The 112,171-nt window shown below is 65.7% G+C and carries 111 protein-coding genes, 3 tRNA genes and 1 riboswitch (2 of these 115 running past the window's edge); of the genes, 64 read left to right on the forward strand and 50 right to left on the reverse strand.

Annotated elements, in window-relative coordinates; genetic code table 11:
- Positions 1–323, reverse strand: partial view of a methionine biosynthesis protein MetW gene (gene metW / locus ACODTW_RS05830; RefSeq protein ID WP_488945017.1) — the 5' portion only. It extends 310 nt beyond the left edge of the window; the window shows 323 of its 633 coding nt (coding positions 1–323); its start codon is at positions 321–323; its stop codon lies off the left edge, out of view.
- Positions 324–327: 4 nt separating this feature from the next.
- Positions 328–1,545 (reverse strand): homoserine O-acetyltransferase MetX, encoded by a 1,218-nt coding sequence (gene metX, locus ACODTW_RS05835; RefSeq protein WP_488945018.1) that lies wholly within the window; start codon positions 1,543–1,545, stop codon positions 328–330.
- A gap of 172 nt (positions 1,546–1,717) precedes the next feature.
- Here metX and ACODTW_RS05840 point away from each other — a divergent pair, with 172 nt between their 5' ends.
- From ACODTW_RS05840 to ACODTW_RS05875, 8 genes are all read left to right on the forward strand, one after another.
- Entirely contained in the window at positions 1,718–2,584 is an 867-nt protein-coding gene (locus tag ACODTW_RS05840; RefSeq protein WP_488945019.1) for a chorismate mutase, read from the forward strand.
- Positions 2,585–2,630: 46 nt separating this feature from the next.
- Positions 2,631–3,728 carry a histidinol-phosphate transaminase gene (gene hisC / locus ACODTW_RS05845; RefSeq protein ID WP_488945020.1) on the forward strand — a complete coding sequence of 366 codons (1,098 nt, stop codon included), beginning with the start codon at positions 2,631–2,633 and terminating at the stop codon, positions 3,726–3,728.
- 60 nt (positions 3,729–3,788) lie between these two features.
- Positions 3,789–5,291: a hypothetical protein gene (locus ACODTW_RS05850; protein ID WP_488945021.1), complete on the forward strand. Its 1,503-nt coding sequence runs from the start codon at positions 3,789–3,791 to the stop codon at positions 5,289–5,291.
- A 5-nt stretch (positions 5,292–5,296) separates the two neighbouring features.
- Complete coding sequence (locus ACODTW_RS05855; protein WP_488945022.1) at positions 5,297–5,989, forward strand: acetyltransferase; 693 nt, start codon at positions 5,297–5,299, stop codon at positions 5,987–5,989.
- Complete coding sequence (locus ACODTW_RS05860) at positions 5,989–6,843, forward strand: beta-keto acid cleavage family enzyme (RefSeq protein WP_488945023.1); 855 nt, start codon at positions 5,989–5,991, stop codon at positions 6,841–6,843. Before ACODTW_RS05855 ends, ACODTW_RS05860 begins: the two co-directional genes overlap by 1 nt.
- On the forward strand, positions 6,840–7,997 hold the full coding sequence (locus ACODTW_RS05865; protein ID WP_488945024.1) for a DegT/DnrJ/EryC1/StrS family aminotransferase: 1,158 nt from the start codon (positions 6,840–6,842) through the stop codon (positions 7,995–7,997). Before ACODTW_RS05860 ends, ACODTW_RS05865 begins: the two co-directional genes overlap by 4 nt.
- A 114-nt stretch (positions 7,998–8,111) precedes the next feature.
- Positions 8,112–8,633, forward strand: coding sequence for a hypothetical protein (locus ACODTW_RS05870; protein WP_488945025.1), 522 nt, complete (start codon positions 8,112–8,114; stop codon positions 8,631–8,633).
- Positions 8,634–8,693: 60 nt separating this feature from the next.
- Entirely contained in the window at positions 8,694–9,932 is a 1,239-nt protein-coding gene (locus ACODTW_RS05875; protein ID WP_488945026.1) for a metal-dependent hydrolase family protein, read from the forward strand.
- Here ACODTW_RS05875 and ybaL read toward each other — a convergent pair.
- Positions 9,929–11,668: a YbaL family putative K(+) efflux transporter gene (gene ybaL / locus ACODTW_RS05880; RefSeq protein ID WP_488945027.1), complete on the reverse strand. Its 1,740-nt coding sequence runs from the start codon at positions 11,666–11,668 to the stop codon at positions 9,929–9,931. The two genes, ACODTW_RS05875 and ybaL, sit on opposite strands and share 4 nt — an antisense overlap.
- A gap of 106 nt (positions 11,669–11,774) precedes the next feature.
- Between ybaL and ACODTW_RS05885 the strand changes: the two genes are divergently transcribed.
- Together ACODTW_RS05885 and arsA are read left to right on the forward strand one after the other, a co-directional pair.
- Positions 11,775–12,047, forward strand: a complete 273-nt coding sequence (locus ACODTW_RS05885) for a helix-turn-helix domain-containing protein (protein ID WP_488945028.1) — start codon at positions 11,775–11,777, stop codon at positions 12,045–12,047.
- 90 nt (positions 12,048–12,137) lie between these two features.
- Entirely contained in the window at positions 12,138–13,898 is a 1,761-nt protein-coding gene (gene arsA / locus ACODTW_RS05890; RefSeq protein ID WP_488945029.1) for an arsenical pump-driving ATPase, read from the forward strand.
- Here arsA and ACODTW_RS05895 read toward each other — a convergent pair whose 3' ends face one another.
- Both ACODTW_RS05895 and ACODTW_RS05900 read right to left on the reverse strand, forming a co-directional pair.
- Positions 13,899–15,116, reverse strand: a complete 1,218-nt coding sequence (locus tag ACODTW_RS05895; RefSeq protein WP_488945237.1) for a class I SAM-dependent rRNA methyltransferase — start codon at positions 15,114–15,116, stop codon at positions 13,899–13,901.
- Between the two features lie 91 nt (positions 15,117–15,207).
- Positions 15,208–15,663 (reverse strand): hypothetical protein, encoded by a 456-nt coding sequence (locus ACODTW_RS05900; protein WP_488945030.1) that lies wholly within the window; start codon positions 15,661–15,663, stop codon positions 15,208–15,210.
- Between the two features lie 414 nt (positions 15,664–16,077).
- Between ACODTW_RS05900 and ACODTW_RS05905 the strand changes: the two genes are divergently transcribed.
- A complete protein-coding gene (locus ACODTW_RS05905) occupies positions 16,078–16,731 on the forward strand; it encodes a Crp/Fnr family transcriptional regulator (protein ID WP_488945031.1) in 654 nt (217 codons plus the stop codon).
- 257 nt (positions 16,732–16,988) lie between these two features.
- A complete protein-coding gene (locus ACODTW_RS05910; protein ID WP_488945032.1) occupies positions 16,989–18,014 on the forward strand; it encodes a hypothetical protein in 1,026 nt (341 codons plus the stop codon).
- Positions 18,015–18,036: 22 nt separating this feature from the next.
- Here ACODTW_RS05910 and ACODTW_RS05915 read toward each other — a convergent pair whose 3' ends face one another.
- Positions 18,037–19,056: an NAD(P)/FAD-dependent oxidoreductase gene (locus ACODTW_RS05915; protein WP_488945033.1), complete on the reverse strand. Its 1,020-nt coding sequence runs from the start codon at positions 19,054–19,056 to the stop codon at positions 18,037–18,039.
- Between the two features lie 230 nt (positions 19,057–19,286).
- Here ACODTW_RS05915 and ACODTW_RS05920 point away from each other — a divergent pair, with 230 nt between their 5' ends.
- Genes ACODTW_RS05920 through addB form a run of 5 tightly spaced genes read left to right on the forward strand, consistent with a single transcriptional unit; the run spans position 19,287 to position 25,714 of the window.
- A complete protein-coding gene (locus tag ACODTW_RS05920) occupies positions 19,287–20,456 on the forward strand; it encodes an ATP-binding protein (protein ID WP_488945034.1) in 1,170 nt (389 codons plus the stop codon).
- Between the two features lie 12 nt (positions 20,457–20,468).
- Positions 20,469–20,918 carry a tRNA (adenosine(37)-N6)-threonylcarbamoyltransferase complex ATPase subunit type 1 TsaE gene (gene tsaE / locus ACODTW_RS05925; protein ID WP_488945035.1) on the forward strand — a complete coding sequence of 150 codons (450 nt, stop codon included), beginning with the start codon at positions 20,469–20,471 and terminating at the stop codon, positions 20,916–20,918.
- Between the two features lie 3 nt (positions 20,919–20,921).
- On the forward strand, positions 20,922–21,926 hold the full coding sequence (locus tag ACODTW_RS05930) for an aminoglycoside phosphotransferase family protein (protein WP_488945036.1): 1,005 nt from the start codon (positions 20,922–20,924) through the stop codon (positions 21,924–21,926).
- A gap of 21 nt (positions 21,927–21,947) precedes the next feature.
- Entirely contained in the window at positions 21,948–22,688 is a 741-nt protein-coding gene (locus ACODTW_RS05935) for a nucleotidyltransferase family protein (RefSeq protein ID WP_488945037.1), read from the forward strand.
- Positions 22,689–22,690: 2 nt separating this feature from the next.
- A complete protein-coding gene (gene addB, locus ACODTW_RS05940) occupies positions 22,691–25,714 on the forward strand; it encodes a double-strand break repair protein AddB (RefSeq protein WP_488945238.1) in 3,024 nt (1,007 codons plus the stop codon).
- Positions 25,715–25,753: 39 nt separating this feature from the next.
- On the opposite strand, the gene ACODTW_RS05945 is transcribed toward addB, so the two are convergent.
- Both ACODTW_RS05945 and ACODTW_RS05950 read right to left on the reverse strand, forming a co-directional pair.
- Complete coding sequence (locus ACODTW_RS05945) at positions 25,754–26,227, reverse strand: SRPBCC family protein (protein ID WP_488945038.1); 474 nt, start codon at positions 26,225–26,227, stop codon at positions 25,754–25,756.
- 1 nt (position 26,228) lies between these two features.
- A complete protein-coding gene (locus tag ACODTW_RS05950) occupies positions 26,229–26,549 on the reverse strand; it encodes an ArsR/SmtB family transcription factor (protein WP_488945039.1) in 321 nt (106 codons plus the stop codon).
- Positions 26,550–26,647: 98 nt separating this feature from the next.
- On the opposite strand from ACODTW_RS05950, the gene ugpQ reads away from it, so the two are divergent.
- From ugpQ to ACODTW_RS05970, 4 genes are all read left to right on the forward strand, one after another.
- Positions 26,648–27,394 (forward strand): glycerophosphodiester phosphodiesterase, encoded by a 747-nt coding sequence (gene ugpQ / locus ACODTW_RS05955; RefSeq protein ID WP_488945040.1) that lies wholly within the window; start codon positions 26,648–26,650, stop codon positions 27,392–27,394.
- Positions 27,395–27,495: 101 nt separating this feature from the next.
- On the forward strand, positions 27,496–28,497 hold the full coding sequence (locus ACODTW_RS05960; protein ID WP_488945041.1) for an HlyD family secretion protein: 1,002 nt from the start codon (positions 27,496–27,498) through the stop codon (positions 28,495–28,497).
- Positions 28,484–31,225 (forward strand): ribosome-associated ATPase/putative transporter RbbA, encoded by a 2,742-nt coding sequence (gene rbbA / locus ACODTW_RS05965; protein ID WP_488945042.1) that lies wholly within the window; start codon positions 28,484–28,486, stop codon positions 31,223–31,225. Before ACODTW_RS05960 ends, rbbA begins: the two co-directional genes overlap by 14 nt.
- Complete coding sequence (locus tag ACODTW_RS05970; RefSeq protein ID WP_488945043.1) at positions 31,226–32,350, forward strand: ABC transporter permease; 1,125 nt, start codon at positions 31,226–31,228, stop codon at positions 32,348–32,350.
- 61 nt (positions 32,351–32,411) lie between these two features.
- Here ACODTW_RS05970 and ACODTW_RS05975 read toward each other — a convergent pair whose 3' ends face one another.
- Positions 32,412–33,437 (reverse strand): zinc-dependent alcohol dehydrogenase, encoded by a 1,026-nt coding sequence (locus ACODTW_RS05975; protein ID WP_488945044.1) that lies wholly within the window; start codon positions 33,435–33,437, stop codon positions 32,412–32,414.
- A gap of 105 nt (positions 33,438–33,542) precedes the next feature.
- Positions 33,543–34,142 carry a DUF2239 family protein gene (locus tag ACODTW_RS05980; protein ID WP_488945045.1) on the reverse strand — a complete coding sequence of 200 codons (600 nt, stop codon included), beginning with the start codon at positions 34,140–34,142 and terminating at the stop codon, positions 33,543–33,545.
- Between the two features lie 100 nt (positions 34,143–34,242).
- Between ACODTW_RS05980 and ACODTW_RS05985 the strand changes: the two genes are divergently transcribed.
- The gene (locus tag ACODTW_RS05985; protein WP_488945046.1) at positions 34,243–34,578 is read left to right on the forward strand and encodes a GIY-YIG nuclease family protein; all 336 of its coding nucleotides are present in this window, start codon (positions 34,243–34,245) and stop codon (positions 34,576–34,578) included.
- Between the two features lie 126 nt (positions 34,579–34,704).
- On the opposite strand, the gene ACODTW_RS05990 is transcribed toward ACODTW_RS05985, so the two are convergent.
- Together ACODTW_RS05990 and ACODTW_RS05995 are read right to left on the reverse strand one after the other, a co-directional pair.
- Positions 34,705–36,993, reverse strand: a complete 2,289-nt coding sequence (locus ACODTW_RS05990; protein WP_488945047.1) for a xanthine dehydrogenase family protein molybdopterin-binding subunit — start codon at positions 36,991–36,993, stop codon at positions 34,705–34,707.
- Positions 36,983–37,450 (reverse strand): (2Fe-2S)-binding protein, encoded by a 468-nt coding sequence (locus ACODTW_RS05995; RefSeq protein ID WP_488945048.1) that lies wholly within the window; start codon positions 37,448–37,450, stop codon positions 36,983–36,985. Before ACODTW_RS05995 ends, ACODTW_RS05990 begins: the two co-directional genes overlap by 11 nt.
- Positions 37,451–37,541: 91 nt before the next feature.
- On the opposite strand from ACODTW_RS05995, the gene ACODTW_RS06000 reads away from it, so the two are divergent.
- Positions 37,542–38,504: a LytTR family DNA-binding domain-containing protein gene (locus ACODTW_RS06000; protein WP_488945049.1), complete on the forward strand. Its 963-nt coding sequence runs from the start codon at positions 37,542–37,544 to the stop codon at positions 38,502–38,504.
- 108 nt (positions 38,505–38,612) lie between these two features.
- On the opposite strand, the gene ACODTW_RS06005 is transcribed toward ACODTW_RS06000, so the two are convergent.
- Positions 38,613–38,689 (reverse strand) — tRNA-Arg (locus ACODTW_RS06005).
- 184 nt (positions 38,690–38,873) lie between these two features.
- Here ACODTW_RS06005 and gpt point away from each other — a divergent pair.
- A complete protein-coding gene (gene gpt, locus ACODTW_RS06010; protein ID WP_488945050.1) occupies positions 38,874–39,359 on the forward strand; it encodes a xanthine phosphoribosyltransferase in 486 nt (161 codons plus the stop codon).
- Positions 39,360–39,440: 81 nt separating this feature from the next.
- On the opposite strand, the gene ACODTW_RS06015 is transcribed toward gpt, so the two are convergent.
- The 5 genes from ACODTW_RS06015 to ACODTW_RS06035 form a co-directional block, all read right to left on the reverse strand.
- A complete protein-coding gene (locus tag ACODTW_RS06015) occupies positions 39,441–39,761 on the reverse strand; it encodes a hypothetical protein (RefSeq protein ID WP_488945051.1) in 321 nt (106 codons plus the stop codon).
- Positions 39,762–40,032: 271 nt separating this feature from the next.
- Positions 40,033–41,307, reverse strand: a complete 1,275-nt coding sequence (locus ACODTW_RS06020) for a 3-phosphoshikimate 1-carboxyvinyltransferase (protein ID WP_488945052.1) — start codon at positions 41,305–41,307, stop codon at positions 40,033–40,035.
- Positions 41,308–41,458: 151 nt separating this feature from the next.
- Positions 41,459–41,761, reverse strand: coding sequence for a hypothetical protein (locus ACODTW_RS06025; protein WP_488945053.1), 303 nt, complete (start codon positions 41,759–41,761; stop codon positions 41,459–41,461).
- Between the two features lie 238 nt (positions 41,762–41,999).
- A tRNA-Gly gene (locus ACODTW_RS06030) sits at positions 42,000–42,073 on the reverse strand.
- 73 nt (positions 42,074–42,146) lie between these two features.
- Positions 42,147–42,806, reverse strand: coding sequence for a GNAT family N-acetyltransferase (locus tag ACODTW_RS06035; protein WP_488945054.1), 660 nt, complete (start codon positions 42,804–42,806; stop codon positions 42,147–42,149).
- 398 nt (positions 42,807–43,204) lie between these two features.
- Here ACODTW_RS06035 and apaG point away from each other — a divergent pair, with 398 nt between their 5' ends.
- Complete coding sequence (gene apaG / locus ACODTW_RS06040) at positions 43,205–43,597, forward strand: Co2+/Mg2+ efflux protein ApaG (RefSeq protein WP_488945055.1); 393 nt, start codon at positions 43,205–43,207, stop codon at positions 43,595–43,597.
- A gap of 189 nt (positions 43,598–43,786) precedes the next feature.
- A complete protein-coding gene (folE, locus tag ACODTW_RS06045; RefSeq protein WP_488945056.1) occupies positions 43,787–44,464 on the forward strand; it encodes a GTP cyclohydrolase I FolE in 678 nt (225 codons plus the stop codon).
- 64 nt (positions 44,465–44,528) lie between these two features.
- Here the strand turns inward: folE and ACODTW_RS06050 are convergent, their stop codons facing one another.
- Both ACODTW_RS06050 and ACODTW_RS06055 read right to left on the reverse strand, forming a co-directional pair.
- The gene (locus tag ACODTW_RS06050) at positions 44,529–44,756 is read right to left on the reverse strand and encodes a helix-turn-helix transcriptional regulator (protein ID WP_488945057.1); all 228 of its coding nucleotides are present in this window, start codon (positions 44,754–44,756) and stop codon (positions 44,529–44,531) included.
- A 3-nt stretch (positions 44,757–44,759) separates the two neighbouring features.
- Complete coding sequence (locus ACODTW_RS06055) at positions 44,760–45,194, reverse strand: hypothetical protein (protein ID WP_488945058.1); 435 nt, start codon at positions 45,192–45,194, stop codon at positions 44,760–44,762.
- Positions 45,195–45,354: 160 nt separating this feature from the next.
- On the opposite strand from ACODTW_RS06055, the gene ACODTW_RS06060 reads away from it, so the two are divergent.
- The 3 genes from ACODTW_RS06060 (at position 45,355) to ACODTW_RS06070 (ending at position 47,838) form a co-directional block, all read left to right on the forward strand.
- Positions 45,355–45,717, forward strand: coding sequence for a tRNA-binding protein (locus ACODTW_RS06060; RefSeq protein WP_488945059.1), 363 nt, complete (start codon positions 45,355–45,357; stop codon positions 45,715–45,717).
- Between the two features lie 115 nt (positions 45,718–45,832).
- On the forward strand, positions 45,833–46,837 hold the full coding sequence (locus ACODTW_RS06065) for a glycoside hydrolase family 43 protein (RefSeq protein ID WP_488945060.1): 1,005 nt from the start codon (positions 45,833–45,835) through the stop codon (positions 46,835–46,837).
- 35 nt (positions 46,838–46,872) lie between these two features.
- A complete protein-coding gene (locus ACODTW_RS06070; protein WP_488945061.1) occupies positions 46,873–47,838 on the forward strand; it encodes an alpha/beta hydrolase in 966 nt (321 codons plus the stop codon).
- An 8-nt stretch (positions 47,839–47,846) separates the two neighbouring features.
- On the opposite strand, the gene ACODTW_RS06075 is transcribed toward ACODTW_RS06070, so the two are convergent.
- The gene (locus tag ACODTW_RS06075) at positions 47,847–48,434 is read right to left on the reverse strand and encodes a class I SAM-dependent methyltransferase (protein WP_488945062.1); all 588 of its coding nucleotides are present in this window, start codon (positions 48,432–48,434) and stop codon (positions 47,847–47,849) included.
- Between the two features lie 155 nt (positions 48,435–48,589).
- Positions 48,590–49,687 (reverse strand): hypothetical protein, encoded by a 1,098-nt coding sequence (locus ACODTW_RS06080; protein ID WP_488945063.1) that lies wholly within the window; start codon positions 49,685–49,687, stop codon positions 48,590–48,592.
- Positions 49,688–49,921: 234 nt separating this feature from the next.
- Here ACODTW_RS06080 and ACODTW_RS06085 point away from each other — a divergent pair, with 234 nt between their 5' ends.
- From ACODTW_RS06085 to ACODTW_RS06135, 11 genes are all read left to right on the forward strand, one after another.
- Entirely contained in the window at positions 49,922–50,407 is a 486-nt protein-coding gene (locus ACODTW_RS06085; RefSeq protein WP_488945064.1) for a DUF1178 family protein, read from the forward strand.
- A 258-nt stretch (positions 50,408–50,665) separates the two neighbouring features.
- Complete coding sequence (rpsO, locus tag ACODTW_RS06090) at positions 50,666–50,935, forward strand: 30S ribosomal protein S15 (protein ID WP_488945065.1); 270 nt, start codon at positions 50,666–50,668, stop codon at positions 50,933–50,935.
- Positions 50,936–51,292: 357 nt separating this feature from the next.
- Positions 51,293–53,416 carry a polyribonucleotide nucleotidyltransferase gene (pnp, locus tag ACODTW_RS06095; protein WP_488945066.1) on the forward strand — a complete coding sequence of 708 codons (2,124 nt, stop codon included), beginning with the start codon at positions 51,293–51,295 and terminating at the stop codon, positions 53,414–53,416.
- A gap of 133 nt (positions 53,417–53,549) precedes the next feature.
- Entirely contained in the window at positions 53,550–53,801 is a 252-nt protein-coding gene (locus tag ACODTW_RS06100; RefSeq protein ID WP_488945067.1) for a type II toxin-antitoxin system Phd/YefM family antitoxin, read from the forward strand.
- 6 nt (positions 53,802–53,807) lie between these two features.
- Positions 53,808–54,077 (forward strand): Txe/YoeB family addiction module toxin, encoded by a 270-nt coding sequence (locus tag ACODTW_RS06105; protein WP_488945068.1) that lies wholly within the window; start codon positions 53,808–53,810, stop codon positions 54,075–54,077.
- 121 nt (positions 54,078–54,198) lie between these two features.
- Positions 54,199–54,591, forward strand: coding sequence for a DUF350 domain-containing protein (locus ACODTW_RS06110; RefSeq protein ID WP_488945069.1), 393 nt, complete (start codon positions 54,199–54,201; stop codon positions 54,589–54,591).
- A gap of 48 nt (positions 54,592–54,639) precedes the next feature.
- Positions 54,640–55,461, forward strand: a complete 822-nt coding sequence (locus tag ACODTW_RS06115; RefSeq protein ID WP_488945070.1) for a hypothetical protein — start codon at positions 54,640–54,642, stop codon at positions 55,459–55,461.
- Between the two features lie 16 nt (positions 55,462–55,477).
- On the forward strand, positions 55,478–56,122 hold the full coding sequence (locus tag ACODTW_RS06120) for a DUF1190 domain-containing protein (protein WP_488945071.1): 645 nt from the start codon (positions 55,478–55,480) through the stop codon (positions 56,120–56,122).
- 46 nt (positions 56,123–56,168) lie between these two features.
- Positions 56,169–57,464, forward strand: a complete 1,296-nt coding sequence (locus ACODTW_RS06125) for a glutathionylspermidine synthase family protein (RefSeq protein WP_488945072.1) — start codon at positions 56,169–56,171, stop codon at positions 57,462–57,464.
- 56 nt (positions 57,465–57,520) lie between these two features.
- Entirely contained in the window at positions 57,521–58,564 is a 1,044-nt protein-coding gene (locus ACODTW_RS06130) for a serine hydrolase domain-containing protein (protein WP_488945073.1), read from the forward strand.
- A 223-nt stretch (positions 58,565–58,787) separates the two neighbouring features.
- Positions 58,788–59,696, forward strand: coding sequence for an HNH endonuclease (locus ACODTW_RS06135; RefSeq protein WP_488945074.1), 909 nt, complete (start codon positions 58,788–58,790; stop codon positions 59,694–59,696).
- 114 nt (positions 59,697–59,810) lie between these two features.
- Here ACODTW_RS06135 and groL read toward each other — a convergent pair whose 3' ends face one another.
- Positions 59,811–61,454 (reverse strand): chaperonin GroEL, encoded by a 1,644-nt coding sequence (gene groL / locus ACODTW_RS06140; RefSeq protein WP_488945075.1) that lies wholly within the window; start codon positions 61,452–61,454, stop codon positions 59,811–59,813.
- Between the two features lie 50 nt (positions 61,455–61,504).
- Positions 61,505–61,795, reverse strand: a complete 291-nt coding sequence (gene groES / locus ACODTW_RS06145; RefSeq protein ID WP_488945076.1) for a co-chaperone GroES — start codon at positions 61,793–61,795, stop codon at positions 61,505–61,507.
- 203 nt (positions 61,796–61,998) lie between these two features.
- Between groES and ACODTW_RS06150 the strand changes: the two genes are divergently transcribed.
- Positions 61,999–62,922 (forward strand): methyltransferase domain-containing protein, encoded by a 924-nt coding sequence (locus ACODTW_RS06150; protein ID WP_488945077.1) that lies wholly within the window; start codon positions 61,999–62,001, stop codon positions 62,920–62,922.
- 21 nt (positions 62,923–62,943) lie between these two features.
- Here the strand turns inward: ACODTW_RS06150 and ACODTW_RS06155 are convergent, their stop codons facing one another.
- The gene (locus tag ACODTW_RS06155; RefSeq protein WP_488945078.1) at positions 62,944–63,294 is read right to left on the reverse strand and encodes a hypothetical protein; all 351 of its coding nucleotides are present in this window, start codon (positions 63,292–63,294) and stop codon (positions 62,944–62,946) included.
- A 262-nt stretch (positions 63,295–63,556) separates the two neighbouring features.
- On the opposite strand from ACODTW_RS06155, the gene ACODTW_RS06160 reads away from it, so the two are divergent.
- Complete coding sequence (locus ACODTW_RS06160) at positions 63,557–63,760, forward strand: hypothetical protein (protein WP_488945079.1); 204 nt, start codon at positions 63,557–63,559, stop codon at positions 63,758–63,760.
- 217 nt (positions 63,761–63,977) lie between these two features.
- A tRNA-Arg gene (locus tag ACODTW_RS06165) sits at positions 63,978–64,054 on the forward strand.
- 57 nt (positions 64,055–64,111) lie between these two features.
- Here the strand turns inward: ACODTW_RS06165 and ACODTW_RS06170 are convergent.
- The 5 genes from ACODTW_RS06170 to ACODTW_RS06190 all read right to left on the reverse strand — a co-directional run bounded on the left by ACODTW_RS06170 (position 64,112) and on the right by ACODTW_RS06190 (position 68,156).
- On the reverse strand, positions 64,112–64,975 hold the full coding sequence (locus ACODTW_RS06170) for a hypothetical protein (protein WP_488945080.1): 864 nt from the start codon (positions 64,973–64,975) through the stop codon (positions 64,112–64,114).
- Positions 64,976–65,303: 328 nt separating this feature from the next.
- Positions 65,304–65,594 (reverse strand): type II toxin-antitoxin system RelE/ParE family toxin, encoded by a 291-nt coding sequence (locus ACODTW_RS06175; protein WP_488945081.1) that lies wholly within the window; start codon positions 65,592–65,594, stop codon positions 65,304–65,306.
- Entirely contained in the window at positions 65,594–65,803 is a 210-nt protein-coding gene (locus tag ACODTW_RS06180) for an addiction module protein (RefSeq protein WP_416622318.1), read from the reverse strand. The genes ACODTW_RS06175 and ACODTW_RS06180 overlap by 1 nt, the downstream gene beginning before the upstream one ends.
- A gap of 290 nt (positions 65,804–66,093) precedes the next feature.
- On the reverse strand, positions 66,094–67,299 hold the full coding sequence (gene metZ / locus ACODTW_RS06185; RefSeq protein WP_488945082.1) for an O-succinylhomoserine sulfhydrylase: 1,206 nt from the start codon (positions 67,297–67,299) through the stop codon (positions 66,094–66,096).
- 91 nt (positions 67,300–67,390) lie between these two features.
- Positions 67,391–67,468, reverse strand: a riboswitch (SAM riboswitch).
- 49 nt (positions 67,469–67,517) lie between these two features.
- Positions 67,518–68,156: a glutathione S-transferase family protein gene (locus tag ACODTW_RS06190; protein ID WP_488945083.1), complete on the reverse strand. Its 639-nt coding sequence runs from the start codon at positions 68,154–68,156 to the stop codon at positions 67,518–67,520.
- 97 nt (positions 68,157–68,253) lie between these two features.
- Here ACODTW_RS06190 and mtgA point away from each other — a divergent pair, with 97 nt between their 5' ends.
- The 8 genes from mtgA to ACODTW_RS06230 all read left to right on the forward strand — a co-directional run bounded on the left by mtgA (position 68,254) and on the right by ACODTW_RS06230 (position 76,856).
- Complete coding sequence (gene mtgA, locus ACODTW_RS06195; RefSeq protein ID WP_488945084.1) at positions 68,254–68,955, forward strand: monofunctional biosynthetic peptidoglycan transglycosylase; 702 nt, start codon at positions 68,254–68,256, stop codon at positions 68,953–68,955.
- Positions 68,956–69,068: 113 nt separating this feature from the next.
- Positions 69,069–69,911: a bifunctional DNA-formamidopyrimidine glycosylase/DNA-(apurinic or apyrimidinic site) lyase gene (gene mutM, locus ACODTW_RS06200; RefSeq protein WP_488945085.1), complete on the forward strand. Its 843-nt coding sequence runs from the start codon at positions 69,069–69,071 to the stop codon at positions 69,909–69,911.
- A 17-nt stretch (positions 69,912–69,928) separates the two neighbouring features.
- The gene (locus ACODTW_RS06205) at positions 69,929–70,312 is read left to right on the forward strand and encodes a hypothetical protein (RefSeq protein WP_488945086.1); all 384 of its coding nucleotides are present in this window, start codon (positions 69,929–69,931) and stop codon (positions 70,310–70,312) included.
- Positions 70,313–70,566: 254 nt separating this feature from the next.
- On the forward strand, positions 70,567–70,830 hold the full coding sequence (gene rpsT, locus ACODTW_RS06210) for a 30S ribosomal protein S20 (protein WP_488945087.1): 264 nt from the start codon (positions 70,567–70,569) through the stop codon (positions 70,828–70,830).
- A 691-nt stretch (positions 70,831–71,521) separates the two neighbouring features.
- Positions 71,522–72,940, forward strand: coding sequence for a chromosomal replication initiator protein DnaA (dnaA, locus tag ACODTW_RS06215; protein WP_488945088.1), 1,419 nt, complete (start codon positions 71,522–71,524; stop codon positions 72,938–72,940).
- Positions 72,941–73,014: 74 nt separating this feature from the next.
- The gene (locus ACODTW_RS06220) at positions 73,015–73,911 is read left to right on the forward strand and encodes a substrate-binding periplasmic protein (protein ID WP_488945089.1); all 897 of its coding nucleotides are present in this window, start codon (positions 73,015–73,017) and stop codon (positions 73,909–73,911) included.
- 180 nt (positions 73,912–74,091) lie between these two features.
- Complete coding sequence (locus ACODTW_RS06225; RefSeq protein WP_488945090.1) at positions 74,092–75,795, forward strand: Eco57I restriction-modification methylase domain-containing protein; 1,704 nt, start codon at positions 74,092–74,094, stop codon at positions 75,793–75,795.
- The gene (locus ACODTW_RS06230) at positions 75,792–76,856 is read left to right on the forward strand and encodes a BsuBI/PstI family type II restriction endonuclease (RefSeq protein WP_488945091.1); all 1,065 of its coding nucleotides are present in this window, start codon (positions 75,792–75,794) and stop codon (positions 76,854–76,856) included. The genes ACODTW_RS06225 and ACODTW_RS06230 overlap by 4 nt, the downstream gene beginning before the upstream one ends.
- 135 nt (positions 76,857–76,991) lie before the next feature.
- Here the strand turns inward: ACODTW_RS06230 and ACODTW_RS06235 are convergent, their stop codons facing one another.
- Complete coding sequence (locus ACODTW_RS06235; RefSeq protein ID WP_488945092.1) at positions 76,992–77,468, reverse strand: Lrp/AsnC family transcriptional regulator; 477 nt, start codon at positions 77,466–77,468, stop codon at positions 76,992–76,994.
- Between the two features lie 143 nt (positions 77,469–77,611).
- Between ACODTW_RS06235 and ACODTW_RS06240 the strand changes: the two genes are divergently transcribed.
- On the forward strand, positions 77,612–77,962 hold the full coding sequence (locus ACODTW_RS06240; protein ID WP_488945093.1) for a hypothetical protein: 351 nt from the start codon (positions 77,612–77,614) through the stop codon (positions 77,960–77,962).
- 5 nt (positions 77,963–77,967) lie between these two features.
- The gene (locus ACODTW_RS06245) at positions 77,968–78,297 is read left to right on the forward strand and encodes a hypothetical protein (RefSeq protein ID WP_488945094.1); all 330 of its coding nucleotides are present in this window, start codon (positions 77,968–77,970) and stop codon (positions 78,295–78,297) included.
- A 7-nt stretch (positions 78,298–78,304) separates the two neighbouring features.
- Here ACODTW_RS06245 and ACODTW_RS06250 read toward each other — a convergent pair whose 3' ends face one another.
- The 9 genes from ACODTW_RS06250 to ACODTW_RS06290 all read right to left on the reverse strand — a co-directional run bounded on the left by ACODTW_RS06250 (position 78,305) and on the right by ACODTW_RS06290 (position 89,201).
- Positions 78,305–80,143, reverse strand: coding sequence for an ABCB family ABC transporter ATP-binding protein/permease (locus ACODTW_RS06250; protein WP_488945095.1), 1,839 nt, complete (start codon positions 80,141–80,143; stop codon positions 78,305–78,307).
- 83 nt (positions 80,144–80,226) lie between these two features.
- Positions 80,227–81,648 (reverse strand): c-type cytochrome biogenesis protein CcmI, encoded by a 1,422-nt coding sequence (gene ccmI / locus ACODTW_RS06255; protein ID WP_488945096.1) that lies wholly within the window; start codon positions 81,646–81,648, stop codon positions 80,227–80,229.
- Positions 81,645–82,160, reverse strand: a complete 516-nt coding sequence (locus ACODTW_RS06260) for a cytochrome c-type biogenesis protein (protein ID WP_488945097.1) — start codon at positions 82,158–82,160, stop codon at positions 81,645–81,647. Before ACODTW_RS06260 ends, ccmI begins: the two co-directional genes overlap by 4 nt.
- Positions 82,157–82,702: a DsbE family thiol:disulfide interchange protein gene (locus ACODTW_RS06265; protein ID WP_488945098.1), complete on the reverse strand. Its 546-nt coding sequence runs from the start codon at positions 82,700–82,702 to the stop codon at positions 82,157–82,159. Before ACODTW_RS06265 ends, ACODTW_RS06260 begins: the two co-directional genes overlap by 4 nt.
- Positions 82,703–82,708: 6 nt before the next feature.
- Positions 82,709–84,700 carry a heme lyase CcmF/NrfE family subunit gene (locus tag ACODTW_RS06270; RefSeq protein ID WP_488945099.1) on the reverse strand — a complete coding sequence of 664 codons (1,992 nt, stop codon included), beginning with the start codon at positions 84,698–84,700 and terminating at the stop codon, positions 82,709–82,711.
- A gap of 254 nt (positions 84,701–84,954) precedes the next feature.
- A complete protein-coding gene (gene ccmE / locus ACODTW_RS06275; RefSeq protein WP_488945239.1) occupies positions 84,955–85,425 on the reverse strand; it encodes a cytochrome c maturation protein CcmE in 471 nt (156 codons plus the stop codon).
- Positions 85,425–85,616: a heme exporter protein CcmD gene (ccmD, locus tag ACODTW_RS06280; RefSeq protein ID WP_488945100.1), complete on the reverse strand. Its 192-nt coding sequence runs from the start codon at positions 85,614–85,616 to the stop codon at positions 85,425–85,427. Before ccmD ends, ccmE begins: the two co-directional genes overlap by 1 nt.
- A 4-nt stretch (positions 85,617–85,620) precedes the next feature.
- Positions 85,621–86,343 (reverse strand): heme ABC transporter permease, encoded by a 723-nt coding sequence (locus tag ACODTW_RS06285; RefSeq protein WP_488945101.1) that lies wholly within the window; start codon positions 86,341–86,343, stop codon positions 85,621–85,623.
- A gap of 131 nt (positions 86,344–86,474) precedes the next feature.
- Positions 86,475–89,201 (reverse strand): EAL domain-containing protein, encoded by a 2,727-nt coding sequence (locus ACODTW_RS06290; RefSeq protein ID WP_488945102.1) that lies wholly within the window; start codon positions 89,199–89,201, stop codon positions 86,475–86,477.
- Between the two features lie 439 nt (positions 89,202–89,640).
- Between ACODTW_RS06290 and ACODTW_RS06295 the strand changes: the two genes are divergently transcribed.
- From ACODTW_RS06295 to ACODTW_RS06330, 8 genes are all read left to right on the forward strand, one after another.
- Positions 89,641–90,696: a hypothetical protein gene (locus tag ACODTW_RS06295; protein ID WP_488945103.1), complete on the forward strand. Its 1,056-nt coding sequence runs from the start codon at positions 89,641–89,643 to the stop codon at positions 90,694–90,696.
- Positions 90,693–92,123 carry a hypothetical protein gene (locus tag ACODTW_RS06300; RefSeq protein ID WP_488945104.1) on the forward strand — a complete coding sequence of 477 codons (1,431 nt, stop codon included), beginning with the start codon at positions 90,693–90,695 and terminating at the stop codon, positions 92,121–92,123. Before ACODTW_RS06295 ends, ACODTW_RS06300 begins: the two co-directional genes overlap by 4 nt.
- Positions 92,124–92,131: 8 nt before the next feature.
- A complete protein-coding gene (locus ACODTW_RS06305) occupies positions 92,132–92,740 on the forward strand; it encodes a pyroglutamyl-peptidase I (RefSeq protein ID WP_488945105.1) in 609 nt (202 codons plus the stop codon).
- A 190-nt stretch (positions 92,741–92,930) separates the two neighbouring features.
- Complete coding sequence (locus ACODTW_RS06310) at positions 92,931–93,869, forward strand: hypothetical protein (protein WP_488945106.1); 939 nt, start codon at positions 92,931–92,933, stop codon at positions 93,867–93,869.
- Between the two features lie 37 nt (positions 93,870–93,906).
- A complete protein-coding gene (locus ACODTW_RS06315) occupies positions 93,907–94,062 on the forward strand; it encodes a hypothetical protein (protein WP_488945107.1) in 156 nt (51 codons plus the stop codon).
- 114 nt (positions 94,063–94,176) lie between these two features.
- Positions 94,177–95,094, forward strand: coding sequence for a sulfite exporter TauE/SafE family protein (locus ACODTW_RS06320; RefSeq protein WP_488945108.1), 918 nt, complete (start codon positions 94,177–94,179; stop codon positions 95,092–95,094).
- Positions 95,091–95,849: a TIGR02186 family protein gene (locus tag ACODTW_RS06325; RefSeq protein ID WP_488945109.1), complete on the forward strand. Its 759-nt coding sequence runs from the start codon at positions 95,091–95,093 to the stop codon at positions 95,847–95,849. The genes ACODTW_RS06320 and ACODTW_RS06325 overlap by 4 nt, the downstream gene beginning before the upstream one ends.
- Positions 95,850–95,877: 28 nt before the next feature.
- Positions 95,878–96,354, forward strand: a complete 477-nt coding sequence (locus ACODTW_RS06330; protein ID WP_488945110.1) for a universal stress protein — start codon at positions 95,878–95,880, stop codon at positions 96,352–96,354.
- Positions 96,355–96,505: 151 nt separating this feature from the next.
- On the opposite strand, the gene trpS is transcribed toward ACODTW_RS06330, so the two are convergent.
- The 4 genes from trpS to dnaK all read right to left on the reverse strand — a co-directional run bounded on the left by trpS (position 96,506) and on the right by dnaK (position 102,622).
- Positions 96,506–97,507, reverse strand: a complete 1,002-nt coding sequence (trpS, locus tag ACODTW_RS06335) for a tryptophan--tRNA ligase (protein ID WP_488945111.1) — start codon at positions 97,505–97,507, stop codon at positions 96,506–96,508.
- A gap of 73 nt (positions 97,508–97,580) precedes the next feature.
- Entirely contained in the window at positions 97,581–99,155 is a 1,575-nt protein-coding gene (murJ, locus tag ACODTW_RS06340) for a murein biosynthesis integral membrane protein MurJ (RefSeq protein WP_488945112.1), read from the reverse strand.
- Positions 99,156–99,327: 172 nt separating this feature from the next.
- Positions 99,328–100,464 (reverse strand): molecular chaperone DnaJ, encoded by a 1,137-nt coding sequence (dnaJ, locus tag ACODTW_RS06345; protein WP_488945113.1) that lies wholly within the window; start codon positions 100,462–100,464, stop codon positions 99,328–99,330.
- Positions 100,465–100,699: 235 nt separating this feature from the next.
- Positions 100,700–102,622: a molecular chaperone DnaK gene (dnaK, locus tag ACODTW_RS06350; RefSeq protein WP_488945114.1), complete on the reverse strand. Its 1,923-nt coding sequence runs from the start codon at positions 102,620–102,622 to the stop codon at positions 100,700–100,702.
- A gap of 536 nt (positions 102,623–103,158) precedes the next feature.
- On the opposite strand from dnaK, the gene ACODTW_RS06355 reads away from it, so the two are divergent.
- Together ACODTW_RS06355 and ACODTW_RS06360 are read left to right on the forward strand one after the other, a co-directional pair.
- Complete coding sequence (locus ACODTW_RS06355) at positions 103,159–103,416, forward strand: hypothetical protein (protein WP_488945115.1); 258 nt, start codon at positions 103,159–103,161, stop codon at positions 103,414–103,416.
- 120 nt (positions 103,417–103,536) lie between these two features.
- The gene (locus ACODTW_RS06360) at positions 103,537–104,343 is read left to right on the forward strand and encodes an arylamine N-acetyltransferase family protein (protein WP_488945116.1); all 807 of its coding nucleotides are present in this window, start codon (positions 103,537–103,539) and stop codon (positions 104,341–104,343) included.
- An 84-nt stretch (positions 104,344–104,427) separates the two neighbouring features.
- Here the strand turns inward: ACODTW_RS06360 and hslO are convergent, their stop codons facing one another.
- The 3 genes from hslO to ACODTW_RS06375 are packed head-to-tail and all read right to left on the reverse strand — an operon-like array spanning position 104,428 to position 107,479.
- Positions 104,428–105,399: an Hsp33 family molecular chaperone HslO gene (gene hslO, locus ACODTW_RS06365; RefSeq protein ID WP_488945117.1), complete on the reverse strand. Its 972-nt coding sequence runs from the start codon at positions 105,397–105,399 to the stop codon at positions 104,428–104,430.
- Positions 105,396–106,310 (reverse strand): ornithine carbamoyltransferase, encoded by a 915-nt coding sequence (gene argF, locus ACODTW_RS06370; RefSeq protein ID WP_488945118.1) that lies wholly within the window; start codon positions 106,308–106,310, stop codon positions 105,396–105,398. The genes hslO and argF overlap by 4 nt, the downstream gene beginning before the upstream one ends.
- Positions 106,307–107,479, reverse strand: coding sequence for an aspartate aminotransferase family protein (locus tag ACODTW_RS06375; RefSeq protein WP_488945119.1), 1,173 nt, complete (start codon positions 107,477–107,479; stop codon positions 106,307–106,309). Before ACODTW_RS06375 ends, argF begins: the two co-directional genes overlap by 4 nt.
- Positions 107,480–107,734: 255 nt before the next feature.
- Here ACODTW_RS06375 and ACODTW_RS06380 point away from each other — a divergent pair, with 255 nt between their 5' ends.
- On the forward strand, positions 107,735–108,154 hold the full coding sequence (locus ACODTW_RS06380) for a bactofilin family protein (protein ID WP_488945120.1): 420 nt from the start codon (positions 107,735–107,737) through the stop codon (positions 108,152–108,154).
- Between the two features lie 134 nt (positions 108,155–108,288).
- Here the strand turns inward: ACODTW_RS06380 and ACODTW_RS06385 are convergent, their stop codons facing one another.
- The 3 genes from ACODTW_RS06385 to ACODTW_RS06395 all read right to left on the reverse strand — a co-directional run.
- Positions 108,289–111,150, reverse strand: a complete 2,862-nt coding sequence (locus tag ACODTW_RS06385; protein WP_488945121.1) for a [protein-PII] uridylyltransferase — start codon at positions 111,148–111,150, stop codon at positions 108,289–108,291.
- A 125-nt stretch (positions 111,151–111,275) separates the two neighbouring features.
- A complete protein-coding gene (locus ACODTW_RS06390; protein ID WP_488945122.1) occupies positions 111,276–111,794 on the reverse strand; it encodes a hypothetical protein in 519 nt (172 codons plus the stop codon).
- Positions 111,795–111,961: 167 nt separating this feature from the next.
- Positions 111,962–112,171, reverse strand: partial view of a BolA family protein gene (locus ACODTW_RS06395; RefSeq protein ID WP_488945123.1) — the 3' portion only. Its footprint extends 78 nt past the window's final position; 210 of the gene's 288 nt are visible here — the last part of the coding sequence; the start codon falls outside the window, past its right edge; its stop codon occupies positions 111,962–111,964.

Raw genomic sequence — 112,171 nt, forward strand, 5'->3', positions numbered from 1 at the left:
TCCAGCACGTCGCGGGGCGCGCGGGTAGCCTGGAGCGTCTGCGACAGGATGACATAGTCGAAACTGTCCGACGGATAATCCTTCAGATCGGCGTCGGCGTCGCCCTGGATCACGGCCAGCCCCTGGGCCACGCAATGCCGCACACCGTCCATGGACAGTTCCAGCCCGCGCCCGTCCACGCCCTTGCGATGGACCAGCGCGTGCAGCAGTTCCCCTTCGCCACAGCCCACATCCAGCACGCGGCTGCCGGGTTCCACCCAGTCGGCGATGCGTTCAAGGTCGCTGCGGATGGTGGTGGGGGGCAGGATGGAGGTCACGGCCATGATTTCACGCCCCCTTCACACCCAGCCCGTAGCGCTGGGCATTGCCATCAACGAAGCCGCGGACGACCTGATAGAATTCCGGTTCGTCCAGCAGGAAGGCGTCGTGGCCCTTGTCCGTCTCCACCTCGACAAAGCTGACATTGGCGGCGACGGCGTTCAGCGCATGGACAACGGCCCGGCTTTCGCTGGTCGGGAACAGCCAGTCGCTGGAAAAGCTGACAAAGCAGAAGCGCACGGGCGTCGGCGCCACCCGCCCATCGGCCGCCGTCACCCGGAAGGCATTCGCCAGCACGCCGCCATGGTCGGCGGCCAGGTCGAAATAATCCATGGCCCGGGTGATATAGAGATAGGAGTTGGCGTCGAACCGTTCGACGAAGCTGAACCCCTGGTAGCGCAGATAGCTTTCGACCTGGAAATCCGCGTCGAAGCCGAAGGTGATGGCCTTGCGGTCCTGCAGATTGCGGCCGAACTTCCGGTGCAGGGCCGCTTCGGACAGATAGGTGATGTGGGCCGCCATGCGGGCCACCGACAATCCCTTGGTCGGGCGCGTGCCCTGGTTCAGATAATCGCCCCGGCACCATTCCGGGTCGGCCATGATGGCCTGGCGCCCCACCTCGTGGAAGGCGATGTTCTGGGCGCTGTGGCGGGCGGCGCTGGCGATGGGCAGGCAGCAATAGACCTTGTCCGGATAGCTGACGGCCCATTGCAGCACCTGCATGCCGCCCATGGACCCGCCGATCACGCAGAACAGTTTGTCGATGCCCAGATATTCGATCAGCCGGCGCTGGGCCTGCACCATGTCGGCGATGGTGATGACGGGAAAATCCAGGCCCCAGGGCTTGCCCGTGGCCGGGTTGGTCTCCTTCGGGCCCTCGCTGCCCATGCAGCCGCCGATGACGTTGGAACAGATGACGAAGAAACGATCGGTGTCGATGGGCCGGCCGGGGCCGACCATCAGGTCCCACCAGCCGGGCTTGCCGGTGACGGGATGGCGTTCCGCGACATAATGGTCGCCTGTCAACGCATGGCAGACCAGCACGGCGTTGGACCGGTCCGCATTCAGCGTGCCATAGGTCTGGTACGCCACCCGGAAGTTCGAAAGTTCCACGCCACTGTCCAGCAGCAGCGGCCGGTCGGTGCCCAGCAGCGCACAGCGCGCGGCGCTGGAACCGGCGGCTTCGCTGGATTCCTGGGAGGTGGAAATGGGTGCCGCGGTCATCATCGATCCTGGCCGGTCCGGTCTGTCGGGCCCGTCACGGGCCGCCTTGCAGGGGCGCCGGGTCGGGGGACTAGAGCTAGAAAGGGGGGCTGCGGGTGTCAATGTTTTCTTTGATTTCGGGGGGGCTTCCCGCCTAATACTATCCGCCCCGAAAGGACCCAATTTCCGGCCCTCCATGCCCGCCAAACCCACGTTGGACGATTTGCGCCGCGAGATCGACGAGATCGATGCGGACATCCACAAGCTTCTCATGCGCCGCGCTCAGGTGGTGGAGGAGGTGGCCAAGGTCAAGCCGCCCGGACGCCCCTATATCCGACCCGGCCGCGAGGCGGAGATCGTCCGCAACCTGGTGTCCCGTCACCAGGGCGCCTTCCCGCTGGCTGCCATTGTACGCATGTGGCGGGAAATGATCGCTGCCCTGACCCGCGTGCAGGGACCGCTGGCCGTTGCCGTGGTCTGCCCGGATGAAGGGCGCAGCCCGCTCTGGGACAATGCCCGCGACCATTTCGGCAGCACCACGCCGGCCATCGCCGTGAACACGCCGATGGCGGCGCTGCGCGCCGTGTCGGATGGCACGGCCACGCTGGCTGTCGTGCCCTGGCCGGAAGAGGATGACAACGACCCCTGGTGGCGCTTCATCCTGTCGCCCGACCCCAAGACCCCGCGCATCATCGCCCGGCTGCCGTTCCTGCGTACCGCGGGACAGAGCGTGGGGCGTGAAGGGGGCGATGCCCTGGTCCTGGCCGCCGTGCCATGGGAAGCCACGGGCGACGATCGCACCCTGCTGGCCGTGGAGGTGACGCAGGATGTCAGCCGCAGCCGGCTGAAGGACGGGCTGGAAGCCGCCGGCTTCGCCACCCTGCAACTGCGCACCCACCACCTGCCGGGCGGCATGGGGTCGGTGCATCTGGTGGAGGTGGAAGGCTTTGTGGCGGCGGAGGATCCGCGTCTGGCCACGGCCCGCAAGCGCCTGGGCGAAGGCGTCAGCCATGTGCTGACCATCGGCGCCTACGCCACCCCGGTCACCCTGCCGAAGGGCTGATCCCACCCCGCCATCCATTTCGTTCCCTAGAATTGAAGGTGCCGCCATGGCCGGTCCGATCCCCAATCCCGGTATTCTGGATATCGCCCCCTATGTGGGCGGGGAAGCGCATGCACCGGGGGCGCATCGGCTGATTCGGCTGGCATCCAACGAAGGGGCGATGGGCCCCAGCCCCAAGGCGGTTGCCGCCTATCAGACCCTGGCCGGCGAAATCCACCGCTATCCCGATGGATCGGCCAAGCTGCTGCGCGAGGCGATCGGCCGGCGCTATGGCTATGATCCCGCCCGCATCGTCTGCGGTGCCGGTTCGGACGAGCTGCTGCAGCTGCTGACCAAGTGCTATTCCGGGCCGGGGACGGAGGTGATCTATTCCCGCCATGGCTTCCTGATCTATCCCATCGCCGCCAAGGCGGCGGGCGCCATCCCCGTGGCCGCACCGGAGAAGGATCTGAAGGCCGATGTCGACGCCATCCTGGCGCGGGTGAATGACCGTACCCGTATCGTTTTCATCGCCAATCCCAACAACCCGACCGGTTCCTACCTGACCTCCCGGGAACTGGCGCGGCTGCATGCCGGGCTGCCCGACCATGTTCTGCTGGTCATCGACGCTGCCTATGCCGAATTCGCCCGCCTGAACGATTACAGTTCGGGTGCGGAATTCGTGGAAAGCTTCCCCAACGTCGTCATGACGCGCACCTTCTCCAAGATCTATGCCCTGGGCGGTCTGCGCCTGGGCTGGGCCTATTGTTCGGAGAATGTGGCGGATGTGCTGAACCGCGTGCGCGGGCCCTTCAACATCTCCTCCTCCGCCATCGCTGCCGGCATTGCTGCCATGGAAGATGTGGAGTTCGTGGAGAAGAGCCGCGAGCTGAACGAGGCCAACCGCGCCTGGTTCGTGGAACAGCTTCACGCCCTGGGCCTGAAGGTCTATCCCTCCATCGCCAATTTCGTGCTGGTGGATTTCAGCGACCAGCTGGGGCAGAAGGCCGATCCGGAGGGCGCACGGCAATTGCTGAAGTCCCGTGGCATCCTGGTCCGTCAGATGGGCTCCTACGGGCTGGGTAACTGCCTGCGCATCACCATCGGCCTGCGGGAAGAGATGGAGCAGGTGGTGAAGGCGCTTCACGACTGGGTGCATGGATGATGTCCGGTCCGTTCCCCACCAGGAACGGACCCCGTCCCCCCATCATGGACAGATCGCCTGATGACAAAACTGGATATGGCGGGTGATCTTCTATCCCTGGTCCGTTCGCACCCGGCGGATTCCTTCTTCTGGCGCAATCTCTCCACGGTGGTCAGGACGCTTGTCGGCACCGAGCGGGAGCAGGTCCGTCAGGCGATCGAGTCGTTGCCCGTCGATGGTGCCAGGGCCCAGTGGCTGAAATATTCGGCCCTGTTCGATGTGACACGCGATTGGGACTGGGCGACCCGCCAGGCGGCGCTGATCGACCGGGTGCAGACCGATGCCGTGATGGAATTCGCCTTGCTGGCGCATATGCGCGCCCTGACCATGGCGGACAGCCATGCGGAGTTCGGGGCGATGCTGGCCCGCGCCGGGGTCGGCAGGGCCATGACCATGCTGGCCGGGCGTTTCCCTGATGTCAGCGGACCCGGCGATGACGGCGACCGGGCCGGACGGCGCGTCGCCATCTATACGCCGCAGGCGGTGTCGGGCCGGCATGCGCCCACCGCCATGGCGCTGTCCATGGTGGAACTGGTTTGCGCGCTGGGCCACGAATGCCGGGTTTTTGCCGGCCAGGAAATGTCCATTCCCTTCATCAACGGGCTTTCCGGATCGAACGACATCCTGGTCGATCCCGGACTGGACATGGCATCGCTGAAGATACGCAGCACCATGCCCGTGCGTGTGACCATTGCCGACAGCACACGCATCCTGGAACGCCGGTTGCCAGATCTCTGCCTGGCCATCGATGCCTATCGGCCCGACCTGATCCTGTTCGTCGGGTTCTTTTCCCCGGTCATTGCCAAATTGCAGGGGAAATACCCCATCGTCGGGTTATCGACCCATGCGGTCGCTCCGCTGGTGCCGGTCGATATCTGGTTGTCGGCGGATGACCCGGCCGGCGACGATGCCGCCCTGTCTTTTCCCTACCGTTTCCAGTCCAAGGGCCCGGTGGCGGCCGATGCGCGGTTACGGGCCGGGCTGCCGGACGGGGCGATCCTGATCGCGACCACCGGTCACCGTCTGGACCGGGAGATGTCGCCTGCCTGGGTGGCGCAGATGCTGGCGCTGCTGGACCGGGAGCCCGACGTCCACTGGGTGCTGGTCGGTCTTCTTCCCGGGCAGAAGCTGACCGCGATCCCCGATCACCCGCGTATCCACCTGCATCCCCAGGTCGCGCACCTTGAACGGTGGCTGGCCGCGGCCGACATCTATGCCAATCCGCCGCGGCTGGGCGGGGGTGCATCGGTGGCCATGGCGATGGAGCAGGGGCTGGCCGTGGCCGCGCTGGCCGGCAACGATGGGGGCGACAAGCTGGGCCCCTTCGCAGCGGCTGACGAGGGTCATTATTTTGCGGCCTTGTCTGACTGGGTCCGCACCCCATCGGCCAGGGTCGCCATGGGGGCGGAGATGAAACGCCGGTTTGCGGGGCGGCTTGATATTTCCGGCGAAGCGGCCCGCAATGGTCTGGCGACGGCGCTGACCCTGGCGGCCGATCGCGCCGCCCGCCGCCTGAAAGGATGAAATCCGTGTCGGCATCAACCCGATCCACCGTGGACGACCGTCCTGTCGTCATCTTCGGCAATCTACGTTCGGCCAGTCTGGCGCGGTTCTGCCTGCAGCATGACAGCCCCTTCCGCGTCGCCGCCTTCACGGTTGACCGCGCCTACAGGGCCGGTGACAGCTATGACGGGCTGCCACTGGTCGCGTTCGAGGAGCTGGAGGCGCATTACCCGCCCGCGGATTGCCGCCTGCTGATCCCCATGGGCTATCAGCGCATCAACGGCATCCGGCGCGCGCGGTACGAGGAGGCGCGGCGGCGCGGCTATGATTTCATCTCCTATGTCTCCAGCCGGGCCAGCACCTGGCCCGATCTGGTGGTCGGGGACAATGTGCTGATCTATGAGCACGCCATCATCCAGCCCTTTGCCCGCATCGGGAACAATTGCATCATCCGCAGCGGCGCGCATATTTCCCACCATTGCACCGTGGAAGACCATGCCTTCGTCGCGGCAGAGGTGGCCATGGGTGGGGAAAGCACCATCGGGGAACAGGCGTTCGTGGGTGTCGGGTCCGTGGTCATCGACAATATCCGCGTCGGCGCGCGCGCCTTCATCGGGGCCGGCAGCGTGGTGACGCGGACGACCGATGCCGATGCCGTCTATGTCGGCAATCCGGCGCGCAAGCTGGACAAGACGCCGTTGCAGGTCACCGGGGGCTGATGGACATGCGCACGGGCGAACCGCTGATCATCAATCTGGCCTGCACCGGCGTCGTCCCCACGCGCGCCAGCAGCCCGCATGTGCCGCTGACCCAGGAAGAAATTCTGGCCGATGTCGCCACGGCCATCGGCCAGGGCGTGCAGATCGTGCATCTGCATGCGCGTGACGAAGCCGGCGTGCAGACCAGCGATCCCGAACCCTATGGAAGGCTGGTCAGCGCCATCCGCGCCCTGCCCGGCGGCCGCGACCTGATCGTGGGCGTCACCTGCAGCGGCCGGCTGGACAGCAGCTTCGCCACCCGGTCGCGGGTGCTGGATCTGGAAGGCGATGCCAGGCCCGACATGGGCAGCCTGACCCTCAGCTCGTTGAATTTCGTGCAGTCGGCCAGCGTCAATGAACCCGCCACCATCCGGGGACTGGCGGCCCGCATGCTGGAACGGGGCATCAAGCCGGAGCTGGAGGTGTTCGACCCCGGCATGGCCAATTTCGCCCGTGTCCTGCTGAATGAAGGGCTGGTGAAGCCACCGCTCTATGTCAACGTGCTGCTGGGCAATATCGCGGGATCGCAGGCCGATCTGCTTCAACTGGCCGCCATTCTGGCCGCCTTGCCACCGGACTGCATCGTCTGCGTGGCCGGCATCGGCCGGTTCCAACTGGCGGCCAATGGTCTGGGCCTGCTGGCGGCCGACGGGGTGCGTGTGGGGCTGGAGGATAATCTCTGGCTGGACCAGCAGCGCACGGTGCCCGCGCGCAACGGGGATCTGGTCGACCGGGTCATCCGCCAGGCCGCCCTGTTCGACCGCAAGCCGATGGCCCGGGCCGATGTGCGGGCCCGGCTGGGTATCACGTCATGACCGATCCGTTCCTGATCTTCGGCGCCCCCGACATAACCGAGGAGGATGTGGCGGAGGTTGTGACCGTGATGCGGTCGGGCTGGCTGGGCACGGGTCCGCGCGTCGCTGCCTTCGAACAGCGCTTTGCCAGCTTCAAGGGCGTGACGGCGGACCGGGTGGCGGCCGTCAATTCCTGCACGGCGGCGCTGCACCTGTCGCTGCTGGCCGCCGGGATCGGGCCGGGGGACGAGGTAGTGACCACGCCGCTGACCTTCTGCGCCACGGTGAACACCATCCTGCAGGTGGGCGCCACGCCCGTGCTGGCCGATGTCGATCCGGTGACGATGAATATCGATCCCGGCCGCATCCAGGCGGCCCTGACCCCGCGCACGCGCGCCATCATCCCCGTGCATCTGACGGGCCGGCCCTGTGAGATGGACGCCATTCTGGACCTCGCCGCCCGCCACGATCTGCGCGTCATCGAGGATTGCGCCCATGCGGTGGAGGCGGAATATAAGGGACGGCCGCTGGGCACGCTGGGCGATTTCGGCTGTTTCAGCTTCTATGTGACCAAGAATGTCACGACGGGGGAGGGCGGCATGGTCCTGACCCGCGACCCGGCCGCCCAGGACAGGATCAAGATCATGTCCCTGCACGGGATGAGCCGTGATGCCTGGAAGCGCTTCTCCCAGGACGGCAGGCGGCATTATCAGGTCGTGGCGCCGGGCTTCAAATACAACATGATGGACCTGCAGGCAGCCATCGGGCTGGGCCAGCTGGCGCGCGTCGAGGGGGCCTGGCAGCGGCGGTGGGAGCTGTGGCAGGCGTATCAGGAACGGCTGGCGCATCTGCCCGTCACCCGGCCGGCTGATCCCGCACCCGACACCCGCCATGGCCTGCATCTCTATACGCTGCGCATTGATGCGGACCGATGCGGGGTCACGCGCGACCAGTTCATGGACCGGATGGGCGCGGCCGGGATCGGGGTTGGCGTCCATTACCTGGCGCTGCCCGAACATCCCTATTACCAGGACCTGCTGGGCTGGCAGCCGGAGGGCACGCCCGTGGCCACCGCCATCGGACGGACAACGGTCAGCCTGCCGCTGGGGGCCGGCCTGACGCTGGCCAATATCGACTGCGTCATTGCCGCGGTCGAACGCAGCCTGGATGGCTGACGGACACCAGTGGTGCGGGATCAGCGGCGCATTTCCCCGTGGATCATCCGACATCCTTCATTGTATCTGTATCGTTATATCTGATTGGATATTTCGATCTGAAGGATGGCGCGCATGCGGATCGCCCTGGCTGCCGGTCTTTTCCTGGTGCTGCTGACCCCCGTTTCCGGTGTCGCGGTGGAAAAGCCTGATGAATGCGGGGGGCAGGTGGTCCCGCCGCCGGCCGACCTGTCGCCCTGGGCGGGCAACAGCCAGGGGGGCGTGGCCGCGGGCGGCACCCTGGACAGCGCGCCGGGTCTGACGCCGGGGCGGGTCGCTGAACTGGCCTTGCGACCCCAGGAGCAGGTGCGTTTCGTGGCACCCCCTGGCAAGGCCGGCACACCTGGCGGCTTTGCAGGCTTGTTTGTCTTTGACGTCGCCCATGCCGGCATCTGGCGGGTGGCGCTGGGCAGGGCGGCCTGGGTGGATGTGGTGAAGGATGGTGTTTCCGTGGCGTCGACCGGCCATGGCCATGGCCCGGCCTGCACCGGCATCCGCAAGATCGTCGAATTTCCGCTGACGCCGGGGCGCTACCTGCTGCAACTGGCAGTATCGCCCGGCGACCGCGTGACCGCGCTGATCCTGCCGCCAGCGTGATTTCAGGGCCGAAAGCCGCTATGGTGCGCGGCGTCGATCCCTGATGGCGAAGGATTTCCCATGTCCGATCAACTGCTTCTCTCCGGCGGCCTGGTTTTCGACGGGCTGTCGGCGCCGCGCCCCGGTCTGGGTGTGCTGGTCAGTGACGGGCGTATCGCCGCCGTGGCCCCGGTGGAGGAACTTGCCGGCTATGCCGGTCCGCGCCACGATACCAGCGGCGCCACGCTGATGCCGGGGCTGGTCGATGCCCATGTGCATCTGGCGCTGGAAGCGACAGGCGACGTGGTGTCGACGCTGCGGCAGCGGCCTGTCGGCGACCTGACTCTGCGCCTTCTGGAAAACGCCCAGGCCACGCTGGCGGGCGGGGTGACGTCCATCCGCGACCTGGGTGGGGTGGAATGGCTGGAGATGTCTGTGCGCGATGCCATCAAGGCCGGCCGGCACCAGGGGCCGACCCTGCGTTGTGCCGGCAAGGTGCTGACCATTACGGGCGGGCACGGCGCCTGGATCGGCATTGAATGCGACGGGCCCAATGACTGGTTGCGTGCCGTGCGCACCAACGTCAAGCATGGGGCCGACTGCATCAAGATGATCGCCACAGGCGGGGTGCTGACAGGCGGCGTCGACCCGCTGGCCCCGCACCCGGCAGAGGCGGAGATGGAAGCCGCCGTGGGCATGGCCCATGATTTCGGGCTGAAGGTCACGGCCCATGCGCAGGGTGCGCGCGGCATCGCCCGTGCCGTTGCGGCCGGGGTGGACAGTATCGAACATGGCTTTGAACTGACCGATGCGCAGATCGCCATCATGATCGACAAGGGCGTGCGGCTGGTGCCGACGCTGGCCGCCATGATGGCGCTGCTGGAGATGAAGGACCGGCTGCCACCCTTCGTGCGTGCCAAGGCGGAGAAGTTCGGCACCATGCATTTTGACAGTTTCCGCCGCTTCGTGGCGGCCGGCGGCGTGGTGGCGCTGGGCACCGATGCCGGCACGCCCGGCAACCGGCATGGGGAGAATGCGCAGGAACTGCGGCACATGGTGGCGCTGGGCATGGACCCGCTGGCCGCCTTGAAGGCTGGCACCAGCGTCGCGGCCGACCTGCTGGACCTGCCCGATCGGGGTCGCATCGCCAAGGGGGCGGCGGCCGACCTGCTGCTGGTGCCGGATGACCCCGTGGCCGATATCGAAGCGGCGGCCGATGCCGCCCGGCATCTGGCCCTGTGGAAAGACGGCGTGCCCGTGCCCCGCCGGGTGCCGGTGGCGACCCCGTCCTTCGCACCGGCGTCGGCGGCGGGGTTCTAAGCCGCCGATCCCGCCGCGGCCGCCGGTTCGGGCGGTGCGGTGGCGGCTGGCGGCTGGTCCAGCCCCTCGGCGATCATGCCGCGGGCCGTTTCGCGTTCGCCCATGACCACGATGCTGGCCCCATTCTGGGTCAGATAGGTCACTTCCTCGTCGGCATGGGCCCGCGCGATGATGCGCAGGCTGGGATTGGCTATGCGCGTCTGGCGGATGATCTGCCCCGCCTCGAACGAGCCGGGGATGGCGACGAACATCAGCCGCGCCCCGGCCAGGTTCATGGCGCCCAGCATCTCCGGCACCACGGCATTGCCCTGCAACACCTCCACACCTTGTTCGCGCAGGGTGTCGATGCGCTTCTGGCTGTCCTCCACCACCAGGAAGGGGATCCCGTCCGCCTTCAGCCGCGCCGTGATCAGGCTGCCGACGCGGCCATGGCCGATGACGATGGCATGGCCGGTCAGGCCGGTGGGGACCAGGGGCTCCCGCGTCGGTTCCGGCATGCTGGCGGTGCCGGTGTCAGGCGGGGCGTCCAGCTTGTGCCCGAACTTGTCGATCAGGGTGAACATGATGGGGTTCAGCAGGATCGACAGGATGGCGCCGACCAGCACCAGATCATGCCCTTCCTGCGGCAGCAGACCCAGCGACAGGCCAAGGGCGGCCAGGATGAAGGAGAATTCGCCGATCTGGGCCAGGCTGGCGGCGATGGTCAGCGCCGTGGAGCGCGGATGCCCGAAGGCCAGCACGATCAGATAGGCGGCCACCGACTTGCCCAGCACGATGATGGCCAGGGTGGCCAGCACGGGCAGGGGGCGTTCGATCAGGATGGCCGGATCGAACATCATGCCGACCGACACGAAGAACAGCACGGCGAAGGCGTCGCGCAGCGGCAGGGATTCCTCCGCCGCGCGATGGCTGAGCGGGGACCCCGACAGCACCATGCCGGCAAAGAAGGCGCCCAGCGCGAAGGACACACCGAACAAAGTCGCCGCCCCGTAGGCCACGCCCAGGGCGATGGCCAGCACCGCCAGCCGGAACAGCTCACGCGAACCGCTATGCGCCACCTCATGCAGCAGCCAGGGAATGACGCGCCGGCCCACCACCAGCATCAGCGCGACAAAGGCCGCGACCTTGCCCAGGGTGATGGCGATGACGGTGATCAGATCGCTACCCGACAGGGCCTGAGACGCCGCCGCCTCCTCGGCCCCGGCCTTGTCGCCCAGCAGCCCGGCCAATGCCGGCAGCAGCACCAGGGCCAGGACCATGGCCAGATCCTCCACCACCAGCCAGCCGATGGCGATGCGTCCGCGCTTGGCTTCCACCAGCCGGCGTTCCTGCAGCGCGCGCAGCAGCACGACGGTGGAGGCGACCGACAGGGCCAGACCGAACACAAGACCCGCCCCCAGGCTCCAGCCCAGCGCCCAGGACAGGCCCATGCCCATCAGGGTGGCAAGACCGATCTGGCCCAGCGCACCGGGGATGGCGATGGCCTTTACTGACAGCAGGTCCTTGATCGAGAAGTGCAGACCCACCCCGAACATCAGCAGGATGACACCGATTTCGGCCAGCTGCGGCGCCAGCTGCATGTCGGCCACATAACCGGGCGTCCCCGGCCCGATCATCACACCGGCCAGCAGATACCCGACCAGGGGCGAGATTTTCAGCCGATGCGCCACCGTCCCCAGAACGAAGGCCAGCGCCAGCGCGGCGACGATCATGGTGATCAGGGGCGTATCATGCATGCAGGGCCTGCCTTTCGTCCGGGCCAATGGCCGGCGTTGGCCTTGACCTCTCAACCTTTTTATCCAATATCAAGCAATATGGTTGAAATTGTCGGGATTACAACCGGTGCCCCTTGAACTTTCTGCCGCACAATTTTCGCCAGCACCCCTGTCGCCTGCACAGTGCCGGGCGGCGCGCGGGCTGCTGGACTGGAGCCAGGAACAGTTGGCCCTGGCCGCCGGCCTGTCGCGCAGCACCGTGCGTGATTTCGAAAGCGGCCGGCACGAGCCGCACCGGTCCAGCGTGACGCTGATCCTGCAGACCCTGGCAGGGCAGGGGGTGGAGCCCGTGCCGGCGGGTGACGGGGTGGGGGAGGGCGTGCGGTTCCGCGTGGGGTAGAAAACCGCCCGTGCGGCAAAGGAGGATGCTGGAAGGCCCGCGATCGGGACTATACTGTCACCCACGTTCCCGTAACCGGTCCGGTGAGACATGGCGACGTTCAAACTGATGGCGCAGCCGACCCCGTTCCTGTTCTTCACGGGGAAGGGGGGTGTCGGCAAAACCTCGCTCAGCTGCGCCTGCGCCATCGCGCTGGCTGATGCCGGCAAGCGGGTATTGCTGGTCAGTACCGATCCCGCCTCCAACCTGGACGAGATGCTGGGCGTCACCTTGACGGACCGGCCGACGCCGGTACCCGGCATTGATGGCCTGTCGGCCTTGAATATCGATCCGGAGGCGGCGGCCGAACAGTATCGCACCCGCGTCATCGCACAACTGGGCCCCGACGCGGACGAGGCGGAGAAGGCGACGGTGCGCGAACAGCTTTCCGGCGCCTGCACCACGGAAATCGCCGCCTTTGACGAATTTGTCGGCCTGCTGACAGGGGATGGTGCGGGTTTCGACCATGTCGTGTTCGATACCGCCCCCACGGGCCACACGCTGCGCCTGCTCAGCCTGCCGCGCGCCTGGACGGGGTTCCTGGCCGGCAATGACCGTGGCGCCTCATGCCTGGGGCCGCATTCGGGCCTGAAAATGCGGGAGGAACGGTTCCGCCGGGCCATGCTGGCCCTGGGCGATGCGGCGCGCACCACCATCGTGCTGGTCACCCGCGCCGACCCCGCCGCCATCCGGGAAGCCGGGCGCACGGCCGACGAATTGCGGGCGCTGGGCCTGTCGAACCAGATGCTGGCCGTGAATGGCCGGTTCCACACGACCCATCCCGACGATGGCGTGGCGCGGGCGCTGGAAGCCGATCAGGACGCGGCGCTGGCCGCCCTGCCGGGCAACCTGTCGGCCCTGCCGCGCGACGAATTCCCGTTGCTGTCCTTCGACATGGTGGGGCTGCCGGCCCTGCGCGCGCTGCTGTCGGGGACCGCCCCGCCGCCCGCGGCCGATCCCGGCCCGCTGCCCCCCGTCGACCTGCCTTCCCTGGACCGGCTGGTGGAGGATATCGCCGCCGGGGGCAAGGGGCTGGTCATGGTCATGGGCAAGGGCGGGGTGGGCAAGACCACGGTCGCCGCCGCCATCGCCGTGGGGCTGGCCGCGCGCGGCCATGGGGTGCATCTGACGACGACGGACCCGGCGGCGCACCTGTCCTTCGTCATCGACGGCACCCTGCCGGGCCTGACCGTGGACCGCATCGACCCGGTGGTGGAAACCAGGCGCTATATCGAAAAGATCATGGCCAGCCGGGGCCGCACCCTGGATGCCGACGCCCAGGCCCTGCTGCGGGAGGATCTGGCCTCCCCCTGCACAGAGGAGGTGGCGGTGTTCCACGCCTTCTCCCGCATCGTGGCCGAGGCGCGGGACAGTTTCGTCATCGTCGATACGGCGCCCACGGGCCATACGCTGCTGCTGCTGGACGCCACGGGCGCCTATCACCGGCAGATGACGCACCAGATGACGGGCATGGCCGGCCGCATGGTCACGCCGCTGATGCGTCTTCAGGACCCGGCCTATACCAAGATCATCCTGGTCGCCCTGCCCGAAGCCACGCCCGTGTCCGAGGCCGCATCGTTGCAGCACGATCTGGACCGGGCTGGCATTCGGCCGTTTGCCTGGGTGGTGAACCGGTCCATGGCGGCCAGCGGCACGCGCGACCCGGTCCTGGCGTCGCGTGTGGTGGGGGAAAAGGCGCAGATCGCGCGTGTGCGGCGGCGCTATTCCAACCACATCTTCGCCCTGGCCTATCAGCCCAAGGCGCCCGTCGGCCTGGACGCGCTGCGCCGGATCACCGACCCGGCACCCTGATCAATCCAGCGCGAAGACCATGGCCTTCAGATATTGCGTCTCTGGCAGCAGCGGATGCACCGGATGGTCGCAGCCGGCACCGGCAAAGCGCAGGATGCGGCCCTGGCGGCCGGCCTCGCCCAGCCCGCGGGCCACTTCCGTATGGAACAAAGGCGGTTCCATATTGTGGGAGCAGGACGCCACCAGCAGCATGCCGCCCGGCGCCACCAGACGGGCCGCGGCCTTGGTCATGCGGCGATAGGCGCGGCTGCCCACGGCCAGATCCTTCTTCGACTTCACGAAGGCCGGCGGGTCGGCGATCACCACCTCGAACGTGCGGCCTTCGGCCACCCACTGGTCCATCAGGTTGAAGGCATCGCCCTTTTCCGCCGTTACCCGGTCGGCCACGCCATTGGCTTCCGCCGCCTTCATGGCGATGGACAGCGACAGGGCAGAACGATCGACCAGCGTTACGTGCGACGCGCCACGCTTGGCGGCCAGCACGCCGAAGCCGCCGGCATAGGTATAGAAATCCACCACCGTGCGGCCCTTGCACAGGTCGGCGATGAAGGAACGGTTGTCGCGCTGGTCAAAGAACCAGCCCGTCTTCTGCCCTTCCGACAGGTCGGCGAAGAAAGTGGCGCCATTCTCCTCCAGCGGGATCAGGCCCTGGACAGTGCCCTTCACCACCTTCACCTCTTCCGGCAACCCTTCATAGGACCGGGCCGTGCTGTCATTGCGCAGCACGATGGCGGCGGGGTTCAGCACTTCTTCCAAGGCCGCCAGGATCATGGGGATGCGGCGGTCCATGGCCACATTGTTGGCCTGAACCACGATCGTATCGCCATAACGGTCGATGATCAGGGCCGGCAACCCGTCGCTTTCGGCATGGATCAGGCGATAGAAGGGCCGGTCATACAGCCGTTCACGGATTTCCAGGGCACGCCGGATGCGGCGCACGAAAAAGGCCGTGTCGATCACCTCCGCCGGGTCGCGCGTCAGGAAACGGGCGCAGATCAGGCTGTGGGGGTTGAAGGCAGCGATGCCCATCGTGGTCCCGCCCGCATCGGTGACGCGCACCACGGTGCCGGCCGGCAGCGCCTTGGCCGCCTTGTCCATGTCCACTTCGTTGGAATAGACCCAGGGATGGCCATGCTGCGCCCGCTTGTGCCGGCCCGCCTGGATGCGGATCACGGGCAGGGCGGCCGGCTTGGCGGCCGGGCTGGTCGGTTCGGTCATGGTGGGGGCGGGGGCCGTCGCGGCGGGAATGTCGTTCATGGCGCGGAAAATACCGCCGCCGCCGCGCAGGCTCAAGCGATGCCGCTGCCGGTCAGTCCAGCGGCCGGCACAGGCGCAGGTCTTCGCGGTAATGGCCGTGGTCCAGGGCGCGGGCCAGCGCGACCGACACCGACGCCCCGATGCCTTCGCGCTGCGGCAGGTGCAGATGCACGGCCTTGCATCCCAGCTTTGCGCCAATGACGTCCATGTCGGCCAGCAGCACGTCGATCGCCGCCTCCGGCTCGATCAGGTCCAGCGCCAGGAACATGTCGACCTGCAACACCTTGCCATGCTTGGGGCTGGGCAAGGCCTGGAAGGCGTAAAGGCCATGGATATAGCCATGTTCGCCTTCCACCGTCCGGATGCCGCCATCCGCCATGGCCAGCAAGGCCGCGGCATAGCTGCGCCAGGACTCGCGGTCATTGGCGGCACGCCCCGTCTGCACCAGAGGCCAGGCCTGGTCGACACGACGAAGGTCTAATGGCTTTACGGTGAAACGATCGGACATGATCACCCGTTCCGGCGAGATATGCACGGCGTCATCTCTTTTCTTCGTGGCCCTGGCCGCCAGCGGGGGTTTGATGGCGGCCTCTCAGCGTTAACCGATCGGGATGGGGTCGCGCTTTGATATGGATCAACGCGGCTTTGCTCAGGTCGGCCTAATCGTTCGGATATGTGTTCATCAGCCAACCATTATGGAATCCTTCAGTTGGCTGTCAGACATGACTGGGGCAATTTGCCCGCATTCTCGTCTGTTGCAGCAGCGTTCATGTTGGGCGCATGCTGCTTTCGGATTGAATGCCGCGGTTGTTGCTAAAGCGGGGGGCCTGATATGGCAGTGGCGGAACATGCATGCGCGCGCGAAAGCGCGGTCGCGGCAAAGATTGATATGTCGCCGTGCAATGGCTGTCCCGTCCGTACCATGTCCGTTTGTTCCGCCCTGGATTCAGATGAACTGAAGCGGCTGGCGGAAATACTGGTGTCGGTGAAGGTGGAAGCCGGGCACACGCTGTTTGCCGAAGGCGATGGCGCCGATATGCTGTTCAATGTCACCGCTGGCACCATGAAGCTGTACAAGCTGCTGCCCGATGGCCGGCGCCAGATCACGGGTTTCCTGCTGCCGGGTGATTTCCTGGGCCTGTCGATCAACGACACCTATGCCTATTCAGCCGAATCCGTGACGCAGGTAACCCTGTGCCGGTTCCCCCGCCGCCGGCTGGAAAACCTGCTGGACGAATATCCCAAGATGCAGCGCCGGCTGTTCGCCATGGCGTCGACCGAACTGGCGGCCGCACAGGATCAAATGCTGCTGCTGGGTCGCAAGAATGCCAAGGAACGCATCGCGTCGTTCCTGCTGATGCTGTCGGAACGGGCCAAGCGCCGTGGTTACAAGGAAAACCCCGTGCATGTGCCGATGAGCCGGTCGGACATCGCCGATTACCTGGGCCTGACCACGGAGACTGTTAGCCGCACCTTCACCCAGCTGAAGACCAGCCGCGCCATCTCCCTGATGGAAGGCGGCAAGGTCCGGCTGAATGATGTCGAAAAGCTGCAGGAACTGGCTGAAGGGGCGTGACGGCCACCTTTCTCCCCCGTCCTTCCCAAAACACATCATCCCGGCCCCCTGGCCGGGATTTTTGTTGGCGCAGGCGGTTGCGATCAACAGACCATCGGCAAATGCCACCCGGCAAAAAGCGCCGGGTCCTTGCGACTTGCGTCTATGTCTTGCGGACTGCAAGGGTCGCCGAAATATCTAACCCATTGAGATGAATTGTTTCTCCGTGCTGGCCCGGCGATTGCTTTGCTGTGGGCCGTACCAGAACGGGGACCATCATGGACGGCGGCGCGCATATTCGTTTCATCCAGCAGGGTGACAACCAGGGCGAGGCGGACGGCAGTTTTGCCCAGCTTTACCGGCAGGCCCATGCCAAGGTCGGCATGGCGCGTGCCGGTGTCGCCGGCATGTTGGACTGGCTGACGCGTCGTGGCGGTAATGCCGAAGGGTTCGATGCCCAGCTGGCGGAGGCCGGCCCCCTGACCTCCGACAATCATGACCGGGTGAAGGGCAATGTCTTCCTGGCCTTCCTGTTCCATGATCTGCGCCATCGGCTGCAGGTCTGCATGGATCAGGCGCGCGATGCCCGGACCGGCCCCTTTGCGCCGCTGCCCCCCTATCTGGGGCAGGAGCAGAAGCTGAACCTGCTGCGCTCCCAATGCTGTGTGCTGCTGAACCAGGTGCTGGACGAATGGGCGGCCGATCTGGCCGACCGGCCGCTGCCCGCCTGCCCCTTTGCGCGCATGGCCCGTTTTGCCAAGGGTTTTTTCAAGGGATCAGCCCTCTACGCCCGTGCCGACCATGACATGGTCTCCATCTCCAAGACGGGCAGCAACACGGCCCTGCATATGTGCTTCAGCCTGGTGGAAGGCTCGCTGCATCTGGGGCTGGACCTGCCGGCCGGCGACTGGCGCGACGCGATGTGGCGCAGCCGCAAGGAACTGAAGACCCTGGCCTCGGGCAGCCTGGGCATGATCGTCACCTTCCTGCACGCCTCCAAGCTGGAGCCGGAGGGGGAAAGTGCCGTCAATCCCACGACGGGGGAGGCGACGGCCTTCATGATCGAACAGGGGGTGGACGGGGTGCGCCTGCGCCTGGACCCGCGCCCCATCAAGCCCTTCACCACGGGACATGACCGGCTTTACACGGGCTGCCCGGCCTTCCATGTGTCGGGCATGATCGAGATGTATCTGGACTGGGTGCTGGATCTGGCCATCCATCACGGCCTGCACGCACCCGTGCGCCGTCCGGCCACCCCCGCCCTGCAGCCGGCCGCCCCGGCCGATTGGCAGCCGGTGATGTAAGCATGGGATGGTTGTCGGGCGCTCAGGCGCCCGGCACGCCCTTGCTGGTCGAATATTCGAAATGCAGCACCTGGTCGGGATGGACCAGGGCATGCACGGCATGGGCGGCCGTCGCCGCCTCGCTGAACCCGCACAGGATCAGCTTCAGCTTGCCCGGATAATGCGCGATGTCGCCGATGGCGAAGATGCCGGGCGCGCTGGTGGCCAGCGTGCGCTGATCGACCAGGATATGGCCCTTTTCCATGTCCAGGCCCCAATCGGCGATGGGCCCCAGATTCATGGCCAGCCCGAAGAAGGGCAGCAGCACATCGGCGTCCAGCACCTTCTCGTTATCGTCCAGGTCGGCGACGCGCACGCCCGTCAGCTTGCCATCCGTCCCTTCCAGGCCGGAAAGCTGATAGGGAACCACCATCTCCACCTTGCCCTCCTTCACCAGGGCATCCAGGCGGGAGACGCTTTCCGGTGCAGCGCGGAATTTCGGACGGCGATGGACCAGCATGACCTGGGCCGCCACTTCCGCCAGGCTGTTGGCCCAGTCGACGGCACTGTCGCCGCCGCCGGCGATGACGATGCGCTTGCCGGCGAAATCCTGGCGCCGCTTCACCAGATAGAAGATGCCCGTGCCTTCATAGGCTTCCAGACCGTCCAGCGGCGGCTTGTTGGGCCCGAAGGCGCCCACGCCGGCGGCGATGATGACGGCCTTGGCATTGATGACGGTGCCCTTGTCCGTGCCCACGCGCCAGCCATCGTCCGTCCAGGTCAGGGTGGTGACCTGCTGGCCCAGATGATAGGTCGGGTTGAAGGGGGCGGCCTGTTCGGCCAGTCGGTCGATCAGGTCGGCCCCATCGATGGCGGGATGGGCGGGAATGTCATAGATCGGCTTTTCCGGATACAGCGCCGCGCATTGCCCACCCACCATGTCGAGTGCGTCCACCACATGGGTGCGCAGCTTCAGCATGCCGCATTCGAACACGGCGAACAGGCCCACAGGGCCGGCGCCGATGATGACGACATCGGTGGAATAGGTGGTGACATTGGTCATGGGCGCAGGCTCCCGGATGCACAAAAGCTTTACGGCAGGTGTAGGTGCCGCGTTTCGGGGCCGATGGCAAGCACGGATACACGCATCATATCGGCGTCTTTCCTCATTTTGAGTAAGTTTATGCCGATTTAGTGAAATTCGATAAGATGGTGTAAATTTGCTTGAAATGAGTTATAGCGATCTTAGACTGATTTAGCAAAATCAGATAAACAGCCATAAGGTTCCTATAAATGGACCCGCGAACCAATCCCTATGCACCAGGTGCCGGATCGCCACCGCCTGAGCTGGCAGGCCGGGATGACATCATCGACCGCGCGGCGATTGCCCTGGATCGGATCCATGCCGGACGGTCGGCACGAGGGATGATTTTCTATGGTTTACGCGGGGTGGGCAAAACCGTCCTTTTGCATAAGGTCCGGTTGGATGCGGAGGCTCGCCAGATCGTTACGGTCTTGATTGAGGCACCGGAAGATAAGTCTTTACCGGCAATGCTGCTACCGGCGCTGAGGTCCGCACTGGTGAAAATGAGCCGGACCGAGGCGATCAAGGCGGGTGCCGGAACCTTGATGAAGCGACTGGCCGGCTTTGCCAGAGCCCTTAAGTTCAAATACGAGGACATCGAGTTTGGTCTGGATGGTGGTGATGGCCTCGACGGAAGCGGTGATCTTGAAACGGATTTGACAGATCTGTTCACTGAGGTCGGAGAAGTCGCGAAAGCCAACAAGACGGCCGTTGCCCTGCTGGTCGATGAATTGCAGTATATTCCGGAAGATCAGTTGGGGGCCTTGATCGCTGCCCTTCACCGCGCCAACCAGAACCAACTGCCGGTCATGCTGTTCGCAGCCGGTCTGCCGCAGTTGCTGGGCTTGGCGGGTCGCGCGAAATCCTATTCAGAGCGGCTGTTCGAATTCGTTCCTGTGGATCAACTGGACGCTGACGCAGCCCAGGCTGCGCTTTGTCGGCCCGCGGAACGGGAGAATGTGCGTTTCACCAACGAGGCCATCCACGAAATTCTTTCCCAGACCCATGGCTATCCCTACTTCCTGCAGGAATGGGGAAAACACAGTTGGGATATGGCTGTAGCCAGTCCCATCACCCAGGACGATGCGGGAAGGGCCACGGCTGCTGCCTTGGCTGAGTTGGATGCCAGTTTTTTCCGGGTACGGTTCGACCGGCTTACACCGGCGGAGAAAAAATACCTGCGTGCTATGGCAGAGTTGGGGCCTGGCCCCCACCGGTCGGGCGATATCGCCGACAAACTGGGGAAGAAGGTCACGACAGTGGCGCCAACCCGAAATTCTTTGATCTCAAAGGGTATGCTTTACAGCCGTTCACATGGTGACACGGCCTTCACAGTCCCGCTTTTCGATGGCTTCATGAAGCGGATCATGTCGCTTTGACGGAGATCGCCTTTGCCAGCCCTTACCCTGCCCGACGAGGCCGCGACCGTGGCGCTGGCCGGGCGCCTTGCGCCGCTGTTGCGCGCCGGCGACGTGGTCACGCTGCGCGGTGACTTGGGCGCCGGCAAGACCGCCCTGGCCCGCGCCATCATCCGCCATCTGGCCGGCGACCCGGCGGAGGAGGTGCCCAGCCCCACCTTCACCCTGGTCCAGACCTATGAGCATCTGTCGCCGCCCGTCTGGCATTTCGACCTGTACCGGCTGACCGATCCGGGCGAGGTGGTGGAACTGGGCTGGGAGGAGGCACGGGAGGCCTGTGCCCTGGTCGAATGGCCGGAACGGCTGGGCCCGCTGCTGCCGCGTGACCGGCTGGAGGTGGAAATGACCCTGGCCGGGGCCGACGCGCGCCGTGCCGTGCTGACCGGCCATGGCGCCTGGGCGGCCCGGCTGGAGGGGTTCTGAACCATGCGTGAGGATGTGATCCGGGAATTCCTGGCCCAGGCTGGCTGGGCCGATGCCGCCCGCCATCCCATGGGCGCCGACTGGTCAACCCGCCGCTATGAACGGTTGACCCGGCCCGACGGGGCGAAGGCCATCCTGATGGATGCGGCCGGCGACGGGGCGGGACAGGTGCCGCCCTTCCTCCGCCTCTGCGGTCTGCTGCGCGACGTGGACCTGTCGGCGCCCGTCATCTTCGCCGAAAACCCGGGGCAGGGGCTGCTGCTGCTGGAAGATTTCGGCGATGACAGTTTCGCTGCATTGCTGGAAGGCGGACACGATCCCGAACCGCTTTATGCCGTCGCCACCGACGTGCTGTCGCATCTGCATGACCGGTTCGACAATGCCGTCGCGCCGGATGTGCAGCGTTACGACCTGTCGCTGTTCACGCGGCAGGTGGCGCTGTTCGGCGATGCCTATCTGGATGCAGCCGCCTGCCCCCTGACCCCGGCCGGACGGCGGGCGCTTGACCAGGCTTGGGTCGCGGTGCTGGGGCAGGTGCTGGGCATCGTGCCGGACAGTCTGCTGTTGCGCGATTACCATCCCGGCAACCTGATGAAGCTGCCTGATCGGCCAGGGGTGAAGGCCTGCGGATTACTGGATGTGCAGGATGGCGGTATCGGCCCCGTCAGCTATGACCTGCTGTCCCTGCTGCAGGATGCCAGGCGCGATGTGCCCGACGCCATCCAGGCGGGCATGATCGACCGCTATCTGGATGCGCGGCCCGGCCTGTCGCGTGAGGCGTTCCTGGCCAGTTATGCCGTGATGGGCGCCATGCGCCATGCCCGCATCCTGGGCCGCGTGGCCCAATTGGCGGCCGGCGGGGGCAAAGCGAAGCAACTGGCCTTCCTGGCCCGCGTCTGGGGACAGTTCCGCACGTCCATCGCCCACCCGCTTCTGGCCCCGTTACAAAGTTTCACGGATCAGCATTTGCCCCGCGACGGGGCCGTGCCCCATATTCTGGGGTGTTGAGTAAAATTGGAGAGAAGTTCGATGTCCTTCATGCCCAAGCGGGCGATGGTGCTGGCGGCCGGTCTGGGTCTGCGCATGCGTCCGCTGACCTTGGACCTGCCCAAGCCGCTGATCAGCGTGGGCGGCCGCACCCTGCTGGATCACGCCCTGGACCGGCTGGAAGCTGCCGGCGTGGAAGAGGCTGTGGTCAATGCCCATTGGCTGGCCGACAAGATCGAGGCGCATCTGGCCGCCAACCCGCGCGCGAAGCTGAAAATCACCTTGTCACGGGAAGATACCCAGCTTGAAACCGGCGGTGGGGTGAAGAACGCCCTGCCCCTGCTGGGGGACGAGCCGTTCTTTGTTGTCAATGCCGATATCGTCTGGCTGGACGGGCCGTCGCCGACCCTGAAGCGGCTGGCCGATGCCTGGAATCCGGCCATCATGGACAGTCTGCTGCTGGTCACGCCGACGCCGCGCGCCGTCGGCTATGACGGGCGCGGGGACTACCAGATGGACCCGGATGGCCGCCTGTCGCAGCGCCCCGACCTGGAAGTGTCCCCTTTCGTCATGGCCGGATTGTCGATCATGACGGCAGCCCAGTTCGCCGACACGCCCGACGGCGCCTTTTCCAACCTGCTGCTGTGGCAGCGGGCGGAGGCGCTGGGCCGGCTCTATGGCGTCCGGCATGAAGGCAACTGGTATCATGTCGGCACGCCCGCCGCCGTGCCCCTGGTCGATGCCCATCTGCGCGCGCCCGCCACACGCGAAGTCGTGCCGTGACCATGACCGCCGCCTCCCTTCCCCCCGGCGTCTATACCCTGGCTCCTGACATCCCGTTCGTGGATGCGCTGGCGGCCGGGCTGTGGGCGCAGGCGGGCGGGGATGCGCTGGCGCTGAACCGTTTTACCGTCCTGTTGCCCACGGCGCGTGCCGTGCGGTCGCTGCGGGAGGCGTTCTTGCGCCTGTCGGGCGGGCGGCCCATCCTGTTGCCGCGCATGGCGCCGCTGGGCGATGTGGATGGGGATGAGATTTCCTTGATGATGGACGGGGTGACGGGCAAGGCCGGCGGCCTGGATCTGCCCCCCGCCATCGGCCCGTTGCGCCGGCAATTGCTGCTGGCCCGTGCCATTGCCGCGGCCGGCGACCGTTTTGCCAAGACCCGCGCGCAGGCGGCGCGGCTGGCCCGCGAACTGGCCAAGCTGCTGGACCAGACGCAGACGGAAATGGTCGGGTTCGACCGGCTGCACAGCCTGGTCCCGGCCGACTATGCCGAACATTGGCAGGTCACCCTGTCGTTTTTGTCCATCATCGTCGACCAATGGCCCACCATCCTGTCGGCCGAAGGGGCGGTGGACCCGGCGCAGGAACGCAATAACCGCCTGCTGGCCTATGCCGAGGCATTGAAGGCGGCCCCGCCGGCCCATCCCATCATCGCCGCCGGCTCCACCGGATCCATCCCGGCCACGGCCGAATTGCTGGCCACCATCGCGCGCCTGCCCACGGGGTCCGTTGTCCTGCCCGGCCTGGACCGGGATTGCGACGATGCCACCTGGGCGGCGCTGGATGATGCCCATCCGCAATTCGGCCTGAAGCAATTGATCGACCGCATCGGCGTGACGCGGGCGGATGTGGTCGACTGGCCGCTGGCGCCCGGCATCGCGCCGTCCTGCCCCCCCGCCCGCATCGCCCTGATGAAAGAGGCGCTGCGCCCGGCCGGCACGACGGAGGCCTGGCGCGACCTGGATGGCTTGGACCCGTCGGTGCTGGACGGCGTCACCCGCATCGACGCCACCAGCCCGCAGGAGGAGGCGGGCATCATCGCCCTGATCCTGCGCCAGGCGCTGGAAACACCGGGACAGACAGCGGCCCTGGTCACGCCCGACCGCAATCTGGCCCGGCGCGTGGCCACCGAACTGCGGCGCTGGGATGTGCGGGTGGATGACAGCGCGGGCCGCCCCCTGGCCCAGACGCCGGTCGGGTCCTATCTGCGCCTGATCATGGATACGGCCGTGCAGGGCGCCCCCATTCCGCTGCTGTCGCTGCTGAAGCATCCCATGGCGGGCGGCGGCTGGCCGGCGGGGCAGATGCGACGGCAGGCGCGTCTGCTGGAAACCGCCGTGCTGCGCGGCCCGCGCCCGCCCGCGGGGCTGGAGGGGCTGCGCCAGACCATCCGCTTCCATGCGTCCGATGCCGCGGAAAAGCGCCGCCGCATCACCAACCCTGCCATCCGCGACGACCTGCTGGCCCTGGTCGACCGGGTGGACACGGCCATGGGCGAGTTGTGCCGGGCCGTGGCCGATGGCGAGGAACGCCCCCTGTCCGACTGGCTGCGCCTGCATGTGGGGGCGGCGGAGGCCCTGGCGGTCCTGGAAGGCGAATCGGGGTCGGACCGGCTGTGGCGGGAGAAGGATGGAGAGGCGGCGGCCGGCTTCATCGATGAGCTGCGGGAGGCGGCGGACGGCTATCCGCCGCTGGGCGGCAAGGATTATGCGGGCCTGATGGAGGTGTTGATCGCCGGCCGCGCCGTGCGCCCCGCCTTTGGCCTGCATCCGCGCCTGCATGTGCTGGGCCTGATGGAAGCACGCCTGCAGCAGTTCGACGTGATGGTGCTGGCAGGCTTGAATGAGGGGACCTGGCCCCCGGCCCCGCCGCCCGATCCCTGGATGTCCCGGCCCATGCGCCGGGATTTCGGCCTGCCGGCGCCCGAACGCATGGTCGGGCAGGCGGCCCATGATTTCGCCACTGCCTGCGGGGCAAAGACCCTGTACCTGACCCGGTCGGAACGGGTGGAAGGCACACCGACGGTGCCTTCACGCTGGCTGCTGCGCCTGGATACCGTGCTGGACAAGGCTGGCCTGCGCGGCCGGATCGAAGCGGGCAGCGCCTATTGGCGGGCCCTGTGGCAGGCGCTGGACCGGCCGGCCCGCGTGCGCCCCTGCCCGGCCCCGGCGCCAAAGCCCCCCGTGTCGGCCCGCCCGCGCCGCCTGTCGGTCACCCAGATCGAAACCTGGATGCGCGACCCCTACGCCATCTATGCGGCCAAGGTGCTGGACCTGTCGGCGCTGGACCCGATCGATGCCGATCCCGGGGCGGCCGAACGCGGGGAGATCATCCACAAGGCGCTGGACCTGTTCGTGCAACGCTACCCCGACGCGCTGCCGCCCGATCCGGCGGCCGAATTGCTGTCCATCGGGCGTGGGGTGTTCGGCGACCTGCTGGACCAGCCGGGCGTCGCTGCCTTCTGGTGGCCGCGCTTTGAAAAGGTGGCCGACTGGTTCGTAACGCAGGAGATGGAGCGCCGCCGCACCATCAAGCCGCTGGCCACAGAGGTGACGGGCCGCGTCACCCTGCAAGGCCCCGGCGGCCCCTTCATCCTGACGGCCAAGGCCGACCGCATCGACCGCACGCCGACAGGCGGGGTGATGCTGGTCGATTACAAGACGGGCACGCCGCCGACGGGCAAGGAAGTGCGTCTGGGCAAGGCCCCGCAATTGCCGCTGGAAGCCCTGATCGCGGCCGAAGGCGGGTTCGAGGGGGTGAAGGCGGCCAAGGTCGACGGGCTGGAATATTGGCGCCTGTCGGGCGGCGACCCGGCCGGCACCATCCAGACCCTGAAGGAGGAGCCGGCTGCGCTGGCAGTGGAGGCGCGGGAAGGGGTGCTGGATCTTATCCATCAGTTCGATGATCCAGACATGCCCTATCACAGCCAGCCACGCCCGGCCTGGGCACCCAAATATACCGACTATGCCCACCTGGCCCGCATCAAGGAATGGTCGGCCGGCGGTGGGGGTGAGGCGGAGGGGTAGGGTTTGTCTGTTTGATCTTCCCCCACGGACCGGCAACCTTCACCCCGCCACTACGGCTGCATAGAGATCGAGAATCCCCTTCCAGCCGCCATCGGAGTCGAGCGCCCCGCGCGTCGCCTCGGCCGCTTCCCCGAACCGTTCCAGGTTGCGGTGTTCAAGGCGGACCCGGGTCTTGCCGTCGGCGTCGGGGGTGAAGGTCACCTCCACCTCCGTCACCAGGGCGGGGTTGAAGGTCCAGGTCCCGTCCAGCTGCCAGGCCAGCAGCAGCCGGCCTGGTGGGTTCCAGTCGATGACATGGCCCCAGGGGCATTCGCTGCCATCGGCCCCGCGTTCATACCAGCGGCCGCCGCATTTCGGTTCGACCACGACATCGGCCTGCGGGCTTTGGCCCACGGAATGGCTTTTCGGCCACCAAGCCCCCATGCGGGACGTGAAGATGGCAAAAGCCCGCGCCGGTTCGGCGGCGACCACCACTTCACGGCGGACGGGGGCGGGGCTGATCCGCTGGGTCATCTCATTCACCTTTCGCTTGGTTATCCCGTTCAACCTCCGCCTGGAAGGCGGTCAGGGCGTCGTCCCAGAACCGGTCCAGCCATTGGCGCAGCACGCCCAGCCCGGCCGGATCGATCTGATAGATGCGGCGCGTGCCCTCGCTATGGTCGCTGACCAACCCCGCCTCCTTCAGCACCTTCAGATGCTGCGACACGGCCGGGCGGCTGACGGGCAGCCCATCCGACAGGCGGCCCACGGATGCCGGCCCCGCTGACAGACGTTCAAAGATGCGGCGGCGCGTGGGGTCGGACAGGGCGGTGAGGGCGCGATCTATGTAAGTCATAACTTACGGTAAGTTTCTGCTTACGGATAGTCAAGCCCCCTTTTGCCGGCGAATTCCGATATGCTGAAGGCGCTGCTTCCCCTATGGACCCGTGCCCCATGTCGCTTTCCATTCCCCGTCTGATCGGTCATCGCGGTGCCGCCCGCCACGCGCCGGAGAACACCCTGGCCGGCATGCGCACCGCCGCCCTACAGGGCGCGCGCTGGGTGGAACTGGATGTGAAGATCACGCGCGACGGCGTGCCCATCATCCTGCATGACGATGATGTCGACCGGACCACCAACGGTCATGGCCTGGTGGCAGATATGGATTTTGCCGACATCCGCCGCCTGGATGCCGGCTCCTGGTTCGGCCCCGATTTCCGCGGGGAAAAGGTGCCGACCCTGGCGGAGGTAATCCAGGCGGCCCTGTTCCTGGAGATCGGCCTGAACCTGGAGATCAAGCCCTGTCCCGGCCGGGATGAACAGACGGCGGGGATCGCCCTGTCCATGGCCCTGACCCTGTGGCCGGCCGACCGGCCGCCGCCGCTGGTTTCCAGCTTTTCCGTGGAGTCGCTGGACATGGCCAAGGTCGTCGCCCCGCACTGGCCGCGCGGCTATCTGATGGAGGAGGAGCCGGCGGATTGGGCCGCCATCGCCGACCGGCTGGGGGCTGCGACCATCAATATCGACGCCAGGCGCCAGACGGCAGACAGCATCGCCGCCTTCCGCGCCACGGGCCGGCCCGTCCTGGCCTATACGGTGAACGAGACCGAGCAGGCGCGACGTTTATTTCAATGGGGAGTGGCTGGTGTGTTCACCGACACACCCAAAGGGCTGTTCGATGGACTAACAGGAAGGGCATAGGCTTTCTTCGCACCTGCGGAATTGACCTGCCGCAATGCCGGTGACCCATCCACATGATACGGTCGCCGCATCATCGCGAAGTCTTTGCGGAGCGGATAGAGATGCGCGCGCCCCCTTTGTTCGCCCTGGCGGCCATTTGCATCATCGGTGGCGGCTTCGGCCTTTACTGGTGGAATGCCCAGGCCAGGCAATTGCCGCCGGGTCTGGCCACCGCCAATGGGCGGATGGAGGTTGAACGCATCGACATCGCCACCAAGCTGCCGGGCCGGCTGGTGCGCATGGATGTGCGCGAGGGCGACCAGGTGGCGCCCGGTGCCATCGTCGCGCAGCTGGACAAGGCCGAACTGCTGGCACAGCGCGCCGCCGCCGCCGCCGCCGTGCGCCGGGCCGAACAGGCCATCATGCAGGCGGACGCACAGGTTTCCGTGCGCATGGCCGAATATAAGCTGTCGGGCGTGGAACTGAAGCGCGGCATCGAACTGTCGCGGACCAGCGCCGTGCCGGCCAGCGAGGTTGACCGCCGCAAGGCCCAGAACGATGTCGACGCCGCCACTTTGCAGGCCGCCCGCGCCGCTGTGGATGATGCCAAGGCCGCATTGGAGGCGGCACAGGCGCAGTTGCTGGTGGTCGAGGCCAACCTGAAGGAAACCGACCTGTACAGCCCCGTGGCCGGCCGCATCGAATATCGCCTGGCCCATCTGGGCGAGGTGATGGGCGCGGGCGGGCGCGTGGCGACGCTGCTGGACCTGTCGGATGTGTTCATGACCGTGTTCCTGCCCACGGGCCAGACGGGCCGGGTGGCCAACGGATCGGATGCGCGCATCATTCTGGACGCAGCCCCCGACTATGTTATCCCGGCCAAGGTCAGCTTTGTCGCCGCCGAGGCGCAGTTCACGCCCAAGGCCGTGGAAACGGCGGATGAGCGGGAAAAGCTGATGTACCGGGTGAAACTGTCCATCGACCCGTCCCTGCTGACCACCTACCGCGATTATGTGCGCGCCGGGCTGACGGGTCAGGCCTATGTGCAGCTGGACCCGGCCGCCAAATGGCCGGACCGGCTGGCCCCGAAACTGCCGCCGGCGCCCAGCCATGCCGCCAAATGAACCCGACAGCCTGCCCGCGATCCGGCTGGACGGGGTGCGTCACCTTTATGGGGACAAGGCTGCCCTGGCCGATGTCGCGCTGACCATCCCGGCTGGCGCCACCGTGGCCGTCATCGGGCCGGACGGGGTGGGCAAGTCCACCCTGCTGGGCCTGATCGCCGGGGTGAAGAAGCTGCAAAAAGGCCAGGTGCAGGTGCTGGGCGGCGACATGGGCGATGCGGCCCACCGCGACCGCATCGCACCGCGCATCGCCTATATGCCCCAGGGGCTGGGCCGCAACCTGTACCCCACCCTGTCGGTGGCGGAAAATATCGACTTTTTCGGCCGGCTGTTCGGGCAGTCGGCGGCCGAGCGTCAGGCCCGCATTGACCGGTTGCTGAAGGCCACGGGCCTGGACCCGTTCCCCGACCGGCCGGCGGGCAAGTTGTCGGGCGGCATGAAACAGAAGCTTTCGCTCTGCTGTTCCCTGATCCATGACCCCGACCTGCTGATCCTGGATGAACCGACGACGGGCGTGGACCCGCTGTCGCGGCGGCAATTCTGGTCCCTGATCGATGCCATCCGGGCCGAACGCCCGTCCATGACCCTGCTGGTCGCCACCGCCTATATGGAGGAGGCGGCGCGGTTCGGCCATCTGGTGGCCATGGATGATGGCCGCATCCTGGCCGCCGGCACGCGCGAACAGGTGCTGGCCCAGGCCCATGCCAGCAATCCGGAAGAAGCCTATGCCAAGTTGCAGGCAGGCGACGGGGACAGTGCGGAACCGCTGGTCATGCCGCCCTTCGTTGACCGGGACGGGCCTGATGCCATTGTGGCAGACGGGCTGACCCGTCGCTTCGGTGCCTTCACGGCCGTGGACAATGTCAGCTTCCGCATCAAGCGCGGGGAGATTTTCGGCTTCCTGGGCTCCAATGGCTGCGGCAAGACGACAACCATGAAGATGCTGACGGGTCTGCTGCCCGCCACATCGGGCACGGCCACGCTGCTGGGCAGGCCGGTCGGGGGCGCGGATGTGGAGACGCGGCTGCGTGTCGGCTACATGTCGCAGAGCTTCTCGCTGTACGAGGAGCTGACGGTCCGCGCCAATCTGGAACTGCATGCCCGGCTCTACCGCATTCCGTCGGCCGAGGTGGCGGCGCGGACCAGGCAGTCCATGGATGATTTCGGTCTGGCGGAGGTGGCGGACATGCTGCCATCGGCCCTGCCGCTGGGCATCCGCCAGCGGTTGCAATTGGCCGCCGCCTGTCTGCACAAGCCGGAAATGCTGATCCTGGACGAGCCGACATCGGGCGTGGACCCCGGTGCGCGCGACCTGTTCTGGCGGCATCTGGCCGACCTGTCGCGCCGCGACGGCGTGACCATCTTCGTCTCCACCCATTTCATGAACGAGGCGGAACGCTGCGACCGCATCTCCCTGATGCATGCGGGCCGCGTGCTGGCCGTGGGCACGCCCGAGCGCTTGCGCACCGAACGCGGGGCCGACACGCTGGAAGACGCCTTCATCGATGTGCTGAAACAGGCCAGCGGCATCAGCGAGGAAGCGCCGCCCGCGCCAGCGGTCGCGGCGGGAATGGCGGAACGGCCAGAGAGCGGCGGCCTTGCCACCTCGCTGGGCCGCATCTGGGCCTTTGCCCGGCGGGAGATGGTGGAGATCCTGCGCGACCCCGTGCGCCTGACCTTCGCCCTGCTGGGCCCGCTGGTCCTGCTGCTGACCTTCGGCTATGGCATCACCTTCGATGTGGAGGATCTGCCGTTTGCCGTCTATGACCGGGATCAGACCCTGGAAAGCCGGCAGCTGGTAGAGAACCTGACGGGGTCACGCTATTTCCATGAACGCGCACCCGTGCGCACCGATGCCGAGATTGAACGCCGGCTGAAATCGGGTGAACTGCGTCTGGTCCTGTCCATTCCACCCAGCTTCGGGCGCGACCTGCTGCAGGGACGCCGTCCGGAACTGGCGGTCTATCTGGATGGCGCCATGCCGTTCCGGGCGGAAACGGCCAAGGGCTATGTCCAGGGCATTGCGCTGGCCTATGTCCAGGATCTGGTCCGCCGGTCGCGCGCGGCCGATGTCACCACGGCCAGCGTCAATATCGAACCCCGCTTCCGCTATAACCAGCAATTCCGCAGCGCGCCCGCCATCCTGCCGGGTGTGATCATGGTGCTGCTGATCATGATCCCGCCAATGCTGACCTCCATCGGCGTGGTGCGGGAGCGGGAGATCGGCTCCATCGCCAATCTCTACGCCTCGCCCGCCACGGTGGGGGAATTCCTGATCGGCAAGCAGGCGCCCTATGTGCTGGTGGGGTTCCTCAGCTTCCTGATCATGCTGGGCTTCGCCAATTTCCTGTTCGGCGTGCCGGTGAAGGGATCGCTGCTCGCGCTGTGTTTCGGCACCGTGCTCTATATCTTCGCCGGCACGGGGCTGGGCCTGCTGGTCTCCTCCTTCGTGAAGACGCAAGTGGCGGCCATCGCGGTGACCGCCATCCTCTGTACCGTGCCGGCCGTGAATTTCTCCGGATTCCTCTACCCCGCCGCCACGCTGGAAGGCGGGGCCAGGGCCTTCGGCCTGGCTTTCCCGGCCTTGTGGTTCCAGGCCATCAGCCTGGGCAGCTTCGCCAAGGCGCGGCCCTTCTCCGCCTTCCATCTGGAATTTGTCATGCTGGCGCTATTCGCGCTGGGCTTCCTGGCGGCGGCCTGCCTGCTGCTGAAGAAGCAGGAGAAATAGATGGGAAGCTGGATCGCCAATGTCTGGTATCTGGGGCGCAAGGAACTGGCGTCGCTGCTGGCCGACCGGGTGCTGCTGGCCCTGATCATCTACAGCTTCACCATCTCCGTCTATACGGTGGCGACGGGGGTGAAGACGGATGTCAACAATGCCCGCGTCGCCATTGTCGATGGCGACCAGTCGGCCCTGTCGCAGCGCATCGGCGATGCCTTGCTGCCCCCCTATTTCCGCCCGCCGGACCGGTTGGACCGGTCGGCCGTGGATCAGGCCATGGACCAGGGCGACTACACCTTCGTGCTGGACCTGCCGCACAAGCTGGAAAGCGACCTGCGCGGCGGCCATTCCCCCACGATCCAGCTGAATATCGATGCCACGGCCATGACCCAGGCCGGCCTGGGCAGCGCCTATATTCAGCAGATCGTGGCGCAGGAGGTGCAGGAAGCGCTGGACCCGCAGGGGGAAACAGCCGCCCCCGTCAGTCTGGTGGCCCGCACCTTCTTCAACCCCAACCTAGAAGGCATGTGGTTCCAGGCCGTGATGGCGGTGATCCAGTTCGTCACCATCCTGTCCATCCTGCTGGTCGGTGCGGCTGTCATCCGCGAACGTGAACATGGCACGATCGAACATCTGCTGGTCATGCCGCTGGGCGCGTCGGAGGTGGCGGCGGCCAAGATCTGGGCCAATGGGCTGGTCATCCTGGTGGCGACGGGCCTGTCCTTGCGGTTCGTCGTCGGCGCCTGGCTGGGCGTGCCGATCGAAGGGTCCATTACCCTGTTCCTGGCCGGGGCGGCACTGTACCTGTTCGCCACCACCTCGCTGGGCATCTTGCTGGCCACCGTCACCCGCTCCATGCCGCAATTCGCACTCATCGCCATTCCGGTGTTCATGGTGCTGAACATGCTGTCGGGTGCCACCTCACCGCTGGAAAGCATGCCACAGTTCATGCAGTGGCTGATTCAGGTCTCTCCCACCATGCATTTCGTGAAGCTGGCCCAGGCCATCCTTTATCGCGGCGCCGGCTTCGATCTGGTCTGGCCGCAGATGCTGGTGCTGGCTGGATTGGGGGCCGTGTTCCTGTCCATCGCCCTGCCGCAGTTCCGGGCCATGCTGGCGCGCAGCCAGTAGGAGCGCAAAAAAGGGGGCGGTGCCTTCGCCCCGCCCCCTCTCAACGACATCAACCGTCCGATCAGATCGTCACGACGACCCGGCCATCCACCTGACCGTCGCGCAGGCGGCCCAGAACGGCATTGATATTGTCCAGATGATCCACGGTGACGGTGGCCTTCACCTTGCCTTCGCCCGCGAACATCAGCGCCTCGGCCAGATCGGCGCGCGTGCCGACGATGGAACCGCGGATGGTGATGCGGTTCAGCACCACGTCGAAGATGGGCACGGGGAAGTCGCCCGGCGGCAGGCCGACCAGGGCGACCGTGCCATGGCGGCGGGCCATGCCGATGGCCTGGGCGAAGGCCGGACGGCTGACGGCGGTAACCAGCACGCCATGGGCACCGCCGACGGTGCTGTGGATTTCCTTCACCGGGTCGGTCTTCATGGCATTGATGGTCAGGTCAGCACCCAGCTGTCTGGCCAGTTCCAGCTTGCTGTCGGCCACATCGACGGCGGCGACATGCAGGCCCATGGCCTTGGCATATTGCACGGCCACATGACCCAGCCCGCCGATGCCGCTGATCACCACCCATTGGCCGGGACGGGTATCCGTCTCCTTCAGGCCCTTATAGACGGTGACGCCCGCGCACAGGATGGGGGCGATCTCCTCGAACCCGATATTGGCGGGCAGGTGACCGACGAAATTGGGGTCGGCCAGCACATATTCGGCATAGCCGCCATTGACCGAATAGCCCGTGTTCTGCTGGGCCGTACACAGCGTCTCCCAGCCGGTCAGGCAATGTTCGCAATGGCCGCAGGCGGTATAGAGCCAGGGCACGCCCACGCGGTCGCCCTCGCGCACGGCAGTGACGCCGGCGCCGGCGGCCACGACGGTGCCCACGCCCTCATGTCCCGGAATGAAGGGCAAAGGCGGCTTCACGGGCCAGTCGCCATCGGCGGCGTGCAGATCGGTATGGCAGACGCCCGAGGCCGCGATCTTCACCAGGATCTGGCCGGGGCCGGGGCGGGGTACCGCCACCTCCTCCAGGCGCAGGGGCGCGCCATAGGCATGGACGACAGCGGCTTTCATCTTCTGCGGCAGCATGGGATGGGGTTCCTTCCGTTGCGGCGGACAGATCTCCGCCTCTGCTTGCCGGCGGACGGTGCGGCAACGATTGGAAACCCGCCATGATTCAGGTCAAGCTACCCCTTATGCGCTCTCCCCCCATGCCATGTGGCGCGCATGGCTGGCGATATCGGGCGGCCAGGGCGCGCTGTGCTGCCCGAAACCGTCGCGGTCATCGGCGAACAGGGCGCGCGACGCCTCCTCGAATCCCGGCAGGTCGCCGGCCATGGCTGACATGAAGCGATAGGCGGCATCGCGCGCAGACCTTGCCCGTTCCTTGCCGCCATCGGCGCGCATCGCGTCCTCCACCAGCCGGCGCAGGGCGTTGGACGCCCCGCCGGGCCGGGTGGCCAGCCATTCCCAATGCCGGGGCAGCAGGGTCACCTCCCGCGCCACCACGCCCAGCTTGGGCCGCCCCCGCCCCTGTGCCGATTCGTCGGCGGGTGCGGCGGGTGTCAGCCGGGCCCGCACCTCCGCCTCGCTGCCGCGCAGATCCAGGTCCACCACCTTGCCCGTGACATCGTCGAAGACCAGCACGGGGGCATGCGGGTCGCGAAAGGCCAGGGCGTCGGCCAGCGGGTCCCGCTCCATGGCCGCCTTCACGGCCAGGGCCACATCAGGCAGCGCGCCCGCCGCCAGCCGCCGGGACCCGATAAAGGCCGTAAAATGGTCGTGCTGCGTCATCTCGTCCTCCTGGTTGTCAGGCTATTTACCCGGATGAAAATCATTGTGTCAATATTACCCGGATGATATTTAGGCATCAGCAACAGAGGATGCTGACAAAATGAAGGGTGAAAGCCGCAAGGCGGTACTGGCCGCGTGGCGTGAACGCAAGGTGCGGGCGGGGATCTATGCCGTGCGCTGTCTGGTGACGGGGGAGAACTGGGTCGGCCAGGCCGGCGATCTTGACGCCATCGCCAATCGGCTGTGGTTCACGCTGCGCCAGGGTGGCTGTCTGGACCGGGGGCTGCAGGCGGCCTGGAACAATCACGGCGCCGATGGCTTCCAACTGGACATTCTGGAGGTGCTGGACAGCGAGGAACCCGCCACCACCCGCACCAGTATCCTGTCGGACCGGTTGACATACTGGCAGGCGGAACTGTCGGCGCGGGTGATTTAGGATTGGCGCAGCAATGTCCGGCAACGGCCGCCGTACCAAGGGCCATAATTTATGACCCTTGGTACGGCGGCGACTACCGCCACTGGTATCAAATGGCAGCCGAAGCGGGGGTATCGATATGCAAGGTCAGCCTTGCAGGCTCCTCAGCATCGGGGTGCGCCGTATCCGGCGACCGGAGGCGGCGAAGATCGCGTTGGCAAGGGCGGGTGCCAAGGGCGGCACGCCTGGTTCCCCCAATCCGGTTGGCGGCTCGTCATTCTCGATGAAATGCACATCGATGCGTCGGGCTGCCCGGTCGATCCGCATCATGTCGTAGGTGTCGAAATTCGACTGCTCGACTTGCCCGTCCATGATGGTGATGGCCTGTCCCAATGAAGCCGACAGCGCATCCTGGATGCTGCCTTCGATCTGGGCGCGGGCACCGTTGGGATTGATGATCCGCCCCGCATCGACCACGGCCGTCACGCGTTCGACAACAAACTTGCCGTCGGCCCAGGCCACCTCGACGATTTCGGCGGCGTAGGTCTCGAACGTGAAGTTGGCGGCGATGCCGCGTCCACGCCCTTTGGGCAATGGCTGGCCCCAGCCGCTTTTCTCCGCTGCCAGCCGGATGACATTGGCCATGCGGGCGGTATCGAAGACCCGCGGCGGCAGGCTCGGCAGATAGAAATAGTCGAGCCTGCGCCCCGGCCCGATGAGGTCGAGCCGGTATTCGACCGGATCGCGGCCCAGTGCCTGGGCAATCTCGTCCAGGAAACACTCGATCGCAAAGCAGTTCACATTATGGCCCGGCGCACGCCAGGAACCACGCGGGGCGGCAGAGGGAAGGGGATAATAATCCACCCTGAAATGGGGGACATGATGGGCGGGAAAGCCATCGGGATAATATTCGACAAGATGCGGCGGCACGCCCTTGGAGAAGGCCGTGCGCGAATGTGTGGCGAGCTTGTGCCGCCAGCCTGAAAGCTTGCCGTCACGATCGATTGCGGCCTGCATCAGATGGCAGGCACCCGGCCGGTAGAGATCGTGGCGGATATCATCCTCGCGGGTCCATACCAGCCTGATGGGCTGGCGCAGCGCCTTGGCGATCAGTGCCGCCTCCGCGACCATGTCCTGATCGAACTTCCGTCCGAAGCCGCCGCCAACACGGGCAAGCTTCACGTCGATCTGGAGCGGATCGACCCCCGTGATGCGCGAGATGACGGATGCCGCCAGGTCCGGCGCCTGGGTGGTCACGATTGCGCTGGCCCGCGTGCCATCCGCCGACACCGCGACAAGCGCATTGGGCGGTTCCATGCAGGCGTGCGCCACCATCGCGGATTCATAGCGCGCCTCGATGACGCGGTCGGCATTGGCCAGGGCCAGACCGAAGTCACCATCCTCTTTTACCTTGGTGCCCTCATCCTGCTCCATCTTGGCCCAGGTTTGGCGATAGGCGGCGGCGCTGTCTTCGGTGGCGGCCTCGCCAGGTCCGCGGTGCCATTCGATGGCAAGCGCCTGCCGGCCTTTGATCGCCGCCCAAAGACTGTCGGCGACCACCGCTATGCCGTCGGCAAGCGGTATCGACACGGGCTGGACCGGTGGCAGCGCCAAGTCGGGCCGCAGGCCGTGGATCGGTACGATCTCCCGCACGCCGGGCACCATGCGGGCGGCCGTATCATCGACTGTCGCCACCGTTCCGAAAAGATAGGGCGAGCGCGCGATCACGGCGTGGAGCATGCCCGGCATTTCGGCATCGATCCCGAACAGGGGCTCGCCACGCACGATGCGGTCGGCGTCGCGATGGCGCTGGGGCTTTCCGATGATGGTGAAGTCCTTCGGGTCCTTGAGCGCCAGATCGCCCTGGGGCTCGGGCCGCCGGGAAGCAGCCGATGCCAGCGCGCCATAGGTCGATTGCCGGCCGGAAGCGGCGTGGAAGACCATGCCGTCCCTGGTCGTCAGCGTATCGACGGGCACCGCCCACCGGTCGGCCGCGGCTTCCAGGATCATGCGGCGTGCCCGGGCACCGGCCTTGCGCAACTGCATATAGCCCACGCGCACGCTGTTCGATCCACCGGCCGTCGACTGGCCGGCACCAAGATAGGAGCGTGCCTGTCCCTTCTCGTTCCGGGCCAGCAGCAGCGGCATGGGCTCGACGGTGACGCGTGCAAAGGCGACGTCAAGCTCCTCGGCGATCAGCATGGGGAGCGAGGTGAACGTTCCCTGGCCCATGTCGGGCACATGGGCGCCGATGACGACGCTGTTGTCGGCGTTCACAACGACGAAGGGGCCGATGTCGCCCTTGAAGCCTCCGCGCCGGGAAGCGGGGGCCAGGGACGCCGGTCGTGCGAACACGACGAGTGCTCCCGCCGAAGCGGCCGCCTTCAGGAAGGACCGTCTTGAGGCGATGGTGCGCTGCATGGAATTAACCGGCATCGCGAATATCCTGTGCTGCGCGGTGGATGGCGGCACGCAGCCGGGTATAGGTTCCGCAGCGGCAGAGATTGGTGATGCCGGCGTCGATATCCGCGTCCGAGGGGTTGGGGTTTGCCTTCAGCAGGGCGGCGGCGGCCATGATCTGGCCGGCCTGGCAATAGCCGCACTGGGCGACATCCTCCGCGATCCAGGCTTCCTGAAGCGGATGAAGATTGCCGTCCTTCGCCAATCCCTCGATCGTGGTGATCCTGGCGGCGCCGACGGCACCGACGGGGGTCACGCAAGACCGGGCAGCCTCGCCATCCAGAAGAATCGTGCAGGCGCCGCAGGAACCGATGCCGCACCCGAATTTCGGACCCTTGATGCCCAATTTTTCCCTTAACACCCACAATAGCGGCATGTCCTCGGGCGCATCGACCAGATGTTTGCGCGCATTCACATGCAGGCGGAAAGCCATGACCTTGTACTCCACCGTAATTTCAGGCAGCTAGGCCCGATCGGCTGTCGCCTCGACAAGGGTGCAATTCGCCAATAGATTCCGGTTTTTCGTGAACGGCTGGACCATGCATCTCGCGAAGCGTGAACGGAAGATTCCCGACCTGGTGCAACGGCTGGCGCTCGTGCTTTTATTTGGCGCCATCATGGGTCTGGCCGGCCCGTTCGGAACCTACCCGGCGCTCGACCGCCCGGTGCGTTATGCTTTCTGGATCGGGCTTGTTCTGGCCGGCTTTGCCTTTGGCGTTGGCGCCACGCGGCTCTGCGAACGGTTTCCCGGCCTGGCCCGCACCGGCCGTTGGACGCTGAGCGGCCTTGTCGCGCTGGTGTCCGCGGTTCCCATGACCTTCGTGGTGGCTTGGACGCTCTCGCTTGTGCAGCCGGGGCGCGTGGTTCCCCCGACGCAGCTTCCCGTTCTTTTTGTCTGCGTGGCGGCGGTGCAAATCGCCATCGTTGCCGCCTTGATCAGGCCGGCCTTGGCACCGCTTCAGCCCCTCCAGCCATCGCAGCCGGTCCAGGCCGCCCCGGAAGGGCCTTCTTCGGAAGCCGCAATGCAGTTGGCCATTCAGCACAAGCCGGAGATCCGGGAGACAGGCGCCCCGGCCTCCCCCGCCGGGACCGTCACCGGCGCCCGCGCGTTTCAGGTGCCGCCCGATGCGACGCCAGCCTTTCCGGCGGTGCTTCTCACGCGGATGCCCGGCGAGCTTGGGCCGGAAATCGTTGCGCTGGAGGCGGAGGACCATTATGTCCGGGTCCACACGTCCAAGGGCTCTGCGCTTGTACTGATGCGCCTGTCGGACGCAGTGGAACTCCTCGACGAGACCCTCGGCATGCGTGTCCACCGCAGCTGGTGGGTCGCGAGGCGGGCCATTGCAAGCGTCGAGCGCCAGGGCCAGCGGATGATCCTACGGCTCAGCAATGGCGCTCAGGTCCCCGTCGGGCGCGTCTATGTCGCGACCGTCCGCAGCGCGCTTGCGCGAAAGCTGAGGAACGCGCGGCAGCCGCCCGGGCCTTGATGAAGGCCGCTTGATGCCGAAATCTGGGGATAGTCCGGGCAGTTTGACATGCCCATCGGAACCAGACATCTGGCTGGTCCAAAATTCCAACAATCTCGGAAAGTTGGCTGGCGCGCCCGAAAGGATTCGAACCTCTGACCCCCAGATTCGTAGTCTGGTGCTCTATCCAGCTGAGCTACGGGCGCGCTGTATTCCGATTTCCGATACCTTTGGAGAGGCACCAGCCGGTGAGGTGCGGCTTTTATCCGATGATTGCGGGGAATGCAACGGGATTCTGTGCTGCCTTGTCCGCAATGCGGATCAGCGGCAATTGAAGGACGGACCGCCTTCGGCTATTCCTGCACCATACCGCATGAAGGCAGGCCCATCTTGAGCAACAAAATCCAGAATCCCGAAAAGCACTTCCCCGTCACCTGGGAAGAGCTGCACCGCAATGCCAAGGCGCTGGCCTGGCGTCTGGCCGATACCTGCCAGTGGAAGGGCATCATCGCCATCACCCGTGGCGGTCTGGTCCCGGCGGCCATCATCGCCCGCGAACTGAACATCCGCGTGGTCGAAACCATCTCGGTCAAGAGCTATGACGACCAGACCCAGGGCGAGATCCGCGTGCTGAAGGCCGCCGCCGCCGTGACGGATGGCGGCAAGGACTGGCTGCTGATCGACGATCTGGTGGATACGGGCAAGACGGCCGCCTATGTGCGCAAGCTGCTGCCCGAGGCGCATTTCGCCACCATCTATGCCAAGCCGGCGGGCCGGCCCCTGGTTGACACGTTCGTCACCGAGGTGAGCCAGGATACCTGGATCTATTTCCCGTGGGACCTGCTGCCCGTGTCTTATCTGCAGATCGAACGCTGATCGCCGATACAGGCCGGAAATGGAACGGGCGCCCTTCCGACGGGAGGGGCGCCCGTTTTCTTTCTTGTGACGTGCAGCGGGTCAATTGCCGTTCACGGTGTCGCGCAGGCGCGGGGCGCTGTCGATCATGCTGCGCGCATCGGCACCCGTGGCCGGTACGCCCGAGCGCATGGTGGCGTCGCCACGCGGCTCCGCCCGGGGCGGCTTGCCGAACATGGCGTTCAGCCGCTTATATTCCTGATCGTGATATTCCTGCGCCGACTGGAAATCCGGCTCGCCGTTGCGGGGGGCGGTGACGATCACCTCGTCCATCACCTCGGCCTTGGGCGGGGTCTGCTGTGCCGACGCCACGGGCACCAGCAACAGGGCGCCGGCGATCAGGATGAATGGACGGAACAACATGGCGGGCCTCTTCAATGACAACCCATCATAGCAGAGATGGGGTTTCATTGTTGTTATTCCCAGGTGCGGATGCGCCCTGGACATTTCCAGCTTCCATCCGTGCCCGGCGCTGCCGGCCCCGCAAGGTGCCAGAAATTCAGGGCCCGGCATCAATCGTCAGTGCCCGTTGCAGGGCGTGCCGATACCAGTAGAGCTTCATGCCATCCTCCCCTGTCTGCGTGTCACCGCAGGGACGACGATGGCATGCCGGAAAAGCGCGGGGAAGACCCGGTCAGGCCCGTGCCGCCAGTTCCACCCCCAGCGAGCGCAACGCATCCCAGTAGCCCGGATAGGTCTTGGCCACGCAGCCAGGGTCCCGGATGGTGATGCCGTGAATCTTCAGTCCGGCCAGTGCAAAGGACATGGCGATGCGGTGATCGGCATAGGTGTGGATGTCGGTCGGCAGCGTCTGGCCGGCCAGGGCGGGGTCGGCGGCGACGATCAGATCGTCCCCTTCCTCCCAGGCCAGGCCCGGCCGGATCTTCGACAGTTCGGTCGACAGCGCCCGGGTGCGGTCGCATTCCTTCACGCGCAGATTGGCAATGCCGGTGAAGCGCACGGGATTGTTGTTGAAGGCGGCCAGCACGGCCAGCGTCGGCACGGCGTCCTGCATCTGCGACCCGTCAATGACGGACGGCATGTCCGGGAATTGGGCGATGACGGCCTGGGCACAGGCATCGGGCTGGGTGAAAGCGTCGGACGGCACGCCCAGGTCGATGCGCCCGCCGGTCAGCGCTTCCGCTGCCCACAGATATGTGGCAGCCGACGCGTCCGGCTCGATCACGTAATCGGCGGCCTTGTATCCCGTGGGCAGGACGCGCCAGGTGGCGGCGTCCTTCTGTTCCACCTCGGCCCCGAAGGCGCGCATGGCGGCGACCGTCAGGTCGATATAGCCGCGAGCCCCGATCTCGCTGCCCGTCAGCGCGATATCGACAGGGCCGGAGAAGCAGGCGGCGGCCATCTGGATGGCGCTGACATACTGGCTGGACAGGCCGGCATCAATCTCCACCCGACCACCGGCCAGGGCGCCATGGCCGCGTACGGTGACGGGCGGGCACCCCGTGGGCGCCTGCAGATCCACACCCAGCGCCGTCAGCGCCGTGACCAGGGGGGCGATGGGCCGCTTGCGCATATGCTCGTCGCCATCGACGATGATTGTGCCATCCACCGTGGCGGCCACGGCGGCCGTCAGGAAGCGCGTGGCGGTCCCGGCATTGCCCAGGAACAGCGGCGCGTCGGGGGCGGTCAGGGTGCCCGTGCCAGTGACGATGAAGGTGGTGGCGTCCGGCTCCTCCACCGTCACGCCCATCTGGCGCAGGGCGTTGGCCATGTGGCGCGTGTCATCGCTTTTCAAGGCACCGGTCAGGCGGCTGGTCCCTTTGGCCAGGGCTGCCAGCAGCAGGGCGCGGTTGGTAATGGATTTCGATCCCGGCGGCACGACGCGGCCCGTCAGGGGACCCTTCGGCGGAATGACCGTGATTGCCGTCAGACCCGTTGCCGTCGCCATCGCTATCCCCCTTCGCCCGCACGCGTAAAAGCCGGCGCGACCCTATCGCGCCGCCCATCGTGCGGGAAACGGGATTTGCCACAGGGGCGGATTGTGCGGGCCGCAGGTCGGAAGGGGCGGCCACACGAATGGCCGCCCCTTCTGCCGTCGGTCAGCCCTTCACGGCGCCGGAGGACGCGGCCTTGGCATAGGCATTGGTGACGGCGGCGGGCTGGGCACCCCCGCCACGGTCATTGTCATTATCGCGGTCGCTGTCGCTGTTCAGCGTCAGGACATTGGCGGCGGCGGCACTGCCATTGGTGCCGGACAAGGGTGGGGCGCTGGCCACGCTCTTGCCTGCATCATGATCGGGATCGCCCTGGGCGGCGTCACGGTCACCGCCGGTCGATGGGGCACTGGAAGCACGCAACGCGGCGGTACTGCCGGCATTGGAAGCCTGGATGCTGGATATCATTTGATGGACTCCGGGCAATGGATTGCCGGTCGATGCCTCTTTGCACAACCGGAAGGCCGCGCCCGCCTTCTGCGGTGCGCCCCTCCTCCTGTCGACGTCACGCCGGGGCCCGCACCACATGTCCGTTCCGGGGGATTTTTCACAACAATGTGGGTGGTGTCCGGTACCGAAACACCAAACAAAAAAGCCGGCCCATCAGAAATGGCCGGCACGCAAACAGATCAGGATGGTCGAAATTTGGAGCGGGTGAAGGGAATCGAACCCTCGTCGTAAGCTTGGGAAGCTTCTGCTCTACCATTGAGCTACACCCGCGCCGGGACCGTCCTTATAGGGGGTTCCGGGTGTTGGATCAAGGGGCTAAACGCCCCCATCACCGCTATCAGGATCAGCGCGCCGCGCGCCGCAGACGGCGTCGTGTCACCGGCGCATCGGTTCCGGCAACGGGGGTGGGCGTGTCCGTCCCGGTGGGGACCGGCTGCCGCAGGGTCGTGATCTTGGCGGCGGGCCGGCTGCTCGGCGTGGCGGCGGTCCGGACCTTGGCCGGGGTGGCGCGACCCACCATGCCGGTGACGCCAGAGAGCGCACCCTCCACCAGCTCCAGACCCTGGAACCGGGTCGGATCGACCGGGCCGGGCAGGGACAGGCCGGACACAAGGTCCTGCTGGAAGCCAAAGCGCACATAATAGGGGGCGTCACCCACCAGGATGACGATGCGATGACCCAGGGCCTTGGCCGCTTCCAGGCTGTGCCGGATCAGCTTGCCGCCCAGGCCTTCGCTGCGATGGGCCTCGTCAATGGCGATGGGCCCCAGCATCAGGGCCTGGACATTGTTGCCCAGCTTCACCGGCCAATAGCGGATGGTGCCCAGCAGCACGTCGTTGCCGGCTTCATCCGTGTCGGTCGCCACAAAGCATAGGTCGGCCACGGGGGCGACATTCTTGCGCAGGCGATAAACGGTCTTGGTGTGGCGCTTGGGGCCGAAGGAACGGTCGAGGAGCTTTTCGATGGCGGCGGCGTGAACCGGCTGCTCAAGCGTGATGTTCATACGATTGGGGTTTCCCGGCAAAATGAAATGTGGGGGAGACACTGAAGAAGCGTCTGGCCGGGACCCCCACGCGTGATGGCGTCAGGTCCCGTGCACAAGAACCGGCCGCCCAAAGGTGGGGACCGAGATCTTTCGTCGTCGCAAGGGCGTGAAGCGCAACATCGCGCAGCTCATAAGCAGTTGAACACCATCGCTATATGAGGCCATCGCCCCCCCAACGCAAGCGGCGTTTTCATGACCAAACGCAGTACCGCGCGTGACAAAGGCCACCCCGTCGGCATTGTCGTGCGGCCTCTGGCGCCTATAATGGCGGAATGCGGGGATTTGCTTCCTGCGGCCATGATGAAATCCGGGATCAGATCATCAAACAGATCATCGGATCGCAAAGGAGAGGGGCCTTGTACAGCGACACGACACGCCAGATCCGGGTGACGGTGGAACCCCGCTATCTGCCGGACCAGTCGCAGCCGGCCGAAGGCCATTATGTCTGGGCCTATCATGTCGTGATCGAGAATCTGGGGCGGGAGACGGTGCGGCTGCGCACCCGCCATTGGAAGATCACCGACGCCCTGGGCCGGCTGACGGAGGTGCGGGGGCCAGGCGTGGTGGGTGAACAGCCGCTGCTGCATCCCGGCGACAGTTTCTCCTATACCAGCGGCACGCCGCTGCCGACACCGTCGGGTATCATGGCCGGTTCCTATGGCATGGAGGGGGAGAACGGAGAGAAGTTCGACATCGCCATTCCCGCCTTCTCCCTGGACAGTCCGCATCAGGATCGGCGGCTGAACTGATCCGCCCCTGGATCAATCGCGCAGCCGATATTGCAAATGGGCGCTTGAAACATCCGGCGATCACGCCAATTGCTTGTCTGGTGCGGCTACCTCTTCCGGGGGGCCGTTGGGCCGGATCGGGGGAGCCGGCCCTGGCATCCCACCGGGGATGCGACCACAGACAAGAATCGATCAGAGGAGTGGATCCCCATGTCCGTGCCGAAGAACAGCGGTGACAAAGTGGTGCCCGGCCCCGTCCATGGCCGCCGCGCCGGCCCTGCCGCCACCAATCCCAATCTGGTCCGCCCCAGCAAGGCGGAGGCGGAAGCCGCCGTGCGTACGCTGATCCGCTGGGCCGGTGATGACCCCGATCGTGAAGGGCTGGTCGGCACGCCCGACCGTGTCGCGCGCTCCTATGAAGAGTTCTTCGCCGGTTATGCGGTGGACCCCGTCGATCTGCTGGCCCGCACCTTCGAGGAGACGGACGGCTATGACGAGATGGTGGTCCTGAAGAATATCCGCCTGGAAAGCTATTGCGAGCACCACATGGTGCCGATCATCGGCAAGGCGCATATCGCCTATCTGCCGCGCAACCGCGTCGTCGGCATTTCCAAGCTGGCGCGCGTGGCCGAGGTGTATGCCAAGCGCCTGCAGATCCAGGAAAAGATGACAGCGCAGATCGCCAACACCATCGACGAGGTGCTGGAGCCCCTGGGTGTGGCCGTCGTTATCGAGGCGACGCACCAGTGCATGACGACGCGCGGCATCCACAAGCCCGGCGTCACCATGGTGACCAGCCGCATGCTGGGCGCCTTCCGCGAGGATGAGAAGACCCGGCGCGAGTTCCTGGCCATGATCGGCAATCCGACCAGCAGCGGCGAGGGTTGATCCCGACGCTGCTGAACGGTCGCGAGCGTGACGGGGGCGGTTCCAGCCAGGACCGCCCCCTTTGTCATTCCGGCCCGCCCTGATCGTCGCCCCGCCATTGGAACACCGCTTCCAGCGGGACCTGGAACACCTGTGCGATACGGAAGGCTGCCTCCAGGCTGGGCGAGTATCGGCCCTGTTCGATGGCGGCCACGGTCTGACGCGTCATGCCGATGCGCTCGGCCAGATCCTGCTGGGTCATTTCATTGGCGTCAAAACGCAGGCGCCGCACCTGATTGGTGAAAGGCAGCATGGATCACCAGCCCCGGCGATACATGAAGACCTGCGTGGCCAGGCGGGACAGTTCCGCCAGCAGCAGGGCGAAGAACATGAAATTCACCAGCAGAATGGCACCCGCCCCCAGATGCAGGGTCAGCATTGCGGCGATGATGCCGAGAACCAGCACATAAAAGCCCGTGCGTGTTCCCAGCAACCCGATCTGCCGGTCCCGTTCATCCCTGGGGCTGCGGGCGTCGCGCGGGCTGCGCAGGGCGGTCAACACGGCGATGATTGCCGCCACCACCGATTGCCCGACGATCAGACCCAGGATGCACAGAACCAGCCAGAAGAACTGCCCGCCCGGTACCGGGCTTCCGCCCAGATAGGAACCGAAGACAGGCAGGAAATAGGCGCCGCCAAAGGCCAGCAGCGCCAGCATCTGCGCCCAGGCCAGTTTTTCCCGAAACGACATCGCGCATCCTCCGCTGTGATATTAGGTTTATTTAACATTATGTCTAATGAAGATATCGTAATGTCAAATATTTTTTACATTTCAGATCGGTGTCGGCTCTACCCGTCTGTGCTGCGATGCAACATACTGGTCGTTGAACGGACCGAAGGAGACGACCCAAATGGCAGAGGCAGCGACCGGCACCACCAGCCCCATCAGTTATGATGAGTTCCAGAAGGTCGATATCCGTGCCGGGACCATCGTGAAGGCAGAGCCCTTTCCCGAGGCTCGGCGACCGGCCATCAAACTGTGGGTCGATTTCGGCGATCCCATCGGCGTCCGCAAATCATCGGCCCAGATTACCGCCTATTATCAACCGGAGACGCTGATCGGGCGGCAGGTGGTGGCCGTGGTCAATTTCCCGCCGCGCCAGATCGGCAAATTCATGTCGGAAATCCTGGTCCTGGGCGTCCCCAGCGCTGAGGGGGAGGTGGTGCTGCTGTCACCAGACCAAAGGGTGCCGGACGGCGGGCGCATGTATTGAGGTTGATGACGCCCTGACCCCGTCGACCCCTCGGCATTCCCATGGGCGCCCCGCGGATTGACGGCCTGTTAACCATATCATAGGCTGAAAAAAACATTCCAGGGGGAGGGGCACTGTGACGAAGCGCGCGATCGGGCGTCTTGTATTGTTAGCGCTAACAGTTTGCCAGCCAGCGCTGGGCAATGCCGCGCCGGGGGGCGTACCAGGATCAAATCCCATCATCCGTGATGTGTTCACCGCCGACCCGGCGCCGCTGGTGGTGGGTGACCGCCTCTATCTTTACGTCGGGCATGACGAGGCGCAGCGGGACGAGATGTTCAACATGCGCGAATGGCTGGTCTATTCCACGACCGACATGCGTCACTGGACCGGCCATGGCCCGATCATGCAGGTGGCTGATTTCAAATGGGCGAAGAAGGATGCCTGGGCATCACAGGTCATCGCCAAGAACGGCAAGTTCTGGTTCTACGCGGCCGTTGAACATGACGATACGCATCCGGGAAAGGCCATTGCCGTGGCCGTATCGGACAGTCCGACGGGACCGTTCGTCGATGCGAAGGGCTCTGCCCTCATCATCAACCAGATGACGCCGAAGGGCACCCATAGCTGGGAAGATATCGACCCTACCGTTTTCACCGACGATGACGGCACGACCTGGATCGCCTGGGGCAACCGCCAATGCTACATCGCTCGCCTGACGCCGGACATGGTGGGGATCGACGGTCCCATTACGGAGATTACACCGCCGCATTTCGAGGAAGGGCCCTGGCTGCACCGGCGGGGTGACCTTTATTACCTGACCTATGCCTCGCTGGACCGGGCCAAGCACAGGGATGAAAAGGTGTCCTATGCTACGGCCCCCTCGATTCAGGGCCCCTGGACCTATCGGGGTGAGCTGACCGGGTCGGGCAAATACAGCTTCACGATCCACCCCGGTATCGTCCAGTTCAAGGGCGCCTGGTACCTGTTCCTGCACAATGCCACGCTGGCCATCGGTGATCTGAACGGGGCCCTGGGCCGGCGTGCCGTCACGGTCGAACATCTTCACTATGATGATGACGGCACCATGCTGCCGGTGGTGCAGACCGATGCCGGCGTGACCGCCCCGCCGCCGCGATAGGCGCAAAACAACAGACAAGACCGGAAGGAAACGCCATGTGTCCCAAGGCTTTGATCAACCTCATCCTGCGTCCCGCGGCACGATACGCCCTGCGCTGGCCCGCCATGACGGTGGTTATCCTCTCGGCATTGATCGCCCCGGCCCATGCCCAGGCCGACAGGATGACGCCGATGGCCATTCCGGCACAGCCGGACGCCATCGCGCTGGGCACGGGCCTGCTGCCGGGCGCCGCGGCGCCGGAAACCTGGCACAGCCAGTATGGCAGTGTGTTCGCCCGCAATGTCACGGTCGCCACGTTGACCCCGTTCCTGCCCGATGCCGGCAAGGCCACGGGGGCTGCCATCATCGTCGCCCCCGGCGGCGGCTTCCGCACCCTGTCGATGAGCAATGAGGGCTGGGATGTGGCCAAGGCCCTGGCCGCAAGGGGCGTGGCCGCCTTCGTGCTGAAATACCGTCTGAACCAGACACCGCCCGACATGGCGGCCTTCGAACAATCGATGCGGGAGATGCTTTCGGGTGCCGCCCGCGCCCCCCGGCCGACACCAGACGCAATGATGGCCAATATCGCGCCACAGATCGCCGACGCGCAGGCCGCCTTTGCGCTGATCCGCCGGCGCCCGGCTGAATGGCGTGTCGATCCTGACCGCATCGGCATGGTCGGCTTTTCCGCCGGCGCCATGCTGACCATGGCAACCACACTCGCCGGGCAGGATGCCAGGCCCGCCTTCATCGGCACTATCTACGGACCTCTGACCCCGGTGACCGTTCCCGCCGATGCGCCGCCCCTGTTCGTGGCATTGGCGGCCGATGATCCTTTGTTCGGCAATACGGGGTTCGGCCTGATTGAAAGCTGGCGGGCGGCCAGGCGGCCCGTGGAGTTCCACCTTTACGAACAAGGCGGTCACGGCTTCGGCATGTATCAGAAGGAAACCACCAGCACCGGCTGGTTCGACGCCTTCGCGCGCTGGCTGGGCATGCATGGTTTCCTGAAGCCGAAATGATCCCGCCTTCACGCCGGCGGCAGCGGCACCGGTTCCGGATCGCCAGCCAGATCCGGGGCAGGCCCGGCCGGCTTCATGGCGGCCAGACGCTGAATGATGGCGGCCTTGGGGCTGGAGACCTCGCCCTGTTCGAAGGCCACAACCTGCAACCCGTGCCCGGCGGCAAGGGCCAGCAGTTCCCCGTCCCGCAGCAGGAAGGCCGGGCTGGACGGACGCCCATGGCGCTGGTTGCCATTGGCGAAGGTTTCATAAAGCAGCAATCCACCCGGCTTCAGCGCGGCGACCAGAGCGGGCAGCAGCGGTCGGTGCAGATAGTTGGTGACGATGACGGCATCGAACCCGGAAAGGGACGGCGGCCAGCCATCGGGACCTTCCAGATCGGCCTGGGCAAGGGTGACGCCGGGAACGGCACGCAGATCCTCCACCCCCCGCAGGTCGATATCCACCCCCGTGACCTGACTGCCCCGGTCCAGGAAGTGGCGCAGATGCCGCCCGCCGCCGCAGGCGACATCCAGCACACGCGAACCGGCCGGCAGCAAGGCGCCGAACCGGACAATCCAGGGGGAGGGCGGGGCGAAGGGAAGGCAGTGGGTCATGGCGGCCGATGCGGAAGGGGGTTCGCTATGCAAAGCGTAACATTTGAAGCATGCATGACACGCCGAATCAAAGGCTTGTACCGAGGTCCTGCAATCTTGACCGCTCTACCCACCCCGTCCGCGCACGCCCCCCCCTGTCCTGTCCTGGACGCAATTCAGGCCCCCGGCGGCAGGGGAATGGGTGCGCCCAGCATGTCGCGAATGATCTTCAGCATCTGGTCGCGGTTGGGCAGGGCGTCGAAACCGGCCGCCACCTGTCCGCCGCCCGGCGCATGCAGGCGCAGAACATATTTCGCGTTGGCCCCTTCCATGCCCATGGCATTGGCCAGACCCGGCGCGCATTCCAGGGCGACGCCGGCATCGCCCAGCGGGGCCAGCCAGCCCAGGGCCTTGCCCGCCGCATCCTGGCGCCGGAACAGAAGGAAGGGCCGGCGCTCCGCCCTGCCTTCCGCCTCGATGCAGACATCGCCCGCGGCTTCCGGCGGCCAGGACCAGACATGGCCTTCCGGGCCCAACGTGGCGGCCTCCACAATCGTGCTGCCCATGTCCAGCGGCATCTGTGCCGCTTCGGGGCCTTGCTGGGGGGCGGCGCAGGCCTTTGGCCGCAGATCGGGGGGCAGCACAGGGGTCAGCTTCGTGCCCGGATCGACGCGCAGGCCAGCCAGTGCGGCCTGGGTGATCCGTTCCACGCTGGCGCGGTCGGGCCCGCTGACCTGCAGCTTCACGACCCATCCGCCGCCGCTGAGCGCGACCAATGTACTGGCGCGCCCCACCTCCTCCTGCCAGAGCAGTTGGCGCAGCACGGGCGTATCGTCCCCGCCGGGCAGCGGCCCCGCATTATCCAGTGCCAGTTGCCGCCCAGGGGCCGACAGGATGGCGGCGGACTGGGTGCTGGTCAGCACCGTCAGATCGGCATCGAAGGCGCTGGCGTTGTAGATGAAGATGGTGGCCCAACTGTCCTGGCCGGAGATGCCATACTGGACGATGCCATCCACATCATGTCCCGGGCTTTGCCGCCGGCCGGAGACGGTCATGCCCGCCACCTGTCGCGGGATCAGGAATGGGGCGGTACCATAGCGCAGGCCGGCGGCGTCTGCCCGGTCGACCCACCCGACTGCGGCCTCCGTTTCCGTTCTGGTCGATGCCCCGGATGGGGACAGGGTGACGTTGGTGGTGGGTTTCGACGGCGTGGTGGTCTGGCAGGCGGTCAGCAGCAGGGACAACGCCAGCACGGGGAAAAGATGGCGGTTCATGGCACCTCCGACAGAAGGGAATGATCGGAACAGCGCGCGCCATCCGATGATGGTGAGTTGAAAATGGATAAACCCTTAATAAAACCGGCTGTATGGATATTATACATTATTTCGTGAATTGTTACCGGTTTCCACACCCGTTGCGCCGCGGCATGGCACCCTGCATCGCAACAGGCTTGCCCGCAGGGCCGCAACAGGCCATCTATCTGTCATAGAGACATCATCTGACGTCCCATGATCCTGTTCGACCTGAAATGCAGCCAGGACCACCGGTTCGAGGGCTGGTTCCGAAACGGTGCCGCGTATGAGGCGCAGGCCGCCGCGCACGCCATCACCTGCCCGATCTGCGGGGATGCCAAGGTGATCAAGGCGCCCATGGCGCCGGCCATCGCCCGGGGCGGCCGGTCCCGCGACCGGGAGGCACCTCCCGTCCCGGCGGTGGACACGTCATCGGCAGAACCGGTTCCCGCGGCCCCCGTTCCCGATGCAGTACGGGAAGCACAGGCCGAAATCCTGCGCCATCTGCGCGAACTGCGCACGCAGGTGGAAAAGAACGCCGATTATGTCGGCGACCGCTTTGCCGAAGAAGCCCGCCGGATTCATTATGGCGAGGTGGAAAGCCGCGCCATCTATGGCGAAACCTCTCCCGAACAGGCCGAGGCCCTGCGCGAGGAAGGGGTGCCCGTGGCCAGCATCCCCTGGCTGCCGGTGGAGAACTGAGCCACCCCCTCCCAGGGATACAGCCATGCCCGGACAAGCGCGGAAATCCACGGAATCCGCTTGACCAGGGCCGGGCTTTGGCGCATCAACCCACGCATATCGACGCCCGCCTGCGCGGGACCGTGCTGGACGACATCCCGGCCCGGCCCCGATCGCTGTTGCGGGCGCGTGCCCGTTCCGGTCCGCCGGAGCCCCGTCGATGGGATGCCTTGCATCCGGGTGCGTTCGTCCTCAATCATCTTAATATGGAGACATCCGATGTCGATCACGGCTGAGCGCAAGACTGCGCTGATCGAAGAGTACAAGACCAAGGAAGGCGATACCGGTTCGCCGGAAGTGCAGGTCGCCATCCTGACCGAGCGCATCAACAACCTGACCGAACACCTGAAGACCCACTCGAAGGATTTCCATTCGCGTCGTGGTCTGCTGGTGATGGTCGGTCAGCGCCGCCGTCTGCTGGATTACACCAAGGGCAAGGACAAGGCTCGCTACGACAGCCTGATCCAGCGCTTGGGCCTGCGCCGCTAAGGCGTGGGGCGGCCGGACCGGTTCCATCCGAACTGCTGACAAGGTGACCATCGACGTGAGCTTTGCCAAGCCCGTGACCCCGACCACCGATCGGACCTGCGCCTGCGGGTACGGGTGGCGTGTCGGCGGCAAGGGCGGCGGAACCACGGGGAAGCGCCGGTCGGGCCGGATAAAGAGTTGAGGTGTGGACGGCCAGCCGGGACCCCTTCCGGCTGGCCGTTTTCCCATGTGCGCTATCCTTTCGCGCGCGAAAATAGGGTACTGAAGGGGCAAGAAACAGGCGGGGCCGTCCGAACGGGCCCCGGCCCGGCCGCCCAATCCGGGGTGCTGCGGGTTTCGGATGGAAGGATCGATACAATGTTCAAGGTGTTCCGCAAGGAAATGGAATGGGGCGGTCGCAAACTGGTCATCGAGACCGGCAAGATCGCCCGTCAGGCCGATGGCGCCGTCATGGTGAGCTATGGCGACACGGTGGTGCTCTGCACCGCCGTCGGCGCCAAGTCGCCGAAGCCGGGCGTGGATTTCTTCCCGCTGACGGTGAATTACCAGGAAAAGGCCTTCGCCGCGGGCAAGATCCCCGGCGGCTTCTTCAAGCGTGAAGGCCGTCCCACGGAAAAGGAAGTGCTGGTCAGCCGCCTGATCGACCGCCCGATCCGTCCGCTGTTCGTCGATGGCTATCGCTGCGAGACGCAGGTCGTCTGCACGGTGCTGAGCCACGATCTTGAGAATGATCCCGACATCGTCGCCATGATCGGTGCGTCCGCCGCGCTGACCATTTCCGGCCTGCCCTTCCTGGGCCCCATCGGTGCCGCCCGCGTCGGTTACGAAAATGGTCAGTTCATCCTGAACCCGACCGCCGACCAGGTGGAAAACGCCACCCTGGATCTGGTTGTTGCCGGTACGCAAGAAGGCGTGCTGATGGTCGAATCCGAGGCCAAGGAGCTGTCGGAAGAGATCATGCTGGGCGCCGTCATGTTCGGCCATGCCCAGTTCCAGCCGGTGATCGACCTGATCATCGCCCTGGCCGAGGATGCCGCCAAGGAACCCCGCGACATCGCCCCGCCGGCCTTCGACAAGGAAGCCGTCAAGGCCCGCATCCTGGAAGTGGCCGGCGCGGACGTGAAGGCCGCCTATTCGATCCTGGTCAAGCAGGAGCGTTATGCCGCCGTCGGTGCCGCCAAGGACAAGGCCAAGGCCGAACTGAAGGACGAGTTCGCGCCGGAAGCCATTTCCGAGATGTTCAAGGAAGTGGAAGCCGACGTGCTGCGCGGCGCTGTGCTGGAGACCGGCAAGCGCATCGACGGCCGCACCACCGTGGATATCCGTCCCATCGTGGCCGAAGTGGGCATCCTGCCCCGCGCCCATGGTTCGGCCCTGTTCACCCGCGGTGAGACGCAGGCGCTGGTGGTCGCCACCCTGGGCACGAACCAGGACGAGCAGATCATCGACGCCCTGGAAGGCGAATACCGCGAAAGCTTCATGCTGCATTACAACTTCCCCCCCTACAGCGTGGGTGAAGCCGGCCGCATGGGCAGCCCGGGCCGTCGTGAGATCGGCCATGGCAAGCTGGCCTGGCGCGCCATCCACCCGCTGCTGCCGACCAAGGAAGAATTCCCCTACACGCTGCGCGTCGTGTCGGAGATCACGGAATCGAACGGTTCCTCCTCCATGGCCACGGTCTGCGGCACGTCCCTGTCGCTGATGGATGCCGGCGCCCCGCTGGCCCGCCCCATCGCCGGCATCGCCATGGGCCTGATCAAGGAAGGCGAGAAGTTCGCCGTCCTGTCCGACATCCTGGGTGACGAAGATCACCTGGGCGACATGGACTTCAAGGTCGCCGGTACCGAAGCGGGCGTCACCGCCCTGCAGATGGACATCAAGATCACTTCCATCACGGAAGAGATCATGAAGGTCGCCCTGGCCCAGGCCCAGAAGGGCCGCATCCACATCCTGGGTGAGATGAACAAGGCGCTGAATACCGCGCGCGGCGAAGTGTCGGGCAATGCCCCGCGCATCACCGTCATCAACATCCCCAAGGAGAAGATCCGCGACGTCATCGGGTCGGGCGGCAAGGTCATCCGCGAGATCGTGGAACAGACCGGCGCCAAGATCGACATCGAAGATGATGGCACCGTCAAGGTGTCGGCCGTCGACAGCAAGTGCTCCGACGCCGCCATCAAGTGGATCAAGGGCATCGTGGCCGAGCCGGAAGTGGGCGAAGTCTATGACGGCAAGGTCGTCAAGGTCATGGATTTCGGCGCCTTCGTGAACTTCCTGGGCAGCCGCGACGGTCTGGTCCACATCTCCGAACTGAAGAACGAGCGCGTGGCCAAGGTCACCGACGTCGTGAAGCAGGGCGACGCCGTCAAGGTGAAGGTCCTGGGCTTCGACGATCGCGGCAAGGTCAAGCTGTCGATGAAGGTCGTCGATCAGGTGACCGGCGAAGACCTGTCCAAGAAGGCCGAAGCCGCCGAGGGCTGATGCCCGACGCGGTGTCCCGGCTTTCGGGATGCGTTTTGAGTAAGGAAAAGGCCGTCGGGGCGACCCGGCGGCCTTTTTCGTTGTGGGCAGGAATGAAAGAGCGTACGCTTTTCTGTACAGATGGAGGTTCCCCATGTCCCATGTCAGCGCGACGCAGTTCCGGCAGAACCTGGCCCATTATCTGGACGAGGTGGAGGCCAGCCGCGCGCCGCTGGTCGTCACGCGACAGAACGCGGAGCCCGTGGTCGTCATCGCGGAAAGTGAATGGAGCAGCCTGCAGGAGACGCTGCATCTGTTGAGTTCGCCTGCCAATGCGCGTCGATTGATGGAAGCGGTTGCACAGGCGGACGCGGGACAAGGCACGGAACGAGACTTGATTGAGTAGCGGGCGATGCGCCTGATCTGGATGGATAGAGCGTGGGAAGACTACCTCTATTGGCAGGCACAGGACCGCGACATCCTGATAAAAATCAACACCCTCATCAAAGACGCAACCCGCACCCCGTTCAGCGGCTTAGGCAAGCCGGAGCCTTTGGGGAGCAATTTGAAGGGGTGGTGGTCGCGCCGGATCACCTCTGAGCACCGACTTGTCTATCGCGTCACCGGCAAAGCCCCCGACCAGCAGTTGGAGATTTCGCAGTGCCGCTGGCATTATGAATAGGCTGGCTGATCCCCACCCGTTCCACCTGTCCCCCAAACAGTTTTTGCAATCCGCCCGGCACTGTCATAGCCTCCCGCTCCAAGCCGGCCCTCTTGCCGGCGGGTGACGGAGCCTTGGAGCCATGTTCGAGACCCTGCCGCTTTATCTGGCCTTTGTCGGTGCCTCTGTGGCGCTGCTGGCCGCCGCTTTGCTGATCTATACGCTGATCACGCCCTATCGCGAATGGACCCTGATCCGGCAGGGCAATCCCGCTGCTGCCACCAGCCTGGGCGGGACCGCCATCGGCATGGCCATCGCTCTGTCCTCGGTGGCGTCGGGCACCTATTCGCTGCTGGACCTGCTGGTCTGGGGCGGGGTGGCGCTTGTCTGCCAGCTGATGGTGTTCTTCATTGTCCGCCTGCTGCTGCCCGGTCTGCGCCAGGGGATTGAGGAAGGGCGTATCGGCTACGGCATCACGCTGGGCGCCCTGTCCATCGCCATGGGCATTCTGAATGCCGGGGCGCTTTCGGTTTGATGGCAGGCACCCCATCTAGGGGTCGGTGCCTTTCAAGGAGTAATCCGCATGATGCAGTTCTTCCGCACGCTGCTGGGCGTGAAGGGTGAGAAGGTTGGCCGTCAGGTCGTGGATGCGCTGGTCGCCATGGACCCTAAAAGCGCGTCGGTCGCACAGCTGCGCGTCATGGAAGCCGACCTGGACAAGGCCGGCAAGCTGCTGTCCAGCCTGCGCGTCGATTTACAGCGTGAGCGCAATGAGGCCATCCAGGCGCGTCAGGATTATGACCGCCGTCTGGCCGCGGCCGAGCATCTGAACAACCAGCTTGCCGTCGCTGACGCGGAACGCCGCACCGCCCTGGAAGCCAGCCTGACCAAGCTCCTGTCGCAGTTGGAGGAGCTGGAAGGCGAGGTGGTGGTGGAGGAGCGTGAGGCCGAGGAGGCCGAGGCCCTGGTTGCCGAAGCTGAAAACGCCTATCGCGAGAAGGCCAAGGCCCTGGCCGATGCCAAGTCCGCCCTGACCAAGGCCGAGCGCGACATGCAACGCGCCAGCATCCAGGAAGAACGCGAGCGGGAACGCGCCGACCGCGCCGCCGCCGTGGCCGGCCTGCGTGTTGATGGCGGTTCCAAGCTGAATGTCGCCATCGACGCCATGAACCGCCGCGCCAATGAGGCCCGCAGCAGCGCGGAGGCTGCCCGCCTGAAGGCCAGGGTGCTGACCGACCTGTCGCAGAAAAGCACCGAAAGCATGGGCGACGCCAATATCGCCGCCGCCCTGGCCGCCGTCGGCCCCGGCGGTGCGCCCGCACTGTCCGTACAGGAACGGCTGGCGCGGCTGAAGGGCCCGTCCGGGTCGCCCGTGGCGCTGCCTTCGCCGGACAAGTCCGCCTGAACCCATCGGGGTTGCCATGACCGAGACCACGCGCAAGCGCCGCCGTTCCGCCTATATCTCCACCCTGCTGGTCGGCAGTGCGGCGGCGCTGGCGCTGTCCGGCTGCGGCGATGACGACGCGGCCCAGACCGATGCCCGCATCTTCCCCAGCGTGGAAGCATGTCAGGCTGAGTTCACCGCCACCGAATGCAGTGCCGCCTTTGAACAGGCCCGTCAGCTGCAATTGCAGACGGCCCCGCGTTTCGATGATCAGACATCGTGCGAGGCGCAGATGGGCAATGGCAATTGCCAGACGCTGGTGCTGCAACAGCCCAACGGATCGCTGGGCAATGTCTTCGTGCCGGCCCTGATGGGCTTCATGATGGCCCGGGCCCTGCAACCGCCACCGCCGCAGATGTATGGCGGATACGTCACCGGCGGCGGCGGCTATTACTACCCGCGGCCCATCTTCATCGACCGCGACGGCTTCATGCATAGCGGCCGCAATGACCTGGGCCGCCTGCCCAATGGCGACCGCGATGGCTTCCGCAATGGCCGCACCGGCTATCAGATGAAAACAACGGTCAGCAAGTCGGGCCAGGTTGGTGCCGCCCCCAGCCGCAGCACGACGCGCGGCGGCTTCGGCAAATCCTCCTCCCGCTTCGGCGGCGGCGGGTCCTGATCGTCCGCCGCCGTTCTTTCCCCGCACCCTCCGGGCAGGTTTCTCCATGCATCGCCAATCCATCCGTCCGCGTCCCGACTGGAAAGCCCGCATGGAAGCGCTGGGCTTTGATTTCCATACGATCCCGACCGAGGAGGACCCGAGCGGCCTTTACTGGGACGAAAGCGCCTGCTGGGTGTTCAGCGAGGCGGAGATCGACCAGCTGGAAGAGGCCGGCAACGAGTTGCACAAGATGTGCATGGCCGCCGCCCGCCGCATTGTCGATGAGCGGCTCTATCCCCTGCTGAACATCCCCGACAGCGCCATTCCCGCCATCGAGGCATCGTGGCAGCGCCACCTGAAGGGAGAGGAATTCTCCCTCTATGGAAGGTTCGATCTGGCCTATGGCGGGGCGGATTACGGCGACGGCATGCCCAAGCTGCTGGAATATAACGCCGACACGCCGACGGGCCTGTACGAGGCATCGGTGGCGCAATGGGCTTGGCTGGAAGATGTGTTTCCCGACGGGGACCAGTTCAATTCCATCCATGAAGGGCTGGTCGATCGCTGGAAGGCCCTGCTGCGCGCCGACCGGCTGCTGGCCGATGACAGCCAGCGCCGCGACGTGTGGGAGGCGGGTCGCGCCCTGCACCTGACCTGCGCCATGCCGCATGCCGAGGATGAGGGCACCCTGCGCTACCTGCAGGACACGGCGATCGAGGCGGGGCTGGCTACCAAATCCATCGCGCTCTCCGATATCGGCTGGACGGTGGAGGAGGATGGGCGGACCAGCCGCGGCTTCTTCACCGATCTGGAAGATCAGGAAATCACCAGCCTGTTCAAGCTGACGCCCTGGGAATGGCTGGTGGCCGATGATTTCGGGACCAGCCTGCTGGACCTGACACGCCGCAACGCCATCCGCACCGTCGAGCCGGCCTGGAAGATGCTGCTGTCCAACAAGGGGCTGCTGGCCGTGCTGTGGGAGATGTATCCCCATCACCCCTATCTGGTGGAAGCGCATTTCGACCGCCGTGCCTTCGCCACCGGCGCCCGTGTTGTCGCCAAGCCGCTGCTGGGCCGGGAAGGAGCCAATATCTCCGTGGCCACGCTGGGGGCGGATGGCAAGCCGGCGCGGGCGGAGATGGAGGTCGCCGGCCCCTATGGGGCGGAAGGCTATGTCTATCAGGCCTGGTCGCCCGTGGTGTCGGCCAAGGGGCCGGATGCGCGCGGGGTCATGCGCGACCATCATGCCGTCATCGGCGCCTGGATGATCGGCGATGAATGCCGCGGCATCGGCATCCGCGAGGACAGCACGGCCGTCACCCGCGACACCTCCCGCTTCGTGCCGCACCGGTTCGAATAGGTAAAGGAAAACAGGCGGTCCGGCGTATCAGGGAAAGCAGCCCTGAAGGAGCCGTCATGCTCAGCCGCCGCCTGATCCTGTCCGGCCTTGCCGCGGGCCTGCTGCTGCCGGCCCTTCCCGCCTGGGCGGCGGCGACGGTCGACCCCACCTCCCCTGACCTGCCGGCGGTGACGGCCCTGATCCAGGCGGCGATGAAGAAGCATCGGCTGGATGGGGTGGCCGCCATCGCCCATCACCGGGGCCATGTGCTCTATCGCGGCTATTTCGGCGATATCGGGCCGGGCACGGTCATTCCCGTGGCGTCCGCCAGCAAATGGGTGGCGGGGCTGGTCATCATGGCCCTGGTCGAACAGGGCAAGCTGCGGCTGGACCTGACTCTGGCGCAGGCCGGTCTGGCCCCGGACGGTCTGGCATCAACCATCACCCTGGCTCAGTTGATGAGCCACACCGCGGCCATGCCGGTGCTGGGCCCCTGGCGCCAGGACCGGCGCTATCCCACGCCCGAAGCGGCAGCCCGCGACGTGCGTACCATGGACCTGATCGGCCAGCCCGGCAAAGTCTTCGCCTATGGCGGCACCTCCATGCAGGTGGCGGCCTTCTTGGCTGAACAGGCGGGCGGGGCGGACTGGAACAGCCTGTTCCGTCGCCTGATCGGCGACCCGCTGGGCCTGTCGCCCGCCTGCCGCTGGGGCGAGAAATGGGGCGTGGCCGGCGGGCTGTGGGCCAGCCCCGACGATTATGAACGCATCCTGCGCCTGATCGCCAGGCGCGGGCTGGCTGGCGACGGCGCCCGCATCCTGCCCGACAGCCTGTTCACGCATATGGAACAGGACCAGATGCGTGGTGCCGAACGGCGGGAACTGCCCGACGCGGCAGAGGCCATGAAGGGTTATGGCATCGGTTTCTGGTGTGAAGCCGTCGATGCAGACGGGGCCTGCCCCATCCTTTCCAGCCCCGGCGCCTTTGGCACCTATCCGCGCATTGACCGCGCGCGCGATCTGTCCATCCTGCTGATGGTGAAATCCCGCCTGCCCAAGGTGGCCGACGACTGGCGGGGCATCATCCGCGCCCTGGTGACGGCGGCCGATGCGCAAGGGTGACGCTGCGTACGATTTGACGTTCCTCCATGCACATCGCCCATGAAGAATAGCAATTGGAAATGAGCCCGTTCTCATTGCTTTGGGACCGTGGCGAGACCTGAAAAGATGATGCATTGGCGGCTGGATGCGGGAGGCGGCATAAGGGGACGCGCTGGTTTTGATGGAAAATAATGGATTTCCTTGATATTCCTTAGATGTCTCATGGTTTTCCGGTCGTGGTGCTATGAAAGCCATTTTTACAAGCAAAATTGAGCCGACATACGACGACCTTCCGGAGTTCAGATACCATTTTCCACGCACATACTTGAATGTGGCGCGCGAGGTGGTTGGGGACTGGGTTATTTATTATGAACCACGAAGATCAACTGCTGACGTGCTGAGTCGCGGTGGACGGCAGGCCTATTTTGCCACTGCTCGTGTAACAGATATTGTACCGGATCCGACGCTTCCGGATCACTTTTATGCATTTATCGCAGACTACCTTCCATTTCCCCGACCAGTGCCTTTCAAGGAGGGGGGGCAGTTTTATGAGTCTGGGTTGCGACGTGCTGATGGGCAAACAAGCAAGGGTGCTTTTGGCCGCTCTGTTCGACCTATATCGGAGTGGGAATACTCCAACATATTACAAGCAGGCATGGCTCAAATATTGGGTGGGTTTGAAAAGCCTATAGATCATATCTCGCAAGTTTCCAACTTTCAGTTTGCTGAAGAGCCGACAACTTTCGAGCGGCCAATTGTGGAGCGCCTTGTCGCACGCCCGATTCGTGATGAAGTTTTTGCAGAAACTGTAAAATCAGCATACCAGCAAACATGCGCTGTTACTGGACTACGGCTAATCAACGGTGGTGGGCGATCTGAGGTGCAAGCTGCTCACATTCGACCTGTTGCCGCGGCAGGACCGGACAGTCCGCGAAATGGAATAGCGCTTTCGGCTACCGTGCATTGGATGTTTGACCGTGGCTTGATTTCCATAAAGGACGATTATTCGCTCCTTATAGCGGAGAAACATGTGCCAGAAAGCGCGAGGCGTATGTTTGTCGAATCAAGAAAATTATTGATTCCAGAAAGAAGTGACTTGTGTCCACATCCTCAATTTCTAAGCTGGCACCGCGATCATATTTTTAAAGGATGACCTACGCCATCTGCTATTTAGCGAATTGCCTGCCTTCCTCAAAAACAAAACCCCCGACGGATCGCTCCGCCGGGGGTTTCTTCATTCAAGCCTGTTCGGCCGAACGACCGGGACTTAGAAGTCCATGTCGCCCATGCCGCCCATGCCGCCCGGGCCACCGGCCGGAGCGGACTTCGGCGCCGGCTTTTCGGCGATCATGGCTTCGGTCGTGATCAGCAGGCCGGCGATCGAGGCGGCGTCCTGCAGGGCGGCGCGCACCACCTTGGTCGGGTCGATGACGCCGAACTTGAACATGTCGCCATATTCGCCGGTCTGGGCGTTGAAGCCGTGGTTGGTGTCACCCTGCTCCAGCAGCTTGCCGACGATCACCGAGCCGTCGAAGCCGGCATTCTGGGCGATCTGACGGACCGGGGCCTGCAGGGCCTTGCGGACGATGTCGACACCGAACTTCTGGTCGGCATCGGTCGTCGCCAGGGCTTCCAGGGCCTTGGTGGCGTACAGCAGGGCCACGCCGCCGCCGGCGACGATGCCTTCCTCGACCGCGGCGCGGGTGGCATGCATCGCGTCGTCAACGCGATCCTTGCGCTCCTTCACCTCGACCTCGGTAGCGCCGCCGACGCGCAGGACCGCAACGCCGCCGGCCAGCTTGGCCAGACGTTCCTGCAGCTTCTCGCGGTCATAGTCGCTGGTGGTCTCTTCGATCTGGGCCTTGATCTGGGCGATACGGGCCGTGATGTCTTCCTTGGAACCCTCACCATCAACGATGGTGGTGTTGTCCTTGGAGATCGTCACCTTCTTGGCGCGGCCCAGCATGTCCAGGGTCACGTTCTCCAGCTTGATGCCCAGATCTTCGCTGATGACCTGGCCGCCCGTCAGGATGGCCATGTCTTCCAGCATCGCCTTGCGACGGTCACCGAAGCCCGGGGCCTTCACGGCGGCGATCTTCAGGCCGCCGCGCAGCTTGTTGACGACCAGCGTGGCCAGGGCCTCGCCTTCCACATCCTCGGCCACGATGACCAGCGGACGCGACGACTGAACGACGGCTTCCAGCACCGGCAGCATGGCCTGCAGGCCCGACAGCTTCTTGTCGAACAGCAGGATGTAGGGGCTTTCCAGGTCCGCAACCATCTTGTCGGCGTTGGTCACGAAATAGGGCGACAGGTAGCCGCGGTCGAACTGCATGCCCTCGACGACGTCCAGCTCGGTCTCCAGGCTCTTGGATTCCTCGACCGTGATGACGCCTTCATTGCCGACGCGGGCCATGGCTTCGGCGATCTTGGCGCCGATAAAGGCCTCGCCGTTGGCGGAGATGGTGCCGACCTGGGCGATCTCGTCGTTGGTCGTGACCTTGCGGCTACGGGCCTGGATGTCGGCCACGACGGTGGCGACGGCCAGATCGACGCCGCGCTTCACATCCATCGGGTTCATGCCGGCGGCGATGGCCTTGGCGCCCTCACGGACGATGGCCTGGGCCAGCACGGTGGCGGTGGTGGTGCCGTCGCCGGCCAGATCGGCCGTCTTCTGCGCCACTTCCTTCACCATCTGGGCGCCCATGTTCTCGAACTTGTCAGCCAGTTCGATTTCCTTGGCGACCGAGACACCGTCCTTGGTGATGCGGGGAGCGCCGAAGCTCTTCTCGATCACGACGTTGCGGCCCTTCGGACCCAGGGTCACCTTCACGGCGTCGGCCAGAATGTCCACGCCGCGCAGCATCTTGGCGCGGGCGTCGGAGCCGAACTTAACTTCCTTGGCAGCCATTGCTCTAATCCTTTGAAATCTATGGGTCAGGCGGGATCAGGTGATCCGACTCAGGCGTTCAGAACGCCCATGATGTCGCTTTCCTTCATGATCAGGTATTCGACACCGTCGATCTTCACCTCGGTGCCCGACCACTTGCCGAACAGGACGCGATCGCCGGCCTTGACGTCCAGCGCGATCAGCTTGCCGGCCTCGTCACGGGCACCCGAACCCACGGCGACCACCTCGCCCTCCTGGGGCTTTTCCTTGGCGGTGTCGGGGATGATGATGCCGCCGGCGGTCTTCTGCTCGGACTCAACGCGCTTGACCACGACGCGGTCGTGCAGCGGACGGAACTTCATAGGATCTCTCCCTGAAAAGGCAAAAGGGTTTGGCGTGAGCCTGTTGTTAGCACTCACGCTCGGTGAGTGCCAATGAGCTAATCACCCCAGCCCCGACTGTCAAGAAGTGCTCTGTCATATTTCCATGAAAGTGCCATGACGTGTCGGCAGGTCGATCGTTCCGGCGGTTGCGGCGGGGGCCGGACCGGGGTATGGCAGAGACCATGAGCGACAACGACACCATGTTCCTGTTCGACCGCCCCCTGGTCCGCCGCCATCGCGACCGGGCCGCGGCCGGTTTCGGGCAGTTCGACTTTCTGCTGCGCGACGTGGCCGAACGGCTGGGCGAGCGGCTGGAGATGATCCGCCGCGACTTCCCGCGCGTGCTGAACCTGGGCTGCCATGGCGGCGAAGTGGAGGCGGCCTTGAAGGGCCGCAACGGCATCGCCCATCTGGTGCATGCCGACCTGTCACCGGCCATGGCCGCCCTCGCCGGCGCCCAAACAGGCAGCCCGGCCCTGGCGATGGATGAGGAGGCGCTGTCCTTCGCCCCCGGCAGCTTCGACATGGTCGTGTCCAACCTGTCGCTGCATTGGGTGAACGACCTGCCGGGCGCCCTGATCCAGGCGCGTCAGGTGTTGCGGCCCGACGGGCTGTTCATCGCCGCCATGCTGGGCGGCGACAGCCTGTTCGAACTGCGCCGCGCCCTGATGGAGGCGGAGACGGAGGTGACGGGTGGCGTGTCGGCCCGGATCAGTCCCATGGCCGGATTGCGCGATGCCGCCGGCCTGTTGCAGCGGGCGGGTTTCGCCCTGCCCGTGGCCGACATGGACACGCTGACCGTCAGCTATCCCGACCCGTTCCGGCTGATGCGCGACCTGCGCGGCATGGGGGAAACCAACGCCGCCTTCAGCCGGCTGAAGCAGCCGACGCGGCGCGCGGTCATCCTCCGGGCGGCCGAACGCTATATGGAGCTGTTCCGGGAAGCGGACGGCACCGTGCCTGCCACGTTCGAGGTGATCTTCCTGGCCGGCTGGTCGCCCGATGCATCGCAGCAGCAACCGGCCAAGCGCGGCAGCGCCACCCACCGGCTGGCCGACGCATTGAACAGCATCGAGCAGACGGTGCCGGGCGCCAAACCGCATTGACTAAGCAAGGCTGCGGACTGTTCAGGGGATCAGCGTCACCGTTTCCCCATGCATCGGTTCGGCCCGGACCACAGTGACCTTGCCGACCGGCGGAATGAACAGTGTATAGGTCGTCCCGCCCGCCAGATAGGCAAAGCAGGCCAAATGCACGCCACCATCGGCGGCCGTGTCCGCCTGCCGGATCAGGGGACAATCATGCCCGCCGATATTGATGGCCTTGGTTTGCGCGGCTGCGGTGGCGGGCATGGTAACGTCGATCCGATGCGCGCCTTCACGACCGACCGTATAGTCGCATCGTCCATTGGCGGCGGGTGAGCACATCTCCGGTTCCGCCGACGCCGCCACTGCCGCACCGGGAAGGGTAAGCGTCATCGCGCCGGCGGCCACAGCCCGGCACAATATGACGCGCCATATCGAAAACATGTTGGAAACCCCCTTTGGGATCTAGGAGTGAGGCCGCCCCTAGCTCAGGAAATAAGACAGTGGCTGACACGAAATCAACCACGAATGTGTAAAGCAAATGCCATACTCCCAAAGGACGGGGCGGGCGTGACTGCTCAAAGGAAAGGGATGACGCGGCCGGACGGGCATGCTTAAAGCTGTGCCGGAGCAGTGATCCGAACGGGAAGGGCCCATGTCCAACGAGGAAGATATCGTCGAGCGGTTGCGCCGCCGCGCCGCCCGTGCCCGGGACCGCTATCCGGATGAATCATCCGATCCGGCGACGCTGGTCGGTGGCCTGATCCAGGATTACGAGGCCGCCGCCGACGAAATTCAGCGGATGCGGGATGCCTTGAAGGATTTGTCGCGTCAGGCCCTGCGGGCCATGCTGGGCTGATATCCTGTCCCGGCCAAGGGACGCTGACCGAGAAGGCGTATGGCCGCGCGATTGTGGCCTTTGATCGGCCCCGATCACCGGGACACCGTATCAGCGGCCAGGACCGGCCTTTTCCCTGCCCACCGGTTTCCGCCATTCTTTCCGTCAGGAAGCAATTGCACCCACCGAAATGATGCGCTATGGTCCGCGCCGCTCGGGGGAAGACCCCGGCCGGCATGGACCCGTAGCTCAGCTGGATAGAGCGCTGCCCTCCGAAGGCAGAGGCCGATGGTTCGAATCCATTCGGGTCCGCCAATTTTTTCCAAATGAAATCAGTGACTTAGCCATATTACAGGCATGGACCGATCCCAATCACGGATCGAGGTTGGAAATGGGGATGCAGTCCAACTCCCATTTGACGGATCTGCCAGCCACTACATGGAAGAATTTCCATTCCCCATCTATCTGCGTAGCGGCGAGGAAGATGTGATCCGGGCGGTCATCCCGACCAGTTAGGGCTGCTTCAAGCGCCTCTGCGACCAGGACATGGTTGGTGAGCGCAATGTCGGAGTATTCCAGGATCAGGATCGTGCAGTCTCCATCCCTTCGGCAGTCCGTCAGCTTCGGCAGTTTCTTGTCGAGCGCCGTCCTGATGCGGTCCCGACGCAAATCCTCGATGGTGTTGTCATCACCAACGAACCGGGCGAGGGCGAATCTGCCGTCATGACGGCCGTCTGCCCCGGTCCAATGAATGAAGCGGGTGAGCGTCAGGGGAATGCCATCGATCTCGGTGGTGTTGGTGCTTCGGTGCCCGAATGGAGCGTGGTCGCGATCTAGGTGCCGTGGAGATTCGGCATGAAGCTCGGCGCCGGCCCTGAGAATCCAGGCGATGATATGCTGGCGTAGCGCCGGATGCGTCCTACGATGCCTACCGTCCGTCGGATTTTCCGGGAAGATGATCTCGTAGTAACCAGGAAACGGGAGCTTGCCACGCAATTCCTCTTCGATATCTGCGACGAAGTTGGCGAAATCCTTTTCCATGGCAATCGCCCCGGAGAACGGCTCGATCACAGTATGCTCGATGGCATACCTGCGCTCACCCAGGCGGAAGCGGATTTCGACCGGAGGCCCCGAGGCGTCATCTTCCGGAATGGTCACGTCATACCTTTTTAGCCCGAGCTTGCCCTCCAGAAGACGGACCATGGCTTCGCACAGAAGCTGCTCATTCTTCTTCATCTTATGCCGCCCCCGCCTCTTGCCCGGGATACCATATTCGAACACATACTGGTCGGTATGACGGCGGACATAGTGTGGAACCGCAGCAGCCTGTCGGGAACGTTCAACCGCCCGCGGCGCTTCGACGTTTCGGTGTGGCCCGCGCGGCGGAACTCGATAACGCCGGTGTCAAGATCGACATGGCCGTTATTGGGTTTTGTTTCTATTCCGAGCTCAAGATAACACTTTGGCGCCAGGGCAAGCGAATAAAGCGTGCCCGTCCATTACCCTCAGGCTTTACGGGGTAATATGACTCGCATGACATTACGGACCCGCGACGATTGTGCCGTCATGTGCGCTGCTGCCACTGGCGTGGGTCGCGGCGGTCATGGAAACAGGCGACGATCTCCACCTCGCCCGGGAGGATGCGGAAAACCAGCCCATAGGGAAAGCGGCGAAACCCGACACGGCGGATGTCCCGCCGTATGCAGGGAAACTGGTGCGGATTGTCGCGCAGGCGCTCCAGCAGACGCTCGAACTCGTCGAGGAAGCGGGCGGCCAGCCCCTCGCGGATGCCGCCGTACCACGCCAGCGCGTCGTCCAGTTCGGCCTCGGCGGCAGACGTCAGGCGGACGCGCATCACGCGTGGCGGCGGCGAAGATCGGCCAGCGCCTCGAAGGCGTCGCGGCCTTCGCCCGGCTCGGCATCCAACATGGCCAATCGCCGGTCCAACTCAGCGGCCTGGGCGTTGGTGAGCGGCACCGCGTCATGGTCGATGCTGTCGCAGAGGTCCGCAATCAGGTCGAGCCGCTGCTCGGTGGTAAGATGGCTGAAATCCAGTGTCGACATGCTTGGCACTCCAACTCATTCTACGTTTGTACCACGGCACGCCGTCACGTCAGAGGTCATGATTTGGGTCCGCACGGTCGTTTCCCCAATGTCCATGTCAGCCGATCAGCATCAAGCGCGATGGCGATTGTCAGCTGCTTCGAATCCATTCGGGTCCGCCACTTTACTTCCCAACATCGCAGATAAAGAAGCTTGCCTGTCTTGCATGGCATCGGGCGGCGTAGAGTCGTTTCCGGCTGACCGGAACCATCCCCGGCGATAGGCTACCGCCGGGGATGTCACATGTCGCGTCAGACCAGCGTGTCCAGCCCGCGCCGCAGGTCAGCGATCAGATCGTCGGCATCCTCCAGCCCCACGGACAGGCGGATGGTGCCGGGGCCGATGCCGACGATGGCGCGTTCGGCGTCCGTCAGGCGCTGGTGCGTCGTCGTGGCCGGGTGGGTGGCCAGCGACTTTGAATCGCCCAGATTATTGGAGATCTTGGCCACGCGCAGCCCGTTCAGCACGGCAAAGGCCGCGGCCTTGGCGTCGCCCTTGTACGGCTTCAGATGGAAGCAGATCAGGTTGCTGCCGGACTTCATCTGCCGCTTCAGCAGGGCGCGCTGCGGGTGGCTGTCCAATCCGGCATAGAGCACACGCTCCACGGCCGGATGGCCTTCCAGGAAGGTGGCGACCTTCAGGGCGCTGGCGGACGCCGCATTGACGCGCAGTTCCAGCGTCTCCAGACCCTTCAGCAGGTTCCAGGCGTTGAAGGGGCTGAGCGCCGGGCCTGTATGGCGCAGGAACGGAGCGATCAGGGCCGCCACATCGTCTTCGCACAGGATGGCGCCGCCCAGACAGCGGCCCTGACCGTCAATATGCTTGGTCGCGGAATAGACGACGACATCGACGCCGAAGCTGCGCGGCTTTTGCAGGACGGGCGTGGCGAAGACATTATCCACCACCACCTTGGCCCCGGCCTTGTGGGCCAGCGGCACGACATGGGCCAGGTCGACCACTTCCAGACAGGGATTGCTGGGCGTTTCCAGGAACACCAGATTGGTCGGCACCGACAGCGCCTGTTCCCATTCCTCCGGCTTGGTGCCGTCGATGATGACGCTTTCGATGCCGAAGCGCTTGGCCAGATCGCTGACGATATAAAGGCAGGACCCGAACAGGGCGCGCGACGCCACGATCCGGTCGCCGGCCTTCAGCAGGCCGAAGACGGCGGCATGCACGGCGGCCATGCCCGACGCGGTCGCAAAGCAGCGGGGGAAGCCCTCATACTTTGCCAGCCGATCCTCGAACATGGCGACGGTCGGGTTGCGGAAGCGGGAATAGACGAAACGCGAACCGTCATTGATGAAGGCCGCTTCCGCCGCTTCCGCACTGGTATAGGTGAAACCCGACGTCAGGAAGATGGCCTCGCTCGTCTCCTCGAACTGGCTGCGGCGGGTACCGCCATGCACCAGCAGGGTCGCGGGGTTCACATCTTCGGGCAGATCGCTCATCGCCATGTTCCTTCCAGAAGTCTTAGGGCCGCTTTGTTCAAGCATAAAGACGGCCCCGACCGTTCGATCGAGGCCCGTACCCGCCTTTGCCGGCTTCTGGTCCATGGCTTCGACCTTTTAGCAGTTTCTTTAACGTGGTCTGCAATCCGGTCACCAAATCACCACGTCCTGTCGTTAAATCCCGGCGGCGTGGGCTTGTCAAGCGGTCCGCCGCCGGTTGTCCGTCAATAGCAGGGTTGCGACAGCCCTTCCTTTTCGAAGGCCGCCTTGACGGGAGGCAGGGCCAGCGTGCGGGCGGCGTGCGCGCCCAGGTTGGGCAGGGTGCGCGGCGGGCGGGTCGCGAAATTGCGGCCCCAGCGCACCATCATCAGCAGCATGAAGTCGACCATGGTCGGCCGGTCGCCCACCAGCCATTCCCGTCCGTCCAGGGCCTTTTCAATCGTGTCGAACAGGGCGTTCACGCGGGCTTCGGCCGCCTGCCTGACGCTGTCGGCAAAGGCGGGGTCGGTCACCTGGCGGTCGGGATAGTAATAGGCGATATAGCCCACCTGCACGGAATTGGTCAGGTGGATCAACCATTGATAGGCCAGCGACCGGTCCAGCGTGCCCAGCGCCGGCATCAGCCCGGCTTGCGGATGCTTATCGGCCAGATGCAGCAGGATGGCCGCGGTTTCAAAAATGGGCTGGTCATCATCGACCAGCACGGGGATGCGACCCGTCGGATTAAGGCGCTTGTAAGCCGCCCCCTCATGTTCCCTGGCGGCGGTATCGACGGGGACCAGCTCATAGGGCGCGCCGATGGCCTCCAGCGCCATATGGACCACCAGATTGGCCTGTCCGGGGTTGCCGTAAAGCTTGTACATCGCGCGTTCTCCCTGAATGAACGTTTGTCCCTTTTTACGCGTTTGCGCCACGCCCGCATGGGATTACATGTCATGGCGACAAATGGCGGGGGATGGCGTGGCGTCTGCAGGCGGGCGGAACTGGCGGCGGCGGCTGGCGCGGGGCATCGCCTGGGCAGCGGGTGGCTTTGTGGTGCTGTCCATCCTGTGGGTGCTGGCCTATGCCGTGCTGCCGGTGCCGGGCACGCCGCTGATGGTGATCCGCGCGCTGCAGGGCGATGGCTGGCACCGGGAATGGCGGGCGCTGGAAAAGTTGGGGCCGCACCTGCCCCGCGCCGTCATCGCGGCGGAGGACAGCCGCTTCTGCGGCCATATGGGCATCGATGTCGACGCTATCGAACAGGCGATGGAGCGTAACGAGAAAAGCCGGCGTCTGCGCGGCGGCAGCACCATCAGCCAGCAGGTGGCCAAGAACGCCTTCCTCTGGCCCGACCGGTCCTGGCTGCGCAAGGGTGTGGAACTGTGGTTCACGCTGCTGGTGGAAACCTTCTGGTCCAAGCACCGCATCCTGGAGGTCTATCTGAATATCGTCGAATGGGCGCCCGGCGTGTACGGGGCCGAATCGGCGGCAAGAAGCTGGTTCGGCAAAGGTGCCGCAGACCTGTCGACCCGTGAGGCGGCCCTGCTGGCGGCCATCCTGCCCAATCCGCGTCAGTGGAAGGCCAACCCGCCCGGCCGCTATGTTGCGGGCCGGGCAGGGGTCCTGTCACAGCGGATGGAAATCGTGCGCCGGGACGGGCTGGATGCCTGCATTCGCTGAGAGGCGGCATCGACGCCGGATACCGGTGATGGCCCGGTCCGGCATCCGGCCGTCGCGGGACGGGTCCGGCCGTGCTATCACGGCCGGGTCCCCTTTGTTGCCGAGCCGAGCCCATGCCCGAACTGCCCGAGGTTGAAACCGTCCGCCGCGGCCTGGCCATGAAGCTGGAAGGGCGGCGTCTGGTGCGGGTGGATCAGCACCGGCCGGACCTGCGCTTCCCGCTGCCGGCCGATTTTGCCCGCCGCCTGACAGGTCGCCAGGTGCTGTCGCTGGACCGAAGGGCCAAATATATCCTGATCCGGGTCGAAGGCGGGCTGGTCTGGATGATCCATCTGGGCATGTCGGGCAGCATGGTGGTGAAGCCGGGCCCGGCCCCGGTGCCCGCCGTTCACGACCATCTGGTCTTCCATACCGATGATGGCTGGGTCGTCACCTATAATGATGTGCGTCGGTTCGGCTTCATGGATCTGTTCGATGAAGCGGGGCTGGACAGCCATCCCATGCTGGCCGGACTGGGGCCCGAGCCGCTGGGCAACGGCTTCCATGCCGGGGGACTGTCGGCCCGCCTGCGCGGCCGGGCGGCCCCGATCAAGGCGCTGCTGCTGGACCAGAAGGTGGTGGCGGGCCTGGGCAATATCTATGTCTGCGAGGCGCTGTTCCGGGCTGGCATCGACCCCACCCGCAGCGGCGACAGCGTGGCCGGCGCGGATGCCGAGCGCCTGGTGCCCATCATCCGCGATGTGCTGGGCGAGGCGATTGCCGCCGGCGGTTCCACCTTGCGCGACTTTGTGCAATCGGATGGCGAGCTGGGCTATTTCCAGCACCGCTTCCAGGTCTATGGGCGCGAGGGCGAGGCGTGCGGGCGGTGCGATTGCGACGTGGCCGCCACCGGCGGTGTCGCGCGCATCACACAGTCAGGCCGTTCCACTTTCTTCTGTGCGCGGCGCCAACGCTAGGGTATGCAGACAAGACCATGCTGTCGCATCCGTTTTCGGGCCTGCGCGCCCTGCTGACCGCCGCCCTGATCCTACTGGCCACGGCCCTGGTGCCGGGGCAGGCCCTGGCCGCTTTCGTGCCGGGAACGGAAGACGTGCCGCTGGCCCCTGGCCTGACGGCTGCCGCCGATGACGCACTGGTCTTCGACAATCCGGCAGGCCGCATCGTCCAGTCCGTGGCCACGGGCCAGGGGGATGCCGATGCCGTCACCCGCTTCTATGCCGAGACCTTGCCGCAGCTGGGCTGGAGCAAGGGGGCGGACGGACACTGGACGCGCGGGGAGGAAGTGCTGGATATCGGTATCGAACAGCAGGGAAAACGTCTGTCGGTGCGCTTCCAGCTGTCACCCCACGGCCCTTGAGGGAACGCAACCCAGCCCGAACAAGGGATGGGGTGTTCAAATCAAACCAACAACAATATAAACGCTTTTACTGCAGCGCGTTCGGGAATGACTCTCCCGCGACTCGATGAAGACTCTGGCACGACCCCCGGGCTGATGGCCAGACAAGCAAGTTTCGTATGGGGGCCTTGCCCGCACCCGCTTGACGGGGCGGTGGGGCGCCTGTATAAGCGCCGCTTCCTACGGCATATCCATGTCCCGCGTAAAGGTTTCCTATGGCCAATCATAAGTCCGCTGAGAAGCGCATCCGTCAGACCGCCACCCGGACTGAGGTCAATCGCGCCCGCGTCAGCCGCATCCGCACCTTCCTGAAGAAGGTTGAGACCGCCATCGCCTCTGGCGACAAGGGCGTCGCTGCCGAGGCCTTCAAGCAGGCCCAGCCCGAGCTGATGCGCGGTGTGAGCAAGGGCGTGCTGCACGCCAACACCGTTTCGCGCAAGCTGTCGCGCCTGTCCGGCCGTATCAAGGCCCTGGCCTGATACTTGAGCTTGCCGTGGAAGAACCCGCGCGGTGCGCTTCGCCCGCGCGGTTTTCTTTGTCACGTCGTCGCTTGTCACGGGCAAGGACGACAAGGGCACGGCAGGAACGCAGCAAGGCCAGTCGTTCGATGGGCCGATGCGGCGCGAACGATCTTTGCTTTTTTGTGCGTTCCCTTTTCGGTCCCGTTGCGACTCTGCCTGTACCCTTCTAGCATCCTCCGGCCGCTGATCGGCGGCACAATGGAAGCAATGCAGACGGGGCGACGACGCCATTGGATGACAGTCCAACGGGGTGTCGGCGGCAATGGACGCCAAGAAGCGTCCTAATTCCGGCTCCGCCGGCATACTGCCATTTCTTGAAAACACACCTGTACGAAGGGAGTATCCCGCCAGGGAACACCCAGCGTCATGGTTTTGTGTTTCCGCTACCGTCCGTATTACCCACAATAAGGGTGCAACAACGAGGACGGAGCGGCTGGTGCAGCAGAATCTGTCTGGTACCGATCGAGGGGACGATTGGTACCCCGGAACGGGTTCGTTGGTGCTGCCGGGTTGGTGATCGCGCCGGGACAGGTCGATGTTCGACCTGCGGCCAGTCGTTCGGTCCGTGCGGCGATATATTCTTGCATGATCCATTCTTCCGCGTTGCGGAAGAAGTGCGGTTGAGCCTTGGGGCAGGAGCAACGATCGAATGTCGGTGCAGGGTTCGCTGGACCAACAGTGGGCGCGGGTGCGGGGCCGGTTGAAGGACGAGGTGGGCGAGACCGCCTATCGGTCCTGGCTGAAGCCCTTGACCGTCGGCTCCCTGGATGGCGGGCAACTGCGCATCCTGGTGCCCACGCGCTTCATGCGCGACTGGATTCGCACCCATTATGCCGACCGCATCCGCGCGCTGTTCTCCGGCGAGAATCCGGGCGTGCAGACGGTGGAGATCGTGGTGGCCAGTGCCTCCCGGCCCGATCCCGCTGCCGCCGCGAATGATGCGCCCACGGTCCCTGCGACCGCCCCGACCCGGGTCGAGCCCGTGGCTGAGCTGGTGATCGAGCCGACCCCGTCCCTGACGGTGACGGAGGATCGCACCGACGAGATGTCGGCTCCGCTGGACCCCCGCTTCACCTTTGAGAATTTCGTCGTCGGCAAGCCCAACGAACTGGCTTTTGCCGCCGCCCGCCGTGTGGCCGACGCGCAGGCCGTGCCCTTCAACCCGCTGTTCCTTTATGGCGGGGTCGGGCTGGGCAAGACGCACCTGATGCATGCCATCGCCTGGGCCATCCGCAAAAAGGACCCGTCGCGCCGCGTCATCTATCTGTCGGCCGAAAAGTTCATGTACCAGTTCATCCGGGCGCTGCGCTTCAAGGACACGATGGCCTTCAAGGAGCAGTTCCGGTCGGTCGACGTGCTGATGATCGACGATGTGCAGTTCATCAGCGGCAAGGACAGCACGCAGGAAGAATTCTTCCACACCTTCAACGCCCTGGTGGATCAGAACCGCCAGGTCATCATCAGCGCCGACAAGAGCCCGTCGGATCTGGAAGGGATGGAAGAACGGCTGCGCTCGCGTCTGGGCTGGGGTCTGGTGGCCGACATCCATCCCACGACCTATGAGCTGCGCCTGGGCATCCTGGGCCAGAAGGCTGACCGCATCGGCGCCAAGGTACCGCCCAAGGTCCTGGAATTCCTGGCCCATAAGATCACCAGCAATGTGCGTGAGCTGGAAGGGGCGCTGAACCGCATCGTCGCCCATGCCGAACTGGTGGGCCGCGCCATCACCCTGGAATCGGCGCAGGACGTGCTGCACGATCTGCTGCGCGCCAGCAACCGGCGCGTGACCATCGAAGAGATCCAGAAGAAGGTCGCGGAACATTTCAACATCCGCCTGGCCGACATGAGCAGTGCCCGCCGCGCCCGCGCCGTGGCCCGCCCGCGCCAGGTGGCCATGTATCTGGCCAAGCAGCTGACCCAGCGGTCCCTGCCGGAGATCGGCCGCAAGTTCGGCGACCGCGACCACACCACGGTCATGCACGCCGTGCGCAAGGTCGATGAACTGTGCGGCACCGATCCCGCCTTTGCCGAGGATGTGGAACTGCTGCGGCGCATGCTGGAAGGGTGATCCCCTTCCGCTTGCATCCCCCCCTTTCATGTGTTTCCTAGAGGAATCGGGACGCGCGCGGTCGCCGGGGGAAGATGATGCGGGGGCTGTGGTCCCTATTTCTGTTTCTGTCCATCGTCTGGGCATGGATGGTTCCGGCCAGCGCCGGGACGCCGGAACCCACGACCATCCGCGTCTCCGACTGGCGCGGTGCGGGGGAACAGCAGCGGCCGGATTATTTCCATGACCTGTTCCGGCGCCTGCTGGCGTTGACAGAACCCGCCTTTGGTCCCGTGACCGTAATCCCTGTCACGGACAAGCTGTCCCAGGGGCGGTTGCTGGCCGAACTGAAGGCCGGGCGGATCGATGTCAGCTGGATCGGCACCAATGCGGAGCGGGAACGGGATGCCCTGGCCGTGCGCATTCCCATTGATATGGGCCTGATCGGGCAGCGCGTGCCGATCATCCGCGTCGACCGGGCAGCGGACTTCGCCCGGGTGCGCAATGTCGAGGATCTGAGGCACTTCACGGCCTGTCAGGGCGCGCAATGGCCCGATGCCGATGTGCTGGCCGCGTCCGGTCTGCCCCAGGTCGCGCATGTGCATTTCGATCAGCTTTACGCCATGCTGCGGGCTGGCCGCTGCGACTACTTCGCCCGCGGCGTGTCAGAGGTGGCGGAGGAGTTCACCGTCTACGGTGGGCCAGGGCTGGTGGTGTTCGACCGGCTGGTCATCGCCTATCCCATGCCCGTCTATTTCTTCGTCTCTCCCGCGCGGCCCGAACTGGCCAGACGGCTGGAGACGGGCTTGCGCGCCATGCTGGCCGACGGGTCGCTGCGTCGCATGCTGTCGACCCATCCGTCGACGCGCGGTGCCTTCCCGCTGGAACGGTTCCACGACGCCACCGTCATCCACCTGCCCAACCCGACATTGCCGCCGGACACCCCGCTGGCGGAGCCGGGCTTGTGGCTGACCGTCGACGGCACCTCCTGAAGCACAGGGGCATCTGCCTTTGCCGCCGGGGTGAAAGGCGCTTGCGTCGCCCTGGCCCCTGAACGATCATAGAACATCCTTGTCCACCCGCCCTGCCTGAACGCCTTGGCCCGCCCCGTCCGCCCGTCGTCTGCCGTCCGAACGGCTGTCACCACCGCCCCCGATTCGGGGGCGTTGCTGTTGGCCGCCCTGTCGGCGCAACAGCGCCAGCAGCGGGTGACCCTGGTGCAGACCGTGGTACGCGCCTGGTGGCAGGCGCTGGACACGGGTCTGGGCCTGGCCCCCCCGCCGCCGCCGCGGGGGCCGATGACGCTGGACACGCATGTGGCTGCCGCCGCCCGCACCTATGGATGCGAACTGGCTGGCCTGCCCGTGGCCGTTGCGGCCGATCGGATCGGTGCCCTGCATGCCGGTCTGATGCCGGGGGAGGAGCGGGCGCGCCACGGCGTCTATTACACGCCCCCCGCATTGGCCGAACGGCTGGTCGAACTGGCGGATCAGGGCGGGGTCGATTGGGCCGCGGCCCGTGTGCTGGACCCGGCAGCGGGCTGTGGTGCCTTTCTGGTGCCTGCGGCCCTGCGCATGGCCGCCGCCGCCAAGGGGGTGGAGCCGGCACTGGCCGTGCGGTCCATCGCCACGCGGCTGCGCGGGCTGGAACTGGACCCCGTCGCTGCCTGGATATCCTGTGTGATGGTGGAGGCGGCGTTGCTGCCGCTGCTGCGGGTCACGGGCCAGCGCCTGTCCCCCTGCCGCGCGGCCGATGCCCTGCTGGTGCCGGAGGTGGCGGATGCCGATCTGGTCATCGGCAACCCGCCCTATGGGCGCCTGACCCTGGCGCCCGACACGCGCGCCCGCTTCGCGCGCAGCCTGTATGGCCATGCCAATCTCTATGGATTGTTCATGGATCTGGCCGTGCGTTTTGCCGCACCGGGCGGGCTGATCGCCTTCCTGACCCCGTCCTCCTTTCTGGCGGGGGATTATTTCAAGCATCTGCGCCGCACCCTGACCGATCTGGCGCCGCCCCTGTCCCTGGATTTTGTCGATGAACGCAAGGGCGTGTTCGACAATGTGTTGCAGGAGACGGTGCTGGCGACATATCGCCGGACGGGCGGGCGCAAGCGGCGGCCGGTCCGCGCCCTGGTCAACATGATCCGGGCGGGCGGGGATGGCGGGCTTGACGTCCTGCCGTCGGGGTCCTTCACCCTGCCGGCGGAACCGACGGCCCCCTGGATATTGCCCCGCCATGCCAGCGAGACGGGGTTGGCCACGCGGTTGCGCACCTTGGACAGCCGGCTGGCCGACTGGGGCTATCGCGTGGCCACGGGCCCCCTGGTCTGGAACCGCTACAAGCCGCAGATTGCCGACAAGGCCGGAAGGGGCGCCGTGCCCCTGGTCTGGGCCGAAAGCGTCACACCCGACGGGCGCTTCACCTATCGCTGTGAAAAGACCAACCACAAGCCCTGGTTCCACCCCGCCGCGCGCCGCGATGAATGGCTGCTGACCCGCCTTCCTTGCGTGCTGTTGCAGCGGACGACGGCCAAGGAGCAGGCCCGCCGCCTGATCGCGGCCGAAATGCCGGACAGCTTCCTGGCCCGGCATCCGCGCGGGGTGACGGTGGAAAACCATCTGAACATGCTGCTGCCCTTGTCCGATCGGCCGCCGGCCGTCAGCCCCGCCGTGCTGGCCGCCTTCCTGAACAGCCGGGCGGCCGATCGTGCCTTCCGCTGCATTTCCGGTTCCGTGGCCGTGTCGGCCTATGAACTGGAGGCGCTGCCCCTGCCGCATCCGGACGCGCTGAAGGAACTGGCGTCCCTGGTGGCCACCGGTGCATCGCGTGAGCGGCTGGATCTGGCGGCGGACCGGCTGTATGGGATCGGTGGATGAGCAGCCTGCCCAAGCTGCTGGACCGTAAGGAGGTGTTGCGCCGCCTGCGGCTGGCCTTCCCCGAAGGTACGCCCGAACGCGATAAATGCGTGCGCGATGCGGCCGCCGCCACCGTGGCCGCGTTCCTGTATATCGGTGCTGTCGAAGGGGCGGATATCTGGCTGAACCCCGTGCATGTGGTGCGGATGGGCGATACGCGCATGCTGTTCGCGGCCGATGATGCCGCCCGCGCCGATTACGCCAGGGCCCCGCGGGCCACGGGCGAACGCTGGTATCAGGACAATAGCCGCGAGCAGGTTCGCGATGAGGTGATCCGTCAGGGATTGATCCCCAATGGCGCCGTCACCGAGCGGCCGGGCATACCCACGACATCATCCAAGCCGCGCTATGCCCTGTCGGCCGGCTTTGCCGCCCTGTTCGACCCGGCCTTGAAGGGCGATGCCTTGACGGCGGCGGCACGGGCCTGGGCCGACGCCACGCTGAACCCCATGGCACTGGCCCGCATTGTGTCCCTGCGCGGGTCCACCGACCGGGACGGGGGCGACGTGCTGGTCCGCTTCCCCAATGGGGAGACCCGCCTGCTGGCCCCCGGCCCCAGCAGCCGCATCGCCCAGGCCGTGGTGCAGGATTTCGCCCCCCGCTTTCTGACCGACCCCGTGGTGCTGTGGCTGTCGGAAAGTGCGGCCAAGGTTGCCGCCCGCGATGAAGGCTGGATCAAGCGGCTGCGCCTGCGCATCACGCCCGACCGCACCCTGCCCGACATCATCCTGCTGGACCGCGGGCGCAGCGCCGCCGACCTGATGCTGGTCTTCGTGGAGGTGGTGGCGACCGACGGCCCCGTCACCGAACAGCGTGCCCGCGCCTTTCTGGAAATCGCGGCCGAAGGCGGATTCGACCCGTCACGCGTGGCCTGCATCACCGCCTTTCTGGACCGTGACCGGGCAGAGGTGAAAAAGGCCCTGCCGTCACTGGCCTGGGGCAGCCAGGTCTGGTTCGCGTCCGAACCCGACCGGCTGATGCGGTTGCAACCCGCCCCCGGCCGGCTGACGGGCATGGGCTAATACCAAGCTGCGGTGAGTGAAACTCATCGTAGCTTGGTTGGCGCATTGAGCGCCCGCGACCCCATGGTCGCGTGAAGCCAAGCCGCCGGATGGCGGCGCCCGGCGCCTGAGGGCTGCATTGATCAGTACAAGGGTTTACGCCATCCCCGGCAGCGGCAGCTCCGTCGTCTCCTTCACGGTGGAGACCGAGATCATGCTGTTGATTTCGCGCACGCCCGGCAGCTTCGACAGCTTCTCGAAGAACAGCGCCTCGTAGGCCTCGATATCCTTGGTGACGATGCGCAGCAGGAAATCCACCTGCCCCATCAGCACGAAACATTCCTGCACTTCCGCGATCTGCCGGATCTTCTGGCGGAAATCGTCCAGCAGGTCGCCGCTATGCGCCTCCAGCTTCACATGGCTGAAGATCAGGACGTTCAGGCCGATGGCCTTGCGGTCCAGAAGCGCCACGCGGCGCTTGATGACACCATCCTCCTCCAGCCGCTGGATGCGGCGCCAGCAGGGGCTCTGGCTCAGGCCGACCTTTTCCGCCACCTCCGCCGCCGTCGCCGAGCCGTCCTTTTGCAACTGATCCAGAATGCGCCAATCCAGGGCATCCAGGGGCTTCTGCATGATGAATTCTCCAATGCGCGCCATCTTGCATTAAACATGCACAACTTACGGCGTCTGGACAAAACTTGCAAAGAAATGCCCCGGCCTTTGCCCTATGGTTTGCGCACCGCACAAATGCGGCTTCACCCAGACCGGAGCCAGCCATGACCACCGCCGTTGACCATCCCGCCAGCCTGACCGTCTATCGTGACCAGGCGACCGGCGCGCAGATTGCGCTTGCCGTTCACCGGGCGGCCGGTGGTGTGATTACGCCCGTGCCGTGGCAGCGGCTACCCGGGGTCGGGCTGGAGGAGGCGGTGGATGCAGCACTCCGCGCCGCCCGTACCACCCGGGCCTTCGCCATGCTGGTGCCGGGCGAGCGGGAGGAGGCGATGGCCGACCCCGTGGGCGTGCTGTCGCGCTGTCTGGTCCGGGCCGATCTGGACCGGCTGTCGGTGGGCCCCGAAATGCGCGGCGCCTCCAAAACGGCGCATCCCGCCGTCGCCGCGGAGTGATCGCCATGAAAGTCGTCGCCTTGACCCCGCCGCCCGCCGAGGCCCGTCCCACCGATCCCAACCGCACGGCCTGCTTCGCCGTGCTGGCCGAGCCCGACCCGGCCAGCCTGCCGCGCGTGCTGGAATTCTTCGCCAAGCGAGGGCTGATCCCCGCTTCTGTTCAGTCGCGCCTGTTCGAGGCGGAGGATTGCCTGCATGTGGATGTGCAGGTCCGCACCCTGACCCGTGATGAAAGCGACTATATCGCCCGCTGCCTGCGCGCCCAGCCCCTGGTCCGCCAGGTGCTGACGTCCGAACGCCACATGATGGCGGAACCCAGCGCGCTGTCGGCGTAAGGGGGGGCTACACCAGCGCGCTTTCCTGCTGCTTGGCCCACAGGGCGGCATAGGCGCCGCCCTTGGCCAGCAGGGCCAGATGGCTGCCGCGTTCGACGATGCGGCCGCCATCCAGCACGATGATCTCGTCGGCGTCGACCACGGTCGACAGGCGGTGGGCGATGACCAGGGTGGTGCGGCCGCGCGCCGCGTCGCCCAGGGCGGCCTGGATTTCCCGCTCCGTATGGGTGTCCAGCGCCGATGTCGCCTCGTCCAGGATCAGGATGGGCGGGTCCTTCAGCAGGGTACGGGCGATGGCCACGCGCTGCTTTTCCCCGCCCGACAGTTTCAGGCCGCGTTCGCCCACCATCGTGTCCCAGCCATCGGGCAGGCCCTTGATGAAATCAAGGATCTGGGCGGCATCCGCCACGCGCTCCAGCTCCGCCTGGCTGGCACCCGGGCGGCCATAGGCGATGTTGTAGCGGATGCTGTCGTTGAACAGCACGGTGTCCTGCGGAACGATGCCGATGGCCGCCCGCAGCGATGCCTGCGTCACCGTGCGCAGATCCTGCCCATCGATCAGAACACGGCCCGCCGTCGTGTCGTAGAACCGGTAGAGCAGGCGCGACAGGGTGGATTTGCCCGCACCCGTGGGGCCGACCACGGCCACCGTGTGCCCGGCCTGGACCGTGAAATCCAGCCCCTTCAGGATGGGGCGGCGGGCATCATAGGCGAATTCCACCGTCTCGAACCGCACCTCCCCGCCGCGCGTCACCAAGGGGCGGGCATCGGGCGCATCCTGCACCTCGCGGTTGACGGAGAGCAGTTCGAACATGCGCTCCATCTCGTTCAGCGATTCCTTGATGCCGCGATAGACGAAGCCGAAAATGTTCAGCGGCTGGTAAAGCTGCAGAAGATAGGTGTTCACCAGCACGAAATCGCCCAGGGTCAGCGTGCCCTTGACGATGCCGTCGCCCGCCATCCACATGACGGCCACCACGCCCGACGCGATGATGATCCCCTGACCGACATTCAGCAGCGACAGGGAGGACTGGGTGCGGACCGCCGCATCCTCGTACGCGCGCAGGGCCTTGTCGTAACGGCCGGCCTCGAACGCCTCGTTGCCGAAATACTTGACCGTTTCGTAGTTCAACAGGCTGTCGATGGCCTTGGCGCTGGCCCGGCTGTCGGCGTCCAGCATGTCGCGGCGGATGCGCGTGCGCCAGTTGGTGACGGTGATCGTGTACCAGATATAGCCCGCCACCGTGCCAAAGGTGACGGCGGCGAAGCGGATATCGAACAGATGCCAGAGAATGCCCGTCACCAGCAGGATTTCCAGCAGGGTGGGCAGGACATTGAACAGGGACGTGCCCAGCAGGCTGTCGATGGCCTTGGTCCCGCGTTCCACCACGCGGGACAGGCCGCCCGTCTGCCGCTCCAGATGGAAGCGCAGCGACAGGGCATGCAGATGCTGGAAAACGTTCAGCGCCGCCACGCGCATGGCCCGCTGACTGACCCGTTCGAAAATGGCGTCGCGCAATTCCCCGAAGGCCAGCGACAGCACGCGCGCCAGGCCGTAGGCCAGGATGAAGCCGACAGGAATGGCAAGAGCGGCGTTGGTGGTCAGGCTGTTGCCACCCGCCGTCAGCGCGTCGATGGCGCCCTTGTACCAGACGGGGACGGAGACATTGGCGCCCTTGGCCGCCGCCAGGAACAGCAATGCTGCCACCACCCGGACCTTGATCCCCGTCTGCCCCGCTGGCCAGAGATAGGGGACAAGCTGGCGCAGCACCTGCCCGTCAGTCAGGTGCTTGGCCTGCTTCCGGTTGGGGTCGTGGGAGCCGGAGGGGCGGTCGTGGCGGCGCATGATGATCCGGGGGTCGCGGCAGGGACGACAGGATATGGCCGGAAATCCGCGCCGGACAGCGCGGGTTTCCGGCATGGCCGCCCCTACTTCAACGCATCCAGCCGCCGCTGCATCTCCGGCCGCTGCGGCGCGTCGGCGGGAAGCTGCTGCATCAGCCGGCCCCACAGCTCCCGCGCCCGGTCCTTCTTGCCCTCGTTCGCGGCCTGCTGGCCCAGGTAATAAAGCGCCTGCGGATTGTCGGGCGCCAAGTCTAGCACGCGGGCCATGGCGCCGATGAATTCGGCGCTGCCCGTCGTCTGGGCATCATCGGGGGCCGTCAGGCGCGACAGTTCCAGCCAGGCCTGCAGGCGGCTGGGATCGGCGCGGGTGGCGCCGCGCAGGGCCTCGCGCGCGGCATCCGGGTTGCCCTGCACCTCTCGCGCCCGGGCCAGACGCAGCCAGCCATCGGCGTCGCCGGGATTGTCCTTCAACTTGGCTTCCAGCCCGTCGACCATGGTGGCGATGGTGGCCTGCTGCTGTTCCGCACCCATCCCGGCCATTGCCTGCATCTGTTCGGGCGACAGGGCCGGGGCGCCCGCGCCGCCACCACCGCCGGCCGCCATGGGCGGCGCCTTGGGGGTGGGATTGGCCGGAGGCTTGGGTGCCGGCGTCACGGCGGCGGGGTCCAGACCCACGCTCTTGGCCGCATCGGCGATGCTGCTGCGCACGGTGGGCAGCCAGGGCGCGTCGGCCGGGCTGTCGCCGACCAATGCTGCCCAGCGGTCGATGGCACCGCGGATATCGCCGGCCTGCTGACGTGCCACGCCCAGATAATAGCGGGCGCGGGCATCCATCGGGTCGGCGGCCACGGCATCGGTGAACAGGCGCACCGCCTCCTCCCCCACCACACCGTCGGCGGCCATGGTCAGGGCCTCGGCCAAGGCGGCCTTGACGCTGGCATCGTCGGGCGACAGGCGCAGCACCTGCCGCCAGGCCTTGGCCGCATCATCGATGCGACCCATGGCCGAATAGCTTTGCGCCAGCAGGCCCCAGCCGCCCAGATCGTCCGGGTTCTGGGTCAGGGCCTTCTCCAGCTTGGCGACGGCGGCCAGTACTTCAGGCGGTACGCTTTCTTCCGGCTGCCGTTCGGCAAAGGGCTGGGAGCGCAGGGTGGGGTGGCCCAGCGGCAGATAGATGGCCATGGCCGCCAGCGGCAGCAGCAGGGTCACGGCCAGCGCTGTACGCGTCGCAGCCTTGGCCGGGGCCGCGCCGGCGGCCGCCTTCTCTGCCTCCGCCGCGGCATTCAGCAGGCGGCGGCCCACCTCGGCACGGGCGGCGCGGGCCTGATCCCCGGTCAGGATGCCGCGCGCCTTGTCGCGGTCGATTTCGGCCACCTGGGCGGCATAGACGCCGCGGGCGAAGCCGGCCGCCCCTTCCGGCGGCGGGGCCGGGCGCAGCAGCGCGCGCAGCAGCGGCAGGATGGCCAGCGCCGTCAGCAGGGCTGCAACCAGCCAAAACACGATCATCGCCCATCCTCCGGCTTGTCCCCGGCCAACAGGGCCTGCAACTTCGCCTCTTCCGCATCCGACAGGGATGCGGCGGGCAGCGTTTCCACCTCACGCCGGCGCTGGCGCAGATAAAGGGCCGTGCCCACCCCGGCCAGGGCCAGCAGCGCGAATGGTCCGCCCCAGAGCAGGGCTGTGTAACCCGTCACCGGCGGCCGCAGCAGCACGAAATCCCCGTATCGGTCATGGATATAGGCAATGACCTGTTCATTGCTGTCGCCCGCCACCAGCCGTTCGCGCACCAGCACGCGCAGATCGCGGGCCAGATCGGCATTGCTGTCGTCAATGGACTGGTTCTGACAGACCAGACAGCGCAGTTCCTTGGAAATCTCCCGCGCCCGGCCTTCCAGCACGGGGTCCGACAGCTTCTCGTTCGGCAGCACGGCAAAGGCCGGCAGGGACAGGGCGGCGGTCAGGGCCAGGGTGGCGAGGACGCCCGCCCAGCGCCTGAGGGAACGCACAACTTCCCTCATTTCGACAGCTCCCGGATCATCGGCAATATCTTCTCGTCCAGGTCAAACGGCATCAGCGGGCCGACATGGCGGTAGCGGACGCGGCCGGCCTTGTCGATGACATAGGTTTCCGGCACGCCATAGACGCCGAAATCGATGCCCACGCGTCCGTCACGGTCGGACCCGATGGAGGTGAAGGGATTGCCCATCTGGTCCAGGAAGGCCTTCGCCGCCTCGGGCTTGTCCTTGTAATTGATGCCGTGGAGGACGATCCCTTCCTCCTTGGCCAGCCGCATCAGCAGCGGGTGTTCGACGCGGCAGGGCGCGCACCAGCTGGCAAAGACATTGACCAGCCGCACCTTACCGGTCAGTTCCGCGCTGGCCAGGCCCGGATCGCCGTCCGCCAGTCCCGGCAGGCTGAAGGTCGGTACGGGCTTGTCGATCAGCATGGAGGGCAGCTTGGACGGGTCTTTGGTCAGGCCCAGCGCGAAATAGCCGCCCAGGATCAGGAAGACGAGCAGCGGCAGCAGCAGCAACAGGCGGTGACGGGTGGCGGTGCTCATGGACGCTTACTCGGCGGCTTGCAGATTGGGGGGAAGGGATGCGGCCTTGCGGGCGGGCACCCCCACCCGCAACCGGCGGTCGGACAGGCTGAGCAGACCGCCCAGCACCATGGTCAGGGACCCGATCCAGATCCAGGGCACCAGCGGATGGTGATAAAGCCGCACGACCCAGGTCCGGCCGTCAGGATTGGGCTCACCCAGCACGGCGTAGAGATCGGAATAGAAGGTGGTGTGGATGGCGGCTTCCGTCGTCTGCATGCGGGCTACAGGATACCAGCGCCGTTCCGGATGCAGCGTGGCGATCAGGTCGCCCTTGCCGCCGCGTACGGTGAAAGTGCCCATCTCCGTCTCGTAATTCTCGACCCGCAGCTTTTCCACCTTGTCCAGCGTCAGGGTGTAGCCGGCGATGGTGGCCTTGTCGCCCAGGCCCATGACGCGCACATCTTCGGCCAGCCAGAAGCTGGTGCCGACCATGCCGGCGATGGCGATGCCCAGGCCGGCATGGGCCACCGACGTGCCCCAGGCACCCAGCGGCAGGCCCCTGGCGCGTGACAGGCTGTCGGCCAGCGGAATGCGGAACAGCTTCACCCGGTCGGCCACTTCCCACAGGGCGCCGAACCCGGCCCAGGCGGCCATGGCGATGCCGACCAGGGCCATGACGGGCTTCAGCCCCGCCAGCCACAGGGCGACCAGCACGGCCACAGCCGTCAGGATGGCCGCCCCCCACAGCCGGCCCAGGATGCCCGGCAGGTCCGCCCGCTTCCAGGGCAGGAAGGGGCCGACCGCCATGACCAGCACCAGCGGGATGGCCAGGAACGGGGTAATGAAGTTGAAATAGGGGGCGCCGACCGAAATCTTGTGCCCGAACGCGTCCAGCAGCAGCGGCATCAGCGTGCCGATCAGCACGACAGCCGCCGCCACCGACAGCAGCAGGTTGTTCAGGACCAGCGCGCCCTCCCGGCTGACCGGGGCGAACAGGCCGCCCACCTTCAGCACATGCGCCCGCAGCGCGAACAGAAGCAGCGCTCCGCCCGTGGCCAGCCCCAGCAGGGCCAGCACGGCCACGCCGCGCGCCGGATCGACGGCGAAGGCATGGACGGATGTCAGGACGCCCGACCGCACCAGGAAGGTGCCCAGCAGCGACAGGGAGAAGGTGAGCACGGCCAGCAGAATGGTCCAGGTCTTCAGCGCATCGCGCTTTTCCACGACGATGGCCGAATGCAGCAGGGCCGTGCCAGCCAGCCAGGGCATCAGGGAGGCGTTTTCCACGGGGTCCCAGAACCACCAGCCGCCCCAGCCCAGTTCGTAATAGGCCCACCAGGACCCCATGGCGATGCCCAGCGTCAGCGACGACCAGGCCGCCAGGGTCCAGGGCCGCACCCAGCGGCCCCAGGCCGGATCAACCCGTCCTTCGATCAGGGCGGCGACGGCGAAACTGAACGCGACCGAGAAACCGACATAGCCCAGATAGAGGAAGGGCGGATGGAAAGCCAGACCCGGGTCCTGCAACAGCGGGTTCAGATCATTGCCGTCGACCGGCGGCATGGGCACGCGGATGAAGGGATTGCTGGTCAGCAGGATGAACAGCAGGAACCCGACCCCGATCAACCCCTGCACGCCCAGCACTCGGGCCTTCAGCGTGGGCGGGATGTTGCGGCCGAAACCGGCCACGGCGGCACCGAACAGGCCCAGCATGAACACCCACAGCACCATGGACCCTTCATGATTGCCCCAGACGCCCGCCACCTTGTACAGCATGGGCTTCTGGCTGTGGCTGTTGTTCACGACGTTCAGCACCGTGAAGTCGGAGACGACATGGGCATACATCAGGGCGGTGAAGGCGATGGAAATGGCCCCGATCTGGGCAAAGGCCGCCATGCGCCCCGCCTCCATCCAGGCGGCATCGCGCCGCACGGCTCCGGCCAGCGGCAGCACCGATTGCAGCACGGCCAGCAGCAGGGCCAGCACCAGGGCGTAATGTCCGATCTCGGGGATCATGCTCGTCTCACTGTTGGCTCAGTCGTGCGCTGGCCGGACCATACCACATCCATCACTTCCTTATCGTCACCCCGGCGAAAGCCGGGGCCCAGCGCAGAGCGGCGTCGGCCGCGACATGAGTCATCCCGGCGCTAACCGCGCCTCGCACTGGGCCCCGGCTTTCGCCGGGGTGACGGGAGAGAGTGAAGAATCGGAACATCGTCACCGTCCCTGGCACCAAGGAAAAAGTCAGATGTCGGCGACCACCGGCGAGTTCACTTGCCCTCGTTCCCATAAACCGGCTTGCCCGGCAGTTCCGGGCGGAACTGGCCGGATTTCTTCAGGGCGTCGGCCACTTCCTTGGGCATATATTTCTCGTCATGCTTGGCCAGCACCTCGCTGGCCACGAACATGCCGTCGGGGCGCAGGCGGCCTTCCACCAGCACGCCCTGACCTTCACGGAACAGGTCGGGCAGGGCCTTGGCATAGGTGACCTTCACGCTGTGCGCCGTGTCGGTGATGGTGAAATTGGTGGTGGTGCCGTCATCCAGCTTCGTCACGCTGCCGCCTTCCACCAGCCCGCCGACACGCACCAGCCGGTCGCCCGGCGGCTTGGTCGTCAGGTCGGAGGGGGAGAAGAAGAAGGCCACATTCTCGTCAAAGGCGGTCAGCGTCAGGGCCGTGGCTGTGCCCAGCCCGATCAGGCCCAGCAGCAGCATGTAAAGCCGACGCTTCTTGCGCGTCATCATGGCGTATCCTCCCCGGCCGCGCGCCGACGGCGGCGTGGCAGATTTTCCTCCAGCGTCCGCAGCAGGCGTTCCTTGCGGCGCAGGGCCGACAGGCTGGCGATCAGCAGACCCACCAGGATCAGCAGCGCCAGGCCATAGCTGGACCAGACATAGATGGCGTAACCGCCCATCTGGAAAAACCCGGCCATTTGGTCACACCCCGCTTGCCTGGGCCAGACGCAGGGTCTGGATCTTGCGTTCCGCCAGTTCCGCACGGATGCGCAGGATGACGATGGCGATGAAATAGGTCTGGAAGGCGCCGGCCAGCAGCAGCAGCGGCCACAGCATCGTGCCGTCGATGGTGGGCCCGCCCATGCGTATCACGCTGGCCGGCTGGTGCAGCGTGTTCCACCAGTCGACGGAGAATTTGATGATGGGCACATTGACCACACCCACCAGCAGCAGGATGCAGCCGGCGCGGTTGCCGCGCGCCGGATCGTCAAAGGCATCCACCAGGGCCATATAGCCCAGATAGAGGAAGAACAGGATCAGGACCGAGGTCAGGCGTGCGTCCCACACCCACCAGGTGCCCCACATCGGCTGCCCCCACAGGCTGCCCGTGACCAGGCAGAGCAGGGTGAAACCGGCCCCGACGGGCGCGGCGGCGCGGGCATAGACCTCCGCCAGCGGATGGCGCCAGACCAGGGCGCAGGCCGCAGCCACGGCCATGCTGGTATAGGTGAACATGCTCATCCAGGCGGCGGGGACATGCACATACATGATGCGCACGGTATCGCCCTGCTGATAGTCGCCGGGACTGGCGATCAGGGCCAGATACAGGCCGGCGGCGAACAGGATGGCGGACAGGGCCGAAACCCAGGGCAGGACCAGGGCGGCCAGGCGCAGGAAGCGGGCGGGATTGGCGAAACGATGCATAATGGCCCCTATGTAGCACGCGCCATCATGGTTTCACACCGGCCGGCGCACCGCCTGCGCTGATTTGCTCCACGAATTGACGAAGGACAAGTCCGGCGTGAATTTCCGGCATCCGGGGCGGCGGCCGTCCCTCAGCCGTGCCAGTGGCCGGCGCGTAATTGCCGCACTTCGCCATCCAGCCGGTGCGGCAGGGTCAGCGCGTGGCGGACCATGGCCATGGCCGTATCGGCCTCCAGCGGCTTGGCGAACAGATATCCCTGCCCGCGGTCACAGCCCATCTGCCGCAGCAGGGCCGCCTGCTCCTCGGTCTCCACGCCCTCGGCCACGACGCCGAAATCCATGATGCCGGCAATATGCAGAATGGCGCTGACCAGCGCCGCCCCCTTGTCGGATTCGACCATGCCATTGACGAAGCTGCGGTCGATCTTGACCGTGTTGACGGGCAGGTTCTGCAAATAGGCCAGCGAGGAATAGCCCGTGCCGAAATCATCAATGGCCAGCCCGATGCCCAGGTCGCGCAGGCCCGTCAGGATGGCAATCGCAGCGCCCCCCTGGCCGATCAGGCCGCTTTCGGTGATTTCCAGCTGCAGCCATTCCGGCTTGCATTCCGTCATTTCCAGAACACCCGACACCCAGCGCACGATGTCCAGGCGTGACGGGTCCAACTGATAGGGCGACAGGTTGACGGAGATATAGAGCGGATTGTCCTCCCGCCCCCGGTTCCATTTCGCGATCTGCCGACAGGCCTGGACCAGGATATGGTTGCCCAGCGGCACGATCAGGCCAGTTTCCTCCGCCACGCTGACAAAGGTCGATGGCGGGATGGGGCCATGGTCGGGGTCCGTCCAGCGGGCCAGCGCCTCGAACCCGGCCAGCTCGCCATCTTCCAGCCGCAGGATGGGCTGATAGACCGGGCGCACACCATTATTGAAATAGATGGCCTGCCGCAGCCGGTCATAGATGACGTGACGCTCCGTCAGGCGCGCCCGCATCTCCGCATCGAAGACGCGGCGGCCGCCACCGCCGGACGATTCCGCCTCGGCGCTGGCGATTTCCGCGTCGCGCAGCATGGCCGATGCTTCCCTGGCATCATCCGTGCTGGGCACGACGCCAAGGCTGGCCGTCACGAACATCTCCCGCCCCGCCACGGCCAGGGGGGAGCGCAAGGCGTCACGCACGGCATAGGAAAGCTGTTCGGCCCGTTCCGCCCCATCCTCCAGCGACAGCACGGCGAATTCGCCCGTGTCGATGCGGGCCAGCAGGTCGCCTGGCTGCACACAGTCGCGCAGCCGACGGGCCACGGCGGCCAGCAGGGCATCGGCATCCGCTTCGCCCAAGGCGGCCTTCATGGCGCGGAACCGGTCCAGGCCGATGACCGTGACGGCGGCGTCACTGTCCACGCCCAGCGCCTGTTCCAGCGCGCGCAGCAGGTGCGCCCGGTTGGGCAGACCCGTGACCCGGTCGAAATGGGCCATGACGTGCAGCTGCTGTTCCGTCCGCCGGCGATAGATCTCGGCCTGGCGCTCGGCCAGCAGATGGTGCAGCTCCTGCCCCGCCTCCAGCTCGGCCGCGGTCCATTCGCGGTCCTTGTCATTGCGCAGCAGGATGACATGGCCATCGGGCACGGACACGCCCAGCAGGCCGGGACCCCAGGCAATCCCTTCCCGCCGCAGGACCTGGTCGCTTTCCAGCAGCCCCAGCCAGTGCGACAGCGGCCGGCCCGTGCCCTGGTGCCAGTCGGTGCCGTCGATGGCCACGACTAGGCCGTCATGCGGCACAATCTCCGCCAGATCGGTGCGCGCGGCCTGCAGGCCGTCCCCCAGATCCGTCACCTCCCGCAGATGCCGACCCAGACGGGCCAGGGCACGGGCGGCCCGGGTGCGGGCGGCGGTGACCTCCCGCTCCTCGAACACGGCGATCTGTGCGGCGACGATTTCCCCCAGCCCTTCGCACAAGGCTCTCACAGGGGGCGTGATGGAGCGGGGGCGCGCACTTTCGCACCAAAGATAGCCCCACAGCCGGCCGGCCACCTGCAGGCTCAGTACCATGACCCCGCGGACGCCGCGCGCATCGGCGCGTTCGATGAAGCCGCGGGTGGGATGGCGCAGGATCGCCTGGTTCAACATGACCGGTCCCGCCGTCAGCGGATTGACCTCCGGCAGCACAGGAACCGGCGGGGCCCCCATGTCCAGTGCCACGCGCGCCCGGTTCAGCGACAGCAGCATGCGTTCGGCCGAGCGGGGAAGGGCGAACCCGGCTTCCAGGCCTTCCGGGATGCCTGGCGCCGTATCCAGCGCCAGGATCACCGGCTCCGGGCGTTCGGCGGCGCGCAGCATCACCACGCGTTCATAACCGGTCAGTCGCCGCAGATCATGCGTGACGGCCCTGGCCAGCCCGTGCAGGTCGCTGACATGCCGATAACGCCGGATGGCGGTCCCGAAGCCGGCCGTGGTCAGGCCGGCATCGCCCGCCTGCGGTGCATTCTCAATTTCCAGGATCAGGCCCGCCGGATCACGGTGCCCGTGGGCGATCAGGCGGCGGCGGGTACCGTCCCGCCCCATCCGCAGGGGCATTGGCCCGAAGGCATCCGACCCTGCCTGGCTCAAGGCCCGATCAAGGGCGCGAGCGGCCACCGGCCCCAACAGTTCCGCCAGCGGTCGGCCAAGGGCATCTTGCAACGGCATGTCCAGCAGGCCCGGCAGGTTTGCCCCCGCCTGCAACAGAACCCGGCTGCGCGGGTCCAGCACCATCAGCCAGCCATGGGGCTGGATATGATCCATGCGCTCCGCCACGCCGCCAACGGCGGTCCGATCAATCGGTGGATGGTCGAACCATCCAGGGACGGGGGGCATGAGCATCAGGACGAAACACCAGAAGCTGGGATCAGCGACGACGGACTTTCCAAAAGTGGATGCCGGAACCGACTTGGACGGCGCAACACTAGTCCGCATTACGTTAATATTGCGTTGCGGTGCGAACCCAATTGCGCTGGATCAATCTACACGCAGAATACCAGCATGCACCGCCCGTCTCCGAATTGGCAACATTTCACGCTTGGCATCGGTAAGATGGGAGGAAATTGTGGTGCCAAGGGGATATTAAGGTCGGGCCCGGTGCGAAATTGCATCGGCGATGCCGAACGTGCTAACGATAATGGCAAAAGATTGTTCTGGCCGGAGTAAACCCGGAACATGTGGATCGATTGCGTAGTGGCGTCGGAATGTCGGGGCGCAGCCACCACCATGGGCAGCGCCGGCAATATGGTCCCATCCTCGACCGGGGATGGCGGAGATTGAGATGCTTGGCTCCCTTCTGCGCCGTCTGACCGGCATCATTCCTGACCCGGCACGGCCCGCGGCCCCCGCATCCCCACCGCCACCACCGGCGGAGGAGGTGCGGATCGACGTCGCTCCCGAACCCGTCCAGCCCCTGCCGGAACCGGAACTGCCGCTATCCAGCCTGGAAGCCCTGCCGGGACCGGCCGTGAACGGCCCTGTCTTTTCCTCCCGCGCCGTGCGCGACGCCACCGTGGTCACCGCGACGATTGAGGCGCTGGGCAAGTTCGTCGGCGGCCAGGACATGATCGATGATCTGACCTGGCGGCTGGAAAGCCTGACGATCGATCAGGTGAATTTCCTGCAATTGTCGGCGGAACCGGGCCTGATTCAGCGGGCCCAGGCGCGCACCGAAACCATGAAGGGCGCCAAGGTGGCTGCCCTGCGCAAGCTGCTGACCGATCTGGCCGGTGGTGCCATTCCGGAACCGGTCAACCGGGCCAATCCGCTGGTCGTGCCCAAGGGACCGATCCTGCCGCCGCTGACCTCTCTGCAGCCCCGGCCAGGTCCGGGTGTCCCGCCGGTGGCGATGCCCCCCCCGGCCGCGATGGCACCTGCCGTCAGCGCCCCCGTCGCTTCGTCCAGCAGCCCGGCCATCCCGGTTGCGCCGACCGCGACGGCGCCGGTGGCGGCCGCGTCAACCGGTCCCGGCTTCACGGCACCGGCGACCCCGGCCCCTGCCGCGCCGCCGACCACCGGCGCGGTTGCCAGCCTGGCCACCGGTGGTACGCCGATCCAGCCGCCGCGCGCCACCGAACAGCCGCCGGCGATCGAACCGATCAGCGTGCCTCTGCCGCCCCTGTCCGCTGACAGCGTGGCATCCAATCCGCAGGTGCCGGCACCGGATGCCGACGATGAGACGGCCCCCGTGCCGCCGCCGCCGGCCCATCGCCCGCCCGCACCTGCGGCTGGCGCCACCGCCGTTCCCCGCTTGGGCCGTCAGGATGCAGAGGCGCGCCGCGCCCGCCTGCTGGCCTCCCTGAACGACACTCTCTCCTCCAGCGAGGCCGCCCCATGAGCATGCCGTCCACCGACACCACCGACGAGCGTCTGCCGGTGGAGCCCACGGACAGGGGGGCGCCCCTGGTCGGCCAGGTCCAGGAATCGGTCGATCCCTTCGACTATGCCGAAACCATCGTCCGTGATCTGGCGCTGCATGTCGGGTCGCGGCTGCGTGACTTCCGCTCCGATCTGGCGGCCATGCATTCGGCGGTCGTGCAGTTGCCGGAGACGATGAAGATCAACGCGCTGGGCGGCAGCATCCAGGAACTGCGCGAGCGGCTGGCCCATCTGACCGGTGTCGTCAGCCAGCAGGTCACCCGCTATCCGGAGGAACTGGATCGCGTCGCCAAGACGGCGGCGGACCTGCTGAACCGTGTGGCCGGTCTGGAAAGCTGGATCGCCGCAGCGCGCCAGTCCATGGCCCAGGGCGATACGCCCAATCTGCCCATGCCCACGGGTGGCTTTGTCGGCCAGGACCAGATGAACATCATCATCGGGCAGGTGCATGAAAGCCTGATGCGCGTCGTTGGCGCCGTTCGCGATCTGCAACTGGATGTGCGGGACATCCGCACCGACCTGCGGGCCCTGTCCGGCACCCCGACGGCCGCTCCGGTCCCGGTGGCGGTACCGACACAGACAGAGGCGGTGGTGCCGACTGCCGAACCGCCGGCTGATCTGGGTCCGCTTGTGGCAGCCCTGGACCGCCGTCTGGCTGCGCTGGAAGGCGCGCCGGCCCCGGCACCGGCCGCACCCGCCATTGCCGATCCGGCGCCGGCCCTGGCCGATCTGTCGCGCCGTCTGGCCGCGCTGGAAAGCCGCCCGGCAGTGATGCCCGGCGTGCCGGCCGCGACGGCCGCCCCGGCCGATGCGCTGGATGATGTTGCCGCCCTGGTGTTCGGCGCCTGGTCGCGTCTGGCCCAGCCGTCCGGTGATGCGGCGCTGGCCCAGACGGTGGAGGCGGTGCTTTCCACCCTGTCGCGGCGTTTTGACCAGACCGTACGGACGCCCGTTATGGCCAAGGGCTCGGGTATCGTCGCTGTTGCCACCCATGCCAAGGGGGCCACGCCCATCGTCGCCCTGCTGGCGACGGAGGATCTGTGCGGCCGCACCTGGACCTTGGGCGCCGGCGGGGCGGAAATGCGCGCCGCTGCCGACGGTGACAAGCCGGCTGCCGTGCGCACACCCTGCTGGCGTGCGCTGCTGGCCGCGGCCGCCCTGGTCGAACAGCAGCAGGCCGGGACCCGCGTCCTGCCCGTGCTGGTCTATGGCCATGGCAGCATCGATGCCCTGCCGTCGCGCGATGACATGGCCGCCTATGGCCAGCGTCTGGGCGTGTCGGCGACGGCCGACCGGTTGCTGGTGATCGGGGCCGCCGACCAGTCGCATGCCGGGCTGGCGCAGCCGCGCGACCTTATGGCTTCCCTGTCGGACCTGGGCGTCTGAGCCGTCCCATGGCCCGCATCCTGGTCACGGGCTTCGCGCCCTTTCTGGACCACGCCATCAACCCGACGGCGTGGCTGGCGGGGCAGGTGAACGGCGCCCTGGTCGGCGAGGCATCCATTGTCGGGGTGCAACTACCCGTCACCTTCACCGGGGCCGTGCCGGCATTGCTGGCGGCCGTAGACGACCTCCGGCCGGATGCCGTGGTCATGTTCGGTCTGGCCTATGATACGGATGTCATCCGGCCCGAACGGCTGGCGCTCAATCTGGACGACGCCACCGCCCCCGATAATGATGGTACGGTCCGGCGCAACCAGCCGATCGATCCCGCCGGCCCCATGGGCTACTGGTCGTCGCTGCCGCTGGATGCCATCATTGATGATCTGGAAGCCGGCGGCTTCGCCACCAAGACCAGCCGTGATGCCGGCGGCTATATCTGCAACCATCTGTTCTTCGGGATGCGCCATGCCCGGCCGACGCTGCCGGCGGGCTTCATCCATGTGCCGCCCTTTCCCGAACAGTTGAAACCCGACCATCACGGGTACCGGACCGGGATGCCGGCAGACCGGCTGGAAACAGCGGCACGGATCATCCTGCACCGGATCGCGGCTGCGATCTGACGCTTTCGGGCTGCCGGGACATCGGCGCCGACGGGCATGATGCTGTCCGGTTCAGCAACCATATGGATATTTCAGATATATTCAATATAGTGATAGCTACCGATGCCAATCGACGGTCGAACCCGTCGGGAGCATGAAGATGGGGGCGTGGCCAGAACCCGACGCCGTCCGGACAATGGGGGTGCCACGCATGCGGTTCACGCTGAAACTGGCTGTTTTTGCCCTTTTCCCGCTGTTGTTGGCCGGATGTGGTTCCTTGGCGACGGGCTTCCCGGCGCAGGTAGAAAGCCCGGTCATATTGGCGACCGTGCTGGACAAGCCGAATATTGAAAAGTTGCAGAAGGCCTATAACGCCCCGACCGATGCCGCCAGCCGCAAGGCGGCGCGCAATGAACTGGTCTATGCCTATCTTGCCCAGGTCGATGCCAATTACGGTGGCTTCATCCGCACCTTGAATCAGGGCAAGGTCGATTCCAGCCTGGCTTTCGGCCTGGGCGCGCTGGGCCTGTCGACAGGGGCGGTGATCGCAGACGGCAAGCGCACCAAGGACGTGCTGACGGCCCTGTCCGCAGGTGTGGTCAGTGCCGGCACCCTGGTCGACAAGGAACTGTTCTATGAGCGCACCGTATCGACCCTGGTCGCGCAGATGGAGTCGGACCGGGCTACCATCCGGACACAGATCGTTTCCGCCCTGACCACCCTGTCCGCCGATGAATATCCGCTGATGCAGGCGTCGGGCGACGTGGATCGCTATATCTTCGCCGGCTCCATCCCTGGCGCCTTGACCAACATCCAGAAGAATGCCGGCGTCGCTGCGGAAAAGGCCAACCAGTCGATCGACCTGATCCTGAAGCGTGAGGATGTGACCCTGCAGGCCAGCCAGCGGGTCAAGGACCTGGTCACACAGATCCGCGCCCTGTCGACCGACGATGCCAAGGCGATCCTGGCAACGCTGGCGCAAAGCGGGACACTGGACGCGGAATTGCAGCGCGTGAAGACCAATGTCGGCCCCGCCTTCGACAGCAACCCCCAGCAGGCGCTGCGCATGCTGTCGACTGAGATCGGCCCCAGCAGCACGCAGTTCGGCGTTCTGCAATCCCTGGTCGCCGCCAAGGCCAAGACGCCCTAGGCCACGTCCGACCTATCCAGCAGAGGAGCCCCCGCCTGTGAGCACCCCCACCCATAATGAAACCCTGCCGCCCGGCACGACGCAGGAGGAGGCTGAAGCCCGCAAGGAGGCGCTGGAATCCGCCGGCTGGCAGAATTGCCAGTTGACCCAGGAAGGTGGCCAGTACCGCATCCGCTGCACCGGATTTGAATAAGGTTGCTCTCCGGCCGATTGAACACCCGGAAGTGCGGTCGGTGGTGATTGGCACTTGGGTTTGAACCGGGACCGGCGGTAGAGTTGCGGTGGAGCCCCCCACGCCCGGCTGGTCATGCAGATCTATCTTCCCATCGCCGAAATCTCGGTCAACGCCCTGTTGATCCTGATCCTGGGGGGGGCCGTGGGCTTCCTGTCCGGTCTGTTCGGGGTGGGCGGCGGTTTCCTGATGACGCCGCTGCTGATCTTCATCGGCGTGCCGCCGGCCGTGGCCGTGGGCACGCAGGCCAACCAGCTGGTGGGTGCATCGGTTTCCGGCGTGCTGGCCCATTGGCGGCGCAACAATGTCGACGTGAAGCTGGGCTTGGTCATGCTGATCGGCGGGGCGCTGGGCACGGGCCTAGGCGTCTGGCTGTTCGGGCGCCTGCAGAAGCTGGGCCATATCGATCTGGTGATCTCGCTGGCCTATGTCCTGTTCCTGGGCACGGTCAGCGGCCTGATGCTGACGGAAAGCGTGCGGGCCCTGCTGAAGGGGCGCGACACGGCCGTGCGGTCGAAGCTGCATCATCATACCTGGCTGCACGGTCTGCCCTTCAAGATGCGCTTCCCGCGCTCCCGCCTCTATATCTCCGCCCTGCTGCCGGCCCTGATCGGGTTTGTCGGGGGCGTGCTGGTGGCGATCATGGGCATCGGCGGCGGTTTCCTGCTGGTGCCGGCCATGATCTATATCCTGGGCATGCCGACCGCCCTGGTCGCCGGCACTTCGCTGTTCCAGATCGTGTTCACCACGGGGCTGGCCGCCTTCCTGCAGGCGGTCGGCAACCAGACGGTGGATATCGTGCTGGCCCTGCTGCTGCTGGTCGGCGGCGTCATCGGGGCGCAGTTCGGCACCCGCGCCGGCATGCGGCTGCGCGGTGAACAGGCCCGTGCCCTGCTGGCCATGATGGTGCTGGCCGTGGCTGTGAAGCTGGCCGTCGATCTGGTTGTCCGGCCGGAAGATATCTATTCCATCACCCTGCCGGTGACGACATGAGGCGTCGGCGCTGGTTGGCCCTGCCGCTGGCAGCCCTGGCCTGCTTCTGCCTGTGGCAATCGGTGCGGCCCGCCTGGGCGCAATCGCTGGTGGCCGACCTGTCCAACCACCTGATCGCCATCACCACAGGCTTCACGGGCACCGATGTCGTGCTGTTCGGTGCCGTGGATGGCGATGGCGACGTGGCCGTCGTCGTGCAGGGGCCGGAAGCAGAGGTGAAGGTCCGCCGCAAGGAACGCGTGGCCGGCATCTGGGTGAATACCGACGATGTCGCCTTCGACCGCGTCCCGGCCTATTACTATGTTGCCGTTACGGCACCGCTGGACGGCGTGGTGCCGCCCACGGTCCTGCAACGGCATGAAATCGGGTTGGACTATATCCGGCTGGTGCCGGGCAAGACCAAGCTGACACCCGAACAGCTGGCTGACTTCCGCGCGGCCCTGATTCGCAACAAGCAGCGGGCCGGGCTGTACCCGACGGAGGTGGGGGAGGTCTCGTTCCTGGGCCAGCGCCTGTTCCGCACCCGCATCTTCTTCCCGGCCAATGTGCCCACGGGCACCTATACGGCTTCGGTCTTTCTGGTGCGGGACGGCGATGTGGTCAGCGCCCAGACGACGCCGCTGCTGGTCTCCAAGATCGGCTTTTCAGCCAATGTCTATGAATTCGCCCACCGCCAGTCGATCTTCTACGCCGTACTGGGCATCATGCTGGCCGTGACCTCGGGCTGGCTGGCCGGCATCGTGTTCCGCAAGTGACGATAACAATCCGGGGGGAGAGGGCCAGATGAGCCAGACCGCAAATACCCGCATCTTCCTGGTCGTCGTGGACGAGACGGAGGAGATGAGCGTGGCGCTGCATTACGCTGCCCGCCGCGCCCGCTCCACGGGCGGCCGCGTCGCGCTGCTGCATGTCATCCCGCCGGGGGAGCTTCAGCAATGGGGCGCCATCGAGGAGCTGATGAAGCAGGAGCAGCGGGAGGAGGCGGAGCAGCTGATGCAGCGCCTGGCCAAGGAGGTGGTGGACATTGCCGGCTCCATGCCCACGCTCTATATCCGCAACGGTCAGGCCAGTGAGCAGCTGATGAAACTGCTGGCCGAAGAACCCAGCATCTCCATCCTGGTCCTGGCCGCTGGCACGGGTCGTGGCGGGCCGGGTCCCCTGATCAATTACGTGGTCGGCCAGATGTCGGGCACACTGCGCATCCCCGTCACCGTGGTGCCGGGCTACCTGTCCGACGAACAGCTGGATGCGATCACCTGATATCGCGCGCCCCCAATCGCCGCGCGGCGGCGGTCGCCGCCGGACCAACGGCGCCCTGTCCGAAGCACCCGCGCGCGACGAGCTGAATGCGAATGAAAAAGCCCCACGCCGCGGGACCGGCGTGGGGCTTTCCAGAACAGAACCAACCAGATCAGAACCGGACCAGGCCGACCAGGTCCTTGACCTCGTTCATGGTGCGGGCCGCGATCTCGCCGGCGCGGTCGGCACCCTTCTTCAGGATACGGTCCAACTCGGCCCGGTCACCCAGCAGCCGGTTCATTTCGCCGGCGATGGGGGCCAGCTTGGCGACCGACAGGTCGGCCAGCGCCCCCTTGAAGGCGCTGAACTGCTGCCCGCCGAACTGGGCCAGCACGGCGGCGCGGCTGGTGTCCGACAAGGCGGCGTAGATGGTGACCAGATTATTGGCTTCCGGCCGCTTTTCCAGATCCTCCACCGTCTCGGGCAGCGGCTCCGGATCGGTCTTGGCCTTGCGGATCTTCAGGGCGATGGTGTCGGCATCGTCGGTCAGGTTGATGCGGCTATATTCGCTCTCGTCCGACTTCGACATCTTCTTGGTGCCGTCGCGCAGGCTCATGACGCGCGTCGCCTCACCCAGAATCTGCGGTTCCGGCAGGGGGAAGAAGCCGTCGGCCTTGTAATAGCGGTTGAAGGCACCGGCAATGTCGCGGGCCAGTTCCAGATGCTGCTTCTGATCCTCGCCCACGGGCACATGCGTGGCCTTGTACAGCAGGATGTCGGCGGCCATCAGCACGGGATAGGCGTAAAGCCCCAGGACGGCATTGTCCTTCTGCTTGCCCGCCTTCTCCTTGAACTGGGTCATGCGGTTCAGCCAGCCCAGCGGCGTATGGCAGGTCAGGATCCAGTTCAGTTCGGCATGGCCGGAAACGGCCGACTGGTTGAACAGGATATGCTTTTCCGGGTCGATGCCGGCGGCGATATAGGCGGCGGCCACCTCCCTTATATTGGACCGCAGGGTCTCCGGGTCATGCTCGATGGTCATCGCATGCAGGTCGACGACGCAGAAGATCGCGTCCATCTCATGCTGCAGCTTCACCCAGTTCTTCAGCGCGCCGAGATAGTTGCCGAGGTGGAGCTGGCGGGTCGGCTGCATGCCGGAAAAGATAAGGCTCATTGCTGGTCTCTGAAGCTCGCTTGTGGAAGGCGAAATGCCGGGCTGCCTGTATCGCGCGCCCGTCCGGCCCCGGTCAAGCGGCGGGCGGCGGCGGCGGCGCTTTGCCCCGGCGCAGCAGCCCCTTGATCTCCGCAGGGCGCGCCGCCCCCAGCAGGAAGCACAGCGCGAAATAGGTGATGGACGCCCCGGCAATGACCCCGGCCAGGGCGGCGATCTTCACCAGCCCCACCCCGTCATAAAGCCAGGGATGCAGCAGCCAGGACAGGCCCAACCCGGCCGCCGCCAGCCCCGCCGCTGCCACACCCATGCGCCACAGCCGCCCCGTCAGCCGCGCATCCAGCGACAGCAGCCCGCGCCGCCGCAGACCCACGGCCAGCAGCAGCACATTCAGCCAGGCCGTCAAACCCGGCGCCAGGGCCAGCCCGACATGGCCCAGCGGCCCGATCAGGGCCAGGGACAGGGCGATATTGCTGATCACCACGATGATGGCGATGCGCACGGGTCCCTTCGTGTCCTGCTTGGCGAAATAGGCCGACGACAGGATCTTGGCCGTGATGAAAGCGGGGATGCCCACGGCGAAGGCCTGCAGGGCCGATGCGGTGGCGACCGCGTCGGCGGCCGTGAAGGCCCCGCCCTTGAACAGCACATGGATCAGGGGGCCGGGAATGGCGATCAGCGCCACGGTGGCCGGCAGGCCCAGAAGGCCGGCAAATTCCAGCCCGCGCGACAGGCTGGCCTTTACCCCGTCATGGTCGCCGGCCACCATCTGTCGCGACAGCAGCGGCAGCAGTGCCGTGCCCACGGCCACGCCGATGACCGACATGGGCAGCTGGTTCAGCCGGTCGGCATATTGCAGATAAGACACGGCCCCGGTCGGCAGCCAGGAAGCCAGATTGGTGCCGATCAGCAGGTTGAACTGATAGACGCCGGCCCCCAGGATGCCCGGTGCCAGCAGCGCGAACAGGCGCTTCACCCGCGGGGTCAGGCGCGGGCGGCGCAGACGCAGGCCCATGCCCGCCCGCTTGGCGGCCACGATCATCCAGATCATCTGCGCGGCCCCGGCCACGGGCACGCCATAGGCCAGCATCCAGTGCGCCCCGATGCCCAGCGGCTTCGACAGCAGCAGGGCGGTGATCTGCACGATGTTCAACAGCACGGGCGCCGCCGCAAACGGCCCGAACCGGCCCACAGCATTGAGGATAGAGCCAAATAACGCCGTCAGCGAAATCAGTGCCAGATAGGGGAAGGTGATCTGGGAAAGCGAGATGGCGAGCGCGCGTTGCGCCGGATCATCATTGAAGCCCGTGGCCAGGATGGACACGACCCAGGGCATGGACACGGCCATGATGATTGAGAAAATCATCAAGACGGCCACCATGACGGCCAGCGCTTCCTCCGCCAGTCCCTTGGCACTGTCGCGACCTTCCTTTTCCAGCGTGCCGCTGAACAAAGGCAGGAAGGCCGCCGTGAAGGCGCCTTCCGCGAACAGGGACCGGAACAGGTTGGGCAGGCGGAAGGCCACAAAGAAGGCATCCGCCTCCATGCCGGCGCCCAGATAGCGGGCCTGCAGCATGTCGCGCACGAAGCCCAGCACACGGCTGACCATGGTGATGCCGCCGACGGTGGCGATGGCGCGGGCGAAGCTCATGGGGGGGCAGTCCCCTCTCCCGTCATCCCGGCGAAAGCCGGGACCCAGGGGCCAAGCGCCCGACCTTTCGGCAGCATGATCGTACGCAGCTTCAAGGTCTGATCCTGTGACCCTGGGTCCCGGCTTTCGCCGGGATGACGGTGGAGCGGGGGACGACCGGCAAAGGTGCCTTTCAATCCTTTAAGTCCGCGAAGAACTCCTTCACCTTGGCGAAGAAGCCTTCCGACTCGGGATTATGGCCCTTTTCGGCCGCTTCCTTCTCGAACTCCTTCAGCAGCTCCTGCTGCTTCTTGGTCAGGTTGACCGGCGTTTCGACCATGACATTGATGTACATGTCGCCGCGTGCCGGGCTGCGCAGGACGCTCATGCCCTTGCCCTTCAGACGGAACTGATGGCCTGTCTGGGTGCCGGCCGGCACATTCACCTTGGCGCGGCTGCCATCAATGGTCGGCACCTCGATGGTGCCGCCCAGGGCCGCCGTCGTCATGGGGATGGGCACCCGGCAATGCAGGTTGGCCCCGTCACGCTGGAAGAAGCGATGCGCCCCGATGGCCAGGAAGATGTAAAGGTCGCCCGGCGTGCCGCCGCGCAGACCCGCTTCGCCCTCGCCGGCCAGACGGATGCGCGTTCCATCCTCCACGCCGGCGGGGATGGAAACCTGCAGGGTCTTTTCCTTGCGCACGCGGCCCTGGCCACCGCAATGGCGGCACGGATCCTTGATGACGCGGCCCGCACCGCCGCAGGTGGGGCAAGAACGTTCGATGGTGAAGAAGCCCTGCTGCGCACGCACCTTGCCGGCCCCGTTACAGGTGCCGCAGGTGGTGGGGCTGCTGCCATTTTCCGCCCCTGACCCGCTGCAATGCTCGCACATCACGCTGGTGGGCACGCGCACCTGGGTGGTGGAGCCCTTGAAGGCATCCTCCAGGCTGATTTCCAGGTTATAGCGCAGGTCGGCGCCGCGGTTGTTGGTCTGGCCACCGCGGCCGCGGCCCATGAACTCCCCGAACATCTCGTCAAAGATGTCGGCAAAGCCGCCGCCGAAATCGAAGCCGCCCGCCCCGGCACCGGGACGGCCACCGCCGCCTTCAAAGGCGGCATGGCCGAAGCGGTCGTAGGCGGCGCGCTTCTGCTCGTCCTTCAGGCAGTCATAGGCTTCGTTGATTTCCTTGAACTTCTGCTCGGCCGTCTTGTCACCCTGATTGCGGTCCGGGTGATACTGCATCGCCAGCTTGCGATAGGCCTTCTTCAGATCATCGGCACTGGCACCCTTCTGGACGCCCAGTACTTCGTAATAATCGCGCTTCGACATGGTGGCCTCTGTCCCTTCGCATCCGGTCCGACCGCCCGTTCAAGGGCCGGCCCCCGGACCTGAAGCCATTCGTCACAATTCCATGGCCGTACCCGTCACGCAACAGGCCCGGCACCGTTCCCCGGAGCCGGGCCTGTCGGGGTTCGCGATGCTCACCCACGACCTACGAAAGGGTCACCACCCGTAGGTCGGGGTGAGCGTTCGCGAACCCCGACGAACACCAGCCCAATCGAGGTCAGTTCTTCTTGCGATCGTCGACTTCCTCGAAGTCGGCGTCCACAACCTTCTCCCCACCGGCGGATTCATCGTCGCCCGCGGTCGAAGCGCCCGCGCCTTCGGCACCACCGGCTTCCTGGCTGGCCTTGTACATGGCTTCGCCAACCTTCATGCTGGCCTGGGCCAGCGCGTCGGTCTTCTCCTTGATGGCGGCGGCGTCTTCACCATTCATGGCGGCCTTCAGGTCAGCGATGGCGCTCTCCACGGCCGACTTGTCGGCGGGGGAGATCTTGTCGCCATTGTCCTTCAGGGTCCGCTCGGTGGAATGGATCAGGCCGTCGGCATGGTTCTTGGCCTCGACCAGTTCCTTGCGCTTCTTGTCCTCGGCGGCATGCGCCTCGGCGTCCTTCACCATCTTCTGGATGTCGCTGTCCGACAGACCACCGGAAGCCTGGATGCGGATCGTCTGTTCCTTGTTGGTCGCCTTGTCCTTGGCGCCGACATTGACGATGCCGTTGGCGTCGATGTCGAAGGTCACCTCGATCTGCGGCACACCGCGCGGGGCGGACGGGATGCCCATCAGGTCGAACTGGCCCAGCATCTTGTTGTCCTGGGCCATTTCGCGCTCGCCCTGGAACACGCGGATGGTCACGGCCGACTGGTTGTCCTCAGCGGTCGAGAAGACCTGGGACTTCTTGGTCGGGATGGTGGTGTTGCGGTCGATCAGACGGGTGAACACGCCGCCCAGCGTTTCGATACCCAGCGACAGCGGGGTAACGTCCAGCAGCAGCACGTCCTTGACATCGCCCTTCAGCACGCCGCCCTGGATGGCGGCACCGACGGCCACGACCTCGTCCGGGTTCACACCGCGGTTGGGTTCCTTGCCGAAGATCTGCTTCACGGTCTCGATGATCTTGGGCATGCGGGTCATGCCGCCGACCAGGATCACCTCGTCCACTTCCGACGCCTTCAGACCGGCATCCTTCAGGGCCGACTGGCAGGGGCCGACCGTGCGGCGCACCAGGTCATCGACCAGGGATTCCAGCTTGGCGCGGCTCAGCTTGACGTTCAGGTGCTTCGGACCCGACGCATCGGCCGTGATGAAGGGCAGGTTGACTTCCGTCTGGACCGAGCTGGACAGCTCGATCTTGGCCTTCTCGGCGGCTTCCTTCAGGCGCTGCAGGGCCAGACGGTCCTTGCGCAGGTCGATGCCCTGCTCCTTCTGGAACTCCTCGGCCAGGTAATCGATGATCTTGCCGTCGAAATCTTCACCGCCCAGGAACGTGTCGCCGTTCGTGGACTTCACCTCGAACACGCCGTCGCCGATTTCCAGGATCGACACGTCGAAGGTACCACCACCCAGGTCGTACACGGCGATCGTGCCGGTGCCCTTCTTCTCCATGCCATAGGCAAGGGCGGCGGCCGTCGGCTCGTTGATGATGCGCAGCACTTCCAGGCCGGCGATCTTGCCGGCATCCTTGGTGGCCTGACGCTGGCTGTCATTGAAATAGGCGGGGACCGTGATGACGGCCTGGGTGACCTTCTCACCCAGATAAGCCTCGGCCGTTTCCTTCATCTTCTGCAGGATGAAGGCGCTGACCTGGCTGGGGCTGTACTTGTCGCCATGGGCCTCGACCCAGGCGTCGCCGTTGCCGCCAGACACGATCTTGTAGGGGACGAGGCCGATATCCTTCTTCGTCACCGGGTCGTCAAAGCGACGGCCGATCAGGCGCTTGATCGCGAACAGCGTATTGTCCGGGTTGGTGACGGCCTGGCGCTTGGCCGGCTGACCCACCAGACGCTCACCGCTCTGCGTGAAAGCGACCATGGACGGCGTGGTGCGCGCGCCCTCGGCATTCTCGATGACCTTGGCCTGCGTGCCTTCCATGACGGCCACGCACGAATTGGTGGTGCCCAGATCGATACCGATAACCTTGCTCATGACGACCTCTCTTGTTCGGCAGACCGCCCGCGGCCCAAATGCCCTCCGGCACCGCGATATGGTCCCCATTGGTTCTGACTGCCGGGACGAGACAGGTCCGGCCGGACCTGCATCCAAGCTGGCGGGGAAGACCTTCCCCGCCGACGCAAAGCAGATATAGGCAGGCCCGCGCCCGTCCGCAACTGTCCTGCCTTCATCTGCCGTTCACAGTTTTCAGCAAGGCTGCTTTACCCGTGGCGAACAGCCGCCGTCGGCGACCTTCGCGGGGCACCTGAATGGTCTTGTATTCGATTTCAAGGCGCCCGGCCTCTCGTCAGTAATCCCAGTATGACTGAACAAAAAACCAATGCGAAAGGTTGTGTTGTGCTGAAAATTGACTATTTTTGCTTGGGTAAATAAGTTAATACGGTATGTATACTTGTTAACAGAAAACATTAATACGTTTACATCTCCCAATCCAAAAGAAAATCGTATAGTCTCTCTGAAGAAACAGCATCTCACCCTCTATGGGCATTTGATACGGGGGCCAAGATCAGATGAGCTTCATAACAGACGAGCAGAACCGGCCGGGTCTTTGTGTGGGTGACGAGGATGGGCCGGAGGTGGCGGTCGCCATCCGCCGGTGCCTGGAAAGCCTGGTGAAGGACGCGCAGCGCAGCCGGATGAACGATCTGGCGGAATTTTTGTCGCTGGCGGTCCTGGCGGCCGACGATGCCGCGCGCACGCGCCGGGCTGCTTCGGACAAGCGCCGCGTCGTGGATCTGGCCAGCCGCCGCGTCGTCGGTTCCTGCTGATCCCGTCGGGGGGGGGAGTGGCGGCCGGGCGGTACCTTGTCGTGATGACGTTTCGGCGCTGGTCGGTGCCGGCCGGTATCGCTATGGGAAAGGACGTTCCCACCCGGCAGGGCCCAGACCATGAACGCCGAATTCGACCTTGCCCGCTATCTGGCCCGCATCGGGCATGGCGGGCCGACACAGCCCGATCTGTCCACCCTGACGGCGTTGCACATCGCCCATGTCGGGGTGATTCCGTTTGAAAACCTGGATATCCAAATGGGGCTTCCCATCCGGCTGGAGGCTGATGCCATCCGGGACAAGCTGGTGGAACGCCGCCGTGGCGGTTATTGCTTCGAACAGAACAGCTTGTTCCAGGCGGCGCTCGCCGCCATCGGCTTCAGTGTCCGCCGTACCATGGCGCGGGTCCGCATGGGCGGGGAGCCGGGGGGCCGCAGCCACCTGATGCAGATCGTCACCCTGGATGACGTCCCTTATATCGCGGATGTCGGATTTGGCGGTGCCTGCCTGGTGGAGCCGCTGCCCCTGCGTGCGGGGGAATATGACAGTGCCGGTGACCGCTGGCGTATCCGCCCGTCCGACTGGGCCCCCGGCTGGGAAGTGGAGGTCTGGCGCGATGGCGGCTGGTTCGGTCTTTACTGGTTCAGCGATGATCCGGTGACCGATCTTGATCTGGTCTTCGGCAACCATTTCACGTCCACCCACCCGGCCTCACGGTTCGTGCAGAACCGCGTGGCGGCGCGCAGCACCCTGACCGAACGGCACACGCTGCTGAACGGTCAATACCGGCTCCGAGTCGGGGGGCACCTGGTGGAGGAGCGGGAAATCACGGACGAGCGGGCATTCCGCACCCTGCTGGCGGAACGGTTCCGGATCGACCTGCCCGAAGGGGCGGCCCTGCGTCCGGTGGCAGGGATCGCGCCCTGACGGCGCGTCCCCTCCGGCCGGGCACATGCCCCCCCCCAACGCCGGGCGCCGCCGTACCAATGGTCATAAATCAGACCCTTGGTATCAGAACGCGGCGTAGACCTTGTCCAGGTCCTGGTCGTTGAAATTGTAGGTCGCGTTGCAGAACTCGCAGGTCACGGCCACGACGCCGTCGACGCGCAATTCTTCCAGCTCGCCCCGGTTCAGGCTGCGCAGCACGTCCGTCACCCGCTCGCGCGAGCAGCGGCAGCCCGGCCGCAATTCGCGGCGTTCGAAGATGCGCGGCCCTTCTTCGTGGAACAGGCGGTAGATCAGCTCGTTCGCGGACAGGTCCTTGTCCAGCAGTTCATGCGCCGTCACTGTTTCCAGCAGCAGGCCGGCACGATGCCAGTCTTCTTCCCGCACACCGGGCTGGTGGTCGGCGAAGGTGCCGGCATCCTCCGGCGGCAGGGCCTGCAGCATGATGGCGCCGCCAACCCATTTGCCGTCTGCGTCCTTGGCCACGAAGCTCTTGATGGACGCGGCCAGCTGTTCGCTCTGCTTGAAATAATGGCGCACGGCCTCGGCCAGCGTGGCGCCACGCAGTTCCACGATGCCCTGATACCGCTCGGTATGTTCACCCTGGTCGACCGTGAAGGCGACATAGCCGGACCCCAGCAGAGAGCCCAGATCGGCCTTGAAGCCCTTATGCCCACGCTGTTCGGCCAGTCTTTCCAGATCCACCCGCGCATAGCCGCGCAGATCCCCGACGGAGGTGATGTCGGCGACCGTATAGGCGACGGGGCCGTCACCCTTGGTCTGAAGGGTGAAGATGCCGTCATATTTCAGGGACGAGGCCAGCGTCGCCGCCAGCAGGATCGTGTCCGCCAGCAGCGGCGCCAGCTCGTCCGGGTAATTGTGCCGCGTCAGAATCTCGTCCAGCGCCGGTCCCAGCCGGATCAGCCGCCCGCGAAAAGAGCTGCTGTCCAGCTGGAACGGCTGGCAGATATCGAATTCGGCGATCACTTCATTGGTGTCGTGGCGGGGCTGGCCCGCCACGGGGAAGTCGGAATTCATCGGTTCAGGCACCAGGTCAGAATGCCCTTCTGGGCGTGCATGCGGTTCTCCGCCTCATCCCACACCGCCGACTGCGGACCGTCGATGACGCTGGACGTCACCTCCTCCTCGCGGTGGGCGGGCAGGCAATGCATGAATATGGCGTCTTTTTTCGCCAGACCCATGATGCGATCGTTTACCTGATAGGACTTCAGCAGATTGTGACGGCGATGCGCATCCTTGTTGTGCATCGACACCCAGGTGTCGGTGACGATGGCATCCGCACCTTCCGCCGCCGTCTCCACATCACGGTGGACGGTGACGCGACCCTTGTGGGCCTTGATCCATTCCAGTGTCTGGTGCGTCGGCGACAGTTCCGGCGGACAGGCGATGCGCAGTTCGAAATCGAACAGAACCGAGGCGTGGATCAGGCTTTCGCAGACATTGTTGGCATCACCCGTCCAGCAGAAGACTGCATCCTTGATGGGGCCCTTGCGTTCCTCATAGGTCTGGATGTCGGCCATGATCTGCACCGGGTGGGAACTGTCGGTCAGGCCGTTGATGACGGGGACGGTGGCCGCCTCCGCCATCTCCTGCAGCTTCGCCTCATGGTCGGTGCGCAGCATGATGATGTCGACATAGCGCGACAGCACGCGCGCCGTGTCGCCGATGGTCTCGCCATGGCCCAGCTGGATTTCCTTGCCGGTCAGGCAGATCACTTCGCCACCCAGCTGGCGCATGCCCACTTCGAACGACACGCGCGTGCGGGTGCTGGGCTTTTCGAAGATCAGCGCCAGCGTCTTGCCCAGCAGCGGCTTTTCCGCACCCTGGCCGCGCTTCATGAAGGCGGCCCGGTCCAGCATGTCGCGCAGTTCGTCGATGCTGTGATTGTGGATGTCCAGGAAATGGCGGGGGGTCGTGGTCTTGGTCATTGCGCCAGCTCCTGGCAGGTCTTGTCGATGATGGCGGCGGCTTCGGCGATTTCCGTATCACCGATGGTCAGCGGCGGCAGGATGCGGATGACATTGTCGGCCGCCGGCACAACCAGCAGCCCGTTCTCCCGCAGCCGCGTCGCCACCTCGCCATTGGGCTTGGTGCATTTCAGGCCCAACATCAGGCCCTTGCCGCGCACTTCCGCCAACACGGTCGGGTATCGGGCGACCAGATCGGCCAGGGCCGCCTGCAGCTTCTCGCCCGTCTCGTTCACATGCTCCAGGAAGCCCGGCGCGGTGACGACATCCAGCACGGCATTGGCCACGGCCATGCCCAGAGGGTTGCCGCCAAAGGTGCTGCCATGGGTGCCGGGCACCATGCCCAGCGCCGCCTTTTCCGACGCCAGGCAGGCGCCGACGGGGAAGCCGCCGCCAATGCCCTTGGCGATGCACATTACGTCCGGCTCCACGCCCGCCCATTCATAGGCGAACATCTTGCCGGTACGGGCGACACCCGTCTGGATCTCGTCAAACACCAGCAGCAGGCCGAATTCATCGGCTGTGGCGCGCAGGGCCTTCAGATAGTCAGCACTGCCGACCTGGATACCGCCTTCGCCCAGGATCGGCTCGACAATGATGCCGGCCGTTTCCGGTGTGATGGCGGCGCGCAGTTCGTTCATGTTGCCGAACGGCACCTGGTCGAAGCTGTCCAGCAGCGGCCCGAAGCCGCCCACCATCTTTTCCGACTTGGCGGCCGCGATGGCCGTGGTGGAACGGCCATGGAAGGCGCCGCCCACGACGATGAAGCGGGTCTTTTCCGGATGGCCGCTGTCATGCTGATACTTGCGCACGGTCTTCACCGCGCACTCAAACGCCTCCACCCCGGAATTGGTGAAGAACATGGTGTCGGCAAAGGTCAGATCGCACAGCCGCTTGGCCAGCTTCTCCTGCCCGGCCACCCGGTACAGGTTGGACGTGTGCCACAGCTTGCCCGCCTGCTCGGTCAGCTTTTCCACCAGATAGGGGTGTGCGTGACCAAGGGCGTTCACCGCGATGCCGGCGGTGAAATCCAGGAATCGTCGGCCTGTCGTGTCCCAGATATAGGCGCCTTCGCCCCGCTCGAACACGATGTCGATGCGGGAATAGGTGGGCATCACGACAGGGATCACGGCTGCAACTCCATGGAGCCATATGGTTTCCGCGCGCATGAACCCCATGCCCACACGCCGGAACCGGCGACTATTGGGCCGACGGCCCCCCCTGTCAACGTACCCCCATGCATCCCTCTTGTGTCGTGGGCAAGAAGCGTTGCGGTTTTAACCCTTTCAGCTTATGAATGGATTGCAAACAACGGGCCGGCCGCCCTGGCCGGTCGCATTCTGCCGACCCCACGCGGACGGCCCCTGGCGGAGAGTGCTTGACCGATGCCCAACGATATCCTGGACCCGCGCAGCTTCCAGCGTCCCGGCCTAAGCGGTGTTGCGGAGGCGTCTGCCGAAACGGGTCCCCTGACCGGCGGCATCACCTCCATCGCGTCCGAAGCCCGGATCGAAGGGGCGAAGATTTCCCATTGCCATACGCTGCATGTTGCCGGCCGTCTGGTTGATGTGACGCTGAGCGACATCAAGATCCTGGAAATTGCCGAAGGTGGCCATTTCGAAGGTGTGGCCAATGTCGAGCAGATGCGTGTCAACGGGCGCGCCACCGGCACGATCGAGGTGTCGGGCATCCTGGCCGTGGGGGAGACGGGTCATGTGGATGGCACCATCCGCTACGGCCGCATCAATATCTCTGAAGGCGGCAGCGTCACCGGCACCCTGCAGAGCGGCAAGGCGGCGGGCTGATCGGCCCCCCCATTTCCATTCCTGATTAAAACCGCCCCTTCCGGCCTGATGCTGGAAGGGGCGGTTTGCTTTTAAGGTCGGCCGAGATTTCACCTTGGTGCCCGAAACGCCCTTCGGCTCAACCCACGCCGTCCCTACGCCGCCTTCTTCTTCGGCTTGGCCGGGGCCTTCACCGGTTCCGGCTCCCCCTCCGGTTCGGCCAGCGCGTTCAGCAGGGCGCTGCGGATTTCCGCCAGCTTGCGCTCGTGCGTGATCTTCAGGCCGAACACGTCCTTCACATAGAACACGTCGATGGCGACATTGCCGTAAGTGGAAATCTTGGCCGACGCGATCTGCAGGTTGGCCTGGGTCAGGGTGCGGGTCAGCAGATAGAGCAGGCCAGGACGGTCGCGACCATTCACTTCGATCACGGTGTGGTTGCCGGCAAAGGTATTGTCGACCAGCACGCGGGGGGCGATCTTGAAGGCACGGGCACGCGCCGTCTGCGGCGGGCGACGGCGGGCCAGTTCGTCGGCCAGACGCAATTCGCCGGCCAGCACCTTGTCCACCATCACCGACAGCCGCGCCAGCTTGTCCCCGCTGTCGAAGGACCCGCCACCGGCGGCCTGCACCGTGAACACATCCAACGCCATGCCGTTGGTCATGGTGAAGATGCGGGCGTCCACGATGTCGGCCCCGGCCAGTGCCAAGGCCCCGGCCAGACGGGAGAACAGGCCCGGATGGTCGGCGGTGTAAACCGTGACCTCGGTGATGGTGCGGCCGCGATCAACCCGGGTATCCAGCGTCAGCGGCGCCCTGGTCCGCTCCGCCTCCCGGATCAGCCGGGCATGGTGGGCCAGGGTCTGCGGGTTGAAACCCAGCCAATAGGCGGGATAAGCGCGGGCCAGATGGGCATCCACATCGGCCACCGGCCAGTCGGTCAACAGGTCGCGCAGGGCCGCCTGGGCCGCGATGACGCGCGAATCGCGTCCTTCAGTGCCCACGGTGCCGGACATCCGCTCTTCGCAGCGGCGATAAAGCTGACGTAGCAGCGTGGCCTTCCAGCCGTTCCAGCGGCCGGGACCGACGGCGCGGATATCGGCCACGGTCAGGCAGAGCAGAAGCTTCAGGCGTTCGGGCGACTGCACCAGATCGACGAACTTGGTGATCGTGCCCTCATCATCCAGATCGCGCTTGAAGGCCGTGTCGGACATGGCCAGATGCCAGCGCACCAGCCAGACCACGGTCTCTGTCTCCTCCTCGCTCATGCCCAGCCGGGGGCACAGCTTTTCTGCGACCTTGGCGCCCAGGATGGAATGGTCGCCGCCCCGGCCTTTGGCGATATCGTGGCAGAGCATGGCGACATAGAGGGCCCGACGCGAATTGACGGTGTGGATCACCTCCGACGCCAGCGGCACCTCGTCCTTCAGCCGGCCGGCCTCCACCTGATGCAGGATGCCGACGGCGAACAGCGTATGCTCGTCGACGGTGAAGTGGTGATACATGTCGAACTGCATCATGCCGACGATGCGGCCGAAATCCGGCACGAACCGGCCCAGCACGCCGGCCTCGTTCATGCGGCGCAATGCTATTTCCGGATCCTTCTTCGATGACAGGATATCCAGAAACAGACGGTTGGCGTCGGCATCGTCGCGCAGTTTCGGACCAATGCTGGACAGCGCGCGGGTGATGGCGCGCAGCGCATTGGGATGGATGTCCAGGTCATTTTCCTGCGCCACATGGAACAGGCGGATCATGTCGACGGGATGATCCTTGAAATGCCGGTCCGACCTGACATTCAGGCGGCCCGCATCCAGGGTGAAGCCATAGAAATCCGCGCCGCGTGCAAAGCGGCGGCGCAGGAAGGCGAATCGGGGTGCGCGCTTGCTCTCCTGCTCCAGGGCCGCGCAGAAGATGCGGGTCAGGTCACCGACATCCTTCGCCACCATGAAGTAATGCTTCATGAAGCGTTCGACGGCATTCTTGCCCGCATGCTCGGTATAGCCCAGACGGCGGGCCATTTCGGCCTGCACGTCGAAGGTCAGGCGATCTTCCTGCCGGCCCGTCAGGTAATGCAACTGGCAGCGCGCGGCCCACAGGAAGCTTTCGGCCTTGGCGAAGCGCACCGCCTCTTCGGGCATCAGCACGCCCTTGGCGACCAGCCCTTCCACCTCATCCACCTGATAGGCGTATTTGGCGATCCAGAACAGGGTCTGAAGGTCGCGCAGCCCGCCCTTGCCTTCCTTGATGTTGGGTTCCAGCATGTAGCGGCTGTCGCCGACCTTGCGGTGCCGCTCGTTGCGCTCGCCCATCTTGGCTTCGATAAAGGCGGTGACGCCGCCGGCAGCCCCGACCACTTCCTTGGCGAAGCGCTTGCGCATCTCGTTGAACAGGGCGTTTTCGCCCCACAGGAAGCGCGCCTCCAGCAGGCTGGTGCGGATGGTCATGTCGGTCAGTGACAGGCGGATGCATTCATCGACCGAACGCACGGCATGGCCAACCTTCCAACCCAGATCCCACAAGAGATAGAGCAGATATTCCACCACCTGTTCCACGCGTGGCGTGCGCTTGTAGGGCAGCAGGAACAGCAGATCGACGTCCGATCCGGGCGCCATCTCGCCCCGTCCATAGCCGCCGATGGCGACGATGGCCAGACGTTCGCCCTTGGTCAGTTCGGCCGTGGGATAGACATGGTCCAGGGTGAAATCGGCCAGCGCCTGGACGATGGCATCCGTCATCCTGGCGGTCTGATGTACACAATCGTCGCCGCGGTGCGACGACTCGAAGCGGGTACGGATGGCGGCCCGCCCCTCCGTCAGCACATCCTTCAGCAGGGCCAGGACCGGCGACCGCAGTCCGTCGATGCTGCCTTCGTGATTCTCCGCCAGGGCCGTCAGCTGCTTGCCGATACTGGCGCGGCTGGGGGTGGAGGGTGCGCGCGTCGCGCCATCGCCACGATGGCTGCTGCTGCTGGCGTTGGTGGCGGCGGGGGTAATGGTGGGAATGGTATCTGGCATCGTGCTGCTTCCGGGACTGACCCTTCGCGACATTATGCCACGAAACATGCGGATAGGCGTGGCCCTTCCGTATGGCAGAAACCCCATTACCCCCCTCCCTCTGTTGTTTTTGTGAGGTTCGGCGCTTACCCCTCGCCGGCTGTCGCTCCCAGCAATCGTCTGGCATTCTCGTTTGTGGCGCGGTGATAGGGGGCTAGGCCCCTGCCACCCAGCCGACTGGCCTCCAGCGCCATGCGCCCGCAGGCGATTTCCGCCGCGTTCAGGCTGGTTTCCACGAAATCGCTGGCCGCTCCGCCATACCGGATGGGGTCGGGCGGCGTGACCAGGGCCATGCTGGCCTGGGCCTGCGCCGTCACCTGCTGCGCCAGCCATTCCAGCCAGGCGTCCGACACGGCCCACAGGCCGGCCGCCAGCGCCCGCTGCGCCTCCAGCGCCGCGTCCAGCTTTTCCCAGATCATGGTGGTGAATTCGGGATCGTCGAGCCGCGCCGGGTCATAGCCAGCGGCGGCCAGCCGCATGGCGCGCAGCCAGATGGTTTGCTGCGCTGCCCACAAGGTTTCGCCCAGGACCATGCTGGTGGTGGCCAGTTCGGCCGCCACTTCCGCGCCCCTGGCGCCCAAGGGTGTTGGGGCCTGTCGCTTCATGTCCGTACCCCTTTTCGCCGATCGGGGTGTTTCCCCGTCCGAACAGGGTACAGAGTGTCATGTTGCAGTGCAACAGACCCTGCGACGCAGGGTCGCTGATACTTTCGTCCCCTCCAACGCCGGGCGGGCGGTGGCCGGCCTTTGGCGCACACATTATGCGCTCTGATTCAGCCTGCTTTCGCCGCCTCTTCCGGGGTCAGGGCGCGGACCGACAGGGCGTGGACCCGTTCGGACAGTTCCGCGGCGACGGTGTCATAGACCAGCCGCTGCCGTGCCACGCGCGACAGGCCCTGGAACCGGTCAGAGACGATGATGACATCGAAATGCGTTTCCCCACCCGGCTGGTCCGCCCCCGCATGGCCGGCATGCCGGTGAGA

Source organism: Niveispirillum sp. FG148 (genome assembly GCF_057809655.1).

Coding starts and splice junctions, on each gene's coding strand:
- ACODTW_RS05935 (WP_488945037.1), top strand. CDS start 21,948: ATGTCCTTCATGCCCAAGCGGGCGATGGTGCTGGCGGCCGGTCTGGGT.
- rpsT (WP_488945087.1), top strand. CDS start 70,567: ATGGCCAATCATAAGTCCGCTGAGAAGCGCATCCGTCAGACCGCCACC.
- ACODTW_RS06355 (WP_488945115.1), top strand. CDS start 103,159: ATGAGCTTCATAACAGACGAGCAGAACCGGCCGGGTCTTTGTGTGGGT.
- ACODTW_RS06035 (WP_488945054.1), bottom strand. CDS start 42,806: ATGAACATCACGCTTGAGCAGCCGGTTCACGCCGCCGCCATCGAAAAG.
- ACODTW_RS06020 (WP_488945052.1), bottom strand. CDS start 41,307: ATGGCGACGGCAACGGGTCTGACGGCAATCACGGTCATTCCGCCGAAG.
- folE (WP_488945056.1), top strand. CDS start 43,787: ATGTCCGTGCCGAAGAACAGCGGTGACAAAGTGGTGCCCGGCCCCGTC.
- ACODTW_RS06380 (WP_488945120.1), top strand. CDS start 107,735: ATGCCCAACGATATCCTGGACCCGCGCAGCTTCCAGCGTCCCGGCCTA.
- ACODTW_RS06080 (WP_488945063.1), bottom strand. CDS start 49,687: ATGAACCGCCATCTTTTCCCCGTGCTGGCGTTGTCCCTGCTGCTGACC.
- ACODTW_RS05865 (WP_488945024.1), top strand. CDS start 6,840: ATGACCGATCCGTTCCTGATCTTCGGCGCCCCCGACATAACCGAGGAG.
- ACODTW_RS06155 (WP_488945078.1), bottom strand. CDS start 63,294: ATGACGCTTACCCTTCCCGGTGCGGCAGTGGCGGCGTCGGCGGAACCG.
- arsA (WP_488945029.1), top strand. CDS start 12,138: ATGGCGACGTTCAAACTGATGGCGCAGCCGACCCCGTTCCTGTTCTTC.
- dnaA (WP_488945088.1), top strand. CDS start 71,522: ATGTCGGTGCAGGGTTCGCTGGACCAACAGTGGGCGCGGGTGCGGGGC.
- ACODTW_RS05985 (WP_488945046.1), top strand. CDS start 34,243: ATGAAGGGTGAAAGCCGCAAGGCGGTACTGGCCGCGTGGCGTGAACGC.
- ACODTW_RS06390 (WP_488945122.1), bottom strand. CDS start 111,794: ATGAAGCGACAGGCCCCAACACCCTTGGGCGCCAGGGGCGCGGAAGTG.
- ccmI (WP_488945096.1), bottom strand. CDS start 81,648: ATGATCGTGTTTTGGCTGGTTGCAGCCCTGCTGACGGCGCTGGCCATC.
- ACODTW_RS06270 (WP_488945099.1), bottom strand. CDS start 84,700: ATGATCCCCGAGATCGGACATTACGCCCTGGTGCTGGCCCTGCTGCTG.
- trpS (WP_488945111.1), bottom strand. CDS start 97,507: ATGAGCCTTATCTTTTCCGGCATGCAGCCGACCCGCCAGCTCCACCTC.
- mutM (WP_488945085.1), top strand. CDS start 69,069: ATGCCCGAACTGCCCGAGGTTGAAACCGTCCGCCGCGGCCTGGCCATG.
- ACODTW_RS06220 (WP_488945089.1), top strand. CDS start 73,015: ATGATGCGGGGGCTGTGGTCCCTATTTCTGTTTCTGTCCATCGTCTGG.
- ACODTW_RS06170 (WP_488945080.1), bottom strand. CDS start 64,975: ATGAAGAAGAATGAGCAGCTTCTGTGCGAAGCCATGGTCCGTCTTCTG.
- ACODTW_RS05970 (WP_488945043.1), top strand. CDS start 31,226: ATGGGAAGCTGGATCGCCAATGTCTGGTATCTGGGGCGCAAGGAACTG.
- ACODTW_RS06330 (WP_488945110.1), top strand. CDS start 95,878: ATGAGCCAGACCGCAAATACCCGCATCTTCCTGGTCGTCGTGGACGAG.
- dnaJ (WP_488945113.1), bottom strand. CDS start 100,464: ATGTCGAAGCGCGATTATTACGAAGTACTGGGCGTCCAGAAGGGTGCC.
- ACODTW_RS06100 (WP_488945067.1), top strand. CDS start 53,550: ATGTCCCATGTCAGCGCGACGCAGTTCCGGCAGAACCTGGCCCATTAT.
- ACODTW_RS06300 (WP_488945104.1), top strand. CDS start 90,693: ATGAGCATGCCGTCCACCGACACCACCGACGAGCGTCTGCCGGTGGAG.
- ACODTW_RS06230 (WP_488945091.1), top strand. CDS start 75,792: ATGAGCAGCCTGCCCAAGCTGCTGGACCGTAAGGAGGTGTTGCGCCGC.
- ACODTW_RS05950 (WP_488945039.1), bottom strand. CDS start 26,549: ATGACTTACATAGATCGCGCCCTCACCGCCCTGTCCGACCCCACGCGC.
- ACODTW_RS06320 (WP_488945108.1), top strand. CDS start 94,177: ATGCAGATCTATCTTCCCATCGCCGAAATCTCGGTCAACGCCCTGTTG.
- ACODTW_RS06070 (WP_488945061.1), top strand. CDS start 46,873: ATGTGTCCCAAGGCTTTGATCAACCTCATCCTGCGTCCCGCGGCACGA.
- ACODTW_RS05920 (WP_488945034.1), top strand. CDS start 19,287: ATGGACCCGCGAACCAATCCCTATGCACCAGGTGCCGGATCGCCACCG.
- ACODTW_RS06085 (WP_488945064.1), top strand. CDS start 49,922: ATGATCCTGTTCGACCTGAAATGCAGCCAGGACCACCGGTTCGAGGGC.
- ACODTW_RS05975 (WP_488945044.1), bottom strand. CDS start 33,437: ATGCTGCCGCAGAAGATGAAAGCCGCTGTCGTCCATGCCTATGGCGCG.
- ACODTW_RS05945 (WP_488945038.1), bottom strand. CDS start 26,227: ATGACCCAGCGGATCAGCCCCGCCCCCGTCCGCCGTGAAGTGGTGGTC.
- ACODTW_RS06050 (WP_488945057.1), bottom strand. CDS start 44,756: ATGCTGCCTTTCACCAATCAGGTGCGGCGCCTGCGTTTTGACGCCAAT.
- ACODTW_RS05960 (WP_488945041.1), top strand. CDS start 27,496: ATGCGCGCGCCCCCTTTGTTCGCCCTGGCGGCCATTTGCATCATCGGT.
- groES (WP_488945076.1), bottom strand. CDS start 61,795: ATGAAGTTCCGTCCGCTGCACGACCGCGTCGTGGTCAAGCGCGTTGAG.
- ACODTW_RS06385 (WP_488945121.1), bottom strand. CDS start 111,150: ATGCCAGATACCATTCCCACCATTACCCCCGCCGCCACCAACGCCAGC.
- ACODTW_RS06285 (WP_488945101.1), bottom strand. CDS start 86,343: ATGCATCGTTTCGCCAATCCCGCCCGCTTCCTGCGCCTGGCCGCCCTG.
- ccmD (WP_488945100.1), bottom strand. CDS start 85,616: ATGGCCGGGTTTTTCCAGATGGGCGGTTACGCCATCTATGTCTGGTCC.
- ACODTW_RS06115 (WP_488945070.1), top strand. CDS start 54,640: ATGATGCAGTTCTTCCGCACGCTGCTGGGCGTGAAGGGTGAGAAGGTT.
- ACODTW_RS06060 (WP_488945059.1), top strand. CDS start 45,355: ATGGCAGAGGCAGCGACCGGCACCACCAGCCCCATCAGTTATGATGAG.
- ACODTW_RS05930 (WP_488945036.1), top strand. CDS start 20,922: ATGCGTGAGGATGTGATCCGGGAATTCCTGGCCCAGGCTGGCTGGGCC.
- ACODTW_RS06190 (WP_488945083.1), bottom strand. CDS start 68,156: ATGTACAAGCTTTACGGCAACCCCGGACAGGCCAATCTGGTGGTCCAT.
- ACODTW_RS05915 (WP_488945033.1), bottom strand. CDS start 19,056: ATGACCAATGTCACCACCTATTCCACCGATGTCGTCATCATCGGCGCC.
- ACODTW_RS05995 (WP_488945048.1), bottom strand. CDS start 37,450: ATGGCTTTCCGCCTGCATGTGAATGCGCGCAAACATCTGGTCGATGCG.
- dnaK (WP_488945114.1), bottom strand. CDS start 102,622: ATGAGCAAGGTTATCGGTATCGATCTGGGCACCACCAATTCGTGCGTG.
- ACODTW_RS06150 (WP_488945077.1), top strand. CDS start 61,999: ATGAGCGACAACGACACCATGTTCCTGTTCGACCGCCCCCTGGTCCGC.
- ACODTW_RS05840 (WP_488945019.1), top strand. CDS start 1,718: ATGCCCGCCAAACCCACGTTGGACGATTTGCGCCGCGAGATCGACGAG.
- ACODTW_RS05870 (WP_488945025.1), top strand. CDS start 8,112: ATGCGGATCGCCCTGGCTGCCGGTCTTTTCCTGGTGCTGCTGACCCCC.
- ACODTW_RS06015 (WP_488945051.1), bottom strand. CDS start 39,761: ATGTTGTTCCGTCCATTCATCCTGATCGCCGGCGCCCTGTTGCTGGTG.
- ACODTW_RS06250 (WP_488945095.1), bottom strand. CDS start 80,143: ATGCGCCGCCACGACCGCCCCTCCGGCTCCCACGACCCCAACCGGAAG.
- ACODTW_RS05850 (WP_488945021.1), top strand. CDS start 3,789: ATGACAAAACTGGATATGGCGGGTGATCTTCTATCCCTGGTCCGTTCG.
- ccmE (WP_488945239.1), bottom strand. CDS start 85,425: ATGACGCGCAAGAAGCGTCGGCTTTACATGCTGCTGCTGGGCCTGATC.
- ACODTW_RS06305 (WP_488945105.1), top strand. CDS start 92,132: ATGGCCCGCATCCTGGTCACGGGCTTCGCGCCCTTTCTGGACCACGCC.
- ACODTW_RS06235 (WP_488945092.1), bottom strand. CDS start 77,468: ATGCAGAAGCCCCTGGATGCCCTGGATTGGCGCATTCTGGATCAGTTG.
- ACODTW_RS06120 (WP_488945071.1), top strand. CDS start 55,478: ATGACCGAGACCACGCGCAAGCGCCGCCGTTCCGCCTATATCTCCACC.
- ACODTW_RS06265 (WP_488945098.1), bottom strand. CDS start 82,702: ATGAGCACCGCCACCCGTCACCGCCTGTTGCTGCTGCTGCCGCTGCTC.
- ACODTW_RS06260 (WP_488945097.1), bottom strand. CDS start 82,160: ATGAGGGAAGTTGTGCGTTCCCTCAGGCGCTGGGCGGGCGTCCTCGCC.
- ACODTW_RS05910 (WP_488945032.1), top strand. CDS start 16,989: ATGGACGGCGGCGCGCATATTCGTTTCATCCAGCAGGGTGACAACCAG.
- ACODTW_RS06295 (WP_488945103.1), top strand. CDS start 89,641: ATGCTTGGCTCCCTTCTGCGCCGTCTGACCGGCATCATTCCTGACCCG.
- ACODTW_RS06360 (WP_488945116.1), top strand. CDS start 103,537: ATGAACGCCGAATTCGACCTTGCCCGCTATCTGGCCCGCATCGGGCAT.
- ACODTW_RS06025 (WP_488945053.1), bottom strand. CDS start 41,761: ATGATATCCAGCATCCAGGCTTCCAATGCCGGCAGTACCGCCGCGTTG.
- ACODTW_RS06205 (WP_488945086.1), top strand. CDS start 69,929: ATGCTGTCGCATCCGTTTTCGGGCCTGCGCGCCCTGCTGACCGCCGCC.
- ybaL (WP_488945027.1), bottom strand. CDS start 11,668: ATGCATGATACGCCCCTGATCACCATGATCGTCGCCGCGCTGGCGCTG.
- rbbA (WP_488945042.1), top strand. CDS start 28,484: ATGCCGCCAAATGAACCCGACAGCCTGCCCGCGATCCGGCTGGACGGG.
- ACODTW_RS05860 (WP_488945023.1), top strand. CDS start 5,989: ATGGACATGCGCACGGGCGAACCGCTGATCATCAATCTGGCCTGCACC.
- murJ (WP_488945112.1), bottom strand. CDS start 99,155: ATGAGCTTCGCCCGCGCCATCGCCACCGTCGGCGGCATCACCATGGTC.
- ACODTW_RS05990 (WP_488945047.1), bottom strand. CDS start 36,993: ATGCCGGTTAATTCCATGCAGCGCACCATCGCCTCAAGACGGTCCTTC.
- groL (WP_488945075.1), bottom strand. CDS start 61,454: ATGGCTGCCAAGGAAGTTAAGTTCGGCTCCGACGCCCGCGCCAAGATG.
- ACODTW_RS06105 (WP_488945068.1), top strand. CDS start 53,808: ATGCGCCTGATCTGGATGGATAGAGCGTGGGAAGACTACCTCTATTGG.
- addB (WP_488945238.1), top strand. CDS start 22,691: ATGACCGCCGCCTCCCTTCCCCCCGGCGTCTATACCCTGGCTCCTGAC.
- ACODTW_RS06290 (WP_488945102.1), bottom strand. CDS start 89,201: ATGCTCATGCCCCCCGTCCCTGGATGGTTCGACCATCCACCGATTGAT.
- ACODTW_RS06160 (WP_488945079.1), top strand. CDS start 63,557: ATGTCCAACGAGGAAGATATCGTCGAGCGGTTGCGCCGCCGCGCCGCC.
- ACODTW_RS06110 (WP_488945069.1), top strand. CDS start 54,199: ATGTTCGAGACCCTGCCGCTTTATCTGGCCTTTGTCGGTGCCTCTGTG.
- ACODTW_RS06125 (WP_488945072.1), top strand. CDS start 56,169: ATGCATCGCCAATCCATCCGTCCGCGTCCCGACTGGAAAGCCCGCATG.
- ACODTW_RS06075 (WP_488945062.1), bottom strand. CDS start 48,434: ATGACCCACTGCCTTCCCTTCGCCCCGCCCTCCCCCTGGATTGTCCGG.
- ACODTW_RS06245 (WP_488945094.1), top strand. CDS start 77,968: ATGAAAGTCGTCGCCTTGACCCCGCCGCCCGCCGAGGCCCGTCCCACC.
- ACODTW_RS06055 (WP_488945058.1), bottom strand. CDS start 45,194: ATGTCGTTTCGGGAAAAACTGGCCTGGGCGCAGATGCTGGCGCTGCTG.
- ACODTW_RS05875 (WP_488945026.1), top strand. CDS start 8,694: ATGTCCGATCAACTGCTTCTCTCCGGCGGCCTGGTTTTCGACGGGCTG.
- rpsO (WP_488945065.1), top strand. CDS start 50,666: ATGTCGATCACGGCTGAGCGCAAGACTGCGCTGATCGAAGAGTACAAG.
- ACODTW_RS06180 (WP_416622318.1), bottom strand. CDS start 65,803: ATGTCGACACTGGATTTCAGCCATCTTACCACCGAGCAGCGGCTCGAC.
- ACODTW_RS06310 (WP_488945106.1), top strand. CDS start 92,931: ATGCGGTTCACGCTGAAACTGGCTGTTTTTGCCCTTTTCCCGCTGTTG.
- metZ (WP_488945082.1), bottom strand. CDS start 67,299: ATGGCGATGAGCGATCTGCCCGAAGATGTGAACCCCGCGACCCTGCTG.
- ACODTW_RS06175 (WP_488945081.1), bottom strand. CDS start 65,594: ATGCGCGTCCGCCTGACGTCTGCCGCCGAGGCCGAACTGGACGACGCG.
- ugpQ (WP_488945040.1), top strand. CDS start 26,648: ATGTCGCTTTCCATTCCCCGTCTGATCGGTCATCGCGGTGCCGCCCGC.
- ACODTW_RS05895 (WP_488945237.1), bottom strand. CDS start 15,116: ATGACCGAACCGACCAGCCCGGCCGCCAAGCCGGCCGCCCTGCCCGTG.
- ACODTW_RS06130 (WP_488945073.1), top strand. CDS start 57,521: ATGCTCAGCCGCCGCCTGATCCTGTCCGGCCTTGCCGCGGGCCTGCTG.
- ACODTW_RS05905 (WP_488945031.1), top strand. CDS start 16,078: ATGTCCGTTTGTTCCGCCCTGGATTCAGATGAACTGAAGCGGCTGGCG.
- ACODTW_RS06135 (WP_488945074.1), top strand. CDS start 58,788: ATGAAAGCCATTTTTACAAGCAAAATTGAGCCGACATACGACGACCTT.
- argF (WP_488945118.1), bottom strand. CDS start 106,310: ATGACCAAGACCACGACCCCCCGCCATTTCCTGGACATCCACAATCAC.
- metX (WP_488945018.1), bottom strand. CDS start 1,545: ATGATGACCGCGGCACCCATTTCCACCTCCCAGGAATCCAGCGAAGCC.
- ACODTW_RS05980 (WP_488945045.1), bottom strand. CDS start 34,142: ATGACGCAGCACGACCATTTTACGGCCTTTATCGGGTCCCGGCGGCTG.
- hisC (WP_488945020.1), top strand. CDS start 2,631: ATGGCCGGTCCGATCCCCAATCCCGGTATTCTGGATATCGCCCCCTAT.
- hslO (WP_488945117.1), bottom strand. CDS start 105,399: ATGAATTCCGACTTCCCCGTGGCGGGCCAGCCCCGCCACGACACCAAT.
- ACODTW_RS05900 (WP_488945030.1), bottom strand. CDS start 15,663: ATGTCCGATCGTTTCACCGTAAAGCCATTAGACCTTCGTCGTGTCGAC.
- ACODTW_RS06325 (WP_488945109.1), top strand. CDS start 95,091: ATGAGGCGTCGGCGCTGGTTGGCCCTGCCGCTGGCAGCCCTGGCCTGC.
- pnp (WP_488945066.1), top strand. CDS start 51,293: ATGTTCAAGGTGTTCCGCAAGGAAATGGAATGGGGCGGTCGCAAACTG.
- ACODTW_RS06240 (WP_488945093.1), top strand. CDS start 77,612: ATGACCACCGCCGTTGACCATCCCGCCAGCCTGACCGTCTATCGTGAC.